This window comes from Streptomyces sp. NPDC018045 (assembly GCF_044327445.1).
Taxonomy (GTDB): domain Bacteria; phylum Actinomycetota; class Actinomycetes; order Streptomycetales; family Streptomycetaceae; genus Streptomyces.
The window spans coordinates 344,483-459,479 of the sequence record NZ_JBIRFL010000005.1; the positions used below are offsets into that span (position 1 = coordinate 344,483).

A 114,997-nucleotide genomic window follows, 5' to 3' on the forward strand; every position below is an offset into this window, starting at 1 on the left:
CGGCTCAGGCTTGCTGTGCCTGGTTCAGGCCTGCTGGGTCTGGCGGCGTCGGCGTACCGCGACGCCCACGCTCGCCGCGCCGAGCACACCGGCCGCGCCCGCGACCCCGCTGGCGGGGAGCCGGCCGATCCGCTCGGCGATGCCGGCGATCCCGTCCGCGGGGAGCACGGCGGACAGGCGGCCCATTGCGTGCTGCGCGGTGGCGTCGGTGGCGTCGGTGGTTCCGGCGGCGAACGCGCCGCCCGCCGGGAGGAGCAGGACGGCCGCGACACCGGTCGCGACGGCGGCGGTACGGATCACGGAGCGGCGCTTTGCCCGCATGGAACTACTCCTCGTCGTGGCGGTCCTGGCCGCCGTGGGTCTGCTGGTTCGTTCGTCGTCCGGCGTACGGCCTATGTGGATCCGCCCGGTCGTGCCGACGGAGACGAATCTACGAGGCGTCCTTCACGGCATCCCGTCGGTTGTGTAACAGCCTGCGCCATCTCTGCGGGCAGTGATGTCACGGCTTGAGCGCCACCAACCGCGCTCGCGCCGACGCTATGGGTAACTTTGTCTCGTTACGTACGCCTGTGTCCTGTGCCCGGAAGGTCTCGGGGGACGCGTCGGTCGGGAAGGTGGTGGTGGGACGTGCGGCACCGGACGCTCTCGATCGTTGCACCGTTCGTGGTGCCGCTGCCGCTCGCCCTGGCGGCGGGCTGCGCGGGCGTCGCGGGACTGCACGACGACGGGCGGGCGCGGAACGTGAAGGCACCGCTCGCCCTGTGGGCGGACCGTACGCCCGCGCCGCGCGTCCGCGACGAGGACCCCGGTGACCAGCGGGCCGTGCCGGGCCTGGCCCGGGTCCCCTCCGGCGACATGAAGGACGTCGATCCGGCGGCCGTCGTCCGGGCGGACTTCGCGGCCGACGGGGACCGGCCGCCCACCCCCTCCGCCGTACGCAGCCCGGTCCTCCACGACCTCACCGACGACGGAAAACCCGACCTGATCAGCGCCGTCGACCTGGACGCGCGCTCCAGCCTGCTGCGCGTCTACAGCGTCCGGAACGAGGTCGTGACGCGCGTCCTGGCGCTGCGCGCCGTGCTCGCGGGCGTCGAACTGGCCGCGGGACACCTCGCCGTCCGCGAACCCACCAAGGACCCGCGCTACGTCAGCGTCACCGACTACGTATGGGACGGCAGCCGGATGGGCCTGTGGGACCTCACCCTGGACGACTACCGGACCCCGCAGAACCCACTGCCCACACCGGCACCGAGCGCACCACCCTCGAAATCCCCGGCGCGGGCGGCGGCTTTCCCGCGGACGGCAGCCCGTCCGTGGGGAGAGCCCGTGACGCGCCCGGAAGCGCGCCCGGAAGCGCGACCGGCGACGCGGCCGGAGGCGGGTCCCGTGAAGCGGCCGGGAGCAGGGCCCGTGACACGTCCGGAGGCGAGGCCCGCACCACGCCCGGAGGCGAGGCCCGCACCACGCGCGGAAAATCCGCCTGCCCCGGAGTCCGCAACCGCCCCGACGAGCCCCGCATGACCCGCCCCGCGCTCTCCCTCCGCTGGAAGATCGCGCTCACCGTCATGGCGGTGTGCTGCGCCGTCGCCGCCGTACTGGGCGTACTCGTGCACAACGCCGTCGCCCGTCAAACCGTCGGCCAGGTACGGAAGGAGACCCTCGCCGACCTCGACGAGGCGCTGGACCTGTACGAGTACGGGACCTCCCGCGAGGGCCTCAACTCCGTACTCGACCCCGCCGAACTCCCCACACCGCTGCGCACCTTGGTGCACCACGGCCGGCGCGGCAGCATGGTCGGCACGTACCACGGGCAGCGCGTCATGTGGACGGCGGCACCGGCCGGCGACCAGGTGATGGCGGTGTGGTCCCCGTACGAGAACACCCGTCGCTCCCTGGAGAACCTCGACACGGCCATCTTCGGCTCCGCCGTCCTCGCCGCCACCGCCGTCGCCCTCGCCGGACTGTTCCTCGCGCACCGCATCAGCCGTCGGCTGAGCAGCACGGCGGCCGTCGCGCGCCGGATCACCGCGGGGGACCTGGACGCGCGGGTCGGCACCGAGGGGACGGGGCGGCGGGCCCGGCCGGGGGCGCCGGACGAGGTGGCGGCGGTGGCCGCGGCGCTGGACTCGGTGGCCGGGTCCCTCCAGGGCCGCCTCCAGGCCGAGCAGCGCTTCACCGCCGACGTCGCCCATGAACTGCGTACCCCGCTGACCGGCATCCTCGCCTCGGCCGAGCTGCTGCCCGAGGGCCGCCCCAAGGAGATGATCAACGACCGGCTGCGGGCGCTGCACCGGCTCACCGAGGACCTGCTGGAGATCTCCCGGCTCGACTCCGGCGCCGAACGCCCCGACCTGGCCGAGTACGAGCTGGGCGCCCTCGTCCGGCACTCCGTCCGGGGGCTGGGACTCGACACCGAGGTACGCGTCGTACGGGACGCGGTCGTGCCCACGGACCGGCGCCGTCTGGACCGCATCCTGTGCAACCTGATCCTCAACGCCCATCGGCACGGGCGGCCCCCGGTCGTGGTGACCGTGGACATACCGGACGGCGGCGGGGCGGCGCCGGCCGGTGACGCCACGGGCGGGAGCGGCACACCGTACGAGGGAGCGCAGCGCGGCGGCCCGCCCCCGGTCCCCGTCGTGGAGGTGCGCGACCACGGGCCCGGATTCCCGGACGCGTTGCTGCACCGCGGCCCGCAGCGCTTCCGTACCGACGCGCCGGGCCGCGGCAAGGGCCACGGCCTCGGCCTGACCATCGCGGTCGGCCAGGCGGCCGTCCTGGGCTCCGAACTGCACTTCACCAACGCGCCGGGCGGCGGCGCCCGAGCCGTCCTCCGCCTCACCCCGCCGTCCGGCCGACCCGGACCGCCAGGGCGTACACCCGGGTGATCTGGTGCGGGCTGTTGTTGTTGTCCGACACGAGGAAGAGCGGCAGCCGTCCCTTGTACGGGCCCGAGGCCAGCGGCGCGACGCCGAGCGCCATCCCCTCGGCGTTCTCCAGCAGGGGGTTCGACTGCGGTTGCGTGGCAGCCGCACCGCCGCGCGGGCAAGTGACGAGGTCGACCGGCTCCCACTTCTTCGCGAACGCGTCGACCGGCTCGGACTGCAACGACGCGACCCCGGAGACATCCTTCGCCCGGCGCAGATCCGCCCCGAAGATCCGCACCGCGTTGCCCTGGCCCTCGGCGTGGTTGGTCTCCAGGACGAGCAGTCGGTCGCCGCCCAGCGCCACCAGCTCCGACACGCGCAGACCGGCCGCCGACTGGTAGGCGAACTGCTTGTCCGGCACGTACGTGCCACCGGGCGTCCCCTTGAAGCGCTGGATACGCAGCAGACTGCGGCCGCGCGCCTTGCCGTCGTGGAAGAGCGGCGCCTCCATGCCCGCGTACAGATACCGGCCGTCCGGGGACGCGCCCAGCGCCTCCAGGTTCTCCGGACCGGCCCACTTGACGAGGTTGCGCGGCAGCTCGACGCGGCCCGTCTCCACGCCGTCCGACACCCGGAACCTGCGGATCGACGGGCCCGCCTCGGAGGCGACCAGGATGGTGCGCCCGCCCTTCTCCAGGACGAGGCCCTCGCCGTCGAAGCGGCCGCCCCCGGTGGGGCGGAGCGTCCGCAGGTGGACGGCGCGGGCGTCGGGCGGTGCGGCGCCCGACGTGCCGAGGTCGAGGTCGAAGACCCGGCCCGGCGCGTTGTCCGCGAGCGCCCAGGCCCGGGAGGGGCCGGACATCGCCAGGCCGGACAGTCCGTCGACCGGGACGGCGGCCTCGTATTCGACACCGTTGAGCGCGTCGCTGTGGCCGATCAGCGCCACGTCGTCCGAGCAGCGGCCGGAGGACGGCTCGTCGTCCCGCGACTGCCACCACACGGCGGACGGGGCCGCCACCGCCGCGACGCACAGCACGGCGATCAACGCCCGGCGCCGGACCCTGCGCGCCTTGGCGGCTTCGGGGTCGGGAGGCGCGGAGTCGAGGGGGTGGGCGCCTCCTGGGGCGTCTGGTGGACCGGCGGTGTGTGTGATCTGGCCGGACGGTCCGGGGCGGCCGGTCCGGCCGGGGCCCGTCCGGTCCGGCGGGGGAGTGGGGCGCACCGCGCGGTTCCGTACGAACGGCAGCTTCTCGATGCCGTTCTGGGCCTGCTGCTGCGGCAGCGGGCGGTTCTTTTCGCGCAGGGCGCGGCGGACTTCGCGGTAGATGGCTTCGAGGCTGAGGTATTTGGGGGGTGGGGGCGAGGGTGGGAGAGGAGCGGAAGTGTTCTGGGGTGGGGGAGTGGCGGTGGTGTTCGGAGGTGGGGGAGTGGTGGGAGCGGTCGGGGACGTGGGAGGGGTGGCTGCGTCGCCCGGCGTGGTGCCTGGTGTGATGCCCGGCGTGGAGTTCGGCGTGGCACCCGGCATGCCACCTGGTGTGTTTCCTGCCGTGTCACCTGGCGCAGCGGCCGCCGGGCCGGCCGGGGCCGGGATCCCCTCCCGCAGCACTCGCAGAAACTCCCCGGTGAAGGCGGTGTGCTCCTCACCTTCCGGCGCCAGCGCCTCGACGTTCCAGGGCGTCGAGGTGAGCAGGTACGAGACGCCCTCCAGGCTGTCCATGCCCTCGAAGAGGGCCTCGCCGAGCCGGCTGGACGCCTGCTGCGTGGCCGCCACCGTGGTCATGGAGCCGGCCATCGACCCGGCGGACATGCCCTTGATCACGCTGCCGCTGTAGCAGCAGTCGAGGATGATGATCCGGCGCTTGGGCGGCGTACGGGTGCCCAGCGCACTGCGCAGCCAGGTGTACGGAATGCCGCTGTGCACCTTCCCCGGTTCCGTACCGGGCAGCGTGAGGTACAGGCCCTCCTGCCGCGAATCGAGGAAACCGTGGCCCGCGTAGTACACGATCAAGGTGTCCCGAGCGGCCCTGACCGCCTCCTCGACGGGCTTCAACGCCGCGGTGACCGTACGGGGGTTGGGCACGATCCGGCAGTTCTTCTTGGGCATCCCCCCGATGGTCCGGTCGGTCAGGGCGGCCTTGAGCGCCTTGAGGTTGTTCCGCACCCCGGGCAGCGGAGGCAGGTTGGCGTACCGGTCGACCCCGATGATCACGCAGGCCGACTCCGCGGGATCGAACGCCGTCCCCGTCTCTCCCCCGACTCCACCCATCCCGTCAGCCCCCGTCCATCTCGTCCCTGTCCGTACCGCTCGCGCCCACGTCACCTCCGCGCGCCTGCCCCTCACCATGGCGCGCCTCCTCTTCCCCTGCGCGCGTCCCGTCCGCGCCCGTCACATGGCCGGGGCCGCTCGCCCGGTCCAACTCCTCCAACGCGCGAAGGATGCTCCGGGCACCGTCCGGGTCCGCCGTGGCGAAACTGACCCGGACGCCATTGCGCTCGACCGTCATCTTGGGACGCGCCGCGTACGCCCTGCGCCAGCCGTCGATGGCGATGGCCAGACTGCTCAACTGGAACAGGCTGTCGACGATGAGCTGGACGGCCTCGAACGCCAGCCCCATCTCGCCGGGCTTGGTCGCGCTCTTCCGTAGCGAGACGTCCGCGCTCCGGCCCACGGCGGGATCGTCCGCCAGCCACTCGCACAGCGACCGCAACTCCAGGTCGCTCTCCGCCTCGTCCAGCTTGACCTGAATCCTCATCAGCCCCCACGCTCCGATCCGGCCCACTCACACCAACCCCCGCCCCATACCCACCGCCTTCGCAGCAATTCCCGGAACCACCCGCAATCACCCTGCCCGAGGCAGACCCGGGCAGGACCGTCCCGACACCCGCACCCGGGGCTGTCTCCGTACTCCCCCGGCCTTGAGCCTCCCTGCTCCTCCTGGCCTTGCGCTCCCTCCTACTCCGCTTGGCCTTGCGCCTGGCCTGGGCCTGCGCCCGGAATGGGCCCGGGCCTGCGCCGGGCCTGCGCCGGGCCTGCGCCGGGCCTGCGCTCGGCATGGGCCTGCACCGGGCCTGGCCAGCGCCCGTTCTGGGCCTGGCCAGCGACTGCGCCCGATCTGCGCCTGCGCCGTACCAGCGCCTGCGCCGTGTCGGCGTCCGCGCCTGGCCTGCATCCGCTCTTGCGCCCGCTCTTGCGTCCGGCCTCGCCCCCGGATTGCGCCTGGGCCCGGCCTGCGCCTGCGCCTAACCTGTGCCGTGCCTACGTCTGCGCCGTGCCAGAATCCGCCCTCGCGCCCGGCCTCCACCCGGATCCGCCTGTGCCGGTCCGCGCCTGCACCCGGATTGCGCCTGCGCCGTGCCTGGCCTGCGCCGTGCCAACACCCGCACCCGGCCTGCACCCGCGCCAGGCCTTCACCCGGGCCAGGACACCACCCGCACGGCGCGCTCACCCCATAACCGCCCCCGCCCGGTCGCCCGCGCCCGAAGCACCTCCGCAAGCAAGCCGCAGCGCCGAGGCCAGCCGCAGCGCCGAAACCAGTCGTAGCGCCGAGACGAGCCGCAATGCCGAGGCCAGCCGCAGCGCCAAAGCAACTCACAGCACCGAAGCAACTCACAGCACCGAAGCAAGCCGCGCCCCCCGGCGGACTATGCGCGGGACCTGCCCGCCCCTCCCCGGGGCCCTCTCACTCCTCCTCGAACGGCGGCTCCTCCTCCCAGGACAGCTCTTCCTCCACGCCGGCCCCGGTCGGCGGCGTCGGCGCGTCCTGTTCCGACAGCACGGCCAGGATCTGCTCGCCGTACTTCGCCAGCTTGTTCTCGCCCACGCCGTTCACGGACCCGAGCTCGGGCACGCTCGACGGCCGCGCCGTGGCGATCTCCCGCAGCGTCGCGTCGTGGAAGATCACGTACGCCGGTACGCCCTGCTCCTTGGCCGTACGCCCCCGCCAGGCCCGCAGCTCCTCGAACACCGGTACCGCCTCCTCCGGGAGGTCCACCGGCACCGCCCGCCGCCCCTTGGCCACCTTCGCGGCCTTGGCCTTCACGGTCTTCTCCGGCTCGCGCCGCATCGGCACCTCGCGCTGCCCCCGCAGCACCTCACCACTCGCCTCGGTGAGCACCAGCGTGCCGTAGTCCCCCTCCACGGCGAGGAGTCGTTGTGCGAGCAACTGCCGGATGACGCCCCGCCATTCGGCCTCGCGCAGGTCCTCGCCGATCCCGAAGACGCTGAGCTGGTCATGATCGAACTGGATGACCTTCGCGGTTTTCCGCCCCATCAGGATGTCGATGATCTGCCCGGCGCCGAACTTCTGTTTCCGCTCCCGCTGCAACCGCACCACCGTGGAGAGCAGCTTCTGCGCGGCGATCGTGCCGTCCCAGGTCTGCGGCGGCGTCAGGCACGTGTCGCAGTTCCCGCACGCGCTGCTCTCCTGCCCGAAGTAGGCGAGCAGCCGAACCCGTCGGCACTCCACCGTCTCGCACAGCGCCAGCATCGCGTCGAGGTGGGCCGAGAGCCGCCTGCGGTGGGCGTCGTCCCCCTCCGAGCCGTCGATCATCTTCCGCTGCTGGACCACGTCCTGCAGCCCGTACGCCAGCCACGCCGTGGACGGCTGGCCGTCCCGGCCCGCGCGTCCCGTCTCCTGGTAGTACCCCTCCACCGATTTCGGCAGGTCCAGGTGGGCCACGAACCGTACGTCGGGCTTGTCGATGCCCATTCCGAACGCGATGGTGGCGACGACCACCACCCCGTCCTCCCGCAGGAAGCGCGCCTGGTGATCCGCGCGCGTCCGCGCTTCCAGCCCCGCGTGATACGGGAGCGCCGTGATGCCGTTCTGCACCAGGAATTCGGCGGTCTTCTCCACCGATGCCCGCGAAAGGCAGTACACAATGCCCGCGTCGCCGGCATGCTCGGTCCGCAGCAATTCCAGCAACTGCTTCTTCGGGTCGTTCTTCCCGGCGATCCGGTACTGAATGTTCGGCCGGTCGAAGCTGGCCACGAAATGCCGGGCGTTCTCCATCCCCAGCCGTGCGGTGATCTCCTGATGCGTGGCTTCCGTGGCCGTCGCCGTCAGGGCCATCCTCGGGACCTCGGGCCACCGCTCCCGGAGCATCGACAGAGCGAGGTAGTCCGGCCGGAAGTCGTGGCCCCACTGCGCGACGCAGTGCGCCTCGTCGATCGCGAACAGCGAGATCTTGCCCCGGTCCAGCAGGCTCAGCGTCTGCTCCACCCGCAGCCGCTCCGGCGCCAGGTAGAGCAGGTCGAGCTCTCCGGAGAGGAACTCGGCCTCCACCAGCCGCCGCTCGTCCAGGTCCTGCGTGGAGTTGAGGAACCCGGCCCGGACCCCCAGCGCCCGCAGCGCGTCGACCTGGTCCTGCATCAACGCGATCAGCGGTGAGACGACCACCCCGACGCCCGGCCGCACCAGGGATGGAATCTGGTAGCACAGGGATTTTCCGCCGCCGGTCGGCATCAGCACGACGGCGTCGCCGCCCGTTATGACGTGCTCGATGATCGACTGCTGTTCCCCGCGGAACGCGTCGTACCCGAATACCCGCCGCAGCACGCTCACCGCGTCACTGACGTCGCCCTCGGTTTCCCCGGCACCGGAAGCCATCTCCACCTCGCTCATGCCAGCAGCGTACGAGCAATCCCGTCACCCGCGCTCAGCCCTGTGGATAACTCCGCGCCGGGCCGTCCTCCTCTGCTACTCCCCGGACGGGCCCACGCGGCCCCGCAGCGCCTCGCACCACGCGGTCGTACAACGAAATCCGCGCTCCAGCCGTCTCACCGGACGACGAGGAACATCACATGTCGCGCCCCGCGAACGCGGCCTCTCACCACTCCGCCGACCCCGCCCGTGCCACCGCCACACCCCGGGCCCGGCCCCCACCCTCCGCCTCATTCCGACCCGGCCCTCCGCCACCTCGGCCGCCGAAACCACCCGCAGGACGGAGAACCACATGCGCTCGTACAGCCGCCTCACTCACCTCACCCACCGCCCTTGCCTAATCCACCTCACCCACCGATCCCGCCCCATCAACCCCGCTCACCTCCCCGGCCACCACCCGGCCAGGCCCACCACACCCCTCCGCGCCACCACAACCGCATTCGTCACCCTCGCCAGCCTCATCACCCTCGCCACCACAGCCTCAGCAACCACCCCCACCACCCCCACCACCCCCACCACCTCAGCCACCGCCCCCGCCCCCCGCTGCACCGAATCCGCCCTGGCGATCAAGGCAACCGTTCTCACGCCCCAGCGCCCCGACGCCCTGCGCATCAGTGCCACCAACCGCACCGACAAGCCCTGCACCGTCGACCGCATCCCGACCGTCACCTTCGGCGACCTGGACGGCGCCGCCGAGCCCGACCCGCCCACCGAGAGCGCTCCGTACCGCCTCGCGCCCGGTTCCACCGCGTACGCCACGGTCCGTACCGTCACCGGCCGGCCCACGCCGCCCATCCGTACCGTCGACTTCCTCACCGTCGCCGCCGACCCGTCTCACCACGGCCGCCGCTTCGACGTCACCGCCATCGGGGCCCCGCCCACCGGCATCCGCGTCTGGTCCCCGACCACGACCTGGTGGAGCCCCACCCCGGCCTGACCGCGACACAGGCCACGGCGGTACGCGCCTGCCGTTCATCGGGCAGGCAACTGCCGACCACCGGGGGCGGATTGCCCCGAACCACCCGCCCCCGGCTCGGCCGCTCCCGATTTCCACCCGCTCCCCTCGCCACTCCTCTCGAACAGGAGTAACCGGCCAGTAGCTCTCCGTAAAATTTTGCCTTCTTTCGTTGCACGACTGAGCACTCCTGAACGCTATTGCGGTCAGAGAGCCCGTACTGGCTCTCCGGTGCCGGGACGAGCAGGCACCGTCCACCCGACCGGAGGGACCCAGGGTTCCGTGAACCTCGATCTCGTACGTGACTGGGCCGTGGCCGCCGTCGCGGTCCGCGTGTTCAGCGCCGACCTGCGGATGCTGCTGCGCCGCCTCGCCGCCGCCCAGGTGCTGGCGGGCGTCTCCGAACTCACGCGTACGGGTACGAGCGCCCGCACGCGCCCGCGTACCCGCGCCTGCACCCATCGCGCGCCCGACCGCGGCTCCCTTTATGACCCTCAGCGCGACCACGACCCCCAGGAGGGCGAGCGCTGATGTCCGACCACGAGCCGATCGCCGACCCCCACCCGAGGCCCCCGAAGGCGCCCCCCGAGGCCGCCCGCACGGCACCCGCCCCCGCGCCCCGGACCGCTCCACACCCCAGGAAGTATCCTTTCCCCCCGTCCAGCCTGCCGGGCCCCACAAGCCCCGCCTCCGCCGTAACCCCCGTACCCCCCACGCTCCCCACCGTCTTCGGCCTGCCGCCCGACTTCCGCGCCTTCCACCAGCTCTACCGCGCGGGCTACATCCGGTACGCCGAACTCCACCTGAAGTCCCGAGCGGACGCCGAAGAAGCCGTCGACCTCGCCTTCGAGCAACTCGCGCTCTGCTGGCGGACCGTCCTGGAACAGCCGGTCCCCGAGGCGTACGCCTGGCGCGTCGTGAAGAACCGCACCATCGACCACGCCAGGGCCCGCGGCCGCCGCCCCGTCGTCGTCGACGTCGCCGCCTTCGAGACGCACTCCCTGCGCCACTCCCTCGACCCGATAGGTGAGTTGGAGGAGTCCCTCACCCTCTACCAGGCCGTCGCCGCCCTGCCCGAGCGTCAGCGCGACGTGATGCTCCTGCGCTACGCACTCGGGTACGCCACCAAGGAAACGGCGCGCCTCATGGGCATCACCGAGGCCGGTGTCCGCTCGACCACCCGCCACGCACGCCGCAGACTGCGCCAGGCGTTCGGCCTGGAGGAAGGTGAAGACGATGCCCGCCTCGCGGACTGAACTCGACCGGCTCCTGAGCAAGGCGCGCCTGGTCACGCCCCCGTACACCGACCGCGAACTGGCGGCGGCCGAAGCCCGCCTGGCCGCCCGGGTCGCCGACCGCGTACTGTACGGCGCGCTCTCCTTCGACGCCGCCGTGCAGGCCCGCGTGGAAGCCGCCCTCGGCCGCGACCGCCCCGCCGGCGAACGCGGCGAGCCCACCGAACAACGCCGGATGCGCGACGCCGCCCAGGACCTCCAGCGCCTCTGCGCCCTCGTCGTCGGCGAACCCGAAGCGCTCCACCAGATGTCCGTCTTCATCGGCGGCCGCGTCCTCGAACCCGACGGCGCGCGCGTACTGGCCTGCGTCCTCCACCTCGCCGGCCGCGAGGACTCCGCCCGCTTCTGGTGGCAGTACGCCGCCGGCGCCGGCGACACCTCCGCCGCGTACTGCCTCTACCTCCACCACCTCTCCCTGGCCGAGGTCGGCGAGGCCCACTGGTGGCACGCCCACGCCGACCCGGACCACCCGGCCCGCGCCCGCCCCTCGGCCGACGCCTACGACCTCTTCATCTCCTGGGCCATCACCCTCGAAGTGGCCCACGAACCCGGCACACCCCCGCCGCCGGCCGCCGTAGTCGGCTACGTCTCCAACGCCATCCAATTCACCGACAACCCCGACCTGGACCTCCCGCTCCCACCCGTCGGCTTCGCCGAACGCATCGCACAACTCACCACCTCGAACCCCTGACCCCTGCCCTCTGCCCTCTGCCCTCTGCCCTTCTCTGTCCTCTCCCCTGACCGTGCTCAACGGGCATGCCGGTTCCCGGCATGCTCGACGGCCGCCCTGGCCAGCCCCGTGATCAGCGGATGGACCCGGCCGCCGCCCCCTTCGCCGTCCAGTTCGGGCTGGAAGAGGGTGGCCAGGAAGAAGGGGTGAGCGGGCAGTTCGGCGATACGGACGTCCCCGGACTCATCACTACCGCTGAAGACCATTCCGTGCTCGCGCAGAACGTCGAGGTGGCGGGGGTTGGGGCCGTAATTGCAGTGATAGCGCGCCTGCGTACGGTCCGTCCCGAGCAGGTGGGCGGCCCGCGAGCCCGGAGTGGCCTTGACGGTTCCCTCGTGACCGACGAGAGAGCAGGCCAGCGGGACGACCACGGCCTCCTCGGCAGCGGTCCCCGGCTCGTTCTCGGCGTGATTGGCGCGCGTCAGCCCGCACACATGACGAGCGAACTCCAACAGCGCGTGCTGAAAGCCCCCGCAGGTGCCCAGGAAGGGGATGCCGCCTTCCCGTGCCGCCCGGATCGCCGCCAGGACACCCTTCTCACTGCGGTACGGGCTGCCGGGCAGGACCCAGACCGCGTCGAAGCCGCTCATCCCCTGGTCGGCGTCCTCACTGGGGACCCAGTAGGCGTCCAGATCCAGCACGTCGCGTTCGCGGAGCGCTGTGAGCAGCCGGGGAACGCGGACATGGGACCGGACGGCTTCGGAGCGGTCCCCGACCAGGGCGATACGTGCGGTGTACGTCATGCCGAAATCCTCCGGCGCGCTCCGCATCGCGTCCAACGATGATCGCTGCACTGCACATAAGCACCTCTGATGCCCGTCAGCGAACCTGGTCTCCATGGACCCCCACCTCCTCCGTACGTTCGTCGCAGTCGTCGACCACCGTTCGTTCTCCGCCGCCGCTTCCGCCCTCGGCTACACCCAGTCCGCCGTCTCCCAGCACATCGCCGCCCTCGAAACGGACCTGGGCACCCGGCTTGTCGAGCGCCGCCCCGTGACCACCACCCCAGCCGGAGCGCGCCTGATGGAACATGCCCCGGCCCTGCTGCTGCGCCTCGACGTGGCCCGCGCCGACATCTCCCGCCTGCGCCACCTCCGCCCCGCCCGGCTCACCCTGGCCTGCTCACCCGCTGCCTTCGGGCCCGCAATTGCGCGAGCGCTGGCCGACATGCGCATCACCGCCCACCCTCTCGACCTTGAGGTGCGCACACTCGGCCGGGTGGCGGTGATCGAAAACGTACTCACCGGACAGGCTGACATCGGCCTCATCGACGGCGTCGCTGCCCCCAGCGACCCGTTGCCGTTGCCCGATCTCGGGCCCACCACCACTGTCGCCGTGGCGGAGGAGACCTTCGCCGTACTGTTCCCCGAGGACCACCCCTTGGCGCGGCGCCCCTCAGTACGCCTGACCGACCTGGCGCAAGCTCATTGGATCGACGCTCCCGACACCGCAGTCCCCCTCGACCGGCTGCGCGCCGTCTGCCACACCGACGGCTTCCACCCCCGTATCCACCACAGCGGAACCGACCTCCACAGCCTCGCCGCCCTCACCACCGCCGGCCACGGCCTGACCACACTCCCCCTACCACTGGCCACCGCACTCAACACCACAGCCGTCCCAGTAACATTCCCCCGCCTGCTCCACCGCACCGAACTCATCTATCCTGCCAACCTTTCAGGGCCGGCCCGCCAGTTGGCCGACTCCATCACCGGTGCAGTGACTCCCTCGCGACCGCGCGATGGAGGGAGTGGCGGCCACCGATCCGGTGCACTCGGGGACGGCGCAATTGCGATCACGCGCTCGCGGCACTGAGACCCCACGCGCGGGATGAGCTACGCAGCGACCGTGCGGGGCCTTGAGCCCGGGAAGCTCAGCGCCCAGGCTCTTCGACCCGCCTGGGAACGCTTACGCGCCCACCGGCGAGCCTTTGTGTGCTCATGACATGACTCGGGCGGGCGTGGTCGCCCGCCTCGCGCGGAGCTGCCCTGTCGGCCCAAGGCTGACGATCACCATCACGGCAAAGGGCCAGTGCGAGAGGATCATGCCTCTGAACTGGCCCTTTTCTATGTGCCGCCGGCAGGATTCGAACCTGCGACACCCGCTTTAGGAGTTTTCTCTGGGCGGGGCTGTGACCTGTGCAAACTACCGACGAAGAGCGGTTGAGCTGCGGAAACACGCTTTGCCGGTTCTCGCGTGTTCGCAGCGCTTCTCGGCCTCATATGTGCTGTATGTGTTCCGGAAGGCATCGTGGGTCCGCACCCCGAAACACACTGGTAAGAGCCGCCGTTGTCGGCTTGTGCTTGCCCAACCGATCCGGGCGTTGCCGCGCGTAAGGCGCTTACGCTGTGGGCTCCGGTTCGCCGGCGCGATCCCGGTGATCAGGTGCACGACCATCGTCTTGATCTGGTCGCGGGTGCAACATACGGCCTCGACGCCCTGGTCGGCGGGATCATCCAGCTTCAACCCATCGTGACGCACACGTCGGATTCCCTCACCGCGTCAACGGTGAGGATCATGATTGGTGGACTCCGCGTGACCGCCGCTCTACTTCCAGCGGTGGTCGCCTTCGCCTGATACGTCGCGCTTGGTTTTGGTCCTGACTCACCCCTCAGGACCGAGGGCGCACACCGTCGTCACACCCCGGACAGTCCTCGGTGTCGAGGGCCTGGACCGTCCGGCAGTGGTTGCAACTCCAGTGCGTCGGGGCAGGCGTGGCTTGATGCGCGTCCTTCGGACGGACCGACAGGTCGGCGTCCCGGCGAAGCGCCTCCACGATCGAACCGTTGGGGTCGAGACGCGGTACGGTAGAGATCAGTATTCTCGCCGCCACTCGGTGGTCTGCCGACTCCGAGGAAGCAGCCCGTGCCAGGAGCGAAGGGCGCCGATCGCCTGAGGTCATGAGGGCGACGGCGTGGAATAGAGCCGCCCGGTGGCGAGGCCAATGGGTCATGTCCCTGTCGAACAGCTCCTGACCGTCCCACGGAACGCGACCTCCCTCCAGGCTGATCAGCACGTTCGCCGCCGACCACGCCATCCACGAGGAGTCCGCTTCCAGGCACGCCAGCAACGCCTTCTGCTGGGCGTCCGTGAGGACCTGCCCGACGCCGGGGATGGGCGAGGGCTCGACCAGAGGCCGTGTGCCCGCGACGAGCCATTCGTCCAGCAGGGCATCGGGAGCGGTGATCTGCTGGAGGTGACGAGCCTGGGTGGCCACGGCTGCCTTGTCGATGCCGTATGCGTCAGCCATCGCGTCGAGCCACGCCCGGCGCTCTGCCGCGCTGTCGTGGGCGAAGGCGCGGTCGATCTCGTTCGAAGGGGAATCGGAGTATCCGGTCGCCGCGAGAAGGTCGCCGAGGGCGGTGAGCGACCAGAAGTCCCCGCCTGTGGATTCCGGGCACGGGCCGTGGAGTGACACGAGGTCGGAGAGGAGAGCCGCCCTGTCGTCCTGGGTGCCGGATGCCCAGTCTCGCAGCTGGGCGGCGATGTTCCCCCAACGCCGACTTGTGTCGAATCCCGCGCGTGCGAGTACGGCGTAGATCCTCTCGGCGACGTACCCAGGCGTGTGCATCGCGAGGGCGAACACGTACTCCCCCATGTCTTCGGGGAGCTCTCCCAGGTGCTCGGCCGCGCCTAGGGCGACCTGCTCGAGCCCTGGTGTGAGGCGACCGCCACCGACCATCTCCCAACGGCGCCGCCCTTTCTGCACCATCTCGGAGTCCTGCGGCAGGGGAAGCGTCAGCACCGCGCGGAGCGCGTCGATCTCCGCTCCGCTCAAGGGGGCCGCGTCCGTGCGGGCGTCCGTCAGTGAGCAGAGAGCCCGGGCGATCGACTCGGCGGTGTCATCGAGCTCGGACAGTTCCACAAGGTCTGCTCTCCGACGCCGCGATGTCGAGGGCAGGGCCAGCAGACACGCGGCCTCCACGAAGGGCCAGGGCCCCGCGTCACGGGTCTTGTCCCACAGCGCCGGGAAGAACTCCGGGGGTTTGCCAGGTCCGCGCGGGAGTATCGGCTCGCCCGCGAGCGCGCCGAGAGCACCGTCCGTGAGCTGGTCCAGGGCCCGTTCCAGTTCGCTGTCGGGAAGAGTCACGACACCGCGCGCCGCGAGGTCAGCCACCATGAGGGTGGCCTCCCGCTGTGTCTCGCCGACGTCGAGCAGAGCCTCAGCCGTACGGGAATCGAGTCCGGCGGCGAGTGCGATAGCCCCGTCGGAGTCCGTGTGGACGAGGGCGTCGCGCAGCCAGTCCCGCAGTTCCTCGGCCCCGCACGACCGTGCCCACATGGCCGTTGCGATCTCAGCGAAGACCTTGCTGCGGGTGGTGAGTTCGCCCGCGCCGTTCACCACGAACACGGCGACGTGCTCGTCCCAGAACCGGAGCACGTGCTCCGCCACCTCGCCGGCTGCGGCGGGCGGCATGGCCCATCGCAGCGGGTCCCTCAGCATGCCGGTCAGCGACTCGAGGGCGCGTCCCGCTGGAGGGGTCGCCTCGCCGACGAGGAGCCGTCCGAGCGTGACGAACCCGCCGAAGAGCATGCCCGTCGTCAGGGCGGGCGCCCAGGGCCGGGCCGGGTCGAGCGTCCCCCGTAGCCCCTCCCACCGGTGCACGGACTGTTCCACCGCGCGGTGCAACAACGCCGCACGCCCTTTGGGAAGGTCGGCGTCCGACGCGTTCGCGCAGACGAGGGCGAGCAGAGCGGCGAGCAGCGGCACCGCGAGCAGATGCGCGTGCTCCTTCTTCGCATCCTTGATCCAGGCGCGTCGCGTTGCAAGGAAGGCCGCTCGGTCCGGCCCGGGCGTCCGTGCTTTGGCACAGGCGACGAGGATGCTGTCGACCGTTGCCTCGAGATCCTGTGGAGGCGCGAGCTCGACCCGGGGCAGGCCGAGCCGGGTCGCAGCCCTTTGCGCGTTCGTCCGTGTCGTGACGGCGAACCCGCAGGAGGGGTGCAGAGACGCGAGAATCTCTTCGAGTTGTTGCGCGACCCACGGCGCGCGTGCCCCGCATTCGTCTAGCCCGTCGCAGAGGAGGAGCACGCGCCCTTGACCGATTTCCTCATGGAGGTACGCGGCGAGCGGTTCCCGGTCCGCGTCCGGCACGGTGTCCGCCACGGCGTCATTGACCAGGCCGTCGAGGGTCAGGCGTCGCGGCTGTCCCTTCAGCAGACGCGGCAGCGACACGGGGATCGGGGCGGGGGCGTCGGCGTGGCTGGCGCAGTGGGCCGCGATCTCGCGTACCGCCACCGACTTGCCCGAGCCCGGCTGCCCCACGATGAGCATGCGGCGCCAGCGCCTCAGGTATTGGAGGAGGAAGGAGGAGGTACGCTCGCCCTCCACGTCGATCCGGAGGCCGCCGACGAGGTCGTCGACGACGAGGGGCGGTAGGTCATCGGCGAGCAGGCTGAGGTCGATCCGTCCGGCCTCCGCTGTGAGCCGGGTGCGGTACGAGTCGACGGCCTTCCGGCGGGAGGCCAGACGCATCGCCACCGGACCCCCCTGGTCCGGGAGCACGGTCACCCCCGAGGCGGTCAGGGCGGCGACCCAGTCCTCGGCGGAACTACCGAGCGCCTCGCCCGCCTGCCGATGGAAGAAGTCGGCCAGGGCACTTACGGCACGGTGTCCCTGCGCGTCCGCTACGACGAAGTCCATCAGGGCAGCCAGGAGGTCACGGTGCGGTGCTGGTCCGGTCGAGCCGGGTAGGTGGAGAACACGCGCCCGGTCGAGGACGAGCCCGCGGACCCGTGACGGAAGCCGGTCGGTGAGGAGGGCGAGGGCCCTGGACTCGTCGCCAGTCTCCATGGGCAGGCCCGCACGGTGGCGTCGCAGAGCCCGGTCGAGGTTCTTTACCGGCCCGACGAGTTCCTCGCCGGCGATAACCAGAAGATCGTCGGGACCGAGCGTCGGAACCTGTTCCACCCACCCTGTCAGCGTCTCTTCCAGCGGACGCCCTCGGTCGATCTTCCGCTTCGCGGACACGTAGGCGTGGCATCCGTCGGAGAAGGTGACACGGATGTCGTCGGTTGGGTCGCTGGTTTCGAAGTCCAGCCGGACGGGCCACACCCCTGCGTGCACGTCCAGCCCCGACACCGGGCGGCCACGGAGCCCGTGCACTGCCAAGTGCGCGGCCAGCTCGCACCGGAAGACACTGCCGACTTCCCCAGCCTGCCCCGCCCTGCTCACACCGACCGCACTCCGCCCGACCGATCCACACCGCTTGCTCCTGACCTCCGGCGGAGCACCGCCCCATGGTAAGACGTCACACCGAGAGGCGGGGGCGAGACAAGGACGGTTCGCGTTCGGGGGCCTGAGCCCTCGTGGTCTCCGCCCTGTGAAGGTCCAGGCGCGATCAGTGTCCGCCCGGACCGGTACCGCGACGCACGGGCTATGGCCAGGGCCCCGCAGCCGGGGCTCCGGCCCGCCGTCCTACCGACCTGGCCGGGCATCAGCAGGAAGCAGAGCCTCCATCAGAACTGGGGCGGTTCACCCTGCTGGTGGCGGAGAGCTGTGTCTTGCCACTTCTGCAGCGATCAGGAGAGGCGGGGAGGGGGGTGACCTTGGGTTTCCTGGCGATATGTGTGCTGACCAGCGCGAACGATTCTCGGTAGTTCTCGCTGGTCGGCGTCATTTCCCAGGCACATGTGCCCTGGATGTGCCCTCGCGCGGGTAGTCCACCAGCCGCAACTGGCGCCGCCCACCTCGTGGGACACGGCTGGTCACTGCGGAGGCTTGACCAGGAAGGTGGTGCTGGGGTCGACGTCAGGGGCACTTTCGAGGGTCGGCAGTTCGTGGTCCGGCAAACCTGCGAGTTCCACTGCCGCTCGGCCCAGGTTATGCGCTGCCCGGACCGACTGGCCGTCGGCGACAGCGGCGTAGAACCGAGCGGCGTACGTGATCGCGTCGCTATCGCCGATTTCGTCCGCCATACCGATGGCGAACGGCACCGTTTCGACCAAGTTCTTGATCTGGGCGGCGGAGTGGCAGGAGTTCAACAGGTCCAGCAGCGGCGGATTGTCGGTGGCGTTGATAGCGCTTGCGAAGGCCCGATCTGTAACGATTGCGCCTTCGTGAGGCTCGTCGAGGTTTTGCTCGAAGACGATCAGATCGGTGTCACTGTGGCCGGAGAAGTGCACCACGTGGGGACGGAACCTGGTGAGGCCGTCGAGTAGATGGTCCGTCGTAGCGGCGGGGTGGACGTCCAGCTCGACGAGGTCGCGGTGCAGGGCTCTTTCGACCGCTGTCCGGATAAGTGCCTGCTCGCGGCTTACCCGCAAGTCACCCTCCGATGCGGCTCCCAGCATCAGCACGCGGAGCTTCTCCGGCTTCGGCTCCCGCAGCTGCCGCAACACTATGCCGACCTTTTCTTCGGTAGTGACCAGGCGGCTCTGGATCTTGGTGCAACGTGCGCACCTTGGGGACCGGTCCCCGTCGTCACGCCGCTGGCCTGAACGTTTCCAGCAGACTGGGAGATCGAGGCCGTAGCTTGCGGGGACCTGGAAGCGGACACATCTCGGGGACGGTCCCCAGCCGCCACATCAGTGGCACGCTGGTCCCCGAGTGCGGCCTCGCCCGCCGAAGGCTCAGGGGTCCTCGCTACGGGCGACGGTGTGTCCGCCTGGTTCTCGCGGCGCCAGGGGATGCCCTGGCCGGGGACGGCGGCGGTGGGCCAGATAGTGGGGGATGTGTTCGTAGTGGTGGTGGACGTAGAGTCCTCCATAGACGTTCCTCTCCGGTGGGGGCAGGACGGGCAAGGTCCCGCCCTTCACCAGCTCGTTCGTTCAGGGATGGGCGATCGGTTGGGGAATCTGAGGCCCTTGGCGGTGGCTCGCCCGGGGCCTCTCTGCTGCCTGCGTCAGATGCCGGATCAGGCCGTGAGGTCGTACGAGGTCTGGGCGTTCAGCCACGCCTCCACCTCCTGCCAGCGGTAGCGCAGGTGCCGGCCGACCTTCAGGACGTTCGGCCCGGTGCGGCGGTAGTGCCACTGGTAGAGGGTCTTCACCGGCACGCCGAGGTAGACGGCGACCTCCTCGGGCGTGGCCAACGGCGTACGGCCCGCACCGCCGGCATCAGCTGCGGGGCGGGGGTTTCGGGGCATGGGGCTCCTTCACGGGAATGGCGGGGTGGACAGGACAGTCACAGGTTGTCTGCGGCGTCCAGCGGCATTGTGCGGAAATTTCGCGGCCGCACCAAACGGCACTTCGCCGAGTGGGACCAAAACCATAGGACCGAATCCCCGGTTGCCGAAATCACGCAGAAAAGCGAGAGGTCTCCGTCCGGTTTCTTCCGGATCATCTCCGCCGTACGGGGTATTCCATCCTGCACCGAAGCGCCAGGTCAGAACCATCACGAGCCTCCAGGTCAGAGGCCATCAGACGCACCCCCGCATTCGCGGCGCGGGACCATACCATGGAAATCCGGCTTCGCCGAGCCGTCCGAATAACCGGCGCCAGCAAGTTTTCCAGGATGCTTGAGTAACCCTTTGCCATGGCCGGTCTTTTCGAGTTACAGCTATCCGTCATAGCTACCAGGCCCGTAGAAATAGGCCCCGCCGGAATCCGGGCCGCGCGCAATATCGAGCGCTTGCGTCTGCTGCGCGGACTCACCCAGCAACGCCTTGCCGAGCGCTGCGCTGCCCTCGGCCGCCCGATGACCAACACCACCCTCAGCCGCACCGAACGCGCCCGCCGCCGCTGCGACGTGGATGACCTCGTCGCCATCGCGGCCGCGCTCGACGTCTCGCCCATCGCCCTGCTCCAGTCACTACCTGCCCAAGAGGAATCTGCGGCGAGCAAGCCCAACACCGTTCGGCAGGAGGCTGATGGCGCGAGTCTGGATCGAGGACCGCATCGGGCACGCGGCGTACAAGCGGGCCGTGGCGCAGGCCAAGCAGGCAGGCCGCACCCCTCCCGGGCGCTACCGTGTGCGCTGGTACGGACCCGACGGCAAGCCGAAGATGAAGACCCTGGCCCGCAAGGTCGACGCCGACGCCGAGCGGACAAGGGTGGAGTCCCGCCTCTCCGACGGCACGTATCGCGACCCGGCAGCCGCGCGCGTGAAATTCGCCGAGGTCGCGGAGTCCTGGCTTACCGCGCAGGTCCACCTAAAGCGCTCAACCCGCAACCGCTACCGAGGTGTTCTCGATGTCCACGTGATTCCTCGCTGGGGCACCACGTCACTGGATCGCATCCCCTACGAGGACGTGGCCGAATGGCTGGCGGAGATGCTGTCGGGCCAGGCGGCGGGTGGTAGGAAGCTCAGCGCGCGCTCGGTACGCAAGGCGTACGTCGTCCTCGGCCGTGTACTCGGCTTCGCGGTCAAGTCACGTCGCCTGGCAGTCAACCCGGCTGTCGGTGTGCCGCTGCCCAAGGCGGTGCCGGCGGACCACGTCTACCTCGACGACATGCAGGCCGAGGCGCTGGCCAACGCCGCGGGGGCGTACCGGGTGTTCATCCTGCTGCTTGCCTACACCGGGCTGCGCTGGGGCGAGGCATCCGCACTGAAGGTGGGCCGCGTCGACCTCGACGCCTGCCGTGGGCACATCGTCGAGGCGTACGTCGAGGACAACGGCAAGCTCTACCTCGACTCGCCCAAGAACCACGAGCGCCGGGCCGTGCCTATCCCACGATTCCTCGCCGAGGAGCTGAAGGCCCACGTCGAGGGGCGGGATGACGTTGAGCTACTGTTCACCGCTCCTCGGGGCGGGCCACTGCGGGCGCGCAACTTTCGCCAGCGGTTCTTCGCCCCGGCGGTCGCGAAGGCGGGCCTCGACCACATCAAGCTCACCCCGCACAAGCTGCGGCACACGGCCGCCTCGCTCGCCATCGCCAGCGGCGCGGACGTCAACGTCGTGCAGACCATGCTCGGCCACAAGTCCGCCACCCTGACGCTGGACACCTACGGCCACCTCTTCCCCGACCGCCTCGACGAGGTCTCGAAGAAGATGCACAAGCGCCGCGCCAAGCAACTGGCCAAGGCGATGGCCAAGCTGGAGAAGGCGGAGAAGAAGGCGCGTGAGGCCGCAGACACGGTGGTCACTCTGGAGGGGGACACAGCATGATGAATACCTCGGCAGGCTATTGGTCATGGGATCTGCTTTTGAGCCCACAGACCTGAAGCGAGTGTCGTGAGGCGATCCCAACGGCAACTCCCGCTCAAGGTTGGTGAGTTGCAACGTCCGGGCGTTTAGGGCACTATCGCTGGCTAGGCCGGATAGGCGGCCTGTCCCGGCACTGCGCTGCCCCATCTGCAGTGTCAACCGAGGGGCGAAGAAGCCAGCGCTGCACCTGTCGTGGTCGAGATCTGCTCTTGCGCGCCCACGGTCGGGCGTACTGATCAGTTTTCGAGTGCTCAGGGGTGGCAGTACTCGAGGACGGATCGCGCTATGGCCGCTGGTGGTCGTCTCACGCACCTTGCTCGCACTCGAAGCTGCTATTCGGGGGAGCCGTTTCAATACGCTTCAGAGGCGCTTCGGACTCATCGTCAGGCTCCGCTCCTCCCGGATGCTCTCGCCGATCAGGCAGTCCTCGAAGCTCAGGTGATGAAGGAACTGGGTAGCGGAGGGGAGTGGTGGGCGCACCCGGTGGGAATCGCTGGCGTGCGTCTATCACCCGGGCAAACCGTGGTGGTCCTCGATAGCCACACCGAGCACCGCCGTGGTCAGAAGTTCCCAATGGCTGACTATGCGCTGGCACACCTGCTTCCGTCTGCAGAGCCCGGCGTCCAGGTCAGCGGTGTGATGCGGCTGCGTGTTGCCGGTGTCCGTAGCGCTGACCTTCACCTCAAACTGGTCCACACCGACAGTCGATTGGTACTAAGGGGGGTTCCGGGCACCCGCTGGCGCTCCTTGCTCGCAGAACGAAGGCAGGACCTGGCAGGGGGCGGTTTCGTGCCCTTGTGGGATGAGGCCGAACCGTCACCCTATGAGCTGGAGGACGAGCGCGAGTTCTCCTCTCTCATGCACACATACCGAGATCTGGCATGGCTCGGATCAGGGCTCCTGCGCCGCATCGCGATCTTCCAGAACTTTAGCACCGCCTACTCGACTCGGTCTTGGATCACCGGAGACGAGTGGATCTTCGAGCTGGACACGCATCGCGACGTACCCCTCGCCCACGATGTGTTTCTCGACCGCCTCATTGACGATGTCTGGGGCCTGCCACTGAAGGTCACGAGGAGCTACTGCGACTGCAGTTTGCAAGGCACAGCACGGCGGGGCTATCAATGCACGTTCTACCTGGAGCATCAGCACCCCGACGTGCCAGGGGTGATGCAGATCCGCTTTAGGTGGGGGGATTTTGTCTACGGCAACGATGCGCGACAGAGGCTGGAAGACCTCAACGCCGACCGAAACTGGCTCGACAGAGTGCTGCCTGTCCGAGCCGGCCGGCCCAATGGCCCGGCTGGCCGGAAGGACGGATCCCGATGAATTGGGACAGTCTTGCCCTGGTGATTTTGGCTCTGTCCGGAGTCCTGAGTCTGTTGCTGTCGCAGGTCCGCGATGTCTTGACGAAGACGGCAGAGGTCATCCATGCGTGGCATGAGGTTCGGCGGAGTTGGCGAGCACGGCGCAGGGGCCAGATCCAGCAGGACCCGCCACGCGATGGAGGCTGCTGATCGTCGGAGAACGGGTGCGGCGCGGGCGCGAAATGCTCCGCCCCGACATGTAAGTCGGCTGAGGCGGTGACCGCCGCGGAGGAAGTTGCAGCATGACCATTGCGTGATCCGTGATCGGCATCAGTAGCCGAGAGGGCTTCCGCTGGACCAGCCAGGTGCTGTGTAGTCAGCGGCTTTCACGGAAGGCCCGGTCCATTGCCGCGGCAGCCGCATCCGCCGCACAGTGCTCGATCTCCCCGGGCACCTCCCGCTCGTCGAGGACGAAGAGCCTGCCGCCCACAAGCTTGGTGGTGGGCTTCCAGCCGAGAAGGCGGCCCGCCTCGCGGGCAGCGCGCGCCGGACATCCTTGAAGTCACCCATTCCGGCGAGGTCGTCGCTGCTGAGGATCAGCTGCCCGTAGTACCCCTGGTACTGAGGCTTGAGGGCGGTCCGCATCATCGACTCCAGGCGGTCGACCAGGTTCTCGTGCCGCCGATGGCCCAGCTCGTCCTTCGCGGGCATCGCCTGCCACTCCCCACCGTCAGCGCGCACCCCACGTGTGCCATACATGTGCTGCAAGATCGAAACCCTGCCGCCCACTCGGACGACAGGGCCTCTGACCTGCTGTTTCTCTGTGCCCCCGGCAGGATTCGAACCTGCGACACCCGCTTTAGGAGAGCGGTGCTCTATCCCCTGAGCTACGGAGGCGGGGAGTGGTCGGCGCCGGGTGGGCGCGCGGCCGGGCTGCTGGTGGGCAGCTTTGGACAGGGTAGCGGATGGGGGGTGTGTGGTGGGGAGGGGTGGGGGCCGGAGTGGGTTGAGGTGTTCATGGCTCTGGGGCTGGGGCCGGGGCTGGGGTTCGGTCTGAAGCTGGGCGGCCGGTGGCCCGGCCGACCGGCCTCTCGGCGATTAGGCGGCCCGGTGGCCCGGCCGCTCAACGATTAGGCGGCCCAGTGGCCCAGTGGCCCAGTGGCCCGGTGGCCAGGTGGTGGCCAGGTGGTGGCCAGGTGGTGGGGCGGTATGGAGGCGGGGCCGGAGTGGGGGAGTGGGGGGAAGCGGTGTGGTGGGTCGGGGGAAAGGGGGGCGCCCACCCCCTGGGGTAGGGGGTGGGCGCCGTATGGGGTGGTTGATGGGGTTAGGGGGCGTGGGCTGGGTTGTCGGGGGTGGGGGAGTTGGTGGCGCGGTGGGTGGACCACGTGGTCAGGGCGGTGGCGCAGGCGTGGTCGAGGTGGCGCAGGCCGGAGAGGTCGAGGGCGACTTCGCGGTCGTGCGGGAGGGCCTCCAGTTGGTCGAGGAGCTTGGGGAGGCGGAGGAAGGTGGCGTTGCCGAGAGCGCGTACCTGTACGGGTTCGGTGGACGGGGCGTCCAGGCCGGTGATCTCCAGGTGGACGTGTGAGGTCTCCCAGGCGGTCTTGGCGATCGCCAGGAGGAGGCCGATCAGTACGCCCTCGAACATGTTGGTGACGACGATGGCGATGGCGGTCGCCGCGAGGACCACCGCTTCGCCGCGGTGTTCGCGCCACAGGGGGCCGAAGTCGCGTACGGGGATGAGCTTGCAGCCCGCGTGGACGAGTACACCTGCCAGCGCGGCCACCGGGATGATGCCCAGGGCGGCCGGGACGGCCGCCGCGAAGATCAGCAGCCAGGCGCCGTGCATGACACGGGACGCCTTCGTGCGGGCTCCGGCGCTGACGTTCGCGGAGCTGCGGACGATCACCGCGGTCATGGGCAGGGCGCCCAGGATGCCGCAGACGGCGTTGCCCGCGCCCTGCGCCATCAGCTCCTTGTCGTAGTGCGTACGCGGCCCGTCGTGGAGCCGGTCCACGGCGGCCGCGCTGAACAGTGACTCGGCGGACGCGATGAGGGCGAAGGCGAGGATCGTGCCGATCGCGCCGACGCCCGCCAACTGCGCGAAGTCCGATCCGCTGGGCGGCTGGATCGCGGAGAGCAGGCCCTGGACCTCGACCCGGGCTATGGGCAGGTCGAGGGCGAAGACCGCGAGCGTGGCCAGGGCCACGGCCGCGAGCGGGGCCGGCAGGATGCGGGCCGCGCGCTTCCACCGGGGCCAGAGCACCAGTACGGCGATGGTGCCCGCGCCGACGGCGAACGCGGTCAGGGCCGTGCCCGAGCCGGCGGTGCCGGTGACCAGGCCGGGCAGGCCGCCGAGGTTGGCGAGTCCGCTGCCGGGGGCCTTGGCGTCGGTGAGCGCGTACAACTGCCCGGCGATCAGGACGAGCCCGATGCCCGCCAGCATGCCCTGGACGACGGCCACGGAGATGGCCCGGAACCAGCGGCCGAGGCGGAGTGCGCCCATGGCGAGCTGAAGGAGGCCCGCTATGAGGACGAGTGCTCCCAGTGTGCCGAGCCCGAACTCCTTGACGGCCTCGTACACGAGGACGGTCAGGCCGGCGGCCGGGCCGCTGACCTGGAGGCTGCTGCCGGGCAGGAGGCCGGTGAGGAGGCCGCCGACGATGCCGGTGATCAGGCCGAGTTCGGCCGGGACGCCGGAGGCGACCGCCACGCCGACGCACAGCGGCAGGGCCACCAGGAAGACGACGAGGGAAGCGGTGAAGTCCGCCCGGAGATGGGGCCAGCGGGGGGAGGGGGAGCCCTTCGCGGGAGGTGCGGTGGGAGAGCCCTTCGGGTGGGTTGTGGTGGAGGGGGGCGCGCCGTTGGTGCTTGGCGCCGGGGTGTGGGCTGTCGCGCCCGGGGGCACGTCCGTGGCCGTGCTCGGGGTCGATTTCGGTGTCATGGGGGGCGCCTTCGCCGTCAGAGGGGGAGGAACGTGTCGGTGGCGGACTGGTGCGCCGAGACGAGGCCGGTGTGGACCTCGTAGTACCAGCCGTGCAGGTTCACCTCGCCGGCGTCGACGCGTTCGCGTACGCACGGGTACTCGCGCAGGCGCGCGAGCTGTTCGGTGACGTGCCGCTGGACCGCGGTCGCGACCGTCGGTGCCTCATCCCTGGGCAGCTCGTCGGAGAGCTGCTGGGTCAGCCAGGCGCGTACGTCGGGGGCGCCGGCGAGGTCCTCGCGGCGCGCCATGGCGCCGACCGCCCCGCAGTGCGAGTGACCGCAGACCACGATGTCGGCGACGCGCAGCACCCGCATCGCGTACTCGATGGTGGCGGCCTCCGCGCTGGCGGGCATGTCCGGCCGGTGGGCGGGTACGGCGTTGCCGGCCGTACGCAGTTCGAAGAGTTCGCCCGGCAGCGCTCCGGTGATCAGGGACGGGATGATCCGTGAGTCGGAGCAGGTGATGAACAGGGCGAGCGGCGACTGGCCGTCGGCGAGCCGCAGGTAGGTCTCACGCTCTTCGTGCGCGGCCGCGATGCGGGCGTTGAAGGAACGGGCGTGTTCGATGAAGGTTTCCACGTGGGAATGTCTCCTGCTGGTCGGTTGAGTGGTGCCATCGAGGTCATGGCAGAACCTTCGACTGGTGCGGAGCAGGAAGCCCCTGCAGAACTCCTCAGCAGCGGAAGACGCAGTGCAGACAGTGCAGGGCGGGGCGGGCGGCCACGCCTGGTCTTGCAGTGATGAACGTGGCGGCGGTGCCGGTGTGGGAAGGGAAGAAAGCGACGATCGGGTAGGACCGGGCCGCGTACGGGTGCGGCGGAACCGGACGGCGGTACGGGGACGGCGCGCCCGGCGCGGCCCGCGTGCAACGGCGCGCCTGGTTACGGTCCTTGTCCTTCTCGCGCCCCGGGTCGCGCTCGTTGTCACGCCGGTACTGGATGCCCGTGGAGGAGTTGGCCTGGGCGGGGGACACCTTGGTGGGAGGTCCGTGTGCGCCCGGGGGAGCCGCCGGGGTGGGGGTCGGATCGGGGGCCTGCGCGGGCGCGGCGCCGGCGGCCGTGAGGGACGGGGGCTTGCCGCCCTTGGCCGCTGCCGTTCCGTAGAAGAGCAGGGTCAGCACCACGGCGAAGATGCCGAGGAGACTGAGGATGCTGAGGGGAGTGAGGGGGGTGGTGGAGCGGAGGAGCTGGGGGTAGCGGGAGCGGTGGGGGCGGTGAGAGTTGTGGGGAGTGCGAGGGCTCCGGGTGCTCCAGATGCTCCGGGAGGGGCGGGGGGATCGGTCGTTTCGGGTGTTTCGGTTATGCCGTTCGTTGTGTGTGTTTCGGGTGGTGCGCGTGTTCTGCGTGTTCTGCGTGTTCTGGGTGCGCTGGGGCTGTCGGTCGGGGTGGGGCTGCACGCGGGGGGCGGTCCGCATGCGGGCCTGCGTGGTGGGCCGCGTGCTGGTGGGGTTGGTGGACGCAGCGGTGGCAGGCGTACGACGGGTGGCCGTACGGGCCGCCGCACGGGCCGCGTTACGGGATGCCGTGGCCGCCGTGCGGACCGACCCCGCGCCCGGCGGGCTGTGCGGGCGGTTGGAAGCCGTGTAGTGGGCCGGGTGGCCGGCCGTGTCCGGGCGGGCGGCTTTCGCGTCTTTGCGGCGGGTGATGCCAGGGAAGTGCTTCATGCCTGGTCCCCCGGGGGCGCGGTGGGGGACGGGGACGTGGAAGGGGCCGTCGCGGTGGGGGTGGCAGGCGGTGCCGATCCCGGTGCCGTAGCTGTACCGATGTCGGTGCCTGCGCCCTTACGGTCTCCGCTGCCCTTACGGTCTCCGCTGTCCGTACGGACTCCACCGTCCGTACGATCTCCGCCGTCCGTACGGTCTCCACGCTCCGTACGTCCCACGTGCCCCTTGCGCCCCGCGCGCCCGCTGAGCGCCAGCAGCGGTACGAGGCCCAGCGCCACGATGCCGCCGCTCAGCCCCAGCGTGGAGTAGCCGCCCGTGGCCACGACCAGCCCCGACGCCATGCCGCCCGTGGCGCCCGCGATGGCGATGCCCACGTCGACCAGGCCCTGCGTCGAGGCGCGGGTGGCCAGCGGTACGGCGTCGGTGACGATGGCGGTGCCGCTGACGAGGCCGAAGTTCCAGCCGATCCCGAGGAGTACGAGGGCGGTGGCGAGCGCCGGCACGGAGTGCGCGGGGGCGAGTGCGGCGAGGGCGCCGGCGGCGAGCAGGACGAGGCCGGAGGCCGCCGCGACCCGCAGCCGGCCGATCCGGTCCACCAGCATCCCGGTGAGCGGCGACGGCAGGTACATCGCCGCCACGTGCAGGGCGATGACGAGCCCGGCGGTCTCGGTGGCGTGGCCGTGCGCCCGCATGTGGACGGGCGTCATCGTCATGATCGCGATCATGACCAACTGGGTGAGGGTCATGACGGCGGTACCGGTGACGAGCCCACGGGCGTCGGTACGGGCCGTGGAGGAGTCGGCCGAAGACTCCGCGGCGTCCGGCGCGGAAGCAGCATCCGGCGCGGAGGCGGCGTCCGATGCGGAAGCGGCGTCCGACGGGGAAGCGGCGTCCGATGCGGAAGCGGCGTCCGACGGGGAAGCGGCGTCCGATGCGGAAGCCCCCTGCTCCGCCGCGAGCGCCCGCGCCAAATGCAGCGGGTCCGGGCGCAGGAACAGCCCCAGCACCACGGCCGCCGCCGCGTACGCGACCACCGCCAGCAGGAACGGTCCCGCCAGGCGCGGTACGCCCAGGCCGTCCGCGACGTCGCCCGTGACCCCGACCAGGTTCGGCCCGATCACCGCGCCGAGCGTGGTGGCGAACAGTACGAGGCTCACCGCACGTCCCCGGCGCGCGGGCGCGGCCAGGTCGGCGCCCGCGTACCGGGCCATCAGGGTCGTCGCCGTACCCGCCCCGTAGACGAGGAGGGAGAGGAACAGCAGCCATACGGAACCGAGGGATGCCGCGGCGACGACGCCGAGGCTGCCCAGGCCGGCGGTCGCGTACCCCGCGGTGAGGCCCGGCCGCCTGCCCCAGCGCTGGCAGAGCCGGCCGATGCCGACGGCGCCGAGCGCGGCACCGCCCGTGAACAGGGCCGCGGGCAGGCCGGACAGCTCGGTCGAGCCGAGCATCTCCTCCGCGAGCAGCGCGCCCACCGTGATGCCCGCGGCCAGCCCCGCGCCGCTGAGCGTCTGCGACAGGGCGAGCACGGTCAGCACCCGCTTCTGCTCCGGGGGTTCCGCCATCTCAGCGCTCATGGGTTCGTTTCCTCGTTCTCGGGGGTCTCGGGCTGCCCCGAAAGCACGCTCAGGGCGCGCCGGCAGGCTGGAGCGCCGCGATGTCCCGCAGCGACATGCTGAGCTGGTCGTGCAGGAAGCGCACGATCGTCCAGTGCGGCAGGGCGCCCTCGTCGAAGGGGCCGAACTCCCGGACGTAGAGCGGTATCCAGCGCAGGGCCTCCTCGATCACCTGCTCCCGCCCCGGCTCCTGCTGGTACGCGTCGTAGCCGATGCTGCGGTGCTCGATGAAGAACCGTCCCGGCAGCCGCTGCTCGCACCACTCGCGGTACTCGCGCGTCTGGAGGATGAGGTAGTGCCAGATCTCGTCGATGTCCTGCTCGACGGGCAGGAAGAGGCCGCTGAGCTGCTCACGGTGGCGGGAGACGAGGTAGAGGTAGCGCAGGCACTCGGTGACCTGGCGCTCCACGTACGCGTTCTCGGCGCCGCTCAGCGCGACGAAGTGCTGCACCACTTCGGTGTGCAGACGCTCGCCGAGCAGGGCTATGAGGTCGTCTTCGGTGACGAGGCCGTCCGTGGCGGCGCGCGGCTCCTGGGCAGCGGAACCCTGGAGCGGTTCCTGCGATTCCTGCGTTTTCTGCGGTTGCGTGGTCATGGTTCTCCCGGTGTCTTCGGGGCCGTTCGGGGCGGTCTGGGCGTTCGGTCCGGATGCGCGGGTGGAGCTGGTGTGTTCGGTTCGAATCCGGGGGCGGAGCCGGGGTGTTCGTTCCGGATTCGGGGCGGGAGCCGGGACGTTCGGACCGGGGTCTGGACGGAGCCGGGCCGTTCGCGGGGTGCCCGGCGGCCCAGGTGGGGGGCGTGTACGAGCCCGAGAACCACGCCTCTGAGCCGGCGCCCCAGGCCGCGCCGGCGAGCATCGGCCCACCCCGGCGAGCCCCGACCCACACCCGTACCTGGCGAGCATCCGCCCGCACCCGCCTCAGCGCCTCACGGCTCGCCCACGTGCTCCGGCACCTGGCCCTGGCCCTGGCCGCTCTGCTCATGCTCCAGCCACGCGTACTTCCCCGACTTCCCGATCGGGATGTGCGCGTGGTGCTCGACCCGGCACGGAAGGCCGGTCAGGCGCTCCACGCCCGTGCTCAGCGCCGCCGCCTCCGACGCGTCCACGGGCGCGCCGTCGAACGTCGTGTACCGCAGCTCGGCTCCGCTCCGGTCCCCGGGCACGCGCAGTTGGTGGACGAAGACGCGGGGCGACGCCGCGCTGACGCAGTCGTCGAGATCGCCCTGCGCGACCGGCCCCTGGCCGTGTGCCGACGCGAGCAGCTCCTTCTCGCGGCCGCAGAACCGGGTGATCTTCTCCGGGTCGGGCGTGCCGTCCAGCGTGCGCGCGCAGTCCCCCGACCGGTAACGGATCAGCGGCATGTACGGGTTCCGGACGCTCGACACGATCATGCTGAAGATCTGGCTGCCCGGCTCCACCGGGACCAGCTCGACGCTCATCTTGTCGAGGTAGGGGTGGTACCGGCCGTGCCGGTCGCTGTAGTAGAGGTAGCCCAGTTCGGTGCTGCCGAACAGGTCGATGACCGGGCAGTCGAAGTGCTCGTGCAGGTAACGCCGTACGTTCACCGGCGTGTACTCGTACGCGTGCACGATGCTCGCCGGTCGCGGGAAGCGGTCCCAAAGGCCCCAGTCGGTCACCTTCCGTACGAGATGCGCCAAGTGGTAGCTGGAGCAGTCGAGGTGGTAGCGGCCGTGCGGGTGGGCCTGCTGGGCCGTACGGATCTCGGCGAGCATCCGCTCGACGTCCGCGCGGTCCCAATGGGCCGGGTCCAGCGTGAGGTTGATGTAGCAGGTGCGGTCGTCGAGCCGCCGGTCCGCCAGGTCCGGTACGGGCGCGAGCGCGGTCCGGCCGTGCTTCTTGGCGTTGACGCGTGCGACGTGTTCCGTGGCCAACACGGTGGTGAGGGAGACGCGTTGGCACCCCTCGTGCCAGGTGTCGGCGATGTCCGGGTGCTCACTCCAGAGCTGGTAGTACGAGTTCAGCAGGAAGTACGGCGGCCGGATGATCTGCATCCGCGCGTGGTTGGTTCCTGTGGAGAGCACGAACTCCGCCGCGCCGGCGGCGAGTGCGTCGGCCAGTACCGGCGTCATCCAGTTGTCCGGAAATCCCCGGGCGATCTCGGGCTTGTCCAGTATGGGGAAGTGCCCCCGCTCTATCGACGAGCGGTAGATCGGTATGTCCCTTATCCGGTTCACGATGTCGGCGGTCGGCTGTCCCGACCGGCTCGGCTGGCCATCCATGGTCACCCTCAGGTCTGTCTTGTCTGGCGGACGGGGAGTGATCGGTGTCGCGGCGTACGAGAACCTGCGTCGTACCGTCGATATGCCTGAGTCGTACGAGCGTTTCGCCTGCGTCGTGCGGGCGTCACGCCTGTGTCGTGCCGGCCGTGTGCCTGCCTTGCGCCTGCCTTGTGCCGGGAGCGGGCGGAGCATGCGAATGCTTGGGAAGCGTGCGGAGCGCGCGGATTCCGCGGAAAGCGCGGTGTCGTGCGCGCGGACCAGGTGGGGTGGCGGGGAGCCGGCCGGTGGCGTGCGGGCCGCCGGCCGACTCCCCGCCCGGAAGGCTCAGCGCCCGGTCAGGAAATACATCCCGTTTTGGGCGCGGCCGTGGTCGCGCTGATGCAGCCGGACTTCGTCGCGCTGATGCAGCCGTCCTTGCCCGCGCCACGCGGGGAGTTCAGGGCGACCCACTCGCGCCAGACGCCGTCCTGGGCCATCTTCTTGATCAGCTTTTCCATGTCCGTCGAGCCTCCACAGGCAGGGGATGGTGGAAAACGGCGATGATCAGCCACGCGGGTCGCGCGGGTGCCGCTCCCTAGAACGTAAAAGAAAGACCAAGCGATCGTCAAAGGCCCGCAATCCGGGGATGGCTCAAACGCTGACACGAACGGACACTTTGGCTTGATCTTTCCTGTCGTGGCCACAGCTCGCAAGGGTCTCGTGGCTGGTAGTAGCCGGTCGCGGCCGAGAGGTGTGCGGGGTGTGCAAGGTCTGGACCACAGAATTGGTCTGCCATGATCATGTCAATAGGGGCGGTGGCCGGAACGGTGCGGGGTGGCTGGATTGCGACGAAGTGGACACGGGGTGAACGGGCCGTCAGCGGCTCAACGACCGGCGAATCTCCCGAAGTCGTAGCCGGATGACGCGCGATGTACGTTCGATCGGAGAGTGCCCAAAGGAGTCCTCGGGCGGATGGGGGCGGGTGTCCCGGAGCGTGTATTTCGCTGGCTTATTCCTCTGGTTCTCGGGGGAATCGCTGAAAGCCTGTACGTGGATTCCGCGCGCATTGTCGGGTGGGCCCGGCAGTTCCTTGGAATCGCTTCCGTATCCATATACGGGGCTGTATCCGATTCATATCCAACCCCGTATCCGGGCCAGCGCCTGTCCTCATGTCCGGCCCCATGCCCGGCCCCATTTCCGGGGTTACCCGCCGCCGTATCCGATGCCTATCCGACCCCAATGTGACCCTACTGAGGCCCTACTGAGGCCCCACTCCGGCCCTACTGCGACCCCGCCCCGGCGCCACCCCGCGCCCGCTACCGCGTCCGGTACGTCTCCGTGTCCCAGCCCGGTCCCATGGCTGAAACCAGTTCCAGCGGCCGCGCCCCGACCGTCGCGGTAAACAGCTCCTGGCCGTTCTGGTGCGCGGTGACACGCGCGTGGATGAGCTCGGAGGCGTCGGTCCGCGGTCCGGCCTCGCGCGCGAATCCGTCCGGGCGACCGCTGGGGAACTCGTCCGGGAAAACCGCGGGTTCGGGCGCCGCGGCAAAGCCCGTCCTCACCTCTGTCTCCGCCCCTGTACCAGCCCAATCCGTCCCCGAAGTCGTCCTCGAATCCGCACCCGGTCCGGCGCCCGGCCCCGCCCCTGATTCCGCCTGGCCGAGGATCGTGGCCTCTATCCAGCAGGGCGCGTCCAGTTCGGCGTATCGCGCGAACACGGTGCTCAGGCCGACGGGTATCACCGGCAGCGGGTGGAGCAATGCGTGGACGGCCTGGTGGGCCGCTTCCAGGAGAAGCATTCCGGGGGCGTGGTCGACCGGGTGGTCGAAGATGACCGGGTGGGTGGTGTCCGTACGGAGTTGCCAGCGGTTGTGGGTGTCCGTGGGGGAGAGCATGACACTTTCGTACTGGGTGCGGGCCACCCGCCGCGGCGCGACCGGCGGCGGCAGCGGCACCGCGCGGGCCATCGCTTCACGGGCGTCGCCGTATTCGCCGCGCAGACGGCGGTAGACGGCCGGCGCGTGGCTGGTGAATCGGGCGACCGCGGTACCGAGGCGGACGCCATTCCGGGTCGCCTCGACATCCATGGTCAGGGCACCCAGTGTGCCCTTGCGGCGTTTGACGTCGGAGCAGACGATGCGTAGTTCGATCTCGGTGGGGGCAGTCTCGGTACGCAGTACGCCGGGGTCGAGCGCATAAGTGAAGTGATCCCAGATCAGTTGGTGTCCGAACGGCACGTCGTAAGCGAGGTGCGAGAGCAGCGGAATGGTCTGCCGGATCGTCTCGACGAGCAGAAGGGGGTCGTGCAGCCGGTTCCTGGAAGAGTAGAACGTGTGGGCCCGCGGCCATTCCGCGGTCACGACGTGAACGTCCGGAGCCGTCTCCTTCCAACTGGTGAGCAGGACCTCGGAGAGCGCCGTCTTGTGTACATACTCCTTGGGCACGGTGGTGGTCAGCGTGCGCGGGCGCGGCCCGGCGGCAGTGGGTGCGGAGGACGTGGGAAGTTGGCCGGTGGTGCTCATGCGGGTATCCCCCTGAGGAGTGTCTGCAGGTCCGGTCCGTTGCGGCCCGTTGTGGTCCGCCGGGGCTCCCGGAGCGGGCCGGTGTCGTCCTGTGCGGGGCGCCTGGTGGCCAACGGGGGTCGCGGTGTGGCCGGTTGAGCTGTCACCGCGTGAGAGCCTCGGCGCTCATAAAATAAATAGTATTCGTTTTGTTTGTCGAGGGAGCTGGTGCTGTCCATGCAGGAGCGTGCGGTCAGGACACGTGAGGTCATCCTCCGGGCGGCCGCCGAAGTGTTCGACGAGTTCGGGTTCAGCGGCGCCAGTGTCAGCAAGATCATGAAGCGTGCCGGTGTCACCCAGGGCGGCATGTACTTCCACTTCCCGTCCAAGGAAGCTCTGGCGCAGGCAGTGATGGTCGAGCAGAGCGGAGGCCTGGAGCTGCCGCCCGGAGAGGACGGCCTCCAGCGCCTGGTCGACATCACCCTGTACCTGGCGGAGGAGCTGCAGTCCAACCCCACCCTGCGGGCCGGCGTCAGGCTCGCGGTCGAGCAGGGTGAATTCGGTGTCCAGGACGACTCCGCGTACCGCCTGTGGGCCCAGCAGTTCGGCGGCCAGTTGCGCGCCGCGCGCCAGAAGGGCGAGCTGCTCCCCGAGGTGAACGTGGACGAGCTGGCATGGGTCCTGGTCAGCGCCTACACCGGCACGCAGCTCTTCTCGCAGATCTCCAGCGGCCGCGCCGACCTGCACAAACGTGTTGTCTCCCTCTGGCGCTACCTGCTCCCGGGCGTCGCCGCGCCGCCCATCAGAGAGCAGGTCACCTTCGCCGCACGGCGGAGGCGGGCGGTGGCCTGAGGGTGAGCCCGCGCTCTCCCCGCCGGAGGTGGTGACGGCCGCGATGCCCGATCAGGTGACGACACCGGTGACAGCCACGGCGAAGGCATCAGCGACCATGGCGGACAACAGCACCGGCAGCGGAGACGGCGAGAGAGGACATGGCGGAGGGCATGGTCGAGGGCGCGGCAGAGGACATGACGGCGCAGAGCACGGCGGATGATCACGTGATGGGTAGCGCGTCGGCGGTGGCCCCCTGGCGGGTGGTGGTGACCGGGGCGACCGGATTCATCGGCTCCGCGGTGGTGCGGGAACTGCTGCGCGCCGCTGCCGGTGCGGAAGCCGACGCTGATACGCGCGCCGCTGCCGGTACGGAAGCCGGCGCTGGTACGTACGCCGGCGCTGGTACGTACGCCGGTACCGGTACGCAAGCGGCGGCGTCGGACATGGCATTCCCGGGTGTGACGCTCCCGGACATGGCGTCGAATCCGGGGGCATATCAGAATCCGGTTTCGGTTTTGCATGCTCCGGGCGCGGAAGGGGCGGCGTACCCGCGCCCGCGTTCCCGTCCGGCCTCCCGCCCGCTCCACCTCCGCGCCATCGCCCGCAAGCCACCCGTAACCCACCAGCCGAAGCCGCCGCAGCAGTCGCAGTCACAGCCGCAGTCCGATCCGGCGACCACCGTCGAATGGATCGCAGCCGACCTCTCCGACCCCGATTCCCTGCGCGGTGTCTGTGAAGGCGCCGACGTCCTGCTGCACCTCGCCTCCGACATCGGCCGGGACGAGGAGCGCTGCGAACTGGTCAACGTCCGGGGCACCGCGGCCCTCGTCGACGAGGCCGTACGCGCGGGTGTCGGCCGGATCGTCCAGCTCTCCACCGCGGCTGTGTACGGGGCCGGGCCGCACGCCGGTCTGGACGTGGACGAGGTCGAGCCCGCGCCGGTCTCCCCGGCCAGCCGCACCCGCCTCGCCGCCGAACGTCCGGTGCTGGCGGCGGGGGGCACGGTGCTGCGTCCGGGACTGGTGCTCGGGGCGGGCGACCGGTGGGTGGTGCCGGCGCTGGCCGAACTGCTCGTCCGGGTCCCGGCGCGCTGGGACGGCGGGCGCGGTCTGCTCTCCGTCGTGGCGGTCGATGACCTGGCCCGCCTGTTCGCGCGGCTGGCGCTCGCGGCGGACGGCATCCCGGGCGGCGTCCACCACGCCAGTCACCCCACCCCCGTACGCAACGGGGACCTCATGGACACCCTGATCGGCCACGGCGTCCTCCCGCAGCCGAACGCCGCCTCCCCGCACGGCAGCGATGGTCCCGACCTCCCGGGCCGCTCAGATACCTCCAGCCTCTCCGGCCTCCCCGACCTCACCTGGGACGCGTGCCTGGAGAAGCTCAGCTCCACCCCGGGCCGGGTGAGCGAGCGGCAGTTCGCCCTCCTGGCCAGTGACCACTGGTACCGCAGCGACGAGGTGTGGACGGCCGCCGACTGCGACCCGGGCCCCGGCCCCCTCGCACGGCTCGTGGAAGCAGCCGACTGGTACCGCTCCCACCTCCGCGCCCGCGCGACGACGGACCGTACGTCCTGATCCGCTGACCCGTCAGGGCGCAAACCGGCACCGTCGGGACACGAGCCGCCCCGTCAGGGCACAAACCGCACCGTCAGAGCGCAGCCGCCCCGTCAGGACACGAACCGCCCCGTCAGGGCACGAACCGCCCCGTCAGGACACCCCGTCAGGACACGAACCGCACTGTGGACATCGTCTGCTCATCCGGCACCTCCGTCAGCGCGCGGTAGGCGTGCGCGGCGGAGGTCAGTGTCATGTGGTGGTGCCAGCCCGGGAAGGAGCGTCCCTCGAAGTCGTACAGGCCGAAGTCGGTCGCGAGGGTGCGCAGCGTGGCCGTGGGGAGCTGGTGCAGCCGGGCGAGGCCGACGAGCTGTCCCATGCGGCGGTGCGCCATGTTGGTGAGCCAGATCCGGGACGGCCGGGCGTTGGCGGCGCCGGGCTCGGTGAAGGCGCGGTAGGTGTGGTGTGAGCCCGGCAGGCGTACGGGCGTGGGCGCGGACTGCAACAGGCGCGGGCGCGCTCCCGGGTCGCCGGGCATGCCGGGTGTGGCCGGGGTGGCCAGCGCGGTGGCGGGCGGTACGGCGATGACGAAGTCGCGTCCCTGCCGGGCCAGCGCCTCGATGAGCCGTACGGAGTCGGAGTACTCGCTCAGGTCCGCCACGACCGGCGCCGGCGGGCAGGTCGAACGGGCGGCCTGCGCCTCCACGAGGTCGAGGGCGTGCACCCACATCGGGCGGGGGTGGTTGGTCTCCGAGGCGGGGATGCGGTTGCGGCGCAGCAGCGCGGGGTCCTCGGCCCACTGCGGCGGCAGGAACAGCCGCCAGTCGACGGACACGGCCGCGCTGCCGCCGCAGTCACCGGCGGCCGATGCGGCGGAGGCGCCCGAGGTTCCCGATGCGGCCGAGGCCCCCGAGCCCCTCGCCCCACCACCGGACGCGCCGTACGCGACGGAGGCGGAAGCGACGGAAGCGGATACGGCGGCAGTAGCCGGGACGTCCCCCACCGGCAGGAACATGCCCATCGCGAGCTGGCAGCTCACGGTCCGCCCGGCGGCGGAGTCGAAGCGGCGGTGGACGCCCACGGAGTGCCCGCCGCGCTTGGGCAGCACCGCCGGGGCGAGGATCCACGCCCGGGGCGGAGTGGGCTGTTCCGCCCGGCGTACGAGTTCGCGGCGCACCGGGTTCCAGTCCCAGGGGCTGGCGTTGAGGAACTGGTGCAGCGACTGGGAGGCGGTGGGCGAGTCGGAGACGGCGGCGGCCAGGCGCCGTACGGACTTCTTGCCTTCGGTGGTCAGCAGCGCCAGCAGGTAGGCGTGGGCCCAGCGGCGCTGGTCGGTACGCGGCAGATGGCCGAAAAGGTCGTCCGCGAAGGCGTCGAACGTCTCGGGCGGGGCGGCCGCCTCGGACACGAGTGCGGAGGCGGAGCCGCCGGACGCGGCGGCAGGGCGTGCGGGCGCGGCGGGGGCTTCGGCCCGGCCCGGCCTGCGGGCGGTTCCGGTTCGCCCGGCGGGTGCGGTGGTTCCGGCGGCCGGGGTTCTGCCGCTGGTTCCGTTGCGGGCGGAGGACCGGCCGTTGCGGGCGGCCCGGCCGGAGCCGGCGGGGAGGGTGTCGGAGGGGGCACCCGAGGCATCGCGCACACCCGACTTGTCGGACACGCCGCACGCTGCGAGAGGGTGGCTGGAAGAGAGGGATGCGGACAGGGATCGTGCGGGGGTGCGGGTGGCCGGATGCGCAGTTTCTGTCGTCATGTGTTCGTTCCCTCCCGTGGTCATCCCGTGAATCGGGCGCCGACCAGCAAAGAATAAAGAACGATCGTTTTTTTTGCGAGCCCACGAGGCCCTGGGCTTTTTTCGGCGTACCAGGAGCCGGGCGGGCGTCGGCGAACGGCGGCCGGCCCGCGGGTGCGCGGAGGGGAAGCGGCCGCTTCGGCGACAGCCCGGAGATGGGCACGGGAGCGCCCCCGGCCCCGCGTCCGTACCGGTACCGCGACCCGGTACGGACGCGGGGCGGCCGCGTCGCGGGGATCGCGCGCCCGGCGCGGGCCCGGATTCCGCTTCGGCGGCCGCCCCGCGCCCGCCCGGGGGACGGAACGGGCACGGCCCGGGGCCGTCGCGCGACTACCCGCGACGGCCCCCGGTTCCCATACTGATCAAGTCTCCGCCAACTGCCGCAGCGACCGTGCGAGCCGCCAAACCCACGCCTAGCATGGACGGTTGGGTGTCACCGGTACGGCGCTGGCAACCGAGGGCGATCACCGAGGCGGGACAATGGCGCGACAGGACCGAGCTGAGCGGACGCGCCGAGCGCTGCTGCGGGCCGCCGCCGACGAGATCGCCGAGAAGGGGTACGCGGGCGCCTCGATGGCCCGTATCAGCACCGCGGCGGACGTCACGATCGGCGGCCTGACGTTCCATTTCCCGTCCAAGGCCGCGCTCGCCGAAGCGGTCAGGGAGGCCGGCTGCGCGCTGACCCGGAGCGCGCTGACCTCCCTCATGACGGCGAGCCGGAGCCCCAGGGCCAGTGCGCGCGGCGAGTTGCGACGGGTCGTCACCTTCACCCGCACCCTCGCGCGGCTGCTCGAAGAGGAACCCGCCGTACGGGCCGCCGCCCGCCTCGCCTGGGACTTCCCGGACGACGGCGACACCTGGTACGCGATGTGGCTGCCCTCGCTCGGCGAACTCGTCGACCGCGCGCGCCCGGACTTCGCCGGCTGGACGACCGCGGAGGCGGTCACCGCCACGGCGATCTCCGTGGTGACCGGCGCGGAATTCGCGGCCCGCATCGGCGTCCCGCGCGGCGCGACGGCCGGGCTGTCCCCGTATGAGCACGTCGACCGCGTATGGGGCCTGGTGCTCGGCGCGCGACCGCCGCTCCTGGTGGCCGACGACAGTGCGCCGGGGGAAAGCCGGACGGGGGAGAGCTGGTCGGGGGAGTACCGGGCGAGCGAGGAGCCGGTGGGCGGGGACCGCGCGGGCGAGCACCGGATGCCCGACCATCGGGTGCTGGAACATCGGGTGGCCGACCACCGGGTGGGCGAGTGCTCCCGGTCGGGCGAGGGGCGGGTGCGCGCCGCGTCGCGGTGATCACCCGGCCGGCGACCGGCCATTCCCCAACCGGAGAGCTCCCAACCGACGCCCCCCTCAACCGCCAACCACCCGACCGCGACCCACCCACAAACCCATCGCCACTCCCCCACCCCCATGGCACCATCGCTCCTATGCCAGGACTGCCGGATTTCATGACGCCCGATCAGCTCGCCGCCCGCAGGTCACGTGCGCTGGGCGCGGCCGTCGCCGCGGGACGCGGGCTCGGGCTCACGGTGACCGACCCGAAGGTGCTGCACGACATGTTCTCCGTCGTGGTGCACCTCGCCCCCGCGCCCGTGGTGGTCCGGGTGCCGACCGTCCTGCCGCCGTATGCCGACACCGATGTCCAGGCGGCGCGTCAGCGGGTGGAGCTCGATGTGGTGGGCTGGCTGGCGGGGGAGGGGGTTCCGGTGATTCCGCCGAGCCCGCTCGTGCCGCGGGAGCCCGTGCGGCGCGACGGTTTCTCGATGACGTTCTGGCAGTTCGTCGAGGAGGACGGGGGCCGTGAGCCCGACTACGTGCACAACTCCCGTCTGACCGCCGATCTGCACGCCGCGCTGCGCGCGTACCCGGGGGAGCTGCCGTTCCTGTCGGCCGCCGAACCGCGGTTCGCCACGGAGGCGCTGGCCGCCCTCGAAGGGCGGCCGGATCTCATCGAGCCGGCCGGTCTCGACCGCGCGCGCCGGGAGTGGGCGATCCTGGAGCCCCTGGTCAGCTCGCGTGCGGCGTTCGAGGCGGAGTTCCCCGGCGTCGACGTCCAGCCGATCCACGGGGACGCCCCGGCCGTCAACATCGTCGCCGCCAAGGGCGGCGAGCTGTACTCCGACTTCGAACTGGCCACGCTCGGGCCGGTCGAGTGGGACGTGGCGGTGCTCGGACCCGAGTGCGAGGCCGCGTACGACGAAGCCGCGCGGCGCCGCGGTCTGCGGCAGCTCGACGAGCGGGTCCTGCGCCTCGTCACCGCCGTGGGGATGATCCGGGTGGTGGCGTGCCTCGCGCTCGTGCCGCAGTTGCCGATGCTCGTCGAGGCGCTGAAGCCCGCCATCGAGCAGTGGCGGACGCTGCCGTTCGCCGGGGGTCTGCGCGACTGAACTCGGCTCCGGCGGGGCTGAGTATGCGGCTGACGCCGGGAGTTCGGCCTACCGCTGAGGCGGGCGCGGACGGTCCGCCTCCACTTGTTCGGGCGACCACTGAGACGGGTGTGGCAGGCGCGCCTCCGCATATTCGGACGACCGCTGAGCCGGGTACGGACGGTCCGCCTCCACTCCTCCGGGCACCCGCTGAAACAGCCGCGGAAGGCATGCCTCCACTTCGCTGCGGAACTTCGTGAAGTCGTCCGCGATCCATCCTCCGACGCGGGAAACATAGCGAACGTTCTTTATTGTCTGGCTGTCACCCGCCTGCCCGTCCCATCTCTCCGGGGGCCAGTCCCTTGTCCGTGCCCGCATCCCCCATCGCCGTTCCGCCGCTCCTCCCCGGGCGACCGACCAGCACTCAGGAGGCGTGGATCGAGGACCTGTGCAGACCCCTCTTCGCCTCCTTCGCCAGGGCGGATCATCACCTCAAGGGCGAGCAGTACCTGCGCGGACTGCTCACCGCCCCCGGCCGTAAGTCGATCCGCAACATCGCCCGGACGCTGGACGACACCGGCGCGGCCCAGCGCCTGCACCACTTCATCTGCAACGCCCCGTGGAACTGGCGCACCGTCCGCGAGGCCCTGACCGACTACCTCGTGGACCGCGCCCGCCCGCGCTCGTGGGTCGTGCGGCCGATGCTCATCCCCAAGTCCGGTACGAACTCGGTCGGCGTCCACCGCCGCTTCGTCCCCGCCACCGGCCAGCTCGTCAACGGCCAGCTCGCGTACGGGCTCTGGTACGCGGGCCGGGCCCTCAACGTCCCCGTCGACTGGCGCCTGCACCTGCCCCCGCCGGCTTCCCGGACGTCTGTCCCCGACGCCGACGGCGTGACCCGGATCCTCGAACTGGCACAGCGCGCCGCGCATCCGACGGCAGGAACCAGGTCCGGGGCAGGGACCGGAGCCCGAGCCGGGGCCGGAGCTGCGGCAGGAACCGGAGCCGGGACCGGGGCCGGATACAGGAGGGCCGGAGCCGGAACCGGGGGTGCCGGGGTCACCGCTCCGGTCATCTGGGACAGCCAGATGCACTACCCCGGGGACGTGTTGAGCGCCCTGGCCCCGCTCGGCCTGCCCGTCATGGTCCGGACGCCCGGCTCGCTCGCGCTCCACCTGGTGGACCGCGGCGGACGCCCGACGCGCCGCGGCGCCCTCCCGGCACAGCGTGTCCTGGCCGCACCGGAACGTTTCGGTCTGCCGGTCCACGATGTCGCTCCCGGTGTGCGGGCCGTACTGACCCGGGTCGTACCGGCGCGGCCGGGCGGTGGCGGCGAGCGCGGCGAGACGGGTGAACTGCTGCTCTACGCGCAGCGGTACGAGGACCCCGAAGACCGTGCGGGAAGCCATGGGCCGGGTGCCCGCGCCGACTTCTGGCTGACGACGCCGCCCCGCAGGTCACCGGTCGATCTGCACCAGCTCACCCGGACCGCCGCGTACGTCGCCCGCGACAGCGTCCGCACCGGTGGCCGTACCGGACTGCGGGACTTCGAGGGGCGGTCCTACGAAGGATGGCACCGCCACATGACGCTGGCCTCGATCGCGTACGCCGTCCAGTCGCTCACCGCGCTCGACGCCGTACGGGCGGAACGCGGCCCGCACCAGCGGCTGCACTCGCTCCCGCAACTGCCCGCCCACCCCTACGCCTACGTGCACGCGCGGCCGCCCCTCACCCTCGCGGGGTGAAGGACGGCCGCGTGCGGCGGGCGGTGCCCGGGCGGGCCGGCGTCAGCCGCCGAACGTCCAGCTCAGCGTGGAGTCGGCAGTCGCCAGCACCGCCAGGATGATCAGGTCGGCGGCGCCGAGGACCATGCCCAGCACGGCGCGGAACCGCCGGGTGGTGTCGCGCGCCAGGGCCAGCGCGCCGAGTACGAGGGCACAGGGGCCGAGGGCGACGTTGGCGACCAGGGTGCCGACGAGGCCGAGGACGAACGCGGCGACGGCCATGCCGTCGGCCTGTCCGCGCGGTGCGCCGCGCGTCCGGCCGGCCACGGACTTCGCGTCCGGTGCGGCGTCCGGCTTCGCGTGCTGCTCCGAGCCCGGTGCGGCGTCCGCCTTCGTGGCGGGGCCGGTGCTCCGGGGGTCGGTTTCGGTCTTGGTGTCCGTCTCGTGGTCGGTGATGAGGGTGGTCATCGGGACGCTCCCTCGGTCTTGTCGGTGTGGTGGCGGCGCTCGCGGAGGAAGAAGACGAGCAGCCAGCAACTGATGGCCACTGCCGCGATGATCGTGACGGGGACCGGGAGATGTGCCGCGGTACCCACCAGAATCCCCAGCAGGAGGAGGGCTGCGACAAGGAAGAGCATGATCTGCCTTTCCAACTTGGAGGACAGTTGTTCACTCAGGTTCCCAGCGTAGGGGTGGAGAAACTCGGAGAACAGTTGTTTACTGGATGACATGAGTCACAGCGAGACCGTTGGGGTCCGGCAGGCCCGGAAGCAGCGCACCCGGCAGGCCCTGCTCGACGCGGCGCTCGGCCTGCTGGAGGAACAGAGCCTGAGCAGTCTGGGGTTGCGCGAGGTGACACGTGCGGTCGGGGTCGCGCCCACGGCCTTCTACCGGCACTTCCGTGACCTGGGCGAGCTGGGAGTCGCCCTGGTGCAGGAGTCGTTGAGCAGTCTGCACACGACGGTCCGCGCGGTCCTGGCCGAACAGGACGGCGTGGCGGAGCGGATCGACCACACGGTGGCGGTCGTCGAGCGGTACGTACGTGAACAGCCCGCCCACGTACGGTTCATCGCGCGCGAGCGGCACGGTGGTGTGCGGGCGGTACGGCAGGCCATAGCCGGTGAACTGGACCGGTTCGCGTCGGAGGTCGCGGCGGCCCTCAAATCCCAGCCGGTGTCGGACGGCTGGAGTGACGAGGACGTACGGATGCTGGCGGAGCTGTACGTGGACCGGCTGGTGATGACGGCCTCGGCGTTCCTGGACGTGCGTGACGGTGGCGACCAGGACACGGAGCGCTGGCACTCGGTCGCCCGTACGGCGCGGCGGCAGCTCCATCTCATCAGCGTCGGCCGCCGGCACTGGCGCGATGCCGCTTCGTGATCACCGTCTTCCCGGGGTTGGCCAATTGGCGACGTAGCCAAGGAGCCGCGGGGGCCTCAGCTCGCGCTCGGGGCGGTGGCGTGGGCCGAGTTCCTTCTCGGTGTGAGGGGGTAGCACGCCAGGCCCAGCAGTGCGGCCGTGAGGTGTCCGATGTCGGTGAAGGTGCGGCCGTCGACGAGGGGGGCGGTGTAGAAGAGGAGGACGCCCGCGGCGTAGACGTAGCGCAGGGGGCGCCAGGGGATGCGGTACGTGAGGACGGCCGCGACGCCGGCCAGCGCGTAGCTGACGCCGACGTCCAGCGTGTTCACGGCGGCATGGGGTGCGGCGTCCACGTGGATGGCGAGAGCGAGGACGCCTTCGCTCAGGTAGGTGGCGCCGATGTGGGCCACGCCCATGACCGCGAGCCAGCGGTGGGTGCCGAGCCAGCGCTCGGCGGGGACGTGGAAGATGTTGAAGACGACGAAGTAGAGAAGCCAGCCGCCGCCGTCGAGCCAGAGCGCACTCGTGAGCAGGACCCGGCCGGGTGAGAGCAGCAGGTTGTGGATGTTGGTGGAACGGCGTTGCAGGACGCGCTCCAGGATCTCGGGCGTGAGCTGGTGCATGATCACCGACGTCCCGAACAGGATCGCGAGCCAGATGAACGTGCCGGGAGCGCGGCGCACGTACGACCGGATCGCGCGGGGAAGAGCGGCCGGGCGGAGCGAAACGGTCATGGCGCATGTATACGGCACGCGGTCCGCCGCACGCGGCACGTGGCCCGCCGTGCCGAGTGGGGCTCGCTGCCTGTGTGGCACAGGACACAGCGGCGGGTGAAATAACCGGGGAGCGCCTCCCCGTTTGCACCGGTGTCCGACTGAAGCGGGGACGGATTCCCCGCTTCGCGCAGCCCGGTTTCCGGATGCGACGCGTACAGCACGTGCGCCGGACGAGGCGTACAGCACGTACGACGCGTGCGAGATGTACAGACGTACGGCGTGTACTGCACGCACAGCACGCACAGCACGCACAGCACGCACAGCACGCACAGCACGCACAGCACGCACAGCACGCACAGCACGCACAGCACGTACGGCGAGACGAGATGAGAGGAGCGTGCCGACATGACCGCCACCCGGTCCCGCCCTCGCGCGCACAGCGCGGCCCCGCAGCCCCGGCTGCGTGCGGACGCGCTGCGCAACAGGGAACGGATCATCGGGGCGGCCCGTGAGGTGATGGTCGAGTTCGGGGCGGAGATCCCGCTCGATGAAATCGCTCGACGTGCCGGTGTCGGCAATGCGACGCTCTACCGTCACTTCCCGGATCGCCTGGAGCTGATCCACCACGTCACGCTCTCCGTCATGCATCGCACAGCGGACAAGGCGGAGTGTGCTCTCGCCGAGGAGACCGATGCTTTCCGAGCGCTGCGGCGCTTCGTCTTCGCCGCGGTCGAGGAGCGGATCGGTGCCCTGTGCCCGCTGCTCTCCGACGGCGTCGACAGGGACCACCCCGACCTGCTCGCAGCGCGTGAGCGCCTGGACGGGGCCGTCAAGGCCCTGATGGGCGCCGCGCGCGACAGCGGCCAACTGCGCACCGACATCGCCGTCGGTGACCTGATGGTCGCGCTCACCCAACTGACGCGGCCGCTGCCTGGATGCGGTTATCCCCGGACCGGGTCCGGGGGAGGCCGTACGGACTTCGACCGGTTCGTGTACCGGCATCTGCTGCTGTTCCTGGACGGCCTGCGGGCGCCGGCGCGCTCCGAACTGCCCGGTTGCGCGGCGACGCTGGAGGATCTCCGGCACAGCTAGCGGACCACACGGGGGAAATGGAGGAAACGGGGGAAACGGGGGATCGAGACCCGGCCGGGACGGCCTGGCCGGGGGGTGGCGCGCCACGTAACGCGTCACGGGTCGCGTCACGAAGCGACCGGAATCGCGCGGGCGACGCGCGGTCCGGCCGTGTTCGAAGCTGCCCCGGGGCTGCCCCGGCCGTCCCACGTGGCCGTAGCCGCAGTCGATCAACGTCTGATCAACACATGTTCAACACCAACTGAACGCCACAACCGCACCGTTTCCTTCACTTACGCACATCGCTTTCTCTTGTACACGCCACGCCCACGTCCCACTTTTCGTCTCACGCACCACTAGGTGGACCCACCCATGTCTGTTTCGGCCACACCCGTCGATCCCCGGCGCTGGAAAGCGCTCATATTCATCGCCCTGGCGCAGCTCATGGTCGTGCTCGACGCGACGATCGTGAACATCGCCCTGCCCTCCGCCCAGGCCGACCTCGGCATCTCCGACGCGAACCGGCAGTGGGTCATCACGGCGTACGCCCTCGCGTTCGGCGGTCTGCTGCTGTTCGGCGGGCGCATCGCCGACCTGTGGGGCCGTAAGCGGACCTTCATCATCGGCCTGGTCGGCTTCGCGCTGGCCTCGGCCCTCGGCGGCGCCGCGTCCAACGAGGGCGTCCTGCTCGGCGCACGGGCCCTCCAGGGCGTCTTCGGCGCGCTGCTGGCGCCGGCGGCGCTGTCGCTGCTCGCCGTGACGTTCACCGAGGCGCGCGAGCGGGCCAAGGCGTTCGGCATCTTCGGCGCCATCGCCGGTGGTGGCGGCGCCGTGGGCCTGATCCTCGGCGGCGTGCTCACCGAGTACCTGAACTGGCGCTGGACCTTCTTCGTCAACATCCCGTTCGCCGTGGTCGCGGCGGTCGGCGCGCTGCTGGTGATCCGCGAGCCCGCGGGCAGCCGCAACCCGTCCCGCCTGGACGTGCCCGGCGTCATCCTGGCCACCCTGGGCCTGGTCTCCCTGGTGTACGGCTTCACGCGCGCCGAGTCCGACGGCTGGGGTGCCGGGATGACCATCGGCCTGTTCGTGGCCGCCGCCGTCCTGCTCGGCGCGTTCGTGCTCGTCGAGTCGAAGGTCAAGTCCCCGCTGCTGCCGCTGCGGGTGCTCACCGACCGCAACCGGGCCGGCGTCTACACGTCGCTGGGCCTGGCCGTCATCGGCATGTTCGGTCTGTTCCTGTTCCTGACGTACTACATGCAGATCGTGAAGGGGTACACGCCGGTCACGACCGGCCTGGCCTTCCTGCCGATGATCGTCGGCATGATCACCGGCTCGACGCAGATCGGTGCCCGGCTGATGACCCGGGTCCGGCCGCGGCTGCTGATGGCCCCGGGCTTCCTGCTCGCCGCCGTCGGCATGTTCCTGCTGACCGGGATCGGCCTGGACACGTCCTACCCGGCCCTCATCCTGCCCGCCTTCCTGCTGCTCGGGCTCGGCATGGGTACGGCCTTCATGCCCGCCATGTCGCTGGCCACGCACGGCGTGCAGCCGCGGGACGCGGGTGTCGCCTCGGCGATGGTCAACACCTCGCAGCAGGTGGGCGGCGCGATCGGCACCGCCCTGCTGAACACCATCGCGGCGAGCGCCACCACCGCGTACGCCACCTCGCACGCGAAGGGCGCGCCCTCGGTGGACCTGCTCAAGCTGGAGTCGATGGTGCACGGCTACACCGCCGCCATCGGGTGGGCGGTCGGCATCCTGGCCCTCGCCGCGGTCATCGCCTTCACGATGATCACCACCGGTCACCAGGGCGGCAACGGACCGGTCGCCCGCTCCGATGACGGCGCCGGCACGGCCGAAGGCGCCGACGCGGAGGCGGACGTGCCGATTCCGGTCATGGCGCACTGAGGTCGGTGATACCACTGGGGCTGACCCCCGGCCCCAGCTCCAGGCCCAGGCCCCAGCTCCAGGCCCAGGCCCCAGCCCAGGCCCCGGCCCTGGCCTCGGCGCCCGACGTCCGCTTCGGCCTGACGCCGGCCCCGGCGCATCGAGGCCGGTGGCCGCGTACCGAGCGGGTGCGTACGGGGCCTGTGGCCGAGTGGGACGCAGGCCCCGTACGTGACCCTTGTGGCGCCGGTCTGCCCGGGCTCCTCAGCGGAGCCAGGGCAGGTCGGCGCCTTGGGGTTGCAGGCCGTCGGCCACCGTGCGGCAGATGGCGGCGAGCTGACCGACCTGTTCGGGGCTGAGCCGGTCGAATATCGCCGCCCGCACGGCGGCGACATGGCCGGGCGCGGCCTTCTCCAGCACGCGCAGGCCCTCGTCGGTGAGGACGGCGTTCTGGCCGCGCTTGTCGGAGGGGCAGTCCTCGCGCCGGACCCATCCGCTCTTCTCCAGGCGGGCCACGGCGTGCGACAGCCGGGAGCGGGTGATCTTGGCGTTCTGGGCCAGTTCGGTCATCCGCAACCGGCGCCGGGGGGCCTGGGAGAGCTGGACGAGCAGCCCGTAATAGACGTGCGGCATGCCTGCGTCACGCTGGAGCTGGCGGTCGAGGTGGTCCTCCAGGAGCGTGGTGGCGTGCAGGTACGACTGCCAGGCGTACTGCTCTTCGTCGCTGAGCCAACGAGGCTCGCCTGCGGGTTCGGTGCTCATACCATCCACTGTCTCACCGCTCCGTCGTCTCTTGAAGTTTTAACCAAGGGTGACGGTCAGGAAATGTGCAGGTGAGCCGTTGTGCGCGAGGCGTCGCATTTTTCAGGAACGCTCCGGAACGGATGCGACCCGAGACCCATCCGTTCAGGAACCGGTGGGAATCAGCCGTTGGGCGCGCACGGCGGCGGCCAGCGCCCGGTCGTCACCGTCCGCGGTCGCGGCCGCCACGTCCAGCGCCGTGTCGGTCATCTTGATGACGTGTTCGTCACCGTGCCGCGCGGAACGCTCGAAGACCTCTCCGGCGGAGAGCGGCCCGGTCCCTTCCAGCGGCGGCAGTGCCTCGCCGGCCGCGTAGACCGAAGTGATCGCGGCGCTCGCCGCCCAGACCGCGCCGAGCGACACCGCCCACAGCTCACGGGGGAGCGCGGGCAGGGTGCGCAGGACGGCGTTCGGAGCGGTGGCGGTGTGCACCATCAGGACGCCGTGGCCGTGCCCGTGGTCGAGATAGCGGTGCACGGTGGCCCGGACGAGCGCGACGAGCTGCGCGCGGACGGCGTCCGGGTCGTCGTGCGGCACGCGCAGCGACTCCGCGGCGGCCGGCCAGCCCGGCGTGCCGGGAAGCTGCGCCAGGCCGTCCAGCGGCAAAACCTGCTGGTCGGGAACGCGCGGCAGGGCAGCCAGCGCTTCGGCGGGGGAGGCGGTGCCGGTGGGGCGCACCGCGACGGGAAGCGTGGTGTGACGGGCGGCCCAGTAGCCGAGGGCATGCGCCAACTCCGCGACCCGGGGAGCCTCTTCGCCGTCGTCGAGCAGGGTGCGTACGGCGTGCCCGACCCGGATGACGGGGTGCGTCGCGGCACCGGCGATGCCGGGCAGCAGCCGCGGCCACCACTCGGCGAGCACGTCCCGCCACGGGCGTTCGGCGACCAGCCGGGTGAAGTACGCGGTCCAGTCGGTGACCCGGCGCGGATCGCCCAGCGCTTCCCGCCAATTGGCGTCCGTGACCGTGGCCTGCGGGCCCGGCACGTCCTCCAGCTTCGTCTCGTAGTGATCGAGCCAGCGGTGGACGGTCCCCGCCTGTCCGTGCCGGACCAGGGCCTCCACCGCCATCGGCCCGTGGTTGGCGAGGAACCCCTGGAACTCGGGGCCCGAGGCGTGCAGACGCTCCAGAGCTTCGTCGAGGATGCCGCTTCGCGAATCCATGCGCCGTCGTGAATCCATGCGCCGAGGCTAGGCGGGGCGGTACGCGGCCGTAACGGACGCCGGTCCTACGCCCGGGTACGGCGATGGTCGTAAGGCCGCGGGGGTCGTGGGGCGGGGGCCGGGGGTGGCCGGGGAGCCACGGGGCAGCCATACCTGACCAGAGGTGTCGGGTACCGGCGGGAGGGTGGCGCCATGACGCGTGAGGAACTGGGTGGGGGCCTCGGAACGGGTGGGGGCGGCGGAGTGGGCTGGGCCGGGTTCGTGACGGCACAGCCCGAATTGGCGGCGCGGGTGGAGGCGCGCTTCACGGCGTACCAGCATCAAGTCCTCGGGACGCTCCGCGCCGACGGCTCGCCGCGCCTCACCTGCATAGAAGTGGACTTCCGCGCAGGCGAACTGTGGCTGGGCATGATGATCGACTCCCGCAAGGTGCGGGATCTGCGGCGTGACCCGCGGTTCGCGCTGCACGCCAATCCGGGATCCGGCACGGACCTGGCGGGCGGTGACGTGCGGGTCGCCGGGCTGGCCGTGGAGGTGACCGACCCGGCGGTGCTCGCACGGTACTCGGCCGAGTCGGAGCCGCCGGAGCCGTTCCACCTGTTCCGTGCGGAGCTGACCGAGGTGGTCCGTACGTACGTCGAGGACCCGCACCTCGTGCAGGAGGCCTGGCGGCCCGGCGGCCCCCTGCGCATCATCCGACGGGGGAACGGCGCCGAACCGCCCGAGGTCACGGTCGCGTCTGCGGCGTCTGCGGCGCCCGTCTCGCCCGTTTCGCCTGCCGAGCCCGTGGCGCCTGCTGGGCCTGTGGCGTCTGCTGTGCCTGTCGTGCCCGAGTAGCCCGAGCGGGACGGTGCGGTGTCATGCCCGGGCGCACCCGAGCAGAGGAGCGGTTCAGTGGGACGGGTGCGGGTGGCGTGCCCGGCGTGGACGGTGCTGACCGTGGGGCTCACGGATGCGGTGGGTGCGGAAAACGTACAGGGAGACGACGAACATCACCGCGCCCAGGACCAGCCCCATCCGTATCGACTCCAGAATGGACGGTCCGGACGTGTGGGAGATGCTGTACAGGTAGCCCATCGCGGTGCCGAACAGCGCTCCGTACGCCAGGGCCCGTACCTCGGAGATCAGCGTCGACTGGACGCTCACCAGCGCCAGGCCGAGGGCTCCGCTGACGACGGCCGCGATCAGGCCCAGCAGCCAGGCGTGGCCCAGCGAGGAACCGCTGGTGCGGTCGACGAAGACGGTCCACAGGCCATAGAGGGCCGCCGCGGCCACGGGCAGGGCCAAGGCGGTGGTGGACATGCCGCGCCGCTTCGCTTCCGGTGCGCCCGGGTGCGATGGGTCCGTGCGCGAGGTGGGTGCGTGCGCCGTGGGCCGGGACGTGGACCCGGACCGCGGGTCCGCGGTGGCGCCGTGCCGGTGGACGGGTGTCTCCATGACGGGCTCCTCTCACTCGCCCCCGTCTCCAGGCCACACCCGGGCCCTGCGGCCGTCAACCGGAGCGGCCGATTCCGGCCCGGCGGCAGGCCGCGATGGGTCTGATGGCAGGCCGCGAGCTGGCCCGGCGACAGGCCATGACCGGCCCGGTGGCAGGCCGTGTGCAGTGGACACCGACCTCCACCGAGGTGGCATGGGCCGGCTTGATCCGGAAAGGACTACTGGACACATAACCCAACAGACGCTCTGCCGTAGGGCCGCCACCGGACGGAGGTCCCGTAGCCGGGTGACCTTCGGTCCCGTATGTCCGTTCCTGGGCAACCAGAAGTCGGTGCGGGCCGTCTTCTGGGTGGGAGAGCAACCACGAGCGGCGCTGCTCGGGGGTGAAGGGCTCCGTGTCGAAGGTGACGGACGTCTCACGGGCGGAGTGGCTGCAGAGGTCCGTGAGGCTGCCGAGGCCGGCCTCGGTGGCCGCCCTGACCTGCGTTTCCCCGTACTCCGGCGACATCCGGCCTCCTCGGCGGGGCACGCAGGGTACTGCATGATCACGAAAATAGGTGCTCGGCAGGGGAATTCTGTCCGGATTCCAGCCGTTGTTTCCTTCGGAAGGGGTACTCGGGCCACGCACCCGGTGTCCCACCGCCACCATCCCGCGACCGACTCATCGCAAAGGGAGCACACGCATGGCAACCCGTGCCGTCGCCCGACGTCAGGCCACCAGCAGCGGTGCTGACGGGGCCAACAGTGTTCGCGCCGTAGGCGGGGAGATCGCCGACCGCGACCTGGTCGGCATGTACCTCGACGAGATCGCGCGAACGCCCCTGCTCGACGCCGCCAGGGAGGTCGAGCTGTCCCAGACCATCGAAGCGGGTGTCTACGCCCGGCAGATCCTCGACGGGATCGTCGATGACGGCAACGCCGCCGGCGGCACCCGCGAGGAGCTGGAGGCGCTGGCCGAAGAGGCCGAGAAGGCCAAGGACGTCTTCATCCGCTCCAACCTGCGCCTGGTCGTAGCGGTCGCCCGCCGCTACCCGCGCGCGGGGCTGCCCCTGCTCGACCTGATCCAGGAGGGCAACGCGGGCCTGGTCCGCGCGGTCGAGAAGTTCGACTACGCCAAGGGCTTCAAGTTCTCCACGTACGCGACGTGGTGGATCCGCCAGGCCATCACCCGCTCCATCGCGGACCAGTCGCGCACGATCCGGCTCCCCGTCCACCTCGTGGAGGAGCTGGGCCGCATCCGCCGCGTACAGCGCGAGTTCAACCGGGAGAACGGCCGCGACCCGGAGCCCGCCGAGGTCGCCCAGGAGCTGGGCTCCACGCCCGAGCGCGTCACGGACGTGCTGGACTGGGCCCGCGACCCGGTCAGTCTGAACATGTCCGTCGACGACGAGGGCGACACCCAGTTCGGCGACCTGCTGGAGGACACCTCCGCGGCCTCGCCCGAGCAGTCCGTCCTGACGCTGCTGCGCAGCGAGGAGCTGGAGGACCTGATCGACCGGCTCGACCACCGTACGGCCTCGATCATCAAGGCGCGGTACGGCATCGAGGACGGCCGCGAGCGGACGCTCACCGAGGTCGGCAAGCAGCACGGCCTGACGCGGGAGCGGATCCGGCAGATAGAGAAGCACGCGCTGCTGGAGCTGAAGCGGATGGCGCGCGACACGGGGTTCGACGCGGCGGCGTAAGAGCACTCGCACGCGTACGGTCGTCCGTACGCGAGCACTCCGTGTACGTCTCGGCGGCCAGGTCCCGCTTGGCCTGCTCCCAGCCCTCGCGGGCCGCCTTGCGCCCCTCCTGGTCAGCGGTGGCCTGACCAGGCGAGCCGTGCCTGGCGAACCGGGCCTGCGGCTGCGCGTTCCGAGTCGACCCCTTCCCCCGCGGACGAGCCCCGGTGCCGAACCCCCCTCGGCGCCGGGGCTCTTTGTTGTGCGGGTGAGGGCTGCGGCTACGGCGGTGACTGTGCGACGGCGACGGCGATGGTGATGGTGGTCGCTCGTCCGACGCCGCGGCGGCCGGAGTCCGCTGTCCACTCATGCCCACCGATGGCGAGCCATGCCCGTTTGGGTCCGTTGCGCGTCCGAGTGTGTTTACTTCGCGATCGTGTGGTCGTATCTTTGGCCTGAAACCACACGGTCGGGCATGAGGTGGGCACAGAACCATGTACGCAGCGGAGCGGCAGCAGGAGATCCTGCGACTGGCGCGCGAGAGCGGGCGGGTCGACGTCCTCTCGCTCGCCGAGGAGTTCCAGGTCACCGCCGAGACCGTGCGCCGGGACCTGAAAGCCCTGGACCGGGCCGGCCTGGTCCGCCGGGTGCACGGCGGTGCCATCCCCGCCGGGCGCCTGGACTTCGAACCGGACCTCGCCGAACGGGACACCGTCGCCGCCGACGAGAAGCAGCGCATCGCGCGGGCCGCGCTCGCCGAGCTGCCCGGCGGCTCGGCCCCCGGCAGCGTGATCCTCGACGCGGGCACGACGGCCGCCCGGATCGCCGCCGAGCTGCCGCTGGAGGCCGAGCTGACCGTCGTCACCCACGCGCTCCCGGTGGCCGCGCGGCTGGCCGACCATCCCGGCCTCACCCTTCATCTCGTCGGTGGCCGCATCCGGCACCGTACGCGGGCCGCGGTCGACGACTGGGCGCTGCGCGCCTACCGCGAGATCAACGCGGACGTCGTCTTCCTCGCGGCCAACGGTTTCTCCCTGGAGGGCGGCCTGACCACCCCCGACCTAGCCGAGGCGGCCGTCAAACGAGCGGTGATCGCCGCCGCGCGGCGGGTGGTGCTCGTCGCGGACAGCAGCAAGTTCGGGCAGGTGCACTTCGCCCGCTTCGGTGGGCTCGACGACGTGGACCTGCTCGTCACCGACACCGGGCTCAGCCCCGACGACGCCCTCGCCATCGAGCGCGCGGGCACGGAAGTGGTGCGCGCATGATCCTCACCGTCACCCCCAACCCCAGCCTGGACCGTACGTACGAGATCCCGGCGCTGGAGCGCGGCGCCGTGCTGCGCGCCACCGCCGACCGCATCGACCCGGGCGGCAAGGGCGTCAACGTCTCCCGGGCCGTCGCGGCGGCCGGGCACCGCACCCTCGCCGTGCTGCCGCTCGGCGGACCGGCGGGCGCGGCGCTGGGCGAGCTGCTCGGGGCGGAGGGCATCGAGGTCGCGGGCGTCCCGGTTGCCGGGCAGACCCGGTCGAACATCTCCGCCGTCGAACCGGACGGCACCCTCACGAAGATCAACGCGGCGGGGCCCGAACTCACGCCGGACGAGTCGCGGGCGCTGCTCGACACCGTACGGACCCGGTCGGCCGGAGCCGACTGGATCGCCTGCTGCGGCAGCCTGCCGCGCGGCCTGGCACCCTCCTGGTACGCGGAACTCGTCGCCCAGGTGCACCGGGCCGGGGCCCGGATCGCGCTGGACACATCGGGGCCGTCGCTGACCGCCGCACTGCGGGCCCGGCCGGACGTCGTCAAGCCCAACGCGGAGGAACTGGCCCAGGCGGTGGGCCGGCCGCTGCGCACCGTCGGCGACGCGGTAGAGGCCGCGCGGGAACTGAGGGAGCTGGGCGCGGGGGCGGTGCTCGCCTCGCTGGGCGCGGACGGGCAACTGCTCGTGGCCGCGGACGGGGCGTACTTCGCCTCCGCGCCGGTCGCGACCGTACGCAGCAATGTGGGCGCGGGCGACGCGTCGCTGGCCGGATTCCTGGCGGCGGGCGGCACGGGCGTACGGGCGCTGGCCGCGGCGGTGGCTCATGGGGCGGCGGCGGTGCAACTGCCGGGCAGCGCCATGCCGGTGCCGCAGGACCTCGATCCTGCGGCGGTCGTCGTGGCTCGCGCCGTGCCGGTCGCGGCGGAGCTGCGGGAGCCGGCCGGGTGAGCGGGATGGGGCGGGCTCCGGTGCGGCCGGGCTCGCCCCGGACGACGGGGCCGACTCGGGCGGGCCGGGGCCGAGCGGGCGCGGTCGGGCGGAGCCGGATGCGGGCGGACCGGTTTCGGAGTGGGCCGGTTTCGGAGTGGGCCGGTTGGTGAGTGGGCCGGTTGGTGAGTGGGCCGGGCGTGGACGGGAAGCGAGTGAAGGAGCCCCGATGAGTGAGCTGATCACCGCGGAACTGGTCGATCTCGACCTGTCCGCCGAGAACAAGGAAGCGGCCGCGCGGTCGCTGGCCGAGCGGATGGCCGCGCGCGGCCGGGTCACCGACCTGGAGGGCTTCCTCACGGACGTGGCCGAGCGCGAGGCCCAGATGCCGACCGGTCTGGACGGCGGCATCGGCATACCGCACTGCCGCAGTGAGCACGTCACCGAGCCGACGCTCGCCTTCGGGCGCAGCGCCGCCGGGATCGACTTCGGCGCCGCCGACGGCCCGGCCGACCTGATCTTCCTGATCGCGGCCCCGGCGGGCGGCGACGCCGACCACCTGTCGATCCTGTCGACGCTGGCCCGGCACCTGATGGACGAGGAGTTCACGGGGGCACTGCGCGCGGCGGACGACGCGGCGGCCGCGGCGGCGCTCATCCGGGGCGACGCACCGGTGGTGGCTCCGGGCGGGGCATCGGGCGCGGGATCGGGCGCGGCGCCGGCGGAGGCGTCGGGGGAGGGCGGGAAGGCGGTGCCCGCGCCTGCCGAAGGGCCGCTCACCGATGGACAGCCTGCTGAAGAGCGGCCAGCCGGAGGGCGGCTCGCCGGAGGACAGTCTGCGCAAGAGCCGCTCGTCGACGAACCGTCGGCCGGAGAGCGGCCGGCCGAAGAGCCGGCCGCCGGCGAGGACGCTCCGGCGGCCCCCTTCCGTATCGTTGCCGTCACCTCCTGCCCCACCGGCATCGCCCACACCTACATGGCCGCCGAAGCGCTGGCCAAGGCGGGCCGGGACGCCGGGGTCGAGCTGGTCGTGGAGACGCAGGGGTCGGCCGGGTTCAAGCGGCTGGATCCCGAGGTCGTCGCCGCGGCGGACGGTGTGATCTTCGCGCACGACGTGGAGGTGCGGGACCGTGCGCGGTTCGCCGGGAAGCCGACGGTGGACGTCGGGGTGAAGTCCGGCGTCAACCGGCCCGCCGAACTGATCGCGGAGGTGCGGGAGAAGGCCGCTCGGGGCGACACCGCCACCCCCGCCACTCCCGCCGCGGGCGGGCCCGCGCCCATGGACCGGGCCGGCGAGGCGGGCGACGGCTTCGGCACCCGGCTGCGCAAGTGGTTGATGACCGGTGTCAGCTACATGGTCCCGTTCGTCGCCGCGGGCGGCCTGCTGATCGCGCTGGCCTTCGCGATCGGCGGCTACGGCATCGACAAGGCGCCGTCCGTCGCCGAGCACTTCGCGTGGGCCGAGTCCGCGAGCTGGGCGGCGCTGCTCTACCAGGTCGGCGGTGTCGCGTTCGGTTTCCTCGTCCCCGTCCTGGCGGGCTTCATCGCGTACGGCATGGCCGACCGGCCGGGACTGGTGCCGGGCTTCGTCGGCGGCGCGATCGCCCTGACCGTCAACGCGGGCTTCCTCGGCGGCCTGATCGCCGGTCTGATCGCGGGCGCGGTGGTGATGGCGGTGCAGCGGGTCGAGGTGCCGCCCGCGCTGCGCGGGATCATGCCGGTCGTCGTCATCCCGCTGATCTCGTCGGCGGTGGTCGGCTTCCTGATGTTCCTGGTGGTCGGCAAGCCCGTCGCCGCGCTCCAGAAGGCGCTGACCGACTGGCTGAGCGGCCTGTCCGGCGCCAACGCGGTCATCCTGGGCGCCATCCTCGGGCTGATGATGTCGTTCGATCTGGGCGGGCCGCTCAACAAGGTGGCCTATGCGTTCGCCGTGGGCGGCCTCGCCAACCCCAACGACGGCAGCCTGAAGGTGATGGCCGCGGCGATGGCGGCCGGCATGGTGCCACCGCTGGCGATGGCGCTGGCCACGACCGTTCGCGGCCGGCTGTTCACCCGTACCGAGCGGGAGAACGGGAAGGCGGCCTGGGTGCTGGGGGCCTCCTTCATCACCGAGGGCGCGATCCCGTTCGCGGCGGCCGACCCGCTGCGCGTCATCCCGTCCGCGATGGCGGGCGGCGCGGTGACCGGCGCCCTCTCGATGGCGTTCGGCTGCACGCTGCGGGCCCCGCACGGTGGCGTCTTCGTGGTGCCGCTGATCGGGCAGCCGCTGCTGTACCTGGTGGCCGTGCTGGCCGGTACGGCGGTCACCGCCGGTCTGGTCGTCCTCCTGAAGGGCCTCCGGAAGACGGACGGGCCGCGGCCCACCGCCGAAGCGGACCGGGCCCCGGCCGAGAGCACGCCGGTGGCGGTCTGACGGCGGCGGCCCGGCGGTCGTGGTCTGACGGCGGCGGCCCGGCGGTCGTGGTCTGACGGCGGCGGCCCGACTCGGCGAACAGTGAAATGGCGGTGGCCGGTCCTCCCGGAGGACCGGCCACCGCCATGCCGTAAGGGCCTAAGCCGTATGGGGCTGGAGCCGTAAGCGCCGTATGGGCCTGGAGCCGTATGGGCCGTGGAGGCCGCGACCGCCCAGCCCCATGAAGGCCATGAACGCCTGGAGCCAAGGCCCGGAGCGGTCCCCTGCGGATCAGACCGCGCTGCCCGCCTGCCACTCGCTCCACGCCATGTTCCAGCCGTTGAGGCCGTTGTCCGGCTTCACGGTCTTGTCGGGGGAGTTCTTGACGACCACGACGTCACCGACGAGCGAGTTGTCGAAGAACCAGCTTCCGTTGGTGTTGCCGCCGCCGCCCTTGTTGTCCTGGAGGCCGACGCAGCCGTGGCTGGTGCCGGCCTTGCCGAAGATCGACGGGCTGCCCCAGTAGTTGCCGTGGATGAACGTGCCGGACGAGGACAGGCGCATCGCGTGCGGGACGTCCTTGATGTCGTACTCGCCGCCGAAGCCGACGGTGGAGCCGTCCATCCGGGTCTGCTCGAACTTCTCCGAGATGACCATCTGGCCGTTGTACGTCGGGTTCTTCGGGCTGCCGCCGGAGATCGGGATCGACTTGACCGTCTTGCCGTCGCGGACCACCGTCATGATCTGGGTGTCCATGTCGACGGTGGAGACCTGGGAGCGGCCGACGGTGAAGGTCACCGTCTTGGACTGCACACCGGTGATGCCCTGGCCGCCCTTGACCCCGTCCAGGTCGATCTTCAGGGTGACCTTGGAGCCGGCCTTCCAGTACTGCTCCGGGCGGAAGTCCAGGCGCTGCGCGCCGAACCAGTGCCCGACGACCTTCTGGCCGCTGCTGGAGGTCACCGTGATGTGGGACTGCACGTCCTTCTTGTTGGTGATGACCTTGTCGAAGTTGAAGGACACCGGCATGCCCACTCCGACGGTCTTGCCGCCGTCGGGCGTGTAGGAGCCGATGAAGCTGTTCTTCGACGAGACGGTGGTGAACGTGGCGTTCTCGGTGGCCGCCCGGCCCTTGTCGTCCTTGGCGTTGGCGACCAGCTTGTACTTCGTACCGCGCTCCAACTGCGCCGACGGCTTCCAGGAGGAACCGTCGGCGGATATCGCCCCCTTGACCGCCGCGCCGTTGTCCACCTGCACCAGCTTGACGTCGGTCAGCTTGCCGCCGCTGACCTTCACACCGGTGTCGTTGATGCTGGCGTTGGTGGCGCCGTCCTTCGAGGTCACCGAGATCTTCGCCTCGGAGGCGTCCTTGGCGGCCGCGGCGTCCGCGCCGGCCTGCCCCTTGCCGTCCTGGCCGCCCGCCGAGGCGTCACCGCCACAGGCGGACAGGGCCAGGGCACCGGCAGCGAGGAGGGAGGCCGCCGCGAGACCGCGACGCAGCCGGCGCTTGGTGCGGGACGGTGCGGGCGGCGCGGTGGTGTCCGGCATTGTCACGGGCTGCTCCATGCAGGGGTGTTGTCAGTCAGTGCTGGTAAACAGCAACTACGGGCGGGTTTGGTTGCACTCCCGAAGCTCTTGTGATGAGCGTCACACGAGGGGTGGCAGGGGTGTGTCGGCGGGGCCGGACAGCCACGCGCGGACGGGGGCACCGTGCTCGTCCAGGGCGGGCGGGGCGTGCGGCGCGGTGACCGGCGTGGCGGACAGCCGCAGCGGACTGCGCACCTGCGGTGTGCGGCCCGCGCCGACCGGCACGACCGGGTCCAGGCCGAGCCGTTCGGCCAGGGCCAGCGCCTCGCCGACGGTGTTGACCGGCCCGCACGGCACGGACGCGGCGCTCAGTCGCTCGGCCCAGGCCGCGGGCGTCCGCGCCGCCAGCCGCTCCTCCAGCGCCGCGACCAGTTCGGTGCGGTGGCGCACCCGGTCCTGATTGCGCGCGAAGCGCTCGTCGTCGGCGAGGCCGGGCGCGCCGAGCACCTGCGCCAGCGCCCGGAACTGCCGGTCGTTGCCGACCGCGACGGCCAGCGGCGCCCCGTCCCGGCAGGCCAGCGTCTCGTACGGGGCGATGCTCGGGTGCCGGTTGCCCATCGGGCCCGGGTCGCGGCCGGTGGCCAGGTGCCCGGACGCCTGGTTGACCAGCGAACCGAGCAGGGACGACAGCAGGTTGACCTCGACGTGCTGCCCCTGCCCCGTGCGGTCGCGGTGGCGCAGTGCGGCCAGTACGGCGGTGGTGGCGTCCTTGGCGGTCAGTACGTCGACGAGTGCGACGCCCGCCTTCAGGGGCGGGCCGCCCGGCTCGCCGGTGATGCTCATCAGGCCGCCGACGGCCTGCACGGCGAAGTCGTAGCCCGGCAGGTGGGCGCCCGGCCCGGAGCCGAAACCGGTGACCGAGCAGTGCACCAGGCCGGGGTGGGCGGCGAGGGTCGCCGCGGGGTCGAGTCCGTAGCGGGCGAGCGCGCCCGGCCGGAAGTTCTCGATCAGTACGTCGGCCCGGCGGGCCAGCTCCCGGGCGGCCGCGGCGTCGCCGGGGTCGGCGAGGTCCAGGGTGAGGCCGCGTTTGGAGCGGTTGGCGGCGTCGAAGTACGCGGCCGTGCCGTCGGAGGAGAAGGGCGGCCCCCAGGAGCGGGTGTCGTCACCGGAGCCGGGCCGCTCGACCTTGACCACGTCTGCGCCCAGATCGGCCAGGGTGGCGGCGGCCAGCGGGCCGGCCAGGACGCGGCTGAAGTCGGCGACGAGGACGCCCTCCAGAGCCATCGGCGCGCTGCCGGTCAGGGTGGGTTTCGCGGTGGCGGGCGTCTGCCGGGCGGTGTGGGGTGCGGTCGGCTGCGGCACGTACGTACTCCTCACGGGGGGAGGCGGTGGGCCACATGCTCGTGGACGATCTTGCGTGGAGGGAAGGGGGCGTCGGCTGACGGGTGGTGGAGCGGGAGCGGGCGGGATATGGGCGGTGTGCGGGAAATGTGGGGAGGCCGGTCGGGAGGTGCGGAGGTGCGGGAGCGGTGTGGGAGTTACGTCACGTGTGGGACGTAAGTCCGTTCAATCCCCTGACGGAAGTCCCTGACATGGTGTCTACTACTGAAGTCCGTCCCGCCGGGGCCCGCACGGGCCCGGAACCGCACCGTCGCGAACCCGACCTGGAGGACCGCATGTTCCCCTCCGTCCCGCTCCTCCAGCAGATCGGCCTGGCCATCCTGCTCACCGTCACCGTCGGGTGGGCCGCGAGTCAGGCCCGGATCGTCCGCAGGCACCGCTTCGGGACTCCGCACGGGAACAGGGCCGGGCGCGGGACCGGTTACGGCGCCGGGGACGGGATCGGCGCGGGGCCGCTGCTGCGCGCGGTCCCGCGGCAGACCGGTCCGGCCGGGCCGCCGTCCGAGCGCGTGGAGCTGAGCGCCGCCGAGCGCGAGGCCTTCGCCGGACTCGTGCGGCAACTGGACGGCAATGAGCGGCACTGAACGAAGCGGGACAGAGCGGATAGCGCCGCATAGAGCTGCACAGAGCTGCATAGAGCTGGGCTGAACTGGGCAGAACTGGGCAGAACTGAACGGGCCTGAGTGGTGGCCGGTGGCCTCCCGGCCGATGGCCTCCCGGACACCGCCCTCCCGCCCCCCGGCCGATGACCTCCCGCCCCCCGGCTCTCAGCGCACCGGCCCCAGCTTCAGCAGCGCCAGCGAGGCCAGCATCTGCACCGCGACCGCCACCGCCGCCTTGACGGTGGACAGGTGGTGCTGGCCCCGGATGAGCAGAATGGCCAGCAGGTAGCCGAAGCCCCAGGTCGTCCAGGCCACGGCCTGGACGAGCGTCGAGCCGTGCGGCAGCCACGTGGCGAGCACCAGCCGCGGCAGGTCGGTGATCCAGAACAGCACGACGAACAGGCTGACCGTCGGCTCGAATCTGCCGTTCCCGCCGATGGTGCGCGCTATGGCGTGAGTGACCACCCCCAGTGCGAGGCTGGCGACCAGGACGCCCGCCTCCGCGATGGCCGCCAGCTCCAGCGCCTGGTGCTGGTCCATCGCCCACTGCTTGCGGAAGGCGTCCACCGACACGATGCCGAGGGCGCCGCTGATCAGGCACAGCAGGACGGCCGCACTCCAGGCGCTGCGGTCGCGCGCCTCGTCCATCACCTCGACGGGGCGGTACCAGAGCCCGAGGAACAGGCGGTGCCACCACAGCCGCCGGCGCCGCCTCGGCGGCTGTGGCGTACCGGGCTTCTTCTTGCGCGGTGGCTGGACGAGCGTGGGGGGAGGCGGCGGCGCGGACATATGGCCCGTTCTACCACCGGAATCAGGAGGGCGGCTGCGACGGGTAGAGGTCACGGTACGCCGGGAAGCAGCCGCCCGGGGTGTCCACCGTCCCGGCCGCCAGTACGGCCTCGACCACGGCGCGGGTCAGCACATCGGCCCCGGCGGCCAGAATCTCGTTGAGGGCGCCCGCTTCGGCGTGCACCCCGAACACCGGGTCGGCGGCGGCCGCTTCCGGCACCAGCGGGCGGTCACCGGTGGCGAGCGCGAAGACCGTGTCGCCGTCGCTCATCAGGTGTACCGGGCGGACGGCGCGGGCCAGCCCGTCGTGTGCGGTGCCCGCCAGTTTCTGGGCCTGGGCGCGGGTCAGGGCCGCGTCGGTCGCGACGACGGCGAGGGTGGTGTTCAGGGGCGGGCGTACGGAGGTGGCCGAGCGTCGCTCGGAAGCGGTACGGGCCTCGGCGAGGCGGCGCTGCGCGGCGGCGTGCGCGTCCGGCGAGGGCAGGCCGGGCGAGGGCGGGCCGGAGGAGGCCGGGGCGGTGCCGGGCAGGAGCGGGGCCGCGCCGGCGCCGGGCGCCGCTCGGGCGACTTCCGCGCACACCTGCCCGTACTGCCCGTACAGCACTCCCGTACGCGGATCGACCACCGACCCCGCCGCGTTGACGGCCGCCAGCGCGGCGACCGTGACGCCCGACGGCAGGACCAGGCTCGCGGTGCCGATGCCGCCCTTGATGCCGCCGGCCACCGCACCTGTACCGGCGCCGGTGTTGCCCTGCTCGACGGGCGCGTTCAGATCCGTACGCGCGGCGTCCTCGACGGCGGCGCGGCCCAGGGCGGCGTCCGGGCGGGCGTGCCAGTCGCCGCCGCGCCCCAGGTCGAACAGGGCCGCGGCCGGTACGACGGGCACGACCTGCGCGGGATCCGGGCCGACGCGGTAGCCGCGGCCCTGCTCCTCCAGCCAGGCCACCACCCCGGAGGCGGCGTCCAGACCGAAGGCGCTGCCGCCGGTGAGGACGACCGCCTCGACGCGCTGGACCAGGTTGCGCGGGTCCAGGGCGTCCGTCTCGCGGGTGCCGGGGCCGCCGCCGCGTACGTCCACGGCCGCGATGACGCCGCCCTCGGGCGCCAGAACGACGGTGGTCCCCGTCAGACACCCGTCGCCGAGGCGCCGCGCGTGGCCGACCCGCAGGCCGGTGACGTCGGTCAACGCGTTCCGGGGGCCGGGGCGTTGCGGCTGCTCCCCGGAGGCGGGCGCGGAGGTGCCGGTCGTGGCGCTGCCGGTCACGGTCGCGTCGTACGGGTGCTGGGCGTGCGGGCGTTGGGCGTCGTCGGCCATGGCACATGCGTACCACGGGTGACGCGCGGGTGGTGAGAGACCTCCTGGCCGCCTTACGGGCCGGAGGCGGGCCGGGGCCAGAGGCTCGCCGGAATCAGGGGGCCGACGGGGTCAGACGCCCGCCGGAGTCAGTGGCCCGCCGGGCCCATCACGACGACCGGGTGCTGTGCCGGGTCCAGCGTGCGCAGCAGCTCCCGCATCACCTCGGGCTTGAGGCTGACGCAGCCCTGCGTGGGGCCGTTGTGGTCGACGTGCAGCCAGACGCCGCCGCCCTTGTCCGCCCCCTGCGGGCGTCGCTGGTCCAGGGGGGAGGAACCCTTGACCCGGTTGTAGTCGATGGCGATGACGTAGTCGAAGGCGCCGCCCAGCGGCTCGCCCTCGACACCGGTACCGTGCGCGACGAAGCTGTCGTTGCGGTCGTACGGCAGCTTGGTGCCCTCGGGCGGCGCCAGCTTGCCGCCCGCGTCGCTGAGCGTGAACACGCCCTGCGGCGAGCGCAGGTCGCCGTAATGGTGGTCCTTGGTCCAGCCACGGGAGGCGTTGTGCGCCGCCCAGTGGACGCCGGGCCGCCAGTCGTCCGAGCCCTCGGCGCGGGTGTAGAGCACGACGGCGGAGTCGTGCGCGTCCGGGCCCTGACCGGTGACGACCAGGACCTGCCGGGAGTCGGCCGGGATCTGCTTGCGGGTGGCGTCGCTCAGGCCCGGGATCGCGCGCGGCGCCGGTGCGGCCGTACCGCCGGTGACGTGGAGCGCGGGAGCGTCCGGCGCCGAGGGAGCCGGGCGGGCCTGCTCGGCGCGGTGGCCGCCGTGGTCGTCGCCGGAGGCGGGCCAGGCCCACAGCGCGGTGCCCACGAGCGTGGTCAGGGCGAGGCCGCTCACGGCCTTGCCACGCCGGGTCATCCTTATTCGCGTACCGCTGGACTGGGCGTGGCGGGCAGCCATATGCGTGGCGTCTCCTCGCCCGTCGGCTCCGGGCCGGTGGGCTGTCGCAGGTATAAATCGGGCAATCCGCACCCTACACCGTCCAGATAAATGCCCGGCACCGGTCCTCGCGTTGTTCATGCGTCGCGAGGGGCCAATGGCCGAAAGGTACCGGACCTTTGGCCTGAACAGGGAGGTCCAAGGGCCTCCCTGGACACGATACGACGGGCCTGACGCGTGAGGTCAACGGTCCCGTGCGGAGGGAACAACCCATGAGCGTCGGCTGGTCAGTTCCCCAGTGCCTGGCCCTGGCGGGCGGTCAGTGTCGCGCCCACGGCCACCGTCAGCGACGCCACCAGCCCGGCCAGCAGCACCGCGGCAGACCCCGCGAACGTACACGCCAGGATCAGCACGGCGGACACCGGCAGCACCAGTTGCTGGGCCGGGCCACGCTTCTGGTGGCGGGAGTGGATCAGCCACACGGTGAACATGAACAGCGCTCCGGGCACGGTGAGGCACGCGGCCGCCGCGAACTGCGAGACGTGCGCCGCGCCGACCGACTCCTCCACCGCCACCTCGATGCCCGCGCCGATCGCCGCCGCCGACCCGAAGACGAGATAGTGCCCGTAACCCCAGAGGAACGCCTGGCGGTTGGAGGCGAGGTGCAGGTGGATCGGGACCGCGAAGTAGATCCAGTACGCGGCGAAGATCAGCAGCAGGCCGCCCGCCGCGATGGGCAGCAGGCCGCCCAGCGCTTCCTGCTCGTCCACCGCCGACTGCACCGCGACCGTCGCGGCGGCGACCGTCTCGCCGAGCATGATGATGACGAACAGGCCGTACCGCTCCGCGATGTGGTGCGGGTGCCAGGCCGTCTGGTGGTCGCGCTCGGCCACGGCGGGCACGGCCATCTCCGCGACCGCCAGCGCCAGGAACACCCACGGCCGTACGGCCTCCGGCGACAGCAGTACGGCCAGCCAGCCGAACTGGCACAGCGTCACCCCGGCGGCGTAGCGCAGCGCGGTGGTCCGCTCGGCGCCGCTGCTGCCGTGCGCGGCCCGCAGCCATTGCGCCACCAGCGCGAGCCGCATCACCAGGTAGCCGAACCAGACCACCGCGAAGTCACCGTCGAACGCCCGGGGCACTCCCGCCGCCAGGATCAGCACACCGGCCATCTGTACGAGCGTCACCACCCGGTACAGCGCGTCGTCGGTGTCGTACGCGGACGAGAACCACGAGAAGTTGACCCACGCCCACCAGATGGCGAAGTAGAGCATCAGATAGCCGGAGATGCCGTGCCCCGGGTGCCCTTCGGCGAGGGCGTGGACGAGCTGCCGTCCGGCCTGGGCGACGGCCACGACGAAGCACAGGTCGAAGAAGAGTTCCAGCGGGGTGGCCGCGCGGTGGGCCTCGGAACGGCCGCGCGCCGTCATCCGGGCCATCACGGGCGGGCCGTCGCGGGCGGGCCGTCCGGCCGGTCCGTCCAGTTCATCCGGTGCTCCTTGCTCCCGTGCCGTGTCGTGGGCCGCGTCTCAGTACAGCCCGCGCGGGCGGCAGTCGCCACGAGACGCGCGGGGACCCCGCCGGTCGGGGGACGGGGGAGTGTCACTCAGCGGCAGGGCAGGGCAGGGCAGGGCAGGACGGGGCGGTGCGGGGCGCCGGCGGTTGGGGCGGGTGGTGCCGGGGCGGGGAACTCTTTCCGTGTAACGCACGTTTTCCGTAAAGGAATTACATGGGAAGGAGAGGTGCGCGCAGCGGTCCGTCCGCCGGTCCCGGCGGCGTGCCCGGAGGGCGGTGTTTTCCGGCCTGCCGCGGCCGGTCCCGGTCTCGCCCGCGCGTCCGTTAGATGATCAAATGCAACGTATGAGCGAAAGCGCGCGCGACACCGTACTGGCCCCGCTCGACGCCCGCATGGCGGACCTCGAATCCTTCTACGAAGACCTCCACCGGCACCCCGAACTCGGCTTCCAGGAGACCCGCACGGCCGCCGAAGCGGCCCGCCGCCTGACCTCGTACGGCTATGAGGTCACCACCGGCATCGGCCGCACGGGCGTGGTGGGCGTGCTGCGCAACGGTCCCGGCCCGGTCGTCCTGCTGCGCGCCGACATGGACGCCCTGCCCGTCACCGAGCGCAGCGGCCTGCCGTACGCCTCCGCCGTCCCCGGCGTCATGCACGCCTGCGGCCACGACGTGCATGTCACCTGCCTGGCGGGCGCCGCCGACCTGCTCGCGGCGGGCCGGGATCACTGGTCCGGCACCCTGGTCGTGCTCTTCCAGCCCGCCGAGGAGGTCGGCGACGGGGCACGGGCGATGATCGAGGACGGGCTGTTCGGTGCGGCGGCTGCCGGTTCCGGTGGCGCCGCGGAGGGGCTCGGGGGTGCCGCCGACGGGTCCGGAGGCGGGGCCGGAGGGAAGGGCCGGGTGCCCACCCCCGACGTGGTGCTCGCCCAGCACGTCGCCCCGCTCGGCGCGGGCCTGATCTCGTACGCCCCCGGCGCCTGTATGGCCGCCTCGGACAGTCTGAAGATCACCTTCCATGGCACCGGCGGGCACGGCTCCCGCCCCGAGACCGCCGTCGACCCGATCGTGATGGCCGCCGCCTTCGTCCAGCGGCTGCAGTCGGTCGTCGCCCGTGAGGTCGCGCCCAAGGACCGGGCCGTCATCACCGTCGGCTCCTTCCAGGCCGGGGACGCGCCCAACGTCATCCCCGACCAGGCGGTGGTGCAGCTCAGCGTCCGCACCTTCGACGAGGACGTGCGCGGCCGGGTGCTGGCGGCCATCGACCGCATCGCCAAGGCCGAGGCCGCCGCGTCCGACGCGTCGCGCGAGCCGAAGACCGAGGTGCTGAACACCTTCCCGGTCACCCGCAACGACGACCGGACCCTGGAGCGGGTCAACGCCGCCTTCACCGACCACTTCGGCGCCCAGCGGCTGTTCGGCTACGAACCGGCCGCCGGCAGCGAGGACGCCGGACTGCTCGCCACGGCTGCCGGCGCGCCGCTCTACTACTGGTGGCTCGGCGGCTGGGAGCCCGGCGAGTTCCGCGCCGCGATGGCCTCCGGGCGCCTCGCCCAGGACATCCCCTCCAACCACTCGCCGCACTTCACCCCGGTCAAGCAGCCCACCCTGACCATGGGCGTCCAGGCCCTCACCGTCGCGGCACTGAGCCACCTGGAGCCGGGCGGCCGGTGACGTCCCGTACGCCGGGTCACGCTGGCGGGCGTACTCCCGGCTGCCCCGCCGGCCGTGCGCCGAGCCGTACGTAGGTCACGCAGCCCTGGACGGCCAACGCCGGCAGGACAGCGGGCACCACGGCCCAGGGGAGCACCCCCGCGGCGGCGAGTACGGCGCACAGGAGGACGGCGATCAGGGTCGGGAGGACGGAGACGGCGGCGAGACCGACGCGGTGGCGGCGGGTCATGAACGGGCTCCGCGGGCGCTCGGGTCGGCGGCGGCGTCACGGGACCCGGCTTCGCCACCGGTGGCTGCCGCGCGAGCCTCGTCGAGGTAATCCGCCAGCGCCGCCCAGGCATGGGGCCCGGGGGGCGCTTCCGGGTGGTCTGTCTCCGGGGCGGCCGCCTCGGCCCGACCTGTCCTCGGGGCGCCTGCCTCCGGCGCATCCGCCTCGGCCTGACGCGCGTCCGGCTCGTCTCCCTCCTGCTGGCCCGCCCCCGGGCCAGCCGTCCTCGGCTCACCCGCCTCCGCCCGTCGCGCCCCCGCCTGAGCCGTCCCCGGCTCGCCCGCCTCGGCCTGGCCCGCCCCCGCCTGACCGGCCGTCGGCTCGCCCGCCATCGTCTCCGGATCCGTGCGCCAGGCCGCCCGTACCCCGGCGGACACCCCCGTGTCCCCGCCGCTGAACAGCACACCCAGCTCGTCCATCCGGGCCACCAGGCGCCGTACCCGCCGGTCGGTGGCCGGCACCCCCGCGGTGCGCAGCCGCTCCGCCCGGCGGTACAGCTCCGGCCACTCCACCTCCAGCAGGTAGTGCGCCGCCGGGCCCAGTGCCGCGCCGCGCGCCGCGAGCACCTGAAGCTGGTCCGCGTCCAGATGGCGGCGCAGGGTCCGGTCCGCCGACGGGCCGGTGCGGCCGATCGCCTCCAGCGCCGCCAGCAGATCGGGCGCGCCCGGTGCCGTATCCGCCGACAGCGACTCCGCCAGCCGCCGCAGCCGGCCGCGCAGCACCTCCAGCGCGGCCAGGGACTCCTCGACGCCCGCCAGATGGTCCCGTACGAGGCGCAGCGGGTCGACGCCCGAGTCCAGGCAGACCGCGATGGTCTCCAGCCCCAGGCCGAGGCCGCGCAGGGCCAGCACCTGGTAGAGGCGCGCGGCGTCGTCCTCGGTGTACTCGCGGTGGCCGCCCGGGGTGCGGCGGGACGGGCTGAGCAGCCCGATGGTGTCCCAGTGGTGCAGGGTCCGGACGGTCAGCCCGCTCGCCTCGGCGAGTCGGCCGACCTTCCAGGTGGTGGTGTCGGTCATGCCTTTACGGTGCAGCATGACGCGACGTGAGGTTCAAGTCCGGCCCGGCGGGGCGCACGGCGGCGGGTCAGGGGGTCACGATGCGGTCGACCGCCGCGTGGACGAGCGCGTCCCGCTCGGCCTCCGAGAACACCCCGGGCAGCGTGAGCTGCTCGACGATGAGCCAGTTGAACGCCAGGTACAGCAGCCGGACGGCGGTCGCGTCGCCGGGCAGGCCGGATTCCGCGTGGTAGGCCACGTTGGCGTCGACATCGGCACGGACGCGATCGGTCAGCAGCGCGCGCAGGCCGGGGCGGCGGGTGGCTTCGAGGCGCAGTTCGAGCAGGGCCAGGTAGCCGGTACGGAACGAGCTGACCCGGCCGACCAGCTCGCGCATCAGCACCGTGTACGTCTCCCGGTCCGGCGGGCCCGACCGCTGCCGTGCGATGGTCGCCTCGTCGGGCTGGAGGCGTTCGTAGACCCGGGAGCCCGCCTGGGTGAGCAGGTCGTCGCGGTTGGCGAAGTAGTTGGAGGCCGTACCGGCGGGAACGGTGGCCTCGGTGTCCACCGCGCGGAAGGTCAGCCCTCGGGCGCCTTCCCTGGCCAGGACCTCGATCGCGGCGTCGACGAGGGCGGCCCTCCGCTCGTCGTTCCTGCGGACCATTGACACCACTCCGTTCGTAGTACTACGTGCTGAGCACTTCGCCTCACGCACTATGAGTGGAGTCACCTTGGGGCGCAAGCCGGTCCGTCACGCGGCCAGTCTCTCCGGGCGGCAGTATCGCGTGCCCGGCGGGAAGACCGCCCTTGCCCTCGACCCAGCCCTTGACCTCGCCTTCGGCCTCGTCCTTCACCTTGCCCTTGATCTCGCCCTTGGGGGAAGGCGCGGCCTCGGTTTCGCGAGGGCCATCGCCGTACGAGGGAGTGCGGCGGACCGTGTCGTCCGCCCCGTGGTCCGGGGTACGTGCCCGGTATCGTCCTGAGACGCCCCGCCCCCGCCCCGCCCTCGCCCCGCCCCCCGTACCGTTCCGTACTGCCGCTGGAGCGCCCGTGAACGAGCCCACCGCGCCCGAGCCGATCGCCAACGCGCCGATCGCGAACGCACCGCTCACCGACGGGCGCCGGGCCGAGGGTGAGCCCCGGCGGCGGGCGCTGATCGAGGCCACCTTGCGCGTCATCGCACGGGACGGTGCGGCGGGAGTCACCCACCGCAGCGTCGCGCACGAGGCGGAGCTGCCCACCACGGCCGCCACCTCCTGCTTCGAGAGCGTCGACGCGCTGCTCACCGCCGTGCTCACCAGCGCGCTGGAGATGGACGCCGAACGGGTGCGGCAGCTCACCGCCGACCCCGTCGACGGGCCGGGCGGAGCGGGCGCGCGTGGCGACAAGCGGCGGATGCTGGCGCGCATGATGGCCGGGACGCTGGAGGACCGGGGGCTGCTGCTCGCCGAGTTCGAACTGTTCCTGCTCGCCGCCCGCCGCCCCGAACTGCGCGGCCGGACCCACCGGTGGTACGAGGCGCTGGCCGACTTCGCCCGCCTCTACACACCGGACCCGATGCGCGTCAGTCTCTTCGCCCGCGCCTACGACGGACTGCTGCTCCAGGCCCTGCAGGCCGATGAGCCGCCCACCGCCGAGGAGTTCGAGGTGATGCTGTGGGCCCTGCTGCCGGACGCCCCGGGGTAGACGGCGGGAGCTGCGGGGGCGGGGCGTGCCTCGGCGGCCCGAGGCCGGCACGTACCTCGGCGGCCCCGGGTGCCGGGCGGGCGCCAACGGCCCCGGGGCCGGACGGTCCAACGCCCCCGGCGCCCCATGCGTGACGCTGATCCGCCCCCGCTCCGCTCAGGCCAGGCCCTTGAGCATCCCCTTGAAGTAGAGCTGCGGCAGCCCGTACCGCTTCAGGAACCACATGTCCGTCCGCTCCTTCGTCGTGTCGATGAACGGGATGGAGGGCGCCGGCTCCAGGTCGTAGTCGAACTCGGCGAGCAGCATCTTGTGGCGGGCGGTGACCAGGGGGCAGGAGGTGTAACCGTCGTAGTGCGCGGTGGCGGGCCGGCCGCGCAGCCCGGCGCGCAGGTTGGCGACGACGACCGGTGCCTGCTTGCGGATCGCGGCGCCGGTCTTGGACGTCGGCAGGTTCGCCACGTCACCGATCGAGAACACCTCCGGGAAGTCGGGGTGTTGCAGTGTCGCCCGGTCGGCCTTGGCATAGCCGAAGGGGGAGGCCGGGTCGGCGAGCGGGCTGTCCGCCACCCACTGGGGCGCGCGCTGCGGCGGCACCGCGTGCAGCAGGTCGTAGCGGATCGTCTCCTTCCCGCCGGTCGCGTGGTCGACGATCTCCGCCTCCCGCGCCGCGCCGTCCACCTGCGTCAGCTCCGACTGGAGCCGCACCTCGATGCCGTACCGCCGCGCCGTCTCCTCCAGCGCCCGGTTGAAGACCGGCACCTTGAACATGGCGGGCTCGGGCAGCACTAGGATCGTGCGGATACGGCCCAGCAAACCCCGCTTGCGCCAGTAATCGGCGGCCAGGTACGCGATCTTCTGCGGGGCGCCGCCGCACTTCACCGGCCCGGACGGCATGGTGAACAGCGCCGTGCCGCGCTTGGTGCGCCGGATGAAGTCCCAGGTGAGCGGGGCGAGGTCGGGGCGGTAGTTGCTGGAGACGCCACCGTGGCCCAGCGCCTGCGCCAGGCCCGGTATGCCGTCCCAGTCCAGGCTCAGCCCGGGGGCGAGCACCAGCCGGTCGTACGAGACCGTCCGCCCCGAGGCGGTGCCCACCGTACGCGCGGCCGGGTCGACCGAGGCGGCGGACTCGCGCAGCCACCGCACACCGGGCGGCATGACCTCCGCCTCCGTACGCAGCGAGGCCCGCAGCGGTGCCTGGCCGCCGCCGACCAGCGTCCACAACGGCTGGTACCAGTGCGTCTCGGACGGCTCCAGCACCGCGATGTCCCGCAGTCCGGCGCGGCGCAGCCGGGCGGCGACGGTGATGCCCGCGGTGCCGCCGCCGATGATGACGACCTGGTGGTGTGTCGAGGCGGAAGTCATGTGTTCTTTCCTCCTGGGATCGAGGATCTGGGACCGGTTTCGGAGGGCTCGGGGCCCGGTGAACGGCGCCCGGTCGGGAGCGCCTCATAAGCGGGGGATGCTGGTCACCGCCATCGACACGGCGAGCACGGTGACCAGCGACGCGAACGCCGTGGACAGGGCCTGCGGCCGCAGCCGGGCGGCGAGCCGGTTGCCGAACCAGCTTCCGAGCGCGGCGCAGGCGGCGAAGGAGGCCAGCAGCGGCCAGTCCAGACCACCCGCACCGGCCCGGGTGGCGAACGCCGTACCGGAGTTGACGAGGATCACGAGCAGCGACGTACCGACGGCGACCGGCATCTCCAGGCCGAGGACGAGGGTCAGCGCCGGGACGACCACGAAGCCGCCGCCGACGCCGAAGAAGCCGGTCAGCAGACCGACGGCGGTCGCGGTGGCGCCGATACGCAGCGCGGAGGCCAGGCGGGAGGCGGGGGCCGCCGGGGGTGTGGGGGTGGTGTTTGTCGTGGCGGTGGGTCCGGGGGCGGCGGTGTGGGTGGTCTCGCCCTCGCCCTCGGCCGTGGCCGTGGGTTCGGGGGCCGGGCGCGTGCCGGGCGGGTGGGCCGGGGCAGGGGCCGTGCGGGCCTTCTGCCGTTCGCGCCACGTCCGTACGAGCATCGCCGCCGCCACCGCCAGCATCAGCCCGGTGAACGCCGTCATCAGGACGGTCGGGTCCAGCGACGCGCTCCAGCGGGAGCCCAGGAACGTACCCGCGGTGCCCAGCCCCCCGAAGGCCGCGCCCGCCGCCCAGCGGACCCGGCCCGCGCGGGCGTGGCAGGCCAGCCCGGACGCCGCGCCGATGCCGACGACGACCAGCGCGCCCGCCGTGGCCTCGTGCGGGGTCTGGTGCAGCAGGTAGACCAGCGCCGGTACGGCCAGGATCGAACCGCCGCCGCCGAGCGCGCCCAGCAGCAGCCCGATGACCAGCCCGCAGGGGAGGGCCGCGAAGGCTAGGAGCGCCATGGCCGGTGGCAGGGCGTCGGCGGTATCGGGCGTGCGGCCGGCCGCGGCATCGGCAGGCGCGCGTGCGGCGCTCGACCGGCCGTCATGACGGGCACGAGGCGCGGGGCGCGAGTTCGACGGCACGGCTGTCGCTCGACCACTCGGCGACGAAGGTGAAGCGGTCGCCGCGGACGACGGTCTCCCGCCACTCCACCGGCCGCTCCTCGGAACGCCCCAGCCGCTCGATGGCGAACGCGGGTTCACGGTCGGCCAGCCCCAGCAGCCACGCCTGCCGGATGTCGGGCAGGAAGGGGTGGATGCGTTCCCGGCCGCCGGTGACCTTCACCCCGCAGCGCCGTTGCAGCTCGCCGTAGAGGGAGGTGTGCCGGAAGTCGGCATCCAGCAGCGGCTCGGCCATCTCGGCGGGCAGGTACGTGGTGTCGTGGGCGAGCGGCTCGCCGTCCGCCAGCCGCAGCCGCTCCAGCACGATCAGCGGCGCGTCCGGGACGAGACCGAGCTGGTCGGCGACCGGGCCGTCCGCCGTCCGCTCCAGCCGCAGCACCTCGCTGCGCTGCTCCACGCCCTGGCCCTCCAGCTCGCGGAAGAGGCTGTAGAGGGAACCGAGCGGCTGCTGTATGCGCCGGGTGTTCAGCCGGCTGGCGCGGCCGCGTTCGGCGATCACCAGGCCGTCCGCCCGCAGCTTGCGCAGCGCCTCGCGGACGGTGTGCCGGCTGACCTCGTACTCCGCGGTGAGGCGGTGCTCCGCCGGGAACTCGTCGGTGAACTCGTCCGCCTCCATGCGACGCCGCAGATCCTCGGAGAGCTGGGCCCACAGGGGCAGCGGCGAGCGCCGGTCCAGGGGACGCGGGCCCGGGGGGTGTTCGTTCATGCAGGCGCCTCCGAGCGGGTGCGGGTGGTGCGGGGTGGTACGGGCGGTGCAGGTGGTGCGGGCGTTCCGGTTCGCCGGGTACGGGTTGGACGTACGGGGCGGGTGTACGGGGTGGTCGTACGGGTTGAACGTACGGGCGGGGCGGGCCGCGGGTGCGGCCGCCGGCCCGGACGGCGGGCGCGGTCGGGCCGCTCGTCCGGCGGTCGTCGCCGACCTCGGACGTCCAGCCGTCGGGCCGCTCGTCCGCTTGTCCGGCGCCGCCGCCGATCTCGGACGGCGCCCACCGCCCTCGTGCGGCGTCCACCGTCGTCCCGTACGGGCCGTTTGCCCGGCGGCCACCAGTGAGCGTGCCCGGCGCGGCCTCCGGCGAGCGCGCCCGGCGGCCGCCGCCGGCCTGTCCGAACTTGTCGCCGCCGACCCCACGCGCCTAATGTACGTACATCCGTGCATCCGCACAACACACCCCCCGCGGGGCCCGTGGTCACGGGCCCGCAGGACCACGGAGGTCGACCGTGCACTTCGCGCAGTACTACCTCGACTGCCTCTCCCAGGCGTCGTACCTGATCGGCGACGAGACCACCGGGCGTGCCGTCCTCGTCGACCCACGCCGCGACATCGACGACTACCTGCGCGACGCGGAAGCGGCCGGACTGCGCATCGAGCTGATCATCGAGACGCACTTCCACGCCGACTTCCTCTCCGGACACCTCGAACTGGCCCGCGCCACCGGCGCCACCATCGCCTTCGGCGAGGCCGCCGAGACCGGCTACCCGATACGGCGGCTGCGCGACGGCGAACGGATATCCCTGGGCGGTGCGCCGGGGCCCTCCGGCGTCACCCTCACCGTCCTCGCCACCCCCGGCCACACCCCGGAATCCATCTGCCTCGTCGTCCACGAAGACCCGGAGGCGGAAGAGCCGTACGGCGTCCTGACCGGCGACACCCTCTTCGTCGGCGACGTGGGGCGGCCCGACCTGCTCGCCACGGCCGGTCTGACGCCGGAGGACATGGCGGGCCGCCTCTACCGCTCCCTGCACGGCAAACTGCTCACCCTGCCGGACGCCACCCGCGTCTTCCCCGCCCACGGCGCCGGCTCGGCCTGCGGCCGTAACCTCTCCACCGAGACCACCTCCACCATCGGCGACCAGCGGCGTCACAACTACGCGCTCCAGCCCATGCCGGAAGCCGAGTTCGTCCGCCTGGTCACGGCCGGACAGCCCGCCACCCCCGGCTACTTCGCCCACGACGCCGCCCTCAACCGCGACGGCCACCCGCTCCTGGACACCGCGCCGCCCGCCGCCCTCACCCTCGACGGGGCGCTGGCCGCCTGCCGGGACGCCGGCGCGGTCCTCCTGGACAGCCGCCCCCTCGCCGCGTACACCGAGGCGCACTTCACCGGATCGCTGCACACGGGCCTGGACACCCGGTTCGCCGAGTACGCGGGCAGCGTGGTGGCGCCCGGCACGCCGATCGTCCTCGTCAGCGAACCGGGCACGGAGGCCGAGGCCCGGCTCCGCCTGGCCCGCATCGGCTACGACCACGTCCTCGGGTACGTACCGGACCCGGCCGCCGAACTCGCCCGCCACCCCGAACTGGTGTCCCGCACCCGCCGCCTGGCGGCCGGCGAAGCCCCGGCCGGGGACGCCCAGTTGATCGACGTCCGCAACCCCGCCGAGTACGAGGCGGGCGCCCTGCCCGGCGCCCGCAACCTGCCCCTCGCCGCCCTTGCCACCAGTTGCGCGACCCTGGACCCCGACCGCCCGGTCGTCCTCTACTGCCGCAGCGGCAGCCGCTCGGTGATCGCCGCCGCGCTGCTGGAGGCCCGTGGCTTCCGGGACGTACGGGACGTCATCGGGGGTTACCAGGCGGCCGTGTCCGCCTGCGGCTGAGGCGCGCGGCCCGCAGCAGAAGGACCAGGCAGGCGGCCGCGCACCCGGCCGCGGCCAGCCGCAGCGCGCCACCCGGGTCCGTACCGGCAGGTGCCAGGCCCAGCCCGGCCGTCACCGTGATCGCGCACTTGGTCAGCCCGGACGCCTCACCCGCGCGGTCCGGGCGCACCACGGCTTGAGTGGCCGTCAAGGCCAGGGCACCGGCCACGCCGAGCGAGGCGGCGGCCACGGTGGCCGCCGTGAGCAGCGCGAGCGGCACGGCCGGCGCGGCACCGCCGCCCGGCACCGCGCCGAATGGCGTCCCCGCCGACCCCGCCCCGGTCAGCGCCGTTGACGCCGTCACCGCCAAGGCGGCAGCGGCGAGGCCGAGGCAGGCGGCCATCACGGGCTCGGCGGCGCGGGCCGGTACGCGTCCGGCCACCGGCCCGGCCGCCGCCATCGCCGCCGCCGGTACGAGGAAGGCGGTCCCCGCACCCAGTACGGACAGCCCCCGCACCTCCTGAAGCGCGGTCGGGACCACGAAGAGCAGCGCCACGGTCGCCGCGTTGGCCACCGCGCCGGCCGAGGTGAGCGCGACGTAGGGCGCGTTACGGAAGAGGGCGAGGTCGAACAGCGGCGCGCGCGACCGGCGCTCGGCCCGTACGAACAACGCGCCGAGCACCACCGCGCCCGCCGCCCACCCACACGCCTGCCACCACGCCCCCGCGCCCTCGACCACCATCGCCAGACACGCGGGCACCCCGGTCCCCACAACCAGCGAGCCCCAACCGCCCGTGGGGCCCCAACCGCCCGTGCCCGGGCCTGCCATGCCCGGGCCTGCCGTGCCGTGCTGCGGAGACGCAGCCTTGTACGGGGGTGTCGCGCCGTCCGGGGGTGCGGCCCCCTCCCGGGCTGCCGCACTCCGCGCCCGGTGGCCCGCCCCCTCCAGGGATTCCGGGGCGCGCCGGGCGCACAGCATCGCCGCCGCACACAGCGGCACATCGACCCAGAACACGGCTCGCCACGACAGGGCTTCGGCCAGCGCCCCGCCCACGAACGGGCCGCACGCCGTGGCCAGTCCGGCCAGCCCCAGGGCGTACCCGGTCGCGACGCGCGCCCGCCCCGGTGGGAAGGAACGTGTCAGCAAGGCCAGCCCCACCGGCATGATCAGCGCCCCGCCCGCCCCCTGTAGCACGCGGCACGCCACGAGCAACGGCAACGAGGGCGCCAGTGCACACCCCGCCGACGTGCCCCCGAACAGCGCGAGCCCCAGAAGCAGCAGCCGCCGCCTCCCGTACAGATCGCCCAGCCGCCCGGCAGCCGGCATCAGGGACCCGGCCGCCAGCAGATAGCCGCTGATCACCCACGGTCCGGCCGCCGCGGAGGCGTGCAGGTCACGACGGATCACCGGCAGCGCCATGTTCAGCGCGAAGGCGTCCAGTTGCACACAGAACCCACCGATCGCCACCGCCGCCACCGCCCACAACCGGCCCCACACCACGGCCCCGTCCGCACGACGCCGCTCGGCACTCCACTCGGACATCTGACACACCGGTTCACCTCTCGTGCCGCGCGGATCGGCGCGGCGCAGTACGTACGGACAGGAAGGTGAGAGGTGGGGGATTGGGTGTGCCAAAGACGGGGCAGAGACGTGGGGGTGCCGAACGGGGCACCTACGAATACCTAAGATCCCTCACGGGCACGCCGCCCAAGGGCACGAGAAGCGCCGCCCTCCAGGGGCGCCGCGAACGCGGCTGCTACGTGGCACGGTCCTTGCCGTACAGCGGACGTTCAACGATTGTTGATCGCTGATCTTCAAGCTGGTCCGCATGTTGCGCCGTGTGATCTCCGAGCATGAGGAAACGACCCGGGAACCGCAAGAGCCCCCGGCGTCCCCGTCCCCGATAGCCCTCACCTGGCACGGTGAGCCGGGACGTCACGAGGAGCTGACCCACACCATGCTCATGGGCCAGGCCAAGCGGGCCGCCGCGGCGCTGGCCCGGCTCGGGGTACGGGCCGGCGACCCGGTGGCGGTGCATCTGCCGCTGGTACCGGAGTCGGTCATCGCCACGCTCGCCTGCGGGCGGCTCGACGCCGTCCGTACGACGCTGCCGGTCTACCTGACCGTCCCGGAACTGTCCGAGGCGGCAAGGGACTCGGGCGCCAAGGTGATCATCACGGCGGACGCGGCGTTCTGGGACGGCGCGGTGCGGCCGGTCAAGCCCGTACTGGACCGGGCCCTGCGACAGGACTGCCCGCAGGTGCGGTCCGTCCTCGTGGTGAACCGCACCAGCCGCCCGGTCTCCTGGACAGCGGGCCGCGACCACTGGTGGCACGAAGCCCTGGCCACCCGCTGACGCCCCAATACGTCCGTCCTGACGCCCCGCTACGTCCGGGCCCGCCGCTCCGGTACGTCCGGCCCGGGCTCCGCTATGCCCGGGCCCGCTACTCCGGTACGTCCGGACCGGGCCCCGCTATGCCCGGGCCCGCCGCTCCGGTACGTCCGGCCCGGGCCCCATTACATCCGGGCCGGCCGCTCCGTCTCCGCAGCCGGTACCCGCAGGTTCCCGGCGTGCCCGGATCCGGCGTGCTCGTACTCGGCGTGCTCGTACCCGGTCCGCTCGTGTCCGGCCCGCGCGTCGCTCTCGCCGAACGTCGTGGCCGAGTACCCGCCCACCCGCGCGACGCGCCGCTGAAGGGCGTGCCGCCCCTCGATGTCGTGCGCGAACCGGTTCCAGTGGTGCACGAGGCAGAACGCGCGCCGGACCACCACCATCCGCACCAACACGCCGACCAGCGCCCCCAGCTCAGGCCGCTCCTTCCCCAGCGCCTCGTCCCCGAAGTCCACCCACCACCCGGCCACCTCCCACCCCTGCCGCTCGGCGTAGGTACGACAGCCGCTGATCCGCATCTCCAACATGGCTCGCGAACGCGTCGCGTTACGGTCGTAGATGAAGGCGAGCGGGGGAGTGGGGGCACCGGTCATACCTGGCTCCTGGAGTTCACGGAGCGGCGCCGCCATCGCCCGGGGCCGGGCGCGCGGGTGCCGCGTCATGCGGAGCACGCTAGGCAGCGACGCACCCCGAGCCCAGGGGCGCCATGGCCCACTTCGCATCATCGGCAGGGCGGCATGGCCCACGCGCCGGAAGGGTGGGGCAGGACGCCCTAGTCCTCGACACCCAGCCTGTCGGCGAGCCCCCGCACGGGTGCGTCCCGGCGTCCGGTCCTGGTGCGCAGCTCCGCGACGAGGCGGCGGGACGTCGAGTGGTAGCGCATCCACTCGGGGGCGTCCCGCTCGGCATGGAGCAGGGCGCGTATCGCCGACGCGTCGTCTTCGAGGTCATGGTGGGCCAAGGCCCGGTCGACGTGGAAGCGGGCCCGCCAGGTGGGCGGGAGGGAGGCGAGGGCCGGGACGCCGCGCGCCTCGTGGACGGCACGGTCGCTCTGCTCCATCTCCACCAGGAAGTTGACCTTGGCGACTCCGGCGTTGGTCGGGCCGAACGGGGTGGCGTAGACGATCCGGTCCTCCCCGATCCGCTCGGCCGCCGCCGAGGCCATCCGCAGGAGGTCGGTGACCGCCGAGTGCCGCTTCTGACGGACCGCGGCGGTGGCCGCGCGCAGCAGCAGGATGCCCCAGAGGGCGATGTCCCGGGGCGGCGAACGGAAGCCCGGTTCGATCGCGTCCGCGCGAGCCGTCGCCACGCGCTCGGCGTCGGCGAGGCGGCCCTGTTTGGTGAGCACCCAGCTCAGGGTGGACGCCGAGAGCGTCTCCAGGTGAGGGTCGTCACAGAGGCGGACGGCCGCGATGGAACGCTCCATGGCCGTGAACGCCGCGTCCTCCTTGCCCAGCGCGGCCAGCGTGGTGGCGGCGACCTGGTAGGCGACGGCCAGTACGGAGTTGGCGGCGGCCGCGTCCGCCCCCGTGAAGGCGTGAGCGGCCATCCGCGCATCACGGATCAAGCTGGGCAGCAGGACACCGATCTCGCCCATCCGCCCCGCACGCCTGATGCCTTCCGTGGAACGGAGGGCCGCGCGCAACCGGCCGATGCTGGGCGGATCCTCGTGATCCCCGCCCCCGAGGAGATCCGAGACCGGTGACACGGCGCAGCGCAGCGCCAGGACCGACGGGGCCTCCTCCTGAGCGGACCGCTGGACCTCGAAGGTGCCGGGCTGGCCGACGAGGTAGGACGGCTCGGTGTCCAGGGCGGCTGCCAGGGCGTTGATGCTGGACAGCCGTGCCGTCCTGCGGCGGCCCTGCTCCAGTTTGCGGACGACGTCCACGGAAAGGCGTGCTGCCTCGGCGAGTTGCTCCTGCGTCAGGCCGCGACGCAGCCGGAGCCGAGCCAGCCGATCGCCCATCCCTGCTTCGTACGCGGCACTCATGAAGCCCCCCGCCGGAAGGTGTTCCAGCAACGGTACGCCCGCGAGCCCGGCGGGCCGCAAACGTATGGGAGACGGGGGCGCGCCCGGGCGGGGTCTTCGGCTCGGCGTACCCACACCGCAGCCGTTCCGTCGCGCAGCGGTCCGTCTCGGGATTATGTGTGCGCCGGCCGTACCCTGGAGGGGTGAGTAACACCCCTGAACCCCGGCCAGAGGCCGACGCGGACCAGTCGGAGAACGTGGACCGGCCGGAGAGCGCGGACCGCTCGGAGAACGCGGAGCAGCCCCGGAAGCCCAAGGCGCACGCGGTGCTGGTCTTCGACGATCCGCTCAGCCAGCGGTCGGCGGACGACACCGACCGGGGTTGGGGCGAGCGCCCGACCGGTGGGGACAGCGCTGCCGATCTGGCGCGCTTCCTCGACGAAAAGCCGCCCCACCACCTCTGACCGAGGCGCCGGGGCGGCTTCGCCGGACCGGGACCCGTTACCGCGTCTTCTGGGTGACCATCGAACCCGCGCCGCCGCCGGCCGAGGAGCCCGTGGACGAGCCGGACAGCGAGCCGTCGCGCTGCGCCACGAGCGCGTCGCGGATCTCCTTCAGCAGCTCGACCTCGGTCGGGTCCGCCGGGGCGTCGTCCACCGGCTTCTTGGCGTCCTGGCGCGCCTTCCACTTGTTCATCGGCAGGATCATGAGGAAGTACACGACCGCGGCGGTGATCAGGAACGTCAGGACGGCGCTGAGCACCGAGCCCCACAGGATGTAGATGCCGTCGGTGAAGTCGCCCGACTTCGCATCCGTGTGGCAGGTGGTGAGGCAGGTCTTGTAGTGGTCGAGGTTCTGCGAGCCCAGGGCACCGACGATCGGGTTGATCACGCCCTTGACCACGGCGTTCACGATGTTCGTGAACGCGGCTCCGACCACGACGGCCACCGCGAGCTCGATCACGTTGCCGCGCATCAGGAATTCCTTGAATCCCGCGAATACGCCCGTCTTCCCGCTCACCTGAAAGCCTCTTTCCACACTCACTACGAACCGTGCAACGAACAGCACCGCAACCTACGGCAGGGCAGGGCTGGGCTGTCCAATCCCATGACCTGAAACGGTGAGCGGACAGAGCGCCCGTACGGATCGGCGCCGCGTCCCGGTCGGCCGGGGGAGAGCCTTCCCCACGGCACGCCGAACGCACCCCGCCACTTTCGCCAGTGTCGCGCGCGTATCGGACGAATGCCACTCGATCTTTGCTCGGTGAGGCCGGCGCCGTCATGACCGCTCCCACCCGGGCTGGTCCCCGGGAGTCGGGGCCGCACAGGCGCCCGAGGAGCCCGAGGCGCGCCCTTCGCCGCTCTGATGAGCCGTGGCGGTCAGGGCCGCGGCGGTCATCGCCAGCCCCGCCGTCACGGTCCGCCGGCGGCGCCGTACCGCCCGGCGCAGCCGGTGGCGCCCGCCCCGTGGCCGTACGGGAGTGAAGTGCGCGACCTCACACGCCGGAGGGAGGGGAAGGGGCGGGGCGAGGTCGTCCAGCGCGGGGGAGGAGGGCGGAGAGGATGGGGAAGAAGAGGGCTGGGGCACGATAACCACCGCCTGCGGTGCCGGGATCGGTGCGGACGAGCTCCACCGTGCCCGTCTTCGCCGAAGCCCGCTCGGCCCTGTGGACAACGGGCGCCGGCGCTCGCGACAGGAGCGTCGCTACTCGCGGGTTGTGGAAAAGGCCGTCACCCTCTGGTGCCGCTCGTGCGGCTCTGGCCGCTCTGACCGCTTTGACCTTCGGGCCCCTGACCACCTGCCCCCACCTGTCCCCACCTGCCCCCTGCCCCGGCCTCCTGCCCCTCTGCCCCTCTGCCCCGGGCCCGGAGCTCCCCGACTCCTGACCTCCCTCGCGCCCGCAGCCCTCACGGCAACTGGATCCCCAAGTCCCAGTGCGCGTGCGCGTCCGTGCACAGGCAGGCCCGTTCCGCCGTCGTCGGCAGTGCGCCCACCGCGTCGAACAGCACCTCGCGCAGCCGCCCCACATTCCGTCCGAAGGTCTCCATGACCTCTTCCTGCGAGACGCCCTGGCCCGTCTCCGTACCCGCGTCCAGGTCTGTGACCAGCGTCAACGACGTATAGCAGAGGCTCAGCTCGCGGGCGAGCACCGCTTCCGGATGGCCGGTCATGCCGACCACCGACCAGCCCTGCGCCGCGTGCCACCGCGACTCCGCGCGCGTCGAGAAGCGCGGTCCCTCGATGACCACGAGCGTGCCGCCGTCCACCGGTTCCCACGCGCGGCCCCGGGCCGCCGTCACCACCGTCTTCCGGCCGACCGGACAGTACGGATCGGCGAACGACACGTGCACCACGTTCGGCACGCTGCCGTCCGGCAGCGGCACCCCGTCGAAGTACGTCTGCGCCCTGGCCTTCGTGCGGTCCACGAGCTGGTCCGGTACGAGCAGCGTCCCCGGCCCGTGCTCCGGCCGCAGCCCGCCGACCGCGCACGGGCCCAGCACCTGCCGTACGCCGAGCGACCGCAGCGCCCACAGGTTGGCGCGGTAGTTGATGCGGTGCGGTGGCAGGTGGTGCCCGCGGCCGTGCCGGGGCAGGAAGGCGACGGTACGGCCGGCCACCTCGCCGAGGAAGAGGGAGTCGCTGGGAGCGCCGTAGGGGGTGTCGACGGTGATCTCTGTCACGTCGTCCAGGAACGAGTAGAAGCCGGATCCGCCGATGACTCCGATGCCAACGTCAGCCATGCGATCACATTAGATGCGGGGAGGGGGTTCGGGGAGGGCGCCGGAAGGCCGCTCCGGCGCCTCGGACGCCCGCAACGCCCGCCGGTCCCGCCCCCCCCGGAACCCGCCGCAACGCCCGCCGCCCGCCCACCTAACCCACCGCAACGCCCGCGCTCCCCCGCCGAAACGCCAACAGCCCCGCCGTCCAGGACGGCGGGGCTACCGCGAAGAGTTGCCGGTCGCGTGCGCGACCCTGGTGCTGCCGGGGCGGAGCCGCGGCGTCGCTCAGGCGGCCGAGGTCTCAGGCGGCCGAGGCCTTGGGTGTCGAACTGGAACCCGTACCCGAAGAGCTGGACGAACCGGCGGACGACTTCGACTCGCTGCCCGAGGACGAGGGCGACCCGGAGTCCGAGGACGACGAGGAGCCCGACGTCGAGGACGAGCTGGACGCGGGAGTGCTGCTGGACGACGAGCCGCGGCTGTCGTTCCGGTAGAACCCGGAGCCCTTGAACACGATGCCGACCGCGGAGAACACCTTCTTGAGGCGTCCGTCGCAGGCGGGGCACTCGGTGAGCGCGTCGTCGGTGAACTTCTGCACCGCCTCAAGGCCCTCGCCGCACGCGGTGCACTGATACTGGTAGGTCGGCACTGTGACTTCCTCCTGGCACTCTCACTCAATGAGTGCTAACGACGCTCCATAGTGCAGTATTCCGGCCCGTCAGTCCACTGTTGCCGGTGTGCGGTGACCGACCCCACGTCCGACGACCCGGGTTTCGGAGCGCGGCACCAGGTGTCCCCGGAACACCGCCAGCACCACCAGTGCCAGGCCCGTACCGCACAGCGGCACCAGGAATCCGGAGTGCGGACCGAAGTGGTCCGCCAGCAGACCGGCGATCGTCGACGCCGCCGCCTGGCCGAGGCCGACCGCGCCGGTCAGCCAGGTGAACGCCTCCGTACGGGCGGTGGCCGGGACCAGCGAGTCGACCAGGGTGTAGCCGGTGATCAGGGCCGGGGCGATGCACAGGCCCACCAGCAGGCCCACCGCGCCCATCAGCGGCGCCACGCCCACCGCCCACAGCGGGGTGGTCATCAGCGTCAGCAGCCCGTACCCGACCAGCAGGCGGCGCCGGGGGCCGACCTTCCAGGCGATCGCGCCGCACACGATGCCGGCCAGCATGTTGCCCGCCGCGAAGACCCCGTACAGCAGGCCGTTGATGCCGGGCTGCCCGATGTCCTCGGCGAAGGCCGTGAGGGAGACCTGCATGCCGCCGAAGACCGTGCCGATGCCGAAGAGCCCCGCGATCAGGACGCGCAGGCCCGGCACCGACAGCGCCGAGACGTGCTTGACGGAGCTGTCCGCAGACCGGTGCACCGGCGGCTGGCTGCGCCGCTGCGCCGCGAAGAGCAGGCCGCCGCCCAGCGTCAGCGCGCCCTCGGCGACCAGGCCGGCCGCCGGGTGGATGCCGGTGCACAGCGCGGTCGCCAGCACCGAACCGATGACGAAGGTGAACTCGTCGGTCACCGACTCGAAGGCGGTGGACGTCGGCATCAGGGGCGTACCGGTCAGCTTGGCGGCCCACCGGGAGCGCACCATGGGGCCGATCTGCGGCGTCGAGGCGCCGGCCGGTACGGCGATGACCAGCAGCGCCCACAGCGGCGCGTGCGACAGCGCCAGCGTGATCATCGCGGCGACCGCCGCCGCGTGCACCAGTACGCCGGGTACGAGCACCGCGCGCTGCCCGAACCGGTCCGCCAGCTTGCCGCTCTGCGGCGCGAACAGCGCCATCGAGACGCCGGTGACCGCCGAGACGACACCGGCGGTGCCGTACGAGCCGGTGGTGTGCTGGACGAGCAGCAGGATGCTGAACGTCAGCATCGCGAAGGGCTGGCGGGCCAGGAAGCCCGGCAGCAGGAACGCCCACGCGCCGGGGGTGCGCAGCAACTGCCCGTAACCGGGACGCGCTTCCTTGACCGGAGTCTGCTGGGCAGGGTCGATCCCGTCCGGGACGGCCTCGTCCTGAACGTCCTTGCCCGCGTTGTCCTTGACCGCGGATGCCACGGCCGAGCCTTTCTACCGCCTGGTAGCGCGCTGTCCGCGAGGTTGTCACGGGGTGTGCGCGCCGAGAGCTGTCCTCTCGCGCAGGACCGAGTGATACCGCGTGGTCCGCACCGGGGAGGTGGCTGCGTGTGGCAGGGGACCGCGGCCGCCGAGCGGTCGCGCCAGCTCTGCGTCAGGCAGAGTTGGTTCCTTTGATTGCCATGTCATAGTACAGGCCGGTACGGGGGAAGTCCTGGCGGCGAGCCAGGGCTTCCCCCGGATTTTCCTCCGCCCCGCTCACCGTGCCGGTGTGTGCGGCGGACGCCCTCCGGTTCTGCCGTCCGGGTGTCTGCCGGGCTTCCCGTCCGGCCGGTCGCCGGGCCGTTCACCGGACCGGTCGCCCGGCCGTACGCCCGCCTTCTTGACGGGCCGGCGCCCGCCCGGTGTGCCCGGTGCCAGCCAGCCGGCCAGCTTGCCGTGCTGGGAGACCGCCTGGAGCCGGTTCTCGACCGCGTCCCGTACCGGGTCCGTGGCCACGACCAGCAGGTCGTCCCCGCGCCGCAGCACGGTCGTCGGTGACGGCACGAAGCTGGTGCCGTCCCGTACGACGAGGGTGACCGCGGCCCCCGGCGGCAGCCGCAGTTCGCTGATCTCCACACCGTGCATCCGCGACTTCGCGCCGATCGTGGTGGACAGCAGATGGCCGCGCAGCCGCTCCAACGGCGCCGACTCGATGCCCAGGTCGGCGGCCTCCTCGTCGTCCCCCAGGCGCAGCTTCCTGGCCAGCCAGGGCAGCGTCGGGCCCTGGATCAGCGTGTAGACGACGACCAGGATGAAGACGATGTTGAAGACCCGGTCGCTGCCGGGCACGCCGCCCACCATGGGGATGGTGGCCAGCACGATCGGCACGGCACCGCGCAGTCCGGCCCAGGACAGCAGTGTCTTCTCGCGCCAGGGCACCTTGAAGGGCAGCAGCCCGAGGAACACCGAGGCCGGCCGGGCCATGATCGTCAGGATCAGGCCGATGACCAGCGCCGGCACCGCGTCGTCGAAGAGGGTGTGCGGGGTGACCAGGAGGCCGAGCAGCACGAACATGCCGATCTGGCCGATCCAGCCGAGACCTTCGGCGAAGCCGCGGGTGGCGGCCGAGTGCGGCAGTTTCGCGTTGCCGAGGATCAGCGCGGCGATGTAGACGGCGAGGAAGCCGGAGCCGTGCGCCAGCGCGCCGGCCGCGTAGGCGGAGACCGCGATGGCCATCACGGCGATCGGGTAGAGGCCGGACGCGGGCAGCGCCACGTGCCGCATCCCGTACGCGCCCAGCCAGCCGATGGCCAGGCCCAGGGCCGCGCCGATCGCCAGCTCCAGGGCGATCTCGCCGATGAGGGCGTACCAGTGCTCCACCGGCCCGGCGGTGGAGAACGCGACGACGAGGATGACCACGGGGGCGTCGTTGAAGCCGGACTCGGCCTCCAGGACGCCGGTCAGCCGGGCGGGCAGCGGCACGTTGCGCAGCACGGAGAAGACCGCGGCGGCGTCCGTCGAGGAGACCACCGCGCCGATGAGCAGCGCCTGGCGCCAGTCCAGGCCGACGAGGTAGTGCGCTCCGGCCGCGGTGACCCCCACGCTCACCGCGACGCCGAACGTGGACAGCACCGCGGCCCTGGGCAGCGCGGGTCTGATCTCTTTCCACTTCGTGCCGAGGCCGCCTTCGGCCAGGATCACGACCAGCGCGGTGTAGCCCAGTATCTGGGTCAGCTCGGCGTTGTCGAAGACGACACCGCCGAACCCGTCCTGCCCTATGGCGATGCCTATCCCCAGGTAGATGAGCAGGCTGGGCAACCCGCTGCGGGAGGAGACGCGTACCGCTGCCACCGCGACGAGCAGGACGAGGGCGCAGATCAGCAGGAGTTCGTTGAGGCGGTCGACAGTCAGGGCTGGTCCTTCCTCGTGGCGGGCCGGTCAGGCACGGGAACGGGCACAGGGCTGGAGCGGGCGGTCTTTCCTTACCGTATCTAGTTACTGAGGCTAACAATTTACCATTGCTTGAATCTTGGAGGTGCCGGCGGCTACACCGCGTAGGGCTCGGCGGACCCGTGCGCCTATGGTTGCTCCAGCACTCCCACCCTGCCCCTCGAAGGACAGAGATGCCCGCCAACAAGTCCGCCCCCGCCCCTGACAAGGCTGCGAAGAAGCCGAAGAAGAAGGGGCGGCGCGGCCGCCTCGTCGCGATCACGGTCGTGCTTCTGCTCGTGGCGGGCATCGGCTATGGCGCGTACTGGGGCGTCAGCACCGTCCGCGCCTCGTACCCGCAGACCACCGGCTCCCTCAAGCTGGCCGGCCTGACCGCGCCCGTCGACGTCTCGCGCGACGGCAACGGCATTCCGCAGATCTACGCCGACACCGATGAGGACCTCTTCCGTGCCCAGGGCTTCGTACAGGCCCAGGACCGCTTCTGGGAGATGGACGTACGCCGCCACATGACGGCCGGCCGCCTCTCCGAGATGTTCGGCCAGAGCCAGGTCGACACCGACGCCTTCCTGCGCACACTCGGCTGGCACGACGTCGCGCAGCGGGAGTACGACACCAAGCTCTCCCCGGAGACGAAGAAGTACCTCCAGGCGTACTCCGACGGCGTCAACGCCTACCTCAAGGACCACGAGGGCGCGGCGCTGTCCCTGGAGTACGCGGCGCTCGGCTTCCAGAACGACTACAAGCCCCAGAAGTGGACCCCGGTCGACTCGGTGGCCTGGCTCAAGGCCATGGCCTGGGACCTGCGCGGCAACATGCAGGACGAGATCGACCGCGCCCTGCTGGCCACCCGCTTCAGCCCGACGCAGATCGACCAGCTCTACCCGAAGTACCCGGCCAAGCGGAACAAGCCGATCGTCGAGGGCGGCGCGGTCGACCCGGTCACCAAGGACTTCGACGCCAAGGCCACCCCGAGCGGCGGGCTGCAGAACACCCCGGGCCCGGGCACCGGCAGCGGTGCGGGTACGGGTACGGGGAACGGCGCCGGTTCGCGTACGGGCCAGGGCGCCGGTACCGGCACGGGAACCGGCGGTGGGACCGGTACGGGCACCGGAACCGCCCCGGGCACCGGAACCGGCACGAACTCCGCCTCCTCCGCCGCCCAGGGCGTGCAGACACAGCTCTCCTCCGTCTCCAAGTCCCTGGAGAAGATCCCGGCCCTGCTCGGCCCCAACGGCAACGGCATCGGCTCCAACTCCTGGGTCGTCTCCGGCGCCCACACCACCACCGGCAAGCCGCTGCTCGCCAACGACCCGCACCTGGCCCCCCAGATGCCGTCGCTCTGGTACCAGATGGGCCTGCACTGCCGCACCACCAGCGCCAAGTGCAACTACGACGTCGCCGGCTACACCTTCTCCGGCATGCCGGGCGTGGTCATCGGCCACAACCAGGACATCTCCTGGGGCATGACCAACCTCGGCGCCGACGTCACCGACCTGTACCTGGAGAAGATCAACGCCAACGGGTACCTGTCGGGCAACAAGCTCCAGCCGTACAAGACCCGCAAGGAGACCATCAAGGTCGCCGGCGGCGCGGACCGGGAGATCACGGTCCGCTCGACCGACAACGGCCCGCTGATCTCCGACCGCGACGACGAGATGACCAAGGTCGGCAAGCACGCCCCGGTCGGCAACGCGGCACCCGACCGCGGCGACGGCTACGGCATCTCCCTGCGCTGGACCGCCCTGGACCCGGGCCGCTCGATGGACGCGGTCTTCGAACTGAACCGGGCGAAGGACTGGACGGGCTTCCGCAAGGCCGCCTCCCACTTCGAGGTGCCGTCGCAGAACCTGATCTACGCCGACACCAAGGGCAACATCGGCTACCAGGCGCCGGGGAGCATCCCGGTCCGCGGCAAGGGGTACGACGGCACGCTGCCCGCCCCCGGCTGGGACCCGAAGGCCCGGTGGAACGGTTACGTGCCCCAGAAGGCGCTGCCCAACGAGTACAACCCGGCGCGCGGCTACATCGTCACCGCCAACCAGGCCGTCGTCGACCCGGACAAGTACCCGTACCTGCTGACCAAGGACTGGGGCTACGGTGCCCGCAGCCAGCGGATCAACGACCTCATCCAGTCGAAGATCAAGGACGGCGGCAAGATCTCCACGGACGACATGCAGACGATGCAGATGGACAACAGCAGCGAGATCGCCAAGCTGCTGACGCCCTACCTGCTGAAGATCGACGTGGACAACGCGTACGTCCGCGAGGCGCAGAAGCTGCTGGAGGGCTGGGACTACACCCAGGAGCCCGACTCGGCCGCCGCCGCGTACTTCAACGCGGTCTGGCGCAACACCCTCAAGCTGGCCTTCGGCAACAAGATGCCCAAGGAGCTGCGGGTGGCGGGCCAGTGCCTCAACGTCCGCCCGGCCGATGACACCGGCCCGGCCGACGACCAGGACAAGCCCGTGCGCGAGTGCGGCGAGCGCGCCCCCGACCAGGCGCAGCCCGACGGCGGCGACCGCTGGTACGAGGTCGTCCGGTCCATCATCGACGACCCGAAGAACGACTGGTGGAAGACCGAGTCGCGGCCCGGCCGCGTCCTCGACGCCAACCGTGACCAGCTCCTCGCGCACGCCATGCGGGACGCGCGCTACGAGCTGACCAGCAAGCTGGGCAAGAACGTCGACAACTGGAGCTGGGGCCGCCTGCACCAGATGTTCCTGAAGAACCAGACCCTGGGCACCAGCGGCCCGGGCCTCCTCCAGGGCCTGTTCAACCGCGGCCCGTGGAACCTGGGCGGCGGCGAGGCGGCCGTCGACGCCACCGGCTGGAACGCGGCCGGCGGCTACCAGGTCACCTGGGTCCCGTCGATGCGGATGGTCGTCAGCCTGGCCGACTTGGACAAGTCGCGCTGGATCAACCTGACGGGCGCCTCCGGTCACGCGTACAGCGCGCACTATTACGACCAGACGGACAAATGGGCCAAGGGTGAACTGCTGCCGTGGGCCTTCTCCCAGAAGGCCGTCAAGGCCGCGGCGAAGGACACGCTGACGCTGTCGCCGTGACGGGGCGCTGACCTCGTGGTCGGGCGGGTCCGAGACATTCGGGCCCGCCCGGCGTCGTTCACGGACGCGCGCCGGGTACGTACGTGCCCGTACGCCCGAGCCGTCCCTGACGGCGTGTCCTGCGCGCCCTGCGTGTCCTACGCGGCGAACCGGTGCACACCCCCCGGCGTCACCGCCACGTCCACCGGCCGGTCGTGCTCCTCGGCGGGCACCTCCGCCAGCACCTCCGCGTCGTACAGCAGCACCACCTTCGCCGGCCGCACGCCCGCCTTCTCCAGCCGCTCCAGGACCCGGTCGTACGACCCGCCGCCGCGCCCGAGCCGCATGCCGCGCCGGTCCACCGCGAGCCCCGGCAGCAGCACCGCGTCCGCCCCGGTGACGGCCTGCGGGCCCAGCCGGGGCCCGGCGGGCTCCCGCAGCCCCCGCCCGGCGCATACGAGGCTCTCGGGGCCGTCGTACGGGGCCCAGTCCAGGTCGTTGTCCGGCAGCAGTACGGGCAGCAGCACCCGCACCCCGGCCGCGCGCAACTGGTCCAACAGCGCGTGCGTGGACGGCTCGCGCCCCACCGACACGTACGCGGCGACCGTGCCCGCCCCCGCCAGCTCCGGCAGGGCCAGCGCCCGGCGCGCCAGCACCGCCCCCGTCGCCCGGATTTCACCGCTCGGCAACTGGGCCCTCACGTCCAGGAGATCGCGCCGCAACCCGCGCTTGCCACCGTCGTAACCGCTCATGATGCGCCGTCGCTCCCGCTCCTGTGACCCGTTCTCAGGACCCCATCTTCCGGCGCAAAGTGCCGGTTATCGTGATCCGCATGACTCCATCGCGTACTCGGATCACCAAGGCTGTCATTCCGGCGGCCGGTCTCGGGACCCGCTTCCTTCCGGCGACCAAGGCCACGCCCAAGGAGATGCTGCCGGTCGTCGACAAACCCGCCATCCAGTACGTCGTGGAGGAGGCCGCCACCGCCGGACTCAGCGACGTCCTGATGGTCACCGGACGCAACAAACGTCCCCTCGAAGACCATTTCGACCGCAATTACGAGCTCGAAGAGGCCCTCGACCGCAAGGGTGACGAATCGCGCCTCGCCCGCGTCCAGGAGTCCAGCGACCTGGCGACCATGCACTACGTCCGCCAGGGCGACCCCAAGGGCCTCGGCCACGCCGTCCTGTGCGCCGCCCCGCACGTCGGCGACCAGCCCTTCGCGGTCATGCTCGGCGACGACCTGATCGATCCGCGCGACCCGCTGCTCCGGCGCATGATCGAGGTGCGGGAGCGGCACGGCGGCTCCGTCATCGCCCTCATGGAGGTCGACCCGGCACAGATCCACCTCTACGGATGCGCGGCGGCCGCCCCGGACGGCGACGACGACGTGGTGCTCGTCTCCGACCTGGTCGAGAAGCCGGATCCGGCCGACGCCCCCAGCAATCTCGCCATCATCGGCCGGTACGTCCTCGACCCGGCCGTCTTCGAGGTGCTGCGTACCACCGAGCCGGGCCGGGGCGGCGAGATCCAGCTCACCGACGCCCTCCAGGCGCTCGCCGCCGACCCGGGGCTCGGCGGGCCCGTGCACGGTGTGGTCTTCAAGGGGCGCCGCTATGACACCGGCGACCGTGGCGACTACCTCCGTGCCATTGTCAGACTGGCGTGCGAACGTGAGGACCTGGGCCCGGAGTTCCGGACCTGGCTGCGCAGCTTCGTCAGCGAGGAGATGTGACACCGTGAGCGCCACCACCGACCGGATCACCCGCCAGGAACGCGTCTGGTCGGTGGCCGACCACCTCGACGACGTACTGTCCAAGATCCACCCGCTGGAGCCGATCGAGCTCCACCTCCTCGACGCGCAGGGCTGCGTCCTGGTGGAGGACGTCACCGTCCCCGCCGCCCTGCCGCCCTTCGACAACAGCTCCATGGACGGGTACGCGGTCCGCGTCGCCGACGTGGCGGGCGCGACCGACGACTTCCCCGCCGCCCTGACGGTGGTCGGCGACGTCGCGGCGGGCAGCGCCGAACCGCCCGCCATCGGCCCCGGCGAGGCCGCCCGCATCATGACCGGCGCGCCCCTGCCGCCCGGCGCGGAGGCCGTCGTGCCCGTGGAGTGGACCGATGGCGGTACGGGCCGCGGCCCCGCCGAGGCCATGCGCGCGCACAGCGCCGCGCCCGAGGCCGCGGGCGGCGAAGTCCGCGTCTACCGCCCGGTCGACGAGCGCGGGCACGTCCGCGCCCGCGGCAGCGACGTCCCGGCCGGCGAACTGGCCCTGCCGGCCGGCACCGTCATCGGCCCCGCCCAGACCGGCCTGCTGGCCGCCATCGGACGCGCCACGGTCCTGGTCCGGCCGCGCCCGAGGGTCGTGGTCCTGTCCACCGGCAGCGAACTGGTCCAGCCGGGCGAGGAGTTGGCCCCCGGCCAGATTCACGACTCCAACAGCTTCCAGCTCACCGCCGCCGCCCGCGCGGCCGGCGCCATCGCCTACCGGGTCGGCGCCGTGGCCGACGACGCCGAGACGCTGCGCGCCACCCTGGAGGACCAGCTCATCCGGGCCGACATCCTGGTGACCAGCGGCGGCGTGAGCGTCGGCGCCTACGACGTGGTCAAGGAGACCCTCGCCGACCTCTCCGCCGAGGAGGGCACCGTCGAGTTCCGCAAGCTGGCCATGCAGCCCGGCAAGCCGCAGGGCTTCGGCCTCATCGGCCCGGACCGCACCCCGCTGCTGGCCCTGCCCGGCAATCCGGTCAGCTCGTACGTCTCCTTCGAACTCTTCGTACGCCCCGCCATCCGTACGCTCATGGGCCTGCCCGACGTGCACCGCCACACCTCCCGGGCCACCTGCGCCGCGCCCGTCGCCTCCTCGCCGCAGGGCAAGCGGCAGTTCCTGCGCGGCTGGTACGACGCCGACACCACCACCGTCACGCCGGTGGGCGGCGCCGGGTCCCACCTGATCAAGGCTCTGGCCCAGGCCAACGCCCTGATCGTGATCCCGGAGGAGACGACGGAGGTCGCGGAGGGGGCGGAGGTGGAGGTGGTGTTGCTGGGGTGAGGGTTCCGGAGGCTGGGGCGTCTTGGGGCGTGAGGAGGCAGGGCCGGGGGCATCTCGGGGCATGAGAAGACGTACGGGTGTGCGGGCGCGCCTCGCGGCCCCGAAGGCTCGTGGAGACCTCTCGCAGAGGTGGCTCGTAGCCGTATGAGGTGGCGTGCGGGTACGCCGGGGCCGAAGCGGGTGTGCGCGCCGGAGCCCCGCGGGCCGTGGGCGCCGTCGCCGCCGGGTAGCCGGGTAGCCGGGTGACGGCCGACGCCTGCGGGTACGGTGTCGTCGCACAGGCGGCACGGTCCGGACCGGGAGAACGATGAGCAGCGGCCAGCAAGACCTCACCCACCTCGACGCGACGGGCGCGGCCCGCATGGTCGACGTGTCCGAGAAGGACGTCACCGCGCGCACCGCCCGCGCCAGCGGCCGCGTCCTGGTCGCGCCGCGCGTCGTCGAGCTGCTGCGCGGCGAGGGCGTACCGAAGGGCGACGCGCTCGCCACCGCCCGTATCGCGGGCATCATGGGCGCCAAGCGCACCCCCGAGCTGATCCCGCTGTGCCACCCGCTGGCGGTGTCCGGCGTCGAGGTGGACCTGCGGGTGACCGACGACGCGGTGGAGATCCTGGCCACGGTCCGCACCACCGACCGCACGGGCGTCGAGATGGAGGCCCTGACGGCCGTCTCGGTCGCCGCCCTGACCGTCGTGGACATGGTCAAGGCGGTCGACAAGGGCGCGGTCGTCACCGACGTACGGGTCGAGGAGAAAACGGGCGGCAAGTCGGGCCACTGGAGCCGGTCATGACCGCGGAACGGCGCCCCGGCCAGCACGGACGCGGCACACCGGCCGATCCGGGACCGGACGCCGCGCCCGACTCCGTGCCCGAAGGCGAGCGCGGTGGCAAGGGCGGTGGCGGGCGCGGTACGACCGCGAACCCGGGGCCGGGCACGGCCGCCGACCGGCCGTCCGGCGCGCCGCCCAACCCCGGACCGGGCACGGCCACCGACCGGCCGTCCGACGCGTCGCCCAACCCGGGGCCAGGTACCGCACCCGTCTCCCTGGGTACGTCCGCCACCAGCCCCACCGCAGCGGGCCAGGACCAGCAGCCCCAGGACCTGCCCCGAACCCCATCCCCACCCCCATCCACCACTCCACTCCCCTCCCCGCCCCGGGCGCTCGTCGTCACCGCGTCCAACCGCGCGGCGGCCGGGGTGTACGCGGACAAAGGCGGTCCGCTGCTCGCCGAGGGCCTGGCCGCGCTGGGCTTCGCGGTCGACGGGCCGCAGGTGGTTCCGGACGGCGACCCCGTCGCCGCCGCCCTGCGCGCCGCCGTCGCCGCCGCGTACGACGTCGTCCTGACCACCGGCGGTACGGGCATCTCACCCACCGACCGCACCCCCGAAGCCACCCGCGGCGTCATCGACCACGAGGTCCCCGGCATCCCGGAGGCGATCCGCGCCGCGGGCCGCGCGAAGGTGCCCACCGCCGCGCTCTCCCGCGGCCTGGCCGGGGTGGCCGGCCGTACGCTGATCGTCAATCTGCCCGGCTCCACCGGCGGGGTACGCGACGGCCTGGCCGTCCTCGCCGACCTCCTCCCGCACGCGGTGGACCAGCTACGGGGCGGCGACCACGCGCCGGCGCACCCGGGCGCCACCCCGGACGCGCGCTCGGGCCCGCCTCCTGGGCCCGGCCCGCACCCGGGCCACGGGCCGGACACCACAGGGAGCGCACACTGAGCGCCTCCTGGCCGGTCGTGCTGGCGGACGGCGACACCGCCCTCCGCCCGATAAAGCTGCGCGACCAACGGGCCTGGCGCGAGGTCAACCGCCGTAACCGCGACTGGCTGCGCCCCTGGGAAGCGACCATCCCGCCGCCTCCGCCCGGCATCCCCGCGCCGCACCGGCCCACTTACCGTCAGATGGTCCGCCACCTGCGCGCCGAGGCGCACGCGGGCCGGATGCTGCCGTTCGTCGTCGAACACCGCGGCCGGCTGGCCGGGCAGCTCACGGTGGCCGGGATCACCTGGGGCTCGATGTGTTCGGGCCATGTCGGTTACTGGGTCGACGAGGCGGTGGCCGGCCGCGGCGTCATACCGACGGCGGTGGCGCTCGCCACCGACCACTGTTTCCGCTCGGTGGGACTGCACCGCATCGAGGTCTGTATTCGGCCGGAGAACCTGCCCAGCCGCCGGGTCGTGGAGAAACTCGGCTTTCGCGAGGAGGGGCTGCGGCCGCGCTATCTGCACATCGACGGGGCCTGGCGCGACCACCTCGTATTCGCGCTGACCGCGGAGGAGGTGCCCGAGGGGCTGTTGACCCGCTGGCACCGGGAGAAGCCCAGCACACCCCACAAATAAAATAAGTGTTCGAATTGTTTCACCAATTGGCCACAAGCGCGTGCGGCTGATCTCAACAATCACAAAAAAAGTTCGAGATATCAGCCAGATCGTGCGACACACCGGCTCAATTGGCGGATGGCCCCCTGCAAACCCCTCTACCGTGTGAGACGTGAGCAGCAGCGGCCTCATCTACGCAGTCATCGTCGGGGCCTGGGCCGCCTACTTGGTGCCGATGTGGCTCCGCAGGCAGGACGAGCTCAATGAAGCCCGGCCGACGGAACGCTTCAGTACCGCCATCCGGCTCCTGTCCGGACGGGCGGCGATGGAGCGCCGTTACGCCAAGGGGCTGGAGGAGCAGAGCGGCCGGTCCACCGACGATGCGGGCGAAGCGCGGGAGCCGGACGCCATGGCCGACGAGGCCGACGTCCGGGCCTTCGACGCGCCCGCGGACGACTCCCCGCCCGCCGCTCAGCGCCAGCCGGCGGCCGCGGCCGGCGGCGCGTCGCCCGGCGGCCGGCCCGCTTCCGCGAACGCCGCCTCCGGCGCGGCCTCCCGCCCCGGAAAGAAGCCCGGCTCCGCACGGCCCTCCGCAGCCGACCGCATGAAGCGGGCCAAGGTCCTGGCGCGCCGCCGGCGCACCATCACGGTCCTCTTCCTCACCTTCACCGTCGGCACGATCGTCGCCGCCGTCGGGGGCCTCGCCTTCCTCTGGGCGCCGGCCATCCCCGCCATACTCCTCAGCGCGTACATCGTCTACCTCCGCGCCCAGGAGCGGCGCCGCTTCACCTTCACCATGGACCAGCGCCAGGCGGAAGCGGCAGCGCAACGGCTGCGGGAGGGCAGGCCACGCCCTCCGCAGGCGTCCCAGCAGCCCCCCGCCGACGAAGCCCCCGCTGAGGACGCCGCCGCCACACCGCCCGCCCCGGCGCGCCCCGCCGCGCCCGCCCCCCGCCCCGAGCCCGCGTCGACGGCCGGCCGCCGGGCCCTGGTGGAGGAGACCGACCACGCGGAGTGGGTGGACCAGCAGCGCGAACGCGAGCGCACCGAGCCCGGCGGCTGGGACCCCGTCCCGGTCCCGCTCCCGACGTACGTCACGGCCCCGGTCGCCCCGCGCGCCACCAGCCACGTCGACCTGGACGCCGACGACGCCTGGAGCTCCGCCCGCTCCGGCCCGGCCACCGAAACCCCGCAGCCGACCCCGGCCGCCGACCCGAAGCGCCGCACCACACCCGGCCGCCGCACGCGAGGCCGCACCCCCCTGTTCGACCAGTACGCGGACGAGGACCGCCCCCGCGCGGCAAACGAGTGACCACCCATAGCTGACCAGCACGGGAAGCGATTTTTGAGCACCCGGACAGGGATGCTAGAGTTTCACTCGTCGCAAGGGCCTGTGGCGCAGCTGGTAGCGCACCTCGTTCGCAACGAGGGGGTCAGGGGTTCGAATCCCCTCAGGTCCACCGACGTCAGAGCCCCTGCCGGAGAGATCCGGCGGGGGCTCTTTCTCGTCGTACAGCAGCGAAGTGCAGCAACTACAGCGGCTTTGTCTGACGGCCGAGATCCCGTCCGGGCCGTGCGGCCCGGGCGGGATTCGTTTGTTCCGGGCGGTGTTCGGTGCGGGTTCGACGCGAGGATGCGGCCCGGAGGGCGCGCGGGTGGTGCCGATCTGCGGCTGTGCGAGCTCGGCAGGGAGCAGTTCGGCGGTCCTTCTGAGCTGCGCGTTCTCCTGGGCTGTGACGTGCGTCGGCCGAGCGAGGGAGGTCAGCACCGGTGTGCGCACCTCCGCGTCCTGCTCATAGCGCAGGACGATCACTTCCGTCCGCACCGGCGCCGAGAGCCTCCCGGCGGCCATGAGGCCCAGCAGGTCCGTCAACTCCCCGCCGGTCGGCGTCAGGTCGCCGTAGGTCGCGATGCTGCGGGGCTCACCGAAGCCGAACAAGGCCCCTGACGGGAAGGCGGTTTCCTGGCCCGAGGAGTAACCGACCAGGTGGAGGGTGCCGCCCTCGGCGAGGGAACGCCACGCCTGCGCCACCAGCGGCCCGCCGACCGTGTCCAGGACGAGGTCGAACCGGTCCTCGGTCCCGGCCAGGTCGGTGAGGACCGTGTCGGCCCCGAGTTCACGGAGCCCGGCGGCCCGCTCCGGCGAACCGACGAGCGCCGTCCCCCGGGCGCCGGCCGCGTCGTGACCGTGTACAGCGCCGGCCGGCCACTGGTCCACGTGATTCAGCTCTCCGGAGTTGAGCCCGATGTGCCGTATCTTCGCCAACGCCTCACCGGTGGGCGGTACGGGCTCATCGACATCGGCGAACGGATGGGTCCGGCCTCACTGTGATCGACCTCAAGGGCGCGCACAAGGGACGTGTTTCCTTCTCTCGTGGACGTGCCTGAACACTCGGCGCGGCAACAGACCGAGTGCGCACATGCGGCACTGCCGCCTTCTTGGAACCCTACGCAGGACCCGGACAGCGACCGGGCCGGTGAGAATCCATCAGTTGACCATCTGTGTCAGTGCGACTCGCGGCGCGTCGAGCCCTGCCCCCGTCCGGTGGATGACGCTGTGCCGGGCACAGACACACCCGGCACGGTTCCCACCGGCTCCCTTCTTCCGCTCGCTGCGACTCGGAAGGGAACGAGGGGAGCGCGCAAGCCAGTTGATTGTCAGTGGTGGGGCCTAAAGTTTGGTTTTGCGGAGCCGGGGGGCTTCGTCGTGGGTACGTGATCAGGTATCTGATGGCGATGGCGACGGGAGGGCGGATGGCCAAGGAACGGGCGTTCGGGCCGCATCAACTGGCCGAGTGGCTGGGGATCGAGCCGCGGCATGTGCGGCGTGCCGAGACCCGGGGGCTGATCCCGCCCCCGGATGTGGGGGACGAGCGGTGGTCGGAGGGGGTGGCCAAGACGCTGCCGGACCGGGTCGAGGAGATCTTGTCCGTGGTGGCGGACGAGAACTACGAGATGGCGCAGGACGCCGGGAAGGCCGGGCGCCGGAAGCCGGTCAAGGGGGAGTCGTTCGGGCCGCATCAGTTGGCCGGTGAGCTGGAGCTCCAGCGGTGGCAGGTCGGCCGGGCCGAGCAGCGGGGGCTGATTCCGGCGCCGGACGTGGACGGCAAGCGCTGGTCGCGGGAGGTCGTGGAGGGCCTGCGGGAGCGCGTGGCGGAGATCCGGGAGGAGCTGGGTGACCACCCCGGGCTGGGGTCGATCGACGCGGCGAAGCACCTGGCCGGGCGTACGGAGCTGGAGGTCGAGCGGGAGGACGTACGGGTCCTGGCGGAGCAGGGGCACCTCCGGCCGGTGGGGGAGTTCCGGGGGTATCCGATGTTCGGCCTGGGGAGCCTGGACGGGCTGGACCGGGAGCTGGTCGCGGGTGTGGTGGGCGACCGGCAGCGGTGGATGGAGCGCAGCGTGACGGCCAAGGAGGCCGCGGCGCTGCTGGGGTGGTCGGCCGGGAAGTTCGAGGTGACGGCGGAGCGGAACGGTCTGGTGCCGGGGCGGCTCGGTCGGTACGACCGGGCGGAGGTGGAGGGACTGCCGGAGAGGGAGGGGTGAGGGGAGAGAGGAGGAGAGAGGAGGAGAGAGGAGGAGAGAGGGGAGGCCTGGGTGGGCGGGTGCAGGGCCCGGTTTTCTGGCCGGGGGGTGAGCGCTGTCCGCGGAGCCGCCGTCGGGCCGGGCGTGGGGCCGACGGCGGTGGCGGGGCGGCGGGCTAGTAGGGAAGGGAGCGTTGGTTCATGCGGATGCCGCGGCGGGCCAGGTAGGTGAGGGGGTTGATGTCGGAGCCGTAGTGGCGGGTCCTGCGGACCTCGAAGTGGAGGTGGGGGCCGGTGGTGCGGCCGGTGGCGCCGCTGTAGCCGATGCGGGTGCCGGCCCGTACGCGCTGGCCGACGCGGGCCGTGATGCGGGAGAGGTGGCCGAAGAGGGTGTAGTAGCCGTCGGTCATGTGGATGGTGACGGCGAGGCCGTAGTCGCCCGAGCGCTTGGCCAGGACGACGGTGCCGGATCCGACCGAGGCGACCGGGGTGCCGGTGCGGACGGCGAAGTCGACCCCGGTGTGGTGGCCGGCGGCCCAGTTTCCCTTGACGCCGTAGGGCGAGCTGATGCGGGCATTGACGGCGATCGGACGGGTCCACGGGCCCGCCGCCACGGCCGGGACCGCCTCGTTCACGGTCAGGCTGAGGACGGTGCCGAGGGCCGCCGGGACCACGCCGTGCAGCAGGAGTCGTCTGCGGAGCCAGTTCATAGTTGCGAGGACACGCCCTGGGGCGGGTGGGCGCATCCGGACACGCGCGGTGGACGCCCGAACGGCGGAGAGGTTCCCCGTACCGGGTGGTAACGGGGAGGGGCCGGGCGGACGGGGAATCAGGGCACGCGGGTGGTGCTCTCGCGGAGTTCGAGGTGGGGGAGTTCGGTCTGGAGGCGGCGGGTGGGGGCGCCGTCGAGGAGGGACAGCAGTTCCTGGGCGGCCAGGCGGCCGAACCCGGCGGTGTCGCGTACGAGTGAGGTCAGACGTGGGTGGGTCACGCGGCACAGGGGCGAGTCGTCCCAGGCGACGATGGACAGGGCGCCGGGTACGGGGACGCCGTGCCCGGCGGCCACGGCGGCTCCGGCCACGGCCATCACGTCGTTGTCGTAGACGATCGCGGTGGGCGGGCGGGGAGCGCCCAGCAGGCGGCGGGTGGCTTCGGCGCCCTGCTCGTCGGAGTAGTCCGTGGAGACGGAGCGGACGTCGGCGGCGTCCAGGCCGAGGCGGGCGGCCTCGGCACGCAGGGCCGCGACCCGGCGCTCGGTGTGGGCGAGGCCGGGCAGGCCGGCGATGTGCACGATGCGGCGGTGGCCGAGTTCGTGGAGGTGGTCGATGATCGACCGCATCGCGGCGGCGTCGTCCGCCCAGATGGTGGAGAGGGGGGCGGCGGGGAGGGGAGTGGAGGAGGGGGAAGCGGTGGGGGTGAGAGTGGTGGCGGGGGAAGCGGTGGGGGCGGGAGTGGTGGCGGGGGTCTGCTTCTGGTCTGGCGTTGCTCCCGGCCCCGTATGCGGCGACGTTCCGGGATCCGTCCCCGTTGTCGCTCCGGTCCCCGTACCCGTACCCGGCATCGCCCCGCCCCCCGAACCCGGCCCCGTCCCCGCCCCCGCGCCCGGCCCCGCGCCCGCCCCCGCGCCCGGCCCCGCCCCCGCGCCCGGCCCCGGTCGGGTGTCGCCGATGACGACTGTCGGGAGGGCGAGGGAGGTGAGGAGAGCCGGGCGGGGGTCCTCGGTGCGGGGGTCCACGACCAGGACGCCGTCCACGCGGCGTTCGGCCCACCAGCGGCGGTAGGTCGCGCACTCGGCGTCCAGGTCCTCGACGACCTGGAAGAGGAGCGCGACGCGGCGGGCGGCGAGGGCCTCCTGGATGCCGGAGACCAACTGAAGGAAGAAGGACTCGACGCCGAGGGTGCGGGCGGGGCGGGCGAGGACGAGTCCGACGCAGCCGGAGCGTTCGCCGGACAGGGCGCGGGCGGCGCTGTTGGGCTGCCAGCCCAGTTCCTCGGCGACCTCGCGGATACGGGCGCGGGTGCCGGGGGAGACGCCGTCGCGGTCGTTGAGGGCGAAGGAGACGGCGGAGGGGGAGACACCGGCGCGTTCGGCGATGTCCTTCATGGTCGGGCGGCGGCGCGGGGGAACCGTGGGGAGGCGGGGGCCGTCGGCGTCCGCGGCGGGGGGACCGGTGGTCATGTCGTCCGTCAACTCCTCCGGTCGGTCGGCCTGGCCGCCAGTTCGGTCGTCCTGGCCCCCGGTCTCTCGGGCCCCGGGGTTCCCCGGTCGCCCCGTTCCCCGGTCTCTCGGGCCCCGGCCTTTCTTGCCTCCCCGGTCCCCCGCCTCCCCGGCCTCCCCTGTCCCTGGTCTCTCTGGTCGCCCCGGCCCCCGGTCTCTCCGGTCCCGGCCGCCCCGGCCCCGGTCTCTCTGGCCCCGGCCTTTCCGGTCGCCCCGGCCCTTCTGCCTCTCCGGTCGCCCCGGTCCCCGGAGCGGAGAGGCCTGTGGCTAAACCGCATTAGTTCGACGGGCTAAAGCGCATTAGGTGCTTCAGGATCACGGTGGGGGAGATGGAAGTCAATCGCTTCGCGAAAGGCGGGTGGCGGGGTGAACTCGCAATCACCGTTATGGAATTGAGATGACGAGTGCGGTGAGAGCCGGCTTTAGCGCATCAGTGCAGGCGGGGAGGGGCGGTGGAGAGGGAGGGGGAAGAGGAGGAGTGGCCGGTGGCGGGGGAGAAGCGGGGGCGGGAAGGGGGAAGTTGGGACTTGTGCATTGACGGGAGCGGGAGCGGACGACAACGTTGGCACCGCCATCCGGCGGCGCGGCCGGTCGTGTGCCGGTCCGTGCGTGGCTCTTCGCTTTTTCCTCGCGGTTCCCCGACGCGGGAGTGCTCCCTCATGGGGGCGTGCCTCCCGGGCAGAAGCGTTTCCCCGACGCAGGAGTGACCATGACGCGCAGGCACTTGGCTTCCGTCCGCCCCGTCCGTAGCGACCGCCACGACCGTTCCCGGGCCGTGCTCGCCACCGCCCTCGCGGCCGCCCTGATGTCGGCCACGGCCGCCTGCGGTGTCGGCGGGGCCGAAGGTTCCTCGGCGGCCGAAGGGCAGCCGAAGCGGAGCGGCAAGGTCGCCGGCGAGATCACCTTCCGTACGCTGCAGCTCAAGCCCACCTTTACCGGGTACGTGCAGGGCGTCATCGACGCGTTCGAGAAGAAGTACCCGGATGTGAAGGTGACCTGGGAAGACGTGCCCGGCGAGGGCTACAACGAGAAGCTCGTCGCGGACGCGCAGGCCGGCGGGCTGCCGGACGTGGTCAACCTGAACACCGACTCCTTCCAGCTCCTCGGCGACCGGGGGATGCTCGCGGATGTCGCCCGACTGGACCCGAAGGTCGGCGGGGAGTACGTACCGGGCGCCTGGGAGCAGTACCAACTGCCGGGCAAGGGGGACGGCGTCTACGCGTACCCCTGGTACGTCACGCCCGAGATCCTCACGTACAACAAGGAGCTGTTCGCCGCGGCCGGGCTCGACGTGGACAAGCCGCCCACCAGTGTCGAGCAGTTCTTCGACCAGGCGGAGCGGATCGCCGCCGCTTCGGACGGCCGGTTCTCGGCGTTCATGGCGGATCCGAAGGGGCGGCTGCCCGGCGACTGGCAGAAGATGGGCGTGCCGATCCTCGACGGGAAGAAGGCCGCGTTCACCTTCGACACGCCCAAGGCGGTCGAGTGGGTGCGGCGGATGAAGAAGCTGTACGCCATGGGGGCGATGCCGAGGGAGTCGCTGACCAAGGCCGACGATCTCGCGCAGCTCTACGGGGCGGGGAAGCTGGCGTTCGGGCCCGGGTCGCCGGGCATCCTCAAGGACGTCAAGCGCAACTCCCCGACGGCGTACGCGAAGACGCGGGTGGCGCCGGCCGTCACCGGGACGCTCCGGCACATCGGCATCTACACGCAGTCGCTGGGCGTGCGCAAGGACACCAAGCATCCGGACGCGGCGGCGGAGTTCGCCAAGTGGGTGACCAACGGGCCGAATCAGGTGGCGTTCTCGAAGCAGGTGACGATCTATCCGTCGAACGCCAAGGGCCTCGCCGACCCGTACTTCACCGACCGGGGAGACGGTACGGACCCCGAGACGATGGCGCGCGCCATCGGTGCCGAGGAGCTGAAGTCGGCCGAGCTGGACGCCAACACGCCCGTGGAATGGACCACCCAGGTCGGTGACGCGGTGGTGCGGGAGATGCAGAAGGGGATCAAGGGAGAAGAGGACCCCGCGGCGGCGGTGAAGAACGCGCAGGAAGCCGCCAACAAGATCCTCGCCCAGCAGCAGAAGCGGCAGTGACCGGCGATGGCCCGGACCGAGCGCAGGGACACGGGTGAGGCGGCGCGGGCTCCAGCGCCCCCGGTGCCCCCGGCGCCCCTGACGGCCCCCGCCGCCGGACGCGCGGCCGCCCCCGGACGCGCGGCCGCCCCGCGCACCTCCCGTCGCCGTGGCAGGGACCAGAACACGGACACGGACACGGACTCCGGCCTGGTGCACCGCCGCTGGTGGGCGCCGTACCTCTTCCTGCTGCCGGGGCTGGTCATGGTGGTGCTGTTCAGCCTCTGGCCGTTCGTCAACACGGTCGTCCTGTCGCTCACCGACGCACAGATCCTGCGCGGTGGCCGGTTCGTCGGCCTGGAGAACTACGGGCGGGCGCTCGACGACCCAGACTTCTGGACGGCGACGGTCAACAGCGTCGTGTATCTGGCCGTCGTCGTGCCCTGCCTGGTGCTGCTGCCGCTGGCGCTGGCCGTCCTCGTTCAGCGGAAGGTTCCCGGCATCGGGTTCTTCCGCTCGGCCTTCTACACGCCGGTCATCGCCTCGGCTGTCGTCGTCGGGCTGATCTGGCAGTGGGTGCTGCGCAGCGACGGCCTGGTCAACACCGTCTTCGAGAAGCTGCATCTGGTCTCCGGACCGGTTCCGTTCCTCACCGACTCCACGATGCTGCTGGTGTCCGCCATGATCGTCACGGTCTGGAAGGGCCTGGGCTACTACATGGTCTTCTACCTGGCGGCGCTGGGGAACGTCCCGGCGTCGCTGTACGAGGCCGCGGCGCTCGACGGCGCCGGCGCCGTACGCCGCTTCCGCAGCATCACCATCCCCAGCGTGAAGCCGATGATGCTGCTGGTCGGGACGTTGTCGGCGATCTCCGCGCTGCGGGTGTTCACCGAGATCTACATCCTCGGCGGGGAGAGCGGCGGCCCCGGTGGCGGGGCCCGGACGCTGCCGTTCCTGATCCGGCAGGTCGGGCTGGGCTTCGCGGGCGAAACCGGTTACGCGGCGGCCGTGTCGATCCTGTTGTTCCTGCTGACGCTGGCGTTCAGCGTGCTGGGACACCGGCTGTCGAAGGGAGACGAGAGGTGAGCGCGCTGTCCTCGTCCGGCTCGCGGCAGGCACCGCCCGATGCGCCGGAGGCACCGCCCGGCTCGCGGCAGGCACCGCCCGGCACGCGGCGGGCGCCGCGCGTCCGGACCGCAGGCCGGGGCCGGGCGGCGGTCGTCGGGCTGACCGGCCGCTACCTGACGTTGTGCCTGATGCTGGTGGTGATGCTGGGTCCCATCGTCTGGCAGTTCCTGACGTCGCTGAAGGGCCGCGGGGAGGATGTGTACGGGGGTGTGCTGCCCGGTCAGCCGACCCTGGACAACTACGTACGGGTCGCCGAGTCCTTCCCCTTGGTGCACTACGTCGGCAACACCCTGATCGTCGCGGCACTGGCCGTCACCTCCAACTGCGTGTTCGCCGCGATGGGCGGCTACGCGCTGTCGAGGGCCGGGTGGCGGGGGCGGCGGACCGTCTTCACGGTGCTGGTCGCGACGCTGATGTTCCCCTTCGAGTCCGTGATGATCTCGATGTTCCTCACGGTCCGTTCGATGGGGCTGGTCGACACGCTCATCGGCGTCTGGCTGCCCGGCGCGGTCTCCGTCATCAACCTGATGATCATGCGGGCCGCCTTCCTCGCCGTACCGAAGGAGGTGGAGGAGGCCGCGGTCCTGGACGGGGCCAACGAGTGGCAGCGCTTCACGAAGGTGTTCGTGCCGGCTGCGAAGGGCGCGCTGGCGGTGGTCTGCCTGACCAGCTTCATGGGCGCCTGGGACGACTTCCTGTGGCCGCTGATCGTGCTGACCAACAGCGATCACTACACCCTGCAACTCGGACTGAAATCGCTCGCCGGGGCCACCACGGTCAACGATCAGCGGCTGATCGCGGCGGGGGCGATGGCCGCGCTGATCCCGATGATGGCGCTGTTCTTCGCCCTTCAGAGGTTCTTCTTCCGGGGCGTGGGCGAGGGAGCGCTGAAGACGTGAAGGGAAGCGATGTGACGCCGTCCGCCGGCCCGGCCTCCGGCCCGTCCGCGTCCGGCAGTGCGGCCTCCGATACGTCCGCGGCCGCCGGTCCGGCCTCCGGCCCGTCCGCGCCCTGGTCCGCCGGCCCGGGGGCGGCGCCCCGCATGGGCGCCAACTACACCCCGCGCAACGGCTGGTTCCACCACTGGCTCGACTTCGACCTCGACGACGTACGCCGCGACCTGGACGCGCTCGCGGCGCTCGGCCTGGACCACATCCGTGTCTTCGCCCTCTGGCCTGTTTTCCAGCCCCATCGCTCCCTCGTCCGCCCGCGCGCCGTCGAACAGCTCGGGCACCTGGTGGACGCGGCCGCGCGGTGCGGCCTGGACGTCGCCGTGGACGCCCTCCAGGGCCATCTGTCCAGCTTCGACTTCGTACCGTCCTGGCTGCGCACCTGGCACCGGCGGAACATGTTCACCGACCCGGAGGCGGTCGAGGGCGAGGCCCGCTACCTGGAGGCCCTCGCGTCCTCGCTCGCCGGGCGCCCCAACTTCCTGGGCATGACGCTGGGGAACGAGGTGAACCAGTTCTCGGGACCGCCGCACCCGGACCCCGACCCGTGTACGTACGAAGAGGCCGGGCAGTGGCTGACCCGGCTGCTGGAGGTCTGCGAACGGGCCGCGCCGGGGCGGCTGCACACCCACGCCGAGTACGACGCGGTGTGGTTCCAGGACGGCCACCCCTTCACGCCCGCGCAGGCGGCCCGCCTCGGCGCGGCCACCGTCATCCACTCCTGGGTCTTCAACGGCACGGCCCAGCGGCACGGCCACGACGGGACCGCCACGGTGCGGCTGGCCGAGTACCTGATCCAGGTGGGCGCGGCGTGGGCGGCCGGCCCGGCGCGGCCGGTCTGGCTCCAGGAGGTCGGCGCGCCCGCCCCGCTAATACCGCCCGAGCACGCCGCCGGCTTCGCCACCGCGACCATCGAGAACGCCCTGACCTGCGAGGAACTGTCCGGCATCACCTGGTGGTGCTCGCACGACGTGACACGGGAGCTGGCCGACTTCCCCGAGCTGGAGTACGGGCTCGGGCTGCTCACCTCGGACGGCCGGCCCAAGCCGGCCGGGCGCGCGGTCGCCGCCATGGCGGCCCGGCTGCGGGCCGGGCCGCCGCGGCCGGTACCGCGTACGACCGCGCTGGTCCTGGACGCGGGGGAGGAGAGCACCGCACCGAACCGGTCGGTGTGCGCACCGGGCGGCTCCTTCTTCGAGGCGTGGGTACGGCTGGCCGACCAGGGCGTACGGGCCGGAGCCGTGCTGCCGGGACGGGCCCGGGACGCCGCGTACCTGGAGAGCCGGGGGATCACGGAGGTGGTGTGGCCGTCGGACGTGAAGTGAGGAGCGGAGCGGCACGGGACGGACGGGACCGACAGGACGAGAGGCTGAGGACCCAGTGGGCGTACGACATGACGGGGGACCGGGCGCGGATCGCGGGATGACCCGGCGGGGGCTGGTCGCCGGGGCCGCGGCGGCCGGGGCGGGGCTGGCGCTGACGGCGGGCAGCGCCGGAGCCGCCGTACGGCCGGACGCCTCCGCGGCGGCCGCACGGGCGCGGATTCCGGGCGCGGCGGCGGCATCGCTCCAGCCGTACGCGTCGTACTGGTTCCCCGACAGCTTCCCCGAGGGCCGGGAGCCCGACCCGGGCGCGGTGTGGCGCAGCCTGAAGAGCTGGCGGCCGCAGGACGACGCGGATCTGCCGTACAACATCGCGACCGTGCCACTGGCCCAGCGGTTCACGCCGGTGCCCGCCAACGCCACCGCCCGCGCCGGCCAGGCCCGTATCTCGGCGCTCGTCTCCTTCGCGGGCACGGCCGGCAACCCCTCCCAGGGCGGCGCCAAGGCCGACTTCTACGCCCTCAGCCACTGGGCCTACCTGGACGAACTGGTCTTCTGGGGCGGCTCCTCGGGCGAGGGCATCATCCTCGCCCCCAACGCCCCCGTCATCGACGCCGCGCACCGCAACGGCGTGCCCGTCCTCGGCAACGTCTTCCTCCCGCCGACCGCGTACGGCGGTGAGCTGACGTGGACGCGTGAACTGGTCCAGAAGGACGCGCTGGGCCGCTTCCCGCTCGCGGACAAACTGGTGCGGGTGGCCCGTACGTACGGCTTCGACGGCTGGTTCCTCAACGGCGAGACCGACGGCGGCGACCCGGCGCTGGCCCGGCAGATGGCCGACTTCGTGCGGGCCCTGCGCACGGGCGCACCCGAACTGCGCATCACCTGGTACGACGCGTTCAACGCGGACGGCCGGGTCGGCTGGCAGGGCGCGCTCAACGACAAGAACGCGATGTTCTTCCAGCGCGGGGCCGAGAAGCTGTCCGACACGATGTTCGTGGACTTCCGGTGGAGCGCGGCACGGCTGGCGTCGTCGGCCGCGTACGCCCGGCGGCTGGGGCGTTCCCCGTACGAGCTGTGGGCGGGCGTCGATGTCGAGGCCAACGGCTGGAACTCGTCCGTGGACTGGGACGCGTTCGTTCCGGAGGGCCGCGACCACGTGGTGTCGTACGGGCTCTACCGGCCGGAGTGGACGCGGCGGTCCGGTGACACGCCCGGGCAGTTCCACTCCCGCGACGACCAGTTCTGGGGCGGGCGGAACACCGACCCGTCGGCGCCCGCCGGGCCGGGCTCCTGGCGCCCGGCGGCCCGTACGGTCGCCGACCGGTCCACCATCACGTCCGTGCCGTTCGCGTCGGCCTTCAACACCGGGCACGGGACGGCCTGGTGGGAGGACGGAGTGCGCACCGGCGACGCCGAGTGGCACCACCTCGGGCTCCAGGACCAACTGCCGGGGCGGCGCTGGGCACGGTGGGCGGACGGGGGCGGAGCGTCTCAGCGCCCCACGGTCGGGTTCGACTTCGGCGCGGCCTGGCGCGGCGGCAGCAGCCTGCTCGTCGAGGGCGCGGACGGTGTGCTCGGCCGGCCGGTGACCCTGGAACTCTTCCGTACCCGGCTGCCGCTGCGCGCCGGCACCGTCCTGGAGATCACGCACCGCGCCGACGAGGGCACGGCGGCGGTCACCGTGGAGGCGGCCGTGGCGTACGCGGAACCGGCCACGGCGGGCGGGCGGCCGGAGTTCCGGCGGTTCGCGGCGCGGACCGTACGGGCCGCGGACGGCTGGGTCACCACGGCCGTACGGATCGGGAACGGGCACGGCCGTACCGCGCACGTGCTCGGCGTCCGGCTGAGCGCGCCCGGCGGCGCGCCCGTGCGCTGGCGGCTGGGCGCCCTCGCGGTACACGACGGCGAACCGGCCGCGCACACGCCCGCGCCACCGAGCGCCCTGAAGGTCGCCGCCGCGCGCGGCACGGGGGACGGCGTGGCCGAACTGCGGCTGACCTGGAAGCCCTCGGTCAAGGGCGTTCCCGTACGGCATCACGAGGTGCACCAGGTCCTCCCGGGCGGCCAGCGGCGCTTCCTCGGCGGGACCTGCGGAACCGCGTTCTACGTGCCCGCGCTGCGCCGTACGTCCGGCGAGCCGGGGACCCGGCTGGAAGTGCGCGCGGTCGGCGAACTGCACACCTCGTCGGCGGCCACCGCGACGGTGTTCACCTGGTAGGCCCGATTCACCTGGTAGGCCCGCCGCCCGACGGGCAAGAACCCGGCAGGACCCGCACGGGAAGGGCAGGAGGCCCGTAAGGCCCGCAATTGGCCCCAAGGAACGCAAGGCCGCGCGAAGAACCGTGCGGCCCGCAAAGGCCCGTAGGGCCCGTACGACAGGAACGACCGACCCGCACGCACCCGTACCCGCCTCGCACCTACCGGAGCACCCTCATGCACGACGACCGCAGCATCGTGGAACACCGTCTACGCCGTGTCCTGAACGACCGCATCGTGCCCGCCGTCCGCAGCCGGTCCGTGCCGCTGACGGTCGGGCGCTGGGAGGCGCCGGGCGAGCCGGTGCCGCCGGCCGAGGGCCTGGCCGCCGACTACGAACCGACGAAGACCGGGGAGGAGTGGGGACCCGCCTGGGGCACCACCTGGTTCCGGGTCACCGGGCAGGTCCCGGCGGAGTGGGCCGGGCGCGCCGTCGAAGCCGTACTGGACCTCGGATTCGAGACGAACATGCCCGGATTCCAGTGCGAGGGCCTGGTCTACCGGGCGGACGGCGAGGCGGTGAAGGGCCTCAACCCGCGCAACGACTGGGTGCGCGTCGCCGCGCCCGCCGCGGGCGGTGAGGAGGTCGAGCTGTATGTGGAGGCGGCCTCCAATCCGGTGCTGGCGGACCACCGGCCCACCTACGAGGGCGACCGGCTCACCGCGAGCCGCGCGCCGCTGTACCGGCTGCGGCGGATGGACCTCGTCGTCTTCGAGACCGAGGTCTGGGAACTCGTCCAGGACCTGGAGGTGCTGGGCAGCCTGATGCGGGAGCTGGACGTGGCCGACGCGCGCCGCCACGGCATCCTGCGCGCCGTCGAAAGGGCCTTGGACGCCGTCGACCTCAAGGACATCCCCGGTACGGCCGAGCGCGCCCGCGCCCAGCTCGCGGACGTCCTCGCCTCCCCGGCGCACGCCTCGGCCCACCGCGTCAGCGCGGTCGGCCATGCGCACATCGACTCCGCCTGGCTGTGGCCGCTGCGCGAGACGGTCCGCAAGGTGGCCCGTACGTCCTCCAACATGGTCAACCTGATGGACGAGCACCCCGAGTTCGTCTTCGCCATGTCGCAGGCGCAGCAGCTCGCGTGGATCAAGGAGCATCGGCCGGAGGTGTTCGCCAAGGTCAGGGCGAAGATCGAGGCCGGGCAGTTCGTGCCGGTCGGCGGCATGTGGGTGGAGTCGGACACCAACATGGTCGGCGGCGAGGCGATGGCCCGGCAGTTCCTGTACGGGAAGAAGTTCTTCCTGGACGAGTTCGGCATCGAGACGAAGGAGGTGTGGCTGCCGGACTCCTTCGGCTACACGGCGGCCATGCCGCAGCTCGTGAAGCTGTCGGGCTCGACGTGGTTCCTGACGCAGAAGATCTCCTGGAGCCAGGTCAACAGGTTCCCGCACCACACCTTCTGGTGGGAGGGCATCGACGGCACCCGCGTCTTCACCCACTTCCCGCCCGTCGACACCTACAATTCCGACCTCGGCGGGAAGGAGATGGCGCACGCCGCGCGCAACTACCGGGAGAAGGGCCGGGGTTCCCGGTCGCTGGCGCCCTTCGGGTGGGGCGACGGCGGTGGCGGCGCCACCCGCGAGATGCTGGCCCGCGCCGCCCGGCTGCGCGACCTGGAGGGCTCGCCGCGGGTCGGGATCGAGCGGCCCGACGCGTTCTTCGAGAAGGCGCACGCGGAGTACCCGGACGCGCCGGTATGGGCGGGCGAGCTGTATCTGGAGCTGCACCGCGGCACCTACACCTCGCAGGCCAAGACCAAGCAGGGCAACCGGCACAGCGAGTCCCTGCTGCGCGAGGCCGAGCTGTGGGCCGCCACCGCCGCCGTACGGGTGCCGGGCCACGCCTACACCTACCCGTACGAGGACCTGGAGCGGATCTGGAAGACGGTGCTGCTGCACCAGTTCCACGACATCCTGCCCGGCTCGTCGATCGCCTGGGTGCACCGGGAGGCCCGCGACACGTACGCGCGGGTCCGCGAGGAGCTGACCGCCATCGTCCTCGCCGCGCAGACCGCGCTGGCCGGGCCGGGCACACGGGAGATCGTCTTCAACGCGGCGCCGCACCCGCGCGGCGGCATCCCGGCGGGCGGCGCGCGGCCCGCACCCGGGCAGGGCGGCACGCCCGTGTCCGTAAGTCCGGTGACCGTCGAGCCGCTGACCGTGGACGGCCGGGCCACCGGCGGTCACCGGCTCGCCAACGGCCGCCTCCGGGTCGAGATCGACGCGCGTGGCCTGGTCGTGTCCGCGTACGACATCGAGGCCGGCCGGGAGGCCGTCGCGCCGGGCGCCGCGGCCAACCTCCTCCAGATCCACCCGGACTTCCCCAACATGTGGGACGCCTGGGACGTGGACGAGTTCTACCGCCACAACGTCACCGACCTGGTGGCCGTGGACGAGCTGACGGTCGACGCGGCCGGCCCGGAAGCGGTACGCGTCAAGGTCGCCCGGTCCTTCGGGCACGGCTCCACCGTCGTCCAGACCCTCACGCTGCGGGCCGGCGCCAAGGTCCTGGACATCGACACCGAGGTGGACTGGCGGGAGACCGAGACATTCCTCAAGGCCGCCTTCCCGCTGGACGTGAAGGCCGACCGGTCCGCCTCCGAGACCCAGTTCGGGCACGTCTTCCGCGCCACCCACACCAACACGTCCTGGGAGGCCGCCAAGTTCGAGATCTGCGCGCACCGCTGGATCCAGGTCGAGGAGCCGGGCTGGGGCGCGGCGCTGGTCAACGACTCCACGTACGGGCACGACGTCACCCGTGACATCCGCCCGGACGGCGGCCAGACCACGACCGTACGGCTGTCCCTGCTGCGGGCGCCCCGCTACCCGGACCCGGAGACCGACCAGGGCCACCACCGGCTGCGGTACGCGCTCGCACCCGGCGCGGCGATCGGCGACGCGGTACGGGAGGGCCACCGGATCAACCTGCCGGAGCGTACGGTGCGCGGCGGTGGGCCGGTCGAGCCGCTGGTCGGCGTGGACGACGACGCGGTGGTCGTCGAGGCCGTGAAGCTGGCCGAGGACCGCGGCGGGGACGTCGTGGTCCGGCTGTACGAGTCGCGCGGCGGGCGGGCGTCGGCGACGCTCACGGCGGGGTTCCCGGTGGCGGGGGCCGTCGAGACGGATCTGCTGGAGAGGGACATGGCGGGTTCGGCGGTCGGCGAGGTGCGGGACGGGCGGGTGGCGCTGACGCTCCGGCCGTTCCAGATCGTGACCGTACGGCTGTCGCGCGCGGCGGGCTGAGATGCGGGGCGGCCGAAGTCCTGCGGGTCCGGCTGCCCCGCCCCCTCACCCCCCGTTCTCCACCGCCTTCAGCACCTCACCCGCGCCGTCCTCCGCCGCCATACGCCGTGCGATCCCGGTGGCGGCAGCGCGGTGGGCGGGCTCCCGTACGGCGCGTGCGACGGCCTCCGCCAAGAGGTCCGCTCCGCCTTCCTCCTGCGCCAGCGCGCGGAACGGCACCGCATCGGTACCGGCGCCCACCGCCGCCAGCCGGGCGGCCCAGAACGGCTGGTCGGCGGTGACCGGTACCGGTACGGCCGGGACCCCGGCCCGCAGTGCGGCGGCCGTCGTGCCCGCACCAGCGTGGTGCACGACGGCCGCCGTACGCGGGAAGAGGAGGGCGTGCGGCACCTCGCCGACGGTCAGGATCCCGTCGCCGGTCTCCGGGCCGGCCAGGCCCGCCCAGCCGGACTGGAGCACGCCGCGCACCCTCGCGCGGCGGAGGGCGGCGACGACGTTCGCCGTCAGCCGCGCGGCCGTGCCGTCGTCCCCCGCACCCGCCGCCATGCTGCCGAAGCCGACGAAGACGGGCGGCGGGCCCGCCGCGAGGAAGTCCTCCAGCGCGGGTGGGAGGGCGGCGTCGGGTGCGGTGTACGGCCACCAGTTGCCGACCAGTTCCAGGCCGGGGTGCCAGTCCGTGGGCCGGGGGACGAGTGCGGGGCTGACGCCGTGCAGCACCGTACGGCGGTCCGCGCCCCGGCGGCGGCGCAGCGCGCCCGTCGAAACGGGCGGCAGACCCAGCCGGGCCCGTAGCTCCCGTACCCCGTCCGCGTACAGGCGGTCCACCACCCGCAGGGAGAGACGGCCGGCGGCGCGGTTGCCCCGGCGGCCCAGCGAGCGGGTGCCCGCGACCACGGGCGGGAAGTCGCCGGTGGGCGCGTTCGGCTGGAGGGGCAGGTCGAGGTACGGGATGTCCATCGCCTCGGCGGCGTGCCGGCCGAGTGGGGCGGTGGTCGCGGACAGGAGCAGCAGGTCGGCGCCCTGGGCGGCGGCATCGGCGAGGCCGGGGCCGAGCTCCCGGGTGAAGGCGGCGGCCCGCCGCATCAGCTCCCGCTTCCCGCCGAAAGCCCCGCTCCGTTCCCTTCGAGGGTCGGCGGGCAGCGCCCGGAACTCCAGCCCGGCGGCGCGTACGAGCGGCGCGTACGAGGCGTCGGCGGCCAGCGCGACGGTGTGCCCGGCCTCCTGGAGGCGGGCGCCGAGGCCGGTGTACGGGGCGACGTCGCCGTACGAACCGGCCGCCGTGACGAGGATCTTCATGACGGCTCCGGGGAGGAGGGCGAAAGGGTTTCGGACGGGGCGGGAGCCGGGCCTTGGCGTACCGCGTTGGCGTGCACCGCCGCCCGCAGGTACGCGGCGAGACCGGGACGCTGCTGGGACGGCGGTACGACGAGCGCGTAGGCCCGTGGGTCGGCCGTGAAGTCGTCGGCGATCCGGCAGTGCATGTCGGTGGGGCACGGGGTGAACCAGCGGGTGAGGTGGGCGCGGTGCTCCTCGGCCAGGTCCATGGCCCGCTCGCCGTCGGCGGGCTCCCCGGCGTCGAAGGCGGCGAGCAGCCGGTGCCGCCACGCGTCGGCCTCGGCCATGATCCGCGCCCAGTCCTCCTTGGTGTGCGCGGCGGCCCGCGCCATGGACTGCTGGTGGCCCGCGCTGTGCTGCCATTTCAGGTGTGCCTCGGTGGCGTAACTGAGGTCGAAGGTGACCTCGCCGAAGACCTCGAAACGCTCCTCGGGCGTCAGCTCCACCCCCGTACGCTGCACCTCCATCGCCCGCTCGGCGACCTCGACCAGCCGTTGCAGCTCGGTGATCTGCTCCTTGAGCAGGCGGTGCCGGGCGCGCAGGTGGTCCAGGGCGTCGGCCTGCGGGTCAAGGAGGACGGCGGCGATCTCGTCGAGGCCGAAGCCGAGCTGCCGGTAGAAGAGGATCTGCTGGAGGCGGGCCAGGTCGGCGTCGTCGTAGAGGCGGTATCCGGCGGGACTGCGGGCGCTGGGGGAGAGCAGACCGGCCTTGTCGTAGTGGTGCAGGGTGCGGACCGTGATGCCCGCGAAGCCGGAGACCTGCCCGACCGAGTACGCCATGGAACCGCCTCTCGTGCCACGGCCTGCCGGGGGCCGCCGTACGGCCCGTGCCGTACGGGCACAGACTGCGGCCTGACGTGGGGGGAGGGTCAAGCGGGGGCCGGTCGTCCGGACGGAGCCGGTCCCGGCGGCTCCCGCGAGCCACCGATGGACCGCACACCACCGATCGACCTCACACCACCGATGGCCCCCTGTTACACGGCCGTGGGACCGCCGTGAAACGGGCTGTTTAGCGTGAGGGCATTCTGGGCGGACACGGTTACCTTTGTCGTAAAAGCCCGCAAGTCCAGTCCATGGCACCTCACGGCGCCCCGACGGCACTCCGGTGCCACCCCGAAGCCCCCCAGCCGACCGAGGGACACGTGCGCTCACTCACCGCGACCGCCTGCGTCGCCGCGATGTCCGCGGCCGTGCTGCTGCTGTCCGGCTGCTCCGACCCGCGCGGCCTGCGGGTGGTGGGCCCCGCCGTGTCCCCCTCGCCGCCGGCCGGCCCGGCCGAGGTCACCGAGCCCGTCTACGTCTCCGACGCGGCCCGCCGCCCGTTGCAGCGCCCCGCCTCGTTCGTCCTGGTCGGCTCGGTCAGCCTGACCGGCCTGCGCTGGACGTCCTGGGGGGACGCGACCGCCGAGGCCACCGGAGGGCTCAGCGGCGCCTGGTGCCGCCCCGAGTGCGGCAGACAGCCGTACCCGGTCAAGGTCACGCTCAGCGGGCTGCTCAAGGAGGAGCGGCAGAACCGGCCGGCGTTCTACTCGCGGGCCACCCTCGTCTCCGACCGCCTGCCGCCGGAGAAGGCCGCCGAACTGGGCAGGGTCAGCCTGCACACCCCGGAGTTCTAGGCCGCCATGGGGTTGCGCGCGAAGATCGGTATAGCGATCGCCGCCACGGCCGCCGTGGTCGCGGTCCTCATCGGGGTGCTCGTGCACAACCGGACCGTGGACGCGCAGTTCGACCTGGCGGCCGAATCGATCGACGGGCGGCTGCAGAGCCTGGTGCAGGACCGGGCGGCCGGCATCGACACCGGCCGGGCGATCGTCGACCCGCCCGACCTCCCCGGCCCGCTGAAGGACGCCGTCGCCCACGGCAAGCGCGGCGTCTACCTCGAACCCGACGGCCCCAAGCCGCATCTGTGGGCCGCGACCGGGCTGGCGGGCGAGGTCATCGCGCTCAAGCGCCCGTACGTACGGGAGCAGGAGACCCTGCGCAGCCTGGACCGGGTGCTGTGGCTGTCCGGCATCGCGGGCACCGCGCTGGGCTGCGTCGTCGGCCTGCTGGTCGCCCGCCGGCTGGGGCGGCGGCTGACCGTCTCGGCCGGCACCGCCCAGCGGATCGCCGAGGGCGATCTGACCGCGCGGCTGCCGCGTGCCGGCAAGGACGAGATAGCCCAGCTCACCACCGCGGTGAACACCATGGCCGACGCGCTGGCCGCCCGCCTCCAGGCCGAGCGCGATGTGACCGCGAACATCGCCCACGAGCTGCGCACCCCCGTCGCCGGGCTGGTCGCGGCCGCCGGCCTGCTGCCGCCCTCGCGCCCCACCGAGCTGGTCCAGGACCGGGCCCGGCATGTGCGGACGCTGATGGAGGACGTGCTGGAGGTGGCGCGGCTGGACGCGCGGACCGAGGAGGCCGACACGGAGCTGCGGCCGCTGGGCGCACTGGCCCGGCGGACGGTGGCGGCGCTGGGGGAGGCCGCCCGGGCGGGCGTGGAGGTACGGGTGATCTCGGACGGCCTGGTGGAGACCGACCCGCGCCGGGTCGAACGCATCCTCGCCAACCTGGTCAGCAACGCGCTGCGGCACGGCGCGGCACCGGTGGCCGTCGAGGTCGAGCGCGGCGTACTGCGCGTCCTCGACAGCGGTCCCGGATTCCCGGAGGCGCTCCTGGCCCACGGGCCGCAGCGCTTCCGTACGGGCGGCGGCTCGGACGGCCACGGGCTCGGCCTCGGACTGACCATCGCGTCCGGGCAGGCCCGGGTGCTGGGCGGGCGGCTGACGTTCGCCAATCCGGCGGGCGGCGGGGCGCTGGCGACGCTGGA

The 114,997-nt window shown here is 72.2% G+C and carries 92 protein-coding genes, 2 tRNA genes and 3 pseudogenes (1 of these 97 only partly in view); 47 read left to right on the forward strand and 50 right to left on the reverse strand.

Annotated elements, in window-relative coordinates:
• Positions 1-24 precede the first annotated feature (24 nt).
• Positions 25-321, reverse strand: a complete 297-nt coding sequence (locus ACH4EB_RS15265; protein WP_398347913.1) for a hypothetical protein — start codon at positions 319-321, stop codon at positions 25-27.
• 306 nt (positions 322-627) lie between these two features.
• Between ACH4EB_RS15265 and ACH4EB_RS15270 the strand changes: the two genes are divergently transcribed.
• The gene (locus ACH4EB_RS15270; RefSeq protein ID WP_398347914.1) at positions 628-1,521 is read left to right on the forward strand and encodes a hypothetical protein; all 894 of its coding nucleotides are present in this window, start codon (positions 628-630) and stop codon (positions 1,519-1,521) included.
• A complete protein-coding gene (locus tag ACH4EB_RS15275) occupies positions 1,518-2,888 on the forward strand; it encodes a sensor histidine kinase (RefSeq protein ID WP_398347915.1) in 1,371 nt (456 codons plus the stop codon). The genes ACH4EB_RS15270 and ACH4EB_RS15275 overlap by 4 nt, the downstream gene beginning before the upstream one ends.
• Here ACH4EB_RS15275 and ACH4EB_RS15280 read toward each other — a convergent pair.
• The 3 genes from ACH4EB_RS15280 to recQ all read right to left on the reverse strand — a co-directional run bounded on the left by ACH4EB_RS15280 (position 2,839) and on the right by recQ (position 8,476).
• Positions 2,839-5,076, reverse strand: coding sequence for an esterase-like activity of phytase family protein (locus tag ACH4EB_RS15280; RefSeq protein WP_398347916.1), 2,238 nt, complete (start codon positions 5,074-5,076; stop codon positions 2,839-2,841). The two genes, ACH4EB_RS15275 and ACH4EB_RS15280, sit on opposite strands and share 50 nt — an antisense overlap.
• A gap of 61 nt (positions 5,077-5,137) precedes the next feature.
• Positions 5,138-5,620 carry a hypothetical protein gene (locus ACH4EB_RS15285; RefSeq protein ID WP_398347917.1) on the reverse strand — a complete coding sequence of 161 codons (483 nt, stop codon included), beginning with the start codon at positions 5,618-5,620 and terminating at the stop codon, positions 5,138-5,140.
• Positions 5,621-6,547: 927 nt separating this feature from the next.
• Positions 6,548-8,476, reverse strand: a complete 1,929-nt coding sequence (recQ, locus tag ACH4EB_RS15290; protein ID WP_398348122.1) for a DNA helicase RecQ — start codon at positions 8,474-8,476, stop codon at positions 6,548-6,550.
• A 346-nt stretch (positions 8,477-8,822) separates the two neighbouring features.
• On the opposite strand from recQ, the gene ACH4EB_RS15295 reads away from it, so the two are divergent.
• From ACH4EB_RS15295 to ACH4EB_RS15310, 4 genes are all read left to right on the forward strand, one after another.
• Entirely contained in the window at positions 8,823-9,467 is a 645-nt protein-coding gene (locus ACH4EB_RS15295) for a DUF4232 domain-containing protein (protein ID WP_398347918.1), read from the forward strand.
• A 300-nt stretch (positions 9,468-9,767) separates the two neighbouring features.
• A complete protein-coding gene (locus ACH4EB_RS15300; protein WP_398347919.1) occupies positions 9,768-10,016 on the forward strand; it encodes a hypothetical protein in 249 nt (82 codons plus the stop codon).
• Positions 10,016-10,741 (forward strand): RNA polymerase sigma factor, encoded by a 726-nt coding sequence (locus ACH4EB_RS15305; RefSeq protein WP_398347920.1) that lies wholly within the window; start codon positions 10,016-10,018, stop codon positions 10,739-10,741. Before ACH4EB_RS15300 ends, ACH4EB_RS15305 begins: the two co-directional genes overlap by 1 nt.
• Positions 10,722-11,471, forward strand: a complete 750-nt coding sequence (locus ACH4EB_RS15310) for a hypothetical protein (RefSeq protein WP_398347921.1) — start codon at positions 10,722-10,724, stop codon at positions 11,469-11,471. Before ACH4EB_RS15305 ends, ACH4EB_RS15310 begins: the two co-directional genes overlap by 20 nt.
• A 56-nt stretch (positions 11,472-11,527) precedes the next feature.
• On the opposite strand, the gene ACH4EB_RS15315 is transcribed toward ACH4EB_RS15310, so the two are convergent.
• On the reverse strand, positions 11,528-12,253 hold the full coding sequence (locus ACH4EB_RS15315) for a hypothetical protein (RefSeq protein WP_398347922.1): 726 nt from the start codon (positions 12,251-12,253) through the stop codon (positions 11,528-11,530).
• A 94-nt stretch (positions 12,254-12,347) separates the two neighbouring features.
• Between ACH4EB_RS15315 and ACH4EB_RS15320 the strand changes: the two genes are divergently transcribed.
• Both ACH4EB_RS15320 and ACH4EB_RS15325 read left to right on the forward strand, forming a co-directional pair.
• Entirely contained in the window at positions 12,348-13,322 is a 975-nt protein-coding gene (locus tag ACH4EB_RS15320) for a LysR family transcriptional regulator (RefSeq protein WP_398347923.1), read from the forward strand.
• Positions 13,323-13,892: 570 nt separating this feature from the next.
• Positions 13,893-14,084: a hypothetical protein gene (locus ACH4EB_RS15325; RefSeq protein WP_398347924.1), complete on the forward strand. Its 192-nt coding sequence runs from the start codon at positions 13,893-13,895 to the stop codon at positions 14,082-14,084.
• Between the two features lie 34 nt (positions 14,085-14,118).
• On the opposite strand, the gene ACH4EB_RS15330 is transcribed toward ACH4EB_RS15325, so the two are convergent.
• The 3 genes from ACH4EB_RS15330 to ACH4EB_RS15340 all read right to left on the reverse strand — a co-directional run bounded on the left by ACH4EB_RS15330 (position 14,119) and on the right by ACH4EB_RS15340 (position 19,594).
• A complete protein-coding gene (locus tag ACH4EB_RS15330; RefSeq protein ID WP_398347925.1) occupies positions 14,119-17,682 on the reverse strand; it encodes an NACHT domain-containing protein in 3,564 nt (1,187 codons plus the stop codon).
• 533 nt (positions 17,683-18,215) lie between these two features.
• Positions 18,216-18,848 (reverse strand): hypothetical protein, encoded by a 633-nt coding sequence (locus ACH4EB_RS15335; protein WP_398347926.1) that lies wholly within the window; start codon positions 18,846-18,848, stop codon positions 18,216-18,218.
• Between the two features lie 515 nt (positions 18,849-19,363).
• A complete protein-coding gene (locus ACH4EB_RS15340; RefSeq protein ID WP_398347927.1) occupies positions 19,364-19,594 on the reverse strand; it encodes a helix-turn-helix transcriptional regulator in 231 nt (76 codons plus the stop codon).
• Between the two features lie 422 nt (positions 19,595-20,016).
• On the opposite strand from ACH4EB_RS15340, the pseudogene ACH4EB_RS15345 reads away from it, so the two are divergent.
• The 3 genes and pseudogenes from ACH4EB_RS15345 to ACH4EB_RS15355 form a co-directional block, all read left to right on the forward strand.
• A pseudogene (locus ACH4EB_RS15345) lies at positions 20,017-20,256 on the forward strand (helix-turn-helix domain-containing protein); the annotation flags it as partial.
• Positions 20,257-20,317: 61 nt separating this feature from the next.
• A complete protein-coding gene (locus ACH4EB_RS15350; protein ID WP_398347928.1) occupies positions 20,318-21,556 on the forward strand; it encodes a tyrosine-type recombinase/integrase in 1,239 nt (412 codons plus the stop codon).
• A 480-nt stretch (positions 21,557-22,036) separates the two neighbouring features.
• A complete protein-coding gene (locus tag ACH4EB_RS15355) occupies positions 22,037-22,924 on the forward strand; it encodes a hypothetical protein (protein ID WP_398347929.1) in 888 nt (295 codons plus the stop codon).
• Between the two features lie 802 nt (positions 22,925-23,726).
• Here the strand turns inward: ACH4EB_RS15355 and ACH4EB_RS15360 are convergent.
• The 9 genes from ACH4EB_RS15360 to ACH4EB_RS15400 form a co-directional block, all read right to left on the reverse strand.
• Positions 23,727-23,799: transfer RNA gene (locus ACH4EB_RS15360), tRNA-Arg, on the reverse strand.
• A 427-nt stretch (positions 23,800-24,226) separates the two neighbouring features.
• Complete coding sequence (locus tag ACH4EB_RS15365) at positions 24,227-25,843, reverse strand: SulP family inorganic anion transporter (RefSeq protein WP_398347930.1); 1,617 nt, start codon at positions 25,841-25,843, stop codon at positions 24,227-24,229.
• Positions 25,844-25,860: 17 nt separating this feature from the next.
• Positions 25,861-26,463 (reverse strand): carbonic anhydrase, encoded by a 603-nt coding sequence (locus ACH4EB_RS15370; protein WP_398347931.1) that lies wholly within the window; start codon positions 26,461-26,463, stop codon positions 25,861-25,863.
• A 94-nt stretch (positions 26,464-26,557) separates the two neighbouring features.
• Positions 26,558-27,004 (reverse strand): hypothetical protein, encoded by a 447-nt coding sequence (locus tag ACH4EB_RS15375; RefSeq protein ID WP_398347932.1) that lies wholly within the window; start codon positions 27,002-27,004, stop codon positions 26,558-26,560.
• A 539-nt stretch (positions 27,005-27,543) separates the two neighbouring features.
• Positions 27,544-29,124 carry an MFS transporter gene (locus tag ACH4EB_RS15380; RefSeq protein WP_398347933.1) on the reverse strand — a complete coding sequence of 527 codons (1,581 nt, stop codon included), beginning with the start codon at positions 29,122-29,124 and terminating at the stop codon, positions 27,544-27,546.
• Between the two features lie 49 nt (positions 29,125-29,173).
• On the reverse strand, positions 29,174-29,758 hold the full coding sequence (locus tag ACH4EB_RS15385) for a hypothetical protein (protein WP_398347934.1): 585 nt from the start codon (positions 29,756-29,758) through the stop codon (positions 29,174-29,176).
• A 332-nt stretch (positions 29,759-30,090) separates the two neighbouring features.
• Positions 30,091-31,404, reverse strand: a complete 1,314-nt coding sequence (locus ACH4EB_RS15390) for a hypothetical protein (RefSeq protein ID WP_398347935.1) — start codon at positions 31,402-31,404, stop codon at positions 30,091-30,093.
• A gap of 335 nt (positions 31,405-31,739) precedes the next feature.
• Entirely contained in the window at positions 31,740-31,901 is a 162-nt protein-coding gene (locus ACH4EB_RS15395; RefSeq protein ID WP_398347936.1) for a hypothetical protein, read from the reverse strand.
• Between the two features lie 798 nt (positions 31,902-32,699).
• Entirely contained in the window at positions 32,700-33,905 is a 1,206-nt protein-coding gene (locus tag ACH4EB_RS15400; protein ID WP_398347938.1) for a ScbA/BarX family gamma-butyrolactone biosynthesis protein, read from the reverse strand.
• Between the two features lie 216 nt (positions 33,906-34,121).
• Here ACH4EB_RS15400 and ACH4EB_RS15405 point away from each other — a divergent pair, with 216 nt between their 5' ends.
• Together ACH4EB_RS15405 and ACH4EB_RS15410 are read left to right on the forward strand one after the other, a co-directional pair.
• On the forward strand, positions 34,122-34,736 hold the full coding sequence (locus tag ACH4EB_RS15405; RefSeq protein ID WP_398347939.1) for a ScbR family autoregulator-binding transcription factor: 615 nt from the start codon (positions 34,122-34,124) through the stop codon (positions 34,734-34,736).
• A gap of 140 nt (positions 34,737-34,876) precedes the next feature.
• Entirely contained in the window at positions 34,877-36,295 is a 1,419-nt protein-coding gene (locus tag ACH4EB_RS15410) for an NAD-dependent epimerase/dehydratase family protein (protein WP_398347940.1), read from the forward strand.
• Positions 36,296-36,440: 145 nt separating this feature from the next.
• On the opposite strand, the gene ACH4EB_RS15415 is transcribed toward ACH4EB_RS15410, so the two are convergent.
• Complete coding sequence (locus ACH4EB_RS15415; RefSeq protein WP_398348123.1) at positions 36,441-37,682, reverse strand: IS701 family transposase; 1,242 nt, start codon at positions 37,680-37,682, stop codon at positions 36,441-36,443.
• An 858-nt stretch (positions 37,683-38,540) separates the two neighbouring features.
• On the opposite strand from ACH4EB_RS15415, the gene ACH4EB_RS15420 reads away from it, so the two are divergent.
• From ACH4EB_RS15420 to ACH4EB_RS15430, 3 genes are all read left to right on the forward strand, one after another.
• Positions 38,541-39,356 (forward strand): TetR family transcriptional regulator, encoded by an 816-nt coding sequence (locus tag ACH4EB_RS15420; RefSeq protein ID WP_398347941.1) that lies wholly within the window; start codon positions 38,541-38,543, stop codon positions 39,354-39,356.
• 134 nt (positions 39,357-39,490) lie between these two features.
• Positions 39,491-40,450: a phosphotransferase family protein gene (locus ACH4EB_RS15425; RefSeq protein WP_398347942.1), complete on the forward strand. Its 960-nt coding sequence runs from the start codon at positions 39,491-39,493 to the stop codon at positions 40,448-40,450.
• 347 nt (positions 40,451-40,797) lie between these two features.
• Positions 40,798-42,174 carry an IS701 family transposase gene (locus ACH4EB_RS15430; protein WP_398347943.1) on the forward strand — a complete coding sequence of 459 codons (1,377 nt, stop codon included), beginning with the start codon at positions 40,798-40,800 and terminating at the stop codon, positions 42,172-42,174.
• 42 nt (positions 42,175-42,216) lie between these two features.
• Here the strand turns inward: ACH4EB_RS15430 and ACH4EB_RS15435 are convergent, their stop codons facing one another.
• Both ACH4EB_RS15435 and ACH4EB_RS15440 read right to left on the reverse strand, forming a co-directional pair.
• Entirely contained in the window at positions 42,217-42,621 is a 405-nt protein-coding gene (locus ACH4EB_RS15435) for a hypothetical protein (RefSeq protein ID WP_398347944.1), read from the reverse strand.
• A complete protein-coding gene (locus ACH4EB_RS15440) occupies positions 42,618-42,791 on the reverse strand; it encodes a hypothetical protein (RefSeq protein ID WP_398347945.1) in 174 nt (57 codons plus the stop codon). The genes ACH4EB_RS15435 and ACH4EB_RS15440 overlap by 4 nt, the downstream gene beginning before the upstream one ends.
• 91 nt (positions 42,792-42,882) lie before the next feature.
• Between ACH4EB_RS15440 and ACH4EB_RS15445 the strand changes: the two genes are divergently transcribed.
• The gene (locus ACH4EB_RS15445) at positions 42,883-43,533 is read left to right on the forward strand and encodes a TetR family transcriptional regulator (RefSeq protein ID WP_398347946.1); all 651 of its coding nucleotides are present in this window, start codon (positions 42,883-42,885) and stop codon (positions 43,531-43,533) included.
• A gap of 56 nt (positions 43,534-43,589) precedes the next feature.
• On the opposite strand, the gene ACH4EB_RS15450 is transcribed toward ACH4EB_RS15445, so the two are convergent.
• Positions 43,590-44,246, reverse strand: a complete 657-nt coding sequence (locus ACH4EB_RS15450; RefSeq protein ID WP_398347947.1) for a rhomboid-like protein — start codon at positions 44,244-44,246, stop codon at positions 43,590-43,592.
• A 387-nt stretch (positions 44,247-44,633) separates the two neighbouring features.
• Between ACH4EB_RS15450 and ACH4EB_RS15455 the strand changes: the two genes are divergently transcribed.
• Together ACH4EB_RS15455 and ACH4EB_RS15460 are read left to right on the forward strand one after the other, a co-directional pair.
• A complete protein-coding gene (locus ACH4EB_RS15455) occupies positions 44,634-45,320 on the forward strand; it encodes a TetR/AcrR family transcriptional regulator (RefSeq protein WP_398347948.1) in 687 nt (228 codons plus the stop codon).
• Between the two features lie 351 nt (positions 45,321-45,671).
• The gene (locus ACH4EB_RS15460; RefSeq protein ID WP_398347949.1) at positions 45,672-47,207 is read left to right on the forward strand and encodes an MFS transporter; all 1,536 of its coding nucleotides are present in this window, start codon (positions 45,672-45,674) and stop codon (positions 47,205-47,207) included.
• 243 nt (positions 47,208-47,450) lie between these two features.
• On the opposite strand, the gene ACH4EB_RS15465 is transcribed toward ACH4EB_RS15460, so the two are convergent.
• Both ACH4EB_RS15465 and ACH4EB_RS15470 read right to left on the reverse strand, forming a co-directional pair.
• The gene (locus ACH4EB_RS15465; RefSeq protein WP_030024258.1) at positions 47,451-47,948 is read right to left on the reverse strand and encodes a MarR family winged helix-turn-helix transcriptional regulator; all 498 of its coding nucleotides are present in this window, start codon (positions 47,946-47,948) and stop codon (positions 47,451-47,453) included.
• 144 nt (positions 47,949-48,092) lie between these two features.
• Positions 48,093-49,148 carry a questin oxidase family protein gene (locus ACH4EB_RS15470; protein WP_398347951.1) on the reverse strand — a complete coding sequence of 352 codons (1,056 nt, stop codon included), beginning with the start codon at positions 49,146-49,148 and terminating at the stop codon, positions 48,093-48,095.
• 192 nt (positions 49,149-49,340) lie between these two features.
• Here ACH4EB_RS15470 and ACH4EB_RS15475 point away from each other — a divergent pair.
• A pseudogene (locus ACH4EB_RS15475) lies at positions 49,341-49,871 on the forward strand (pyridoxamine 5'-phosphate oxidase family protein); the annotation flags it as partial.
• Between the two features lie 168 nt (positions 49,872-50,039).
• On the opposite strand, the gene ACH4EB_RS15480 reads toward ACH4EB_RS15475, so the two are convergent.
• Positions 50,040-50,585 (reverse strand): Bax inhibitor-1/YccA family protein, encoded by a 546-nt coding sequence (locus tag ACH4EB_RS15480; RefSeq protein WP_398347952.1) that lies wholly within the window; start codon positions 50,583-50,585, stop codon positions 50,040-50,042.
• Between the two features lie 683 nt (positions 50,586-51,268).
• On the opposite strand from ACH4EB_RS15480, the gene ACH4EB_RS15485 reads away from it, so the two are divergent.
• The 4 genes from ACH4EB_RS15485 (at position 51,269) to ACH4EB_RS15500 (ending at position 56,850) form a co-directional block, all read left to right on the forward strand.
• Complete coding sequence (locus tag ACH4EB_RS15485; RefSeq protein WP_361149597.1) at positions 51,269-52,270, forward strand: sigma-70 family RNA polymerase sigma factor; 1,002 nt, start codon at positions 51,269-51,271, stop codon at positions 52,268-52,270.
• Positions 52,271-52,743: 473 nt separating this feature from the next.
• Complete coding sequence (locus tag ACH4EB_RS15490) at positions 52,744-53,514, forward strand: DeoR/GlpR family DNA-binding transcription regulator (protein WP_398347954.1); 771 nt, start codon at positions 52,744-52,746, stop codon at positions 53,512-53,514.
• Positions 53,511-54,458, forward strand: a complete 948-nt coding sequence (pfkB, locus tag ACH4EB_RS15495; RefSeq protein ID WP_398347955.1) for a 1-phosphofructokinase — start codon at positions 53,511-53,513, stop codon at positions 54,456-54,458. The genes ACH4EB_RS15490 and pfkB overlap by 4 nt, the downstream gene beginning before the upstream one ends.
• 208 nt (positions 54,459-54,666) lie before the next feature.
• Positions 54,667-56,850 (forward strand): fructose-specific PTS transporter subunit EIIC, encoded by a 2,184-nt coding sequence (locus ACH4EB_RS15500; protein WP_398347956.1) that lies wholly within the window; start codon positions 54,667-54,669, stop codon positions 56,848-56,850.
• Positions 56,851-57,120: 270 nt separating this feature from the next.
• On the opposite strand, the gene ACH4EB_RS15505 is transcribed toward ACH4EB_RS15500, so the two are convergent.
• Both ACH4EB_RS15505 and ACH4EB_RS15510 read right to left on the reverse strand, forming a co-directional pair.
• A complete protein-coding gene (locus tag ACH4EB_RS15505) occupies positions 57,121-58,377 on the reverse strand; it encodes an Ig-like domain-containing protein (RefSeq protein ID WP_398348124.1) in 1,257 nt (418 codons plus the stop codon).
• A 99-nt stretch (positions 58,378-58,476) separates the two neighbouring features.
• A complete protein-coding gene (locus ACH4EB_RS15510; protein ID WP_398347957.1) occupies positions 58,477-59,718 on the reverse strand; it encodes a CaiB/BaiF CoA transferase family protein in 1,242 nt (413 codons plus the stop codon).
• A gap of 230 nt (positions 59,719-59,948) precedes the next feature.
• Here ACH4EB_RS15510 and ACH4EB_RS15515 point away from each other — a divergent pair, with 230 nt between their 5' ends.
• Entirely contained in the window at positions 59,949-60,341 is a 393-nt protein-coding gene (locus ACH4EB_RS15515) for a hypothetical protein (protein ID WP_398347958.1), read from the forward strand.
• A 183-nt stretch (positions 60,342-60,524) separates the two neighbouring features.
• Here ACH4EB_RS15515 and ACH4EB_RS15520 read toward each other — a convergent pair whose 3' ends face one another.
• The 4 genes from ACH4EB_RS15520 to ACH4EB_RS15535 all read right to left on the reverse strand — a co-directional run bounded on the left by ACH4EB_RS15520 (position 60,525) and on the right by ACH4EB_RS15535 (position 64,822).
• A complete protein-coding gene (locus ACH4EB_RS15520) occupies positions 60,525-61,148 on the reverse strand; it encodes a Yip1 family protein (protein WP_398347959.1) in 624 nt (207 codons plus the stop codon).
• A gap of 22 nt (positions 61,149-61,170) precedes the next feature.
• Positions 61,171-62,463 carry a P1 family peptidase gene (locus tag ACH4EB_RS15525; RefSeq protein ID WP_398347960.1) on the reverse strand — a complete coding sequence of 431 codons (1,293 nt, stop codon included), beginning with the start codon at positions 62,461-62,463 and terminating at the stop codon, positions 61,171-61,173.
• A 128-nt stretch (positions 62,464-62,591) separates the two neighbouring features.
• Positions 62,592-63,404 (reverse strand): L,D-transpeptidase family protein, encoded by an 813-nt coding sequence (locus ACH4EB_RS15530; protein ID WP_398347961.1) that lies wholly within the window; start codon positions 63,402-63,404, stop codon positions 62,592-62,594.
• Between the two features lie 266 nt (positions 63,405-63,670).
• Positions 63,671-64,822: a low temperature requirement protein A gene (locus ACH4EB_RS15535; RefSeq protein WP_398348125.1), complete on the reverse strand. Its 1,152-nt coding sequence runs from the start codon at positions 64,820-64,822 to the stop codon at positions 63,671-63,673.
• 421 nt (positions 64,823-65,243) lie between these two features.
• Between ACH4EB_RS15535 and ACH4EB_RS15540 the strand changes: the two genes are divergently transcribed.
• Complete coding sequence (locus ACH4EB_RS15540) at positions 65,244-66,572, forward strand: M20/M25/M40 family metallo-hydrolase (protein ID WP_398347962.1); 1,329 nt, start codon at positions 65,244-65,246, stop codon at positions 66,570-66,572.
• Positions 66,573-66,588: 16 nt separating this feature from the next.
• On the opposite strand, the gene ACH4EB_RS15545 is transcribed toward ACH4EB_RS15540, so the two are convergent.
• The 3 genes from ACH4EB_RS15545 to ACH4EB_RS15555 all read right to left on the reverse strand — a co-directional run bounded on the left by ACH4EB_RS15545 (position 66,589) and on the right by ACH4EB_RS15555 (position 68,499).
• On the reverse strand, positions 66,589-66,801 hold the full coding sequence (locus ACH4EB_RS15545; RefSeq protein WP_398347963.1) for a hypothetical protein: 213 nt from the start codon (positions 66,799-66,801) through the stop codon (positions 66,589-66,591).
• The gene (locus tag ACH4EB_RS15550; protein WP_398347964.1) at positions 66,798-67,856 is read right to left on the reverse strand and encodes a MerR family transcriptional regulator; all 1,059 of its coding nucleotides are present in this window, start codon (positions 67,854-67,856) and stop codon (positions 66,798-66,800) included. The genes ACH4EB_RS15545 and ACH4EB_RS15550 overlap by 4 nt, the downstream gene beginning before the upstream one ends.
• Before the next feature lie 67 nt (positions 67,857-67,923).
• Positions 67,924-68,499, reverse strand: coding sequence for a TetR/AcrR family transcriptional regulator (locus ACH4EB_RS15555; RefSeq protein ID WP_398347965.1), 576 nt, complete (start codon positions 68,497-68,499; stop codon positions 67,924-67,926).
• 386 nt (positions 68,500-68,885) lie between these two features.
• Here ACH4EB_RS15555 and ACH4EB_RS15560 point away from each other — a divergent pair, with 386 nt between their 5' ends.
• Positions 68,886-69,521: a TetR/AcrR family transcriptional regulator gene (locus ACH4EB_RS15560; protein WP_398347966.1), complete on the forward strand. Its 636-nt coding sequence runs from the start codon at positions 68,886-68,888 to the stop codon at positions 69,519-69,521.
• Between the two features lie 156 nt (positions 69,522-69,677).
• Here ACH4EB_RS15560 and ACH4EB_RS15565 read toward each other — a convergent pair whose 3' ends face one another.
• The 3 genes from ACH4EB_RS15565 to ACH4EB_RS15575 all read right to left on the reverse strand — a co-directional run bounded on the left by ACH4EB_RS15565 (position 69,678) and on the right by ACH4EB_RS15575 (position 72,747).
• Positions 69,678-70,883 (reverse strand): FAD-dependent oxidoreductase, encoded by a 1,206-nt coding sequence (locus ACH4EB_RS15565; RefSeq protein ID WP_398347967.1) that lies wholly within the window; start codon positions 70,881-70,883, stop codon positions 69,678-69,680.
• A gap of 84 nt (positions 70,884-70,967) precedes the next feature.
• The gene (locus tag ACH4EB_RS15570; RefSeq protein ID WP_398347968.1) at positions 70,968-71,879 is read right to left on the reverse strand and encodes a sulfite exporter TauE/SafE family protein; all 912 of its coding nucleotides are present in this window, start codon (positions 71,877-71,879) and stop codon (positions 70,968-70,970) included.
• Between the two features lie 82 nt (positions 71,880-71,961).
• On the reverse strand, positions 71,962-72,747 hold the full coding sequence (locus ACH4EB_RS15575) for a GntR family transcriptional regulator (RefSeq protein ID WP_398347969.1): 786 nt from the start codon (positions 72,745-72,747) through the stop codon (positions 71,962-71,964).
• Between the two features lie 512 nt (positions 72,748-73,259).
• Between ACH4EB_RS15575 and ACH4EB_RS15580 the strand changes: the two genes are divergently transcribed.
• Complete coding sequence (locus ACH4EB_RS15580) at positions 73,260-74,636, forward strand: rhodanese-like domain-containing protein (protein WP_398347971.1); 1,377 nt, start codon at positions 73,260-73,262, stop codon at positions 74,634-74,636.
• Here ACH4EB_RS15580 and ACH4EB_RS15585 read toward each other — a convergent pair.
• Complete coding sequence (locus ACH4EB_RS15585; protein ID WP_398347972.1) at positions 74,596-76,158, reverse strand: MFS transporter; 1,563 nt, start codon at positions 76,156-76,158, stop codon at positions 74,596-74,598. The two genes, ACH4EB_RS15580 and ACH4EB_RS15585, sit on opposite strands and share 41 nt — an antisense overlap.
• 286 nt (positions 76,159-76,444) lie before the next feature.
• Between ACH4EB_RS15585 and ACH4EB_RS15590 the strand changes: the two genes are divergently transcribed.
• Entirely contained in the window at positions 76,445-76,972 is a 528-nt protein-coding gene (locus tag ACH4EB_RS15590; RefSeq protein WP_398347973.1) for an AMP-binding protein, read from the forward strand.
• Positions 76,973-77,133: 161 nt separating this feature from the next.
• Here ACH4EB_RS15590 and ACH4EB_RS15595 read toward each other — a convergent pair whose 3' ends face one another.
• Together ACH4EB_RS15595 and ACH4EB_RS15600 are read right to left on the reverse strand one after the other, a co-directional pair.
• On the reverse strand, positions 77,134-77,670 hold the full coding sequence (locus ACH4EB_RS15595) for a recombinase family protein (RefSeq protein WP_398347974.1): 537 nt from the start codon (positions 77,668-77,670) through the stop codon (positions 77,134-77,136).
• Positions 77,671-77,780: 110 nt separating this feature from the next.
• Positions 77,781-78,974 carry a helix-turn-helix domain-containing protein gene (locus ACH4EB_RS15600; protein WP_398347975.1) on the reverse strand — a complete coding sequence of 398 codons (1,194 nt, stop codon included), beginning with the start codon at positions 78,972-78,974 and terminating at the stop codon, positions 77,781-77,783.
• A 260-nt stretch (positions 78,975-79,234) separates the two neighbouring features.
• Here ACH4EB_RS15600 and ACH4EB_RS15605 point away from each other — a divergent pair, with 260 nt between their 5' ends.
• Positions 79,235-79,441, forward strand: coding sequence for a hypothetical protein (locus tag ACH4EB_RS15605; RefSeq protein WP_398348126.1), 207 nt, complete (start codon positions 79,235-79,237; stop codon positions 79,439-79,441).
• A 37-nt stretch (positions 79,442-79,478) separates the two neighbouring features.
• Here ACH4EB_RS15605 and mscL read toward each other — a convergent pair whose 3' ends face one another.
• The 5 genes from mscL to ACH4EB_RS15630 form a co-directional block, all read right to left on the reverse strand.
• The gene (gene mscL, locus ACH4EB_RS15610; RefSeq protein WP_398347976.1) at positions 79,479-79,997 is read right to left on the reverse strand and encodes a large conductance mechanosensitive channel protein MscL; all 519 of its coding nucleotides are present in this window, start codon (positions 79,995-79,997) and stop codon (positions 79,479-79,481) included.
• An 887-nt stretch (positions 79,998-80,884) separates the two neighbouring features.
• Positions 80,885-81,718, reverse strand: coding sequence for an S-methyl-5'-thioadenosine phosphorylase (locus ACH4EB_RS15615; protein WP_398347977.1), 834 nt, complete (start codon positions 81,716-81,718; stop codon positions 80,885-80,887).
• Between the two features lie 280 nt (positions 81,719-81,998).
• The gene (locus ACH4EB_RS15620) at positions 81,999-82,346 is read right to left on the reverse strand and encodes an FmdB family zinc ribbon protein (protein WP_398347978.1); all 348 of its coding nucleotides are present in this window, start codon (positions 82,344-82,346) and stop codon (positions 81,999-82,001) included.
• 69 nt (positions 82,347-82,415) lie between these two features.
• Positions 82,416-83,693 (reverse strand): MFS transporter, encoded by a 1,278-nt coding sequence (locus ACH4EB_RS15625; RefSeq protein WP_398348127.1) that lies wholly within the window; start codon positions 83,691-83,693, stop codon positions 82,416-82,418.
• A gap of 339 nt (positions 83,694-84,032) precedes the next feature.
• Positions 84,033-85,607 (reverse strand): potassium/proton antiporter, encoded by a 1,575-nt coding sequence (locus tag ACH4EB_RS15630; protein WP_398347979.1) that lies wholly within the window; start codon positions 85,605-85,607, stop codon positions 84,033-84,035.
• 272 nt (positions 85,608-85,879) lie between these two features.
• On the opposite strand from ACH4EB_RS15630, the gene ACH4EB_RS15635 reads away from it, so the two are divergent.
• Positions 85,880-88,771: a penicillin acylase family protein gene (locus tag ACH4EB_RS15635; RefSeq protein WP_398347980.1), complete on the forward strand. Its 2,892-nt coding sequence runs from the start codon at positions 85,880-85,882 to the stop codon at positions 88,769-88,771.
• A gap of 137 nt (positions 88,772-88,908) precedes the next feature.
• On the opposite strand, the gene ACH4EB_RS15640 is transcribed toward ACH4EB_RS15635, so the two are convergent.
• The gene (locus ACH4EB_RS15640) at positions 88,909-89,502 is read right to left on the reverse strand and encodes a 5-formyltetrahydrofolate cyclo-ligase (protein WP_398347981.1); all 594 of its coding nucleotides are present in this window, start codon (positions 89,500-89,502) and stop codon (positions 88,909-88,911) included.
• Positions 89,503-89,582: 80 nt separating this feature from the next.
• Between ACH4EB_RS15640 and galU the strand changes: the two genes are divergently transcribed.
• From galU to ACH4EB_RS15675, 7 genes are all read left to right on the forward strand, one after another.
• Positions 89,583-90,485 carry a UTP--glucose-1-phosphate uridylyltransferase GalU gene (gene galU, locus ACH4EB_RS15645; protein WP_398347982.1) on the forward strand — a complete coding sequence of 301 codons (903 nt, stop codon included), beginning with the start codon at positions 89,583-89,585 and terminating at the stop codon, positions 90,483-90,485.
• A gap of 4 nt (positions 90,486-90,489) precedes the next feature.
• Positions 90,490-91,806, forward strand: coding sequence for a gephyrin-like molybdotransferase Glp (gene glp / locus ACH4EB_RS15650; RefSeq protein WP_398347983.1), 1,317 nt, complete (start codon positions 90,490-90,492; stop codon positions 91,804-91,806).
• A gap of 307 nt (positions 91,807-92,113) precedes the next feature.
• Positions 92,114-92,596, forward strand: coding sequence for a cyclic pyranopterin monophosphate synthase MoaC (gene moaC, locus ACH4EB_RS15655; protein WP_398347984.1), 483 nt, complete (start codon positions 92,114-92,116; stop codon positions 92,594-92,596).
• Positions 92,597-92,907: 311 nt separating this feature from the next.
• Entirely contained in the window at positions 92,908-93,528 is a 621-nt protein-coding gene (locus ACH4EB_RS15660; RefSeq protein WP_398348128.1) for a molybdenum cofactor biosynthesis protein B, read from the forward strand.
• Complete coding sequence (locus tag ACH4EB_RS15665; protein WP_398348129.1) at positions 93,525-94,148, forward strand: GNAT family N-acetyltransferase; 624 nt, start codon at positions 93,525-93,527, stop codon at positions 94,146-94,148. The genes ACH4EB_RS15660 and ACH4EB_RS15665 overlap by 4 nt, the downstream gene beginning before the upstream one ends.
• Positions 94,149-94,299: 151 nt before the next feature.
• Positions 94,300-95,439: a gephyrin-like molybdotransferase receptor GlpR gene (gene glpR, locus ACH4EB_RS15670; RefSeq protein WP_398347985.1), complete on the forward strand. Its 1,140-nt coding sequence runs from the start codon at positions 94,300-94,302 to the stop codon at positions 95,437-95,439.
• Positions 95,440-95,514: 75 nt separating this feature from the next.
• Positions 95,515-95,587 (forward strand) — tRNA-Ala (locus tag ACH4EB_RS15675).
• Positions 95,588-96,006: 419 nt separating this feature from the next.
• On the opposite strand, the pseudogene ACH4EB_RS15680 reads toward ACH4EB_RS15675, so the two are convergent.
• Positions 96,007-96,345, reverse strand: a pseudogene (locus ACH4EB_RS15680) (zinc-binding dehydrogenase); the annotation flags it as partial.
• Between the two features lie 497 nt (positions 96,346-96,842).
• Here ACH4EB_RS15680 and ACH4EB_RS15685 point away from each other — a divergent pair.
• Positions 96,843-97,673, forward strand: coding sequence for a hypothetical protein (locus ACH4EB_RS15685; protein WP_398347986.1), 831 nt, complete (start codon positions 96,843-96,845; stop codon positions 97,671-97,673).
• A gap of 154 nt (positions 97,674-97,827) precedes the next feature.
• On the opposite strand, the gene ACH4EB_RS15690 is transcribed toward ACH4EB_RS15685, so the two are convergent.
• Both ACH4EB_RS15690 and ACH4EB_RS15695 read right to left on the reverse strand, forming a co-directional pair.
• The gene (locus ACH4EB_RS15690; protein WP_398347987.1) at positions 97,828-98,361 is read right to left on the reverse strand and encodes a M23 family metallopeptidase; all 534 of its coding nucleotides are present in this window, start codon (positions 98,359-98,361) and stop codon (positions 97,828-97,830) included.
• 119 nt (positions 98,362-98,480) lie between these two features.
• Positions 98,481-99,755 carry a LacI family DNA-binding transcriptional regulator gene (locus tag ACH4EB_RS15695; protein WP_398348130.1) on the reverse strand — a complete coding sequence of 425 codons (1,275 nt, stop codon included), beginning with the start codon at positions 99,753-99,755 and terminating at the stop codon, positions 98,481-98,483.
• An 823-nt stretch (positions 99,756-100,578) separates the two neighbouring features.
• Between ACH4EB_RS15695 and ACH4EB_RS15700 the strand changes: the two genes are divergently transcribed.
• From ACH4EB_RS15700 to ACH4EB_RS15725, 6 genes are all read left to right on the forward strand, one after another.
• Positions 100,579-101,967: an ABC transporter substrate-binding protein gene (locus ACH4EB_RS15700; protein WP_398347988.1), complete on the forward strand. Its 1,389-nt coding sequence runs from the start codon at positions 100,579-100,581 to the stop codon at positions 101,965-101,967.
• 252 nt (positions 101,968-102,219) lie between these two features.
• Positions 102,220-103,032 carry a carbohydrate ABC transporter permease gene (locus tag ACH4EB_RS15705; protein WP_398348131.1) on the forward strand — a complete coding sequence of 271 codons (813 nt, stop codon included), beginning with the start codon at positions 102,220-102,222 and terminating at the stop codon, positions 103,030-103,032.
• Positions 103,029-103,973 carry a carbohydrate ABC transporter permease gene (locus ACH4EB_RS15710; RefSeq protein ID WP_398347989.1) on the forward strand — a complete coding sequence of 315 codons (945 nt, stop codon included), beginning with the start codon at positions 103,029-103,031 and terminating at the stop codon, positions 103,971-103,973. Before ACH4EB_RS15705 ends, ACH4EB_RS15710 begins: the two co-directional genes overlap by 4 nt.
• Before the next feature lie 143 nt (positions 103,974-104,116).
• Complete coding sequence (locus tag ACH4EB_RS15715; RefSeq protein ID WP_398348132.1) at positions 104,117-105,349, forward strand: glycosyl hydrolase; 1,233 nt, start codon at positions 104,117-104,119, stop codon at positions 105,347-105,349.
• 97 nt (positions 105,350-105,446) lie between these two features.
• Positions 105,447-107,567 (forward strand): endo-beta-N-acetylglucosaminidase, encoded by a 2,121-nt coding sequence (locus ACH4EB_RS15720; RefSeq protein ID WP_398347990.1) that lies wholly within the window; start codon positions 105,447-105,449, stop codon positions 107,565-107,567.
• Between the two features lie 215 nt (positions 107,568-107,782).
• Positions 107,783-110,851, forward strand: coding sequence for an alpha-mannosidase (locus ACH4EB_RS15725; RefSeq protein ID WP_398347991.1), 3,069 nt, complete (start codon positions 107,783-107,785; stop codon positions 110,849-110,851).
• A gap of 45 nt (positions 110,852-110,896) precedes the next feature.
• On the opposite strand, the gene ACH4EB_RS15730 is transcribed toward ACH4EB_RS15725, so the two are convergent.
• Both ACH4EB_RS15730 and ACH4EB_RS15735 read right to left on the reverse strand, forming a co-directional pair.
• Entirely contained in the window at positions 110,897-112,147 is a 1,251-nt protein-coding gene (locus tag ACH4EB_RS15730) for a glycosyltransferase (RefSeq protein WP_398347992.1), read from the reverse strand.
• Complete coding sequence (locus ACH4EB_RS15735; RefSeq protein WP_398347993.1) at positions 112,144-112,965, reverse strand: MerR family transcriptional regulator; 822 nt, start codon at positions 112,963-112,965, stop codon at positions 112,144-112,146. The genes ACH4EB_RS15730 and ACH4EB_RS15735 overlap by 4 nt, the downstream gene beginning before the upstream one ends.
• 362 nt (positions 112,966-113,327) lie before the next feature.
• On the opposite strand from ACH4EB_RS15735, the gene ACH4EB_RS15740 reads away from it, so the two are divergent.
• The gene (locus tag ACH4EB_RS15740; protein WP_398347994.1) at positions 113,328-113,801 is read left to right on the forward strand and encodes a hypothetical protein; all 474 of its coding nucleotides are present in this window, start codon (positions 113,328-113,330) and stop codon (positions 113,799-113,801) included.
• A gap of 6 nt (positions 113,802-113,807) precedes the next feature.
• On the forward strand, positions 113,808-114,997 hold the 5' portion of the coding sequence (locus ACH4EB_RS15745; RefSeq protein WP_398347995.1) for an ATP-binding protein. The gene runs 79 nt beyond the window's last position; the window shows 1,190 of its 1,269 coding nt (coding positions 1-1,190); its start codon is at positions 113,808-113,810; its stop codon lies off the right edge, out of view.

Bases quoted from the DNA above. Each gene is read 5' to 3' on its own strand.
- ACH4EB_RS15265 (WP_398347913.1), bottom strand. From the start codon at position 321: ATGCGGGCAAAGCGCCGCTCCGTGATCCGTACCGCCGCCGTCGCGACC.
- ACH4EB_RS15275 (WP_398347915.1), top strand. From the start codon at position 1,518: ATGACCCGCCCCGCGCTCTCCCTCCGCTGGAAGATCGCGCTCACCGTC.
- ACH4EB_RS15285 (WP_398347917.1), bottom strand. From the start codon at position 5,620: ATGAGGATTCAGGTCAAGCTGGACGAGGCGGAGAGCGACCTGGAGTTG.
- recQ (WP_398348122.1), bottom strand. From the start codon at position 8,476: ATGGCTTCCGGTGCCGGGGAAACCGAGGGCGACGTCAGTGACGCGGTG.
- ACH4EB_RS15295 (WP_398347918.1), top strand. From the start codon at position 8,823: ATGCGCTCGTACAGCCGCCTCACTCACCTCACCCACCGCCCTTGCCTA.
- ACH4EB_RS15305 (WP_398347920.1), top strand. From the start codon at position 10,016: ATGTCCGACCACGAGCCGATCGCCGACCCCCACCCGAGGCCCCCGAAG.
- ACH4EB_RS15310 (WP_398347921.1), top strand. From the start codon at position 10,722: ATGCCCGCCTCGCGGACTGAACTCGACCGGCTCCTGAGCAAGGCGCGC.
- ACH4EB_RS15315 (WP_398347922.1), bottom strand. From the start codon at position 12,253: ATGACGTACACCGCACGTATCGCCCTGGTCGGGGACCGCTCCGAAGCC.
- ACH4EB_RS15320 (WP_398347923.1), top strand. From the start codon at position 12,348: ATGGACCCCCACCTCCTCCGTACGTTCGTCGCAGTCGTCGACCACCGT.
- ACH4EB_RS15340 (WP_398347927.1), bottom strand. From the start codon at position 19,594: ATGCCCCGAAACCCCCGCCCCGCAGCTGATGCCGGCGGTGCGGGCCGT.
- ACH4EB_RS15350 (WP_398347928.1), top strand. From the start codon at position 20,318: ATGGCGCGAGTCTGGATCGAGGACCGCATCGGGCACGCGGCGTACAAG.
- ACH4EB_RS15355 (WP_398347929.1), top strand. From the start codon at position 22,037: ATGAAGGAACTGGGTAGCGGAGGGGAGTGGTGGGCGCACCCGGTGGGA.
- ACH4EB_RS15365 (WP_398347930.1), bottom strand. From the start codon at position 25,843: ATGACACCGAAATCGACCCCGAGCACGGCCACGGACGTGCCCCCGGGC.
- ACH4EB_RS15380 (WP_398347933.1), bottom strand. From the start codon at position 29,124: ATGAGCGCTGAGATGGCGGAACCCCCGGAGCAGAAGCGGGTGCTGACC.
- ACH4EB_RS15385 (WP_398347934.1), bottom strand. From the start codon at position 29,758: ATGACCACGCAACCGCAGAAAACGCAGGAATCGCAGGAACCGCTCCAG.
- ACH4EB_RS15390 (WP_398347935.1), bottom strand. From the start codon at position 31,404: ATGGATGGCCAGCCGAGCCGGTCGGGACAGCCGACCGCCGACATCGTG.
- ACH4EB_RS15395 (WP_398347936.1), bottom strand. From the start codon at position 31,901: ATGGAAAAGCTGATCAAGAAGATGGCCCAGGACGGCGTCTGGCGCGAG.
- ACH4EB_RS15400 (WP_398347938.1), bottom strand. From the start codon at position 33,905: ATGAGCACCACCGGCCAACTTCCCACGTCCTCCGCACCCACTGCCGCC.
- ACH4EB_RS15405 (WP_398347939.1), top strand. From the start codon at position 34,122: ATGCAGGAGCGTGCGGTCAGGACACGTGAGGTCATCCTCCGGGCGGCC.
- ACH4EB_RS15410 (WP_398347940.1), top strand. From the start codon at position 34,877: ATGGCGGAGGGCATGGTCGAGGGCGCGGCAGAGGACATGACGGCGCAG.
- ACH4EB_RS15420 (WP_398347941.1), top strand. From the start codon at position 38,541: ATGGCGCGACAGGACCGAGCTGAGCGGACGCGCCGAGCGCTGCTGCGG.
- ACH4EB_RS15425 (WP_398347942.1), top strand. From the start codon at position 39,491: ATGCCAGGACTGCCGGATTTCATGACGCCCGATCAGCTCGCCGCCCGC.
- ACH4EB_RS15435 (WP_398347944.1), bottom strand. From the start codon at position 42,621: ATGACCACCCTCATCACCGACCACGAGACGGACACCAAGACCGAAACC.
- ACH4EB_RS15440 (WP_398347945.1), bottom strand. From the start codon at position 42,791: ATGCTCTTCCTTGTCGCAGCCCTCCTCCTGCTGGGGATTCTGGTGGGT.
- ACH4EB_RS15445 (WP_398347946.1), top strand. From the start codon at position 42,883: ATGAGTCACAGCGAGACCGTTGGGGTCCGGCAGGCCCGGAAGCAGCGC.
- ACH4EB_RS15450 (WP_398347947.1), bottom strand. From the start codon at position 44,246: ATGACCGTTTCGCTCCGCCCGGCCGCTCTTCCCCGCGCGATCCGGTCG.
- ACH4EB_RS15455 (WP_398347948.1), top strand. From the start codon at position 44,634: ATGACCGCCACCCGGTCCCGCCCTCGCGCGCACAGCGCGGCCCCGCAG.
- ACH4EB_RS15460 (WP_398347949.1), top strand. From the start codon at position 45,672: ATGTCTGTTTCGGCCACACCCGTCGATCCCCGGCGCTGGAAAGCGCTC.
- ACH4EB_RS15465 (WP_030024258.1), bottom strand. From the start codon at position 47,948: ATGAGCACCGAACCCGCAGGCGAGCCTCGTTGGCTCAGCGACGAAGAG.
- ACH4EB_RS15470 (WP_398347951.1), bottom strand. From the start codon at position 49,148: ATGGATTCGCGAAGCGGCATCCTCGACGAAGCTCTGGAGCGTCTGCAC.
- ACH4EB_RS15480 (WP_398347952.1), bottom strand. From the start codon at position 50,585: ATGGAGACACCCGTCCACCGGCACGGCGCCACCGCGGACCCGCGGTCC.
- ACH4EB_RS15485 (WP_361149597.1), top strand. From the start codon at position 51,269: ATGGCAACCCGTGCCGTCGCCCGACGTCAGGCCACCAGCAGCGGTGCT.
- ACH4EB_RS15490 (WP_398347954.1), top strand. From the start codon at position 52,744: ATGTACGCAGCGGAGCGGCAGCAGGAGATCCTGCGACTGGCGCGCGAG.
- pfkB (WP_398347955.1), top strand. From the start codon at position 53,511: ATGATCCTCACCGTCACCCCCAACCCCAGCCTGGACCGTACGTACGAG.
- ACH4EB_RS15500 (WP_398347956.1), top strand. From the start codon at position 54,667: ATGAGTGAGCTGATCACCGCGGAACTGGTCGATCTCGACCTGTCCGCC.
- ACH4EB_RS15505 (WP_398348124.1), bottom strand. From the start codon at position 58,377: ATGCCGGACACCACCGCGCCGCCCGCACCGTCCCGCACCAAGCGCCGG.
- ACH4EB_RS15515 (WP_398347958.1), top strand. From the start codon at position 59,949: ATGGTGTCTACTACTGAAGTCCGTCCCGCCGGGGCCCGCACGGGCCCG.
- ACH4EB_RS15520 (WP_398347959.1), bottom strand. From the start codon at position 61,148: ATGTCCGCGCCGCCGCCTCCCCCCACGCTCGTCCAGCCACCGCGCAAG.
- ACH4EB_RS15525 (WP_398347960.1), bottom strand. From the start codon at position 62,463: ATGGCCGACGACGCCCAACGCCCGCACGCCCAGCACCCGTACGACGCG.
- ACH4EB_RS15530 (WP_398347961.1), bottom strand. From the start codon at position 63,404: ATGGCTGCCCGCCACGCCCAGTCCAGCGGTACGCGAATAAGGATGACC.
- ACH4EB_RS15535 (WP_398348125.1), bottom strand. From the start codon at position 64,822: ATGGCCCGGATGACGGCGCGCGGCCGTTCCGAGGCCCACCGCGCGGCC.
- ACH4EB_RS15540 (WP_398347962.1), top strand. From the start codon at position 65,244: ATGAGCGAAAGCGCGCGCGACACCGTACTGGCCCCGCTCGACGCCCGC.
- ACH4EB_RS15545 (WP_398347963.1), bottom strand. From the start codon at position 66,801: ATGACCCGCCGCCACCGCGTCGGTCTCGCCGCCGTCTCCGTCCTCCCG.
- ACH4EB_RS15550 (WP_398347964.1), bottom strand. From the start codon at position 67,856: ATGACCGACACCACCACCTGGAAGGTCGGCCGACTCGCCGAGGCGAGC.
- ACH4EB_RS15555 (WP_398347965.1), bottom strand. From the start codon at position 68,499: ATGGTCCGCAGGAACGACGAGCGGAGGGCCGCCCTCGTCGACGCCGCG.
- ACH4EB_RS15565 (WP_398347967.1), bottom strand. From the start codon at position 70,883: ATGACTTCCGCCTCGACACACCACCAGGTCGTCATCATCGGCGGCGGC.
- ACH4EB_RS15570 (WP_398347968.1), bottom strand. From the start codon at position 71,879: ATGGCGCTCCTAGCCTTCGCGGCCCTCCCCTGCGGGCTGGTCATCGGG.
- ACH4EB_RS15575 (WP_398347969.1), bottom strand. From the start codon at position 72,747: ATGAACGAACACCCCCCGGGCCCGCGTCCCCTGGACCGGCGCTCGCCG.
- ACH4EB_RS15585 (WP_398347972.1), bottom strand. From the start codon at position 76,158: ATGTCCGAGTGGAGTGCCGAGCGGCGTCGTGCGGACGGGGCCGTGGTG.
- ACH4EB_RS15590 (WP_398347973.1), top strand. From the start codon at position 76,445: ATGTTGCGCCGTGTGATCTCCGAGCATGAGGAAACGACCCGGGAACCG.
- ACH4EB_RS15595 (WP_398347974.1), bottom strand. From the start codon at position 77,670: ATGACGCGGCACCCGCGCGCCCGGCCCCGGGCGATGGCGGCGCCGCTC.
- ACH4EB_RS15600 (WP_398347975.1), bottom strand. From the start codon at position 78,974: ATGGGCGATCGGCTGGCTCGGCTCCGGCTGCGTCGCGGCCTGACGCAG.
- ACH4EB_RS15615 (WP_398347977.1), bottom strand. From the start codon at position 81,718: ATGGCTGACGTTGGCATCGGAGTCATCGGCGGATCCGGCTTCTACTCG.
- ACH4EB_RS15635 (WP_398347980.1), top strand. From the start codon at position 85,880: ATGCCCGCCAACAAGTCCGCCCCCGCCCCTGACAAGGCTGCGAAGAAG.
- ACH4EB_RS15640 (WP_398347981.1), bottom strand. From the start codon at position 89,502: ATGAGCGGTTACGACGGTGGCAAGCGCGGGTTGCGGCGCGATCTCCTG.
- galU (WP_398347982.1), top strand. From the start codon at position 89,583: ATGACTCCATCGCGTACTCGGATCACCAAGGCTGTCATTCCGGCGGCC.
- moaC (WP_398347984.1), top strand. From the start codon at position 92,114: ATGAGCAGCGGCCAGCAAGACCTCACCCACCTCGACGCGACGGGCGCG.
- ACH4EB_RS15690 (WP_398347987.1), bottom strand. From the start codon at position 98,361: ATGAACTGGCTCCGCAGACGACTCCTGCTGCACGGCGTGGTCCCGGCG.
- ACH4EB_RS15695 (WP_398348130.1), bottom strand. From the start codon at position 99,755: ATGAAGGACATCGCCGAACGCGCCGGTGTCTCCCCCTCCGCCGTCTCC.
- ACH4EB_RS15700 (WP_398347988.1), top strand. From the start codon at position 100,579: ATGACGCGCAGGCACTTGGCTTCCGTCCGCCCCGTCCGTAGCGACCGC.
- ACH4EB_RS15715 (WP_398348132.1), top strand. From the start codon at position 104,117: ATGGGCGCCAACTACACCCCGCGCAACGGCTGGTTCCACCACTGGCTC.
- ACH4EB_RS15720 (WP_398347990.1), top strand. From the start codon at position 105,447: ATGACCCGGCGGGGGCTGGTCGCCGGGGCCGCGGCGGCCGGGGCGGGG.
- ACH4EB_RS15725 (WP_398347991.1), top strand. From the start codon at position 107,783: ATGCACGACGACCGCAGCATCGTGGAACACCGTCTACGCCGTGTCCTG.
- ACH4EB_RS15730 (WP_398347992.1), bottom strand. From the start codon at position 112,147: ATGAAGATCCTCGTCACGGCGGCCGGTTCGTACGGCGACGTCGCCCCG.
- ACH4EB_RS15735 (WP_398347993.1), bottom strand. From the start codon at position 112,965: ATGGCGTACTCGGTCGGGCAGGTCTCCGGCTTCGCGGGCATCACGGTC.